Source organism: Pseudomonas sp. KB_15 (assembly GCF_052114525.1).
Lineage (GTDB): Bacteria > Pseudomonadota > Gammaproteobacteria > Pseudomonadales > Pseudomonadaceae > Aquipseudomonas.
Genome location: NZ_JBFREX010000035.1, coordinates 1 through 98,189, shown reverse-complemented (window position 1 = coordinate 98,189; position 98,189 = coordinate 1). Strand labels below are relative to the sequence as shown.

Here is a 98,189-nt window from a genome sequence, read left to right as displayed (position 1 = left end):
CCCACAGGGGAGTGCATTCCAAATGTGGGAGCGGGCTTGCTCCGGGCGGCGTTCCGACGAAGGCGTCAGCTCAGTCAAAACGCATACGGAATACTGACCTTGGCCCAAAGCATTTCCCCTTCAGGCCGGTTTTCCACGTCGAATTCCTTGGCCCAACGAATCTCCGCGCTGGCGTATTTGAGAAAGGTCCAGTGCAGCGCCGGACCAATCGCAAACACCTGCCCGCGCACCCCGTCGTTCACGTCCTGGCCATTGAACTGCACGGTGTGGCCGAATTGTTTGTCGTCGGTGGTTTGCTTCAGGTAGTAACCGTTCAATCCGAGCATCAGGTCGTCAGTGATTTTGAAACTGGCCGAATAGTCGAAGTGAAAAATCTGCCCCGACTTGTAATCAGTGTCTTTGTTTTTCCCGTTGAAACTGTACGTGGTCTTCATCGAAACCTCGGTTCTGTCCGTTGGCAGCCAGGTGAAGGAGAACAGCGGTTTGTAGGTGTAGAAGTTGTTGCTGGTATTGGCCAGGCGATCAACGCTGTATTCGCCGGTCGGCACGGTGACTTCAATGGCGGCGCCGAGGGTCAGGTTTTTACCCATGTCCCAGAGAATGATCGGCGCAATAGTGGTGTCGCCCATGCCTTCGCGGGTGTCCTGCAAGCCGAACACCGCGACTTCCTGCTTGAGCCAGGGCTGCGCGATGTAGCCCGCCAGCCGTCCACCAAACACGCGCACAGGGCTGAGGTAATCCAGGCGCGGAATAACCGCCGTGGATTCGATATCGACGTTCGGCACCTTGCCGCCGAGCGAACTGATGTTCAGCTTCGTGGATTTGTAGTGGTTGTAGTAGAGGTTGAACGCAACCATGTTGTCCGGAAGGCTGTCGGGCTMCAGCGGCAACATGAAAAAGCCGTCGGTGCCAGGGCCGATATTGTCCACGCCAGCCTCGGTGGCCAATGCCGGTTGCAGGGCACAGACGCTGGCGAGGCAGATGACCATCAGGGGAAATGTCGTGCGGGTCGGGATCATGGGTGCACTCATTATTATTGTTAGCGGGCTTTCCGGCGTCCATACGCAGGCCGCGATATAGAAATAAGCTGCCTGCGCCCTGCAAGGCAGGGTATTGGCGGCCATTTAGGGGGACTTCTGCGGACAGTGTTTGAACCCTGTGCTAACTTCTTTCGACATAACCGGTAACAAAAATAAGAATGCAGCTCGACCCGGAATGTATGGCCCCATGCAAATGAAAGTGATCGATCCCACCTTTGAATTGGCGCTGGTGTCACCGTTTCTCCTGCAAACCCTGGCCGAAGTCGCCGAGAAAAAAGGCATCAACCCCGAAAGCCTGTGCCGAGGGCTGGGTTTTAGCGTTGAAGACCTTCAGGACCCGGCGCAGCGTATTTCTTATCGCCAGGCCGTGGCCATGATTCAGCGCGCACTCAAAGTCTTGCCCAATCAGGGGCTGGGCCTGTGGGTCGGCGCGCAGAATGTGCTCGGTACGCTGGGGTTGCTGGGGCATGTGTTGTCGCTGTGCAAGACCCTGCGCGATGCCTTTGAACTGGGGATTCGCCATCAACACACCTCCGGCGGCATTGTCGTGTCGAGTGTGGAGGAGGCGGGTGATTGGGTGTTTGTCGACGTTGAATGCCGCTTGCCGTTCACCGACGTGCAGTTGTTCGCGGTCGAGGAGTTTTTCGCCAGCCTGCTGGTGTACGGCCGGGCGCTGGTCGGGAGGGATTTCAAACCGGTGGCCGTGGAGTTCATGCATGCCGCGCCGGACTATCTCGGCGAATACTCGCGTCTGCTGGGACCAGGCGTGCGTTTTGGAGGCCTGCAAAACCGCATGGTGATCGATGCGCATTGGCTGGACGTACACTTGCCCAATCACCATTCCCTGGCCCTGCGTCAGGCAGTGAAACTGCTCGAGCTGGAAGCCGCGCAGGTGCACCAGAAAATGGATTTGATCCAGGCGGTGGAACGGGCGATTGCCCGGGACCTGACCGAGGGCAGTCACATCGAGAAAATCGCCAGCGACCTGAACATGAGCAGCCGCACTTTGCGCCGTCGCCTCACCGAACACGCGCTGACGTTCGAAGCGCTGCTGGAACAAGTGCGCCAGGCCCGCACCATGAATCTGCTGGCCAACCCGGACATGTCCATCGAACGCATCACCGAAGTAGTCGGCTACAGCGACGTGCGCAGCTTTCGCCGGGCATTCAAGCGCTGGACAGGCATGAGCCCGAGTGCGTTCCGCAACGAAAGCCCCCCCTCGCCACAGGTTCCTGGCCTCTGACGGCACACAAACCCTCGTACTCCGGTTAAACTCCATGCTCTTTTTCAAGGAGTTCATATGAGTTATTACCAGCTGGGCATCCTCGCCACCCCCGTTCCGCCTCAAGCTCGCCATATGTTCTTCGCGCTCGAATCCGTCGAAGCATTGCCGGTTGCGCTCGACAACTTGATGCAACTGGTGGACGGGAAATCGGCTGTCGTCGGCTTCGGCGAATCCCTGGTCAAGGCGCTGGATGGGCAGATCGATGGCCTGCGAACTTTTCCGGCGTTGACGGGCGTCGGTGTCGACAATCCGTCGACCCAACACGCGCTCTGGTGCTGGCTGCACGGTGAAGACCGTGGTGAGTTGCTCAACCGCAGCAACGCCATCGAAGCGGCACTGGCCCCGGCGTTGCGCCTGGTGCAGATGAATGAAGTCTTCCGTCATAAGACCGGGCATGACCTGACCGGCTTCGAAGATGGCACCGAAAACCCCCACGACGCAGCCGCCGTGACCGCCGCCCTGGTGGGTGAGGGCGCCGACGGTACGGTGGGTGGCAGCTTCGCCGCGATCCAGCAGTGGCAGCATGACCTCAAAGGCTTCCACGCGATGCCGTCCCATGAGAAGGACAACATCATGGGCCGCCGCTTGAGCGACAACGAAGAGATCGACGATGCGCCGGTTTCCGCCCACGTCAAACGTACTGCCCAGGAAAGCTTTGCGCCTGAAGCCTTCGTGGTGCGCCGTTCGATGCCGTGGATCGAAGGCGACCGCGCCGGCCTGATGTTCCTGGCCTTTGGCTTTTCCCTCGACGCCTTCGAAGCTCAACTGCGCCGCATGAGTGGCCTGGAAGACGGCATCACCGACGGTTTGTACCGCATCAGCCGTCCGATCACCGGTGGCTACTACTGGTGTCCGCCACTCAAGGACGGTCGACTGGACCTGCGCGCGTTGCGCATCGGCTAAGCATCAGGGAGAGCTATGAACGTGGTGCGCTGGGGCATGATCGGTTGTGGCAGTGTCGCTGAACGCAAAAGCGGGCCGGCCTTCTACAAGGCGCCTGGATCGGCGTTGGTGGCGGTGATGGGGCGGCGCCTGGACGCCCTCACCGACTATGCCGCGCGCCACGGCATCGGGCGGGTCTACACCGATGCGCAAGCGTTGATCAACGATCCCGAGGTCGACGCGGTGTACATCGCCACGCCGCCCGACAGTCATCACGCTTACGCCTTGCAGGTGGCCGCCGCCGGCAAGCATTGCTGTGTCGAAAAGCCGATGGCGCTGAACGCCGGGCAAAGCCGTGAAATGCAGCAGGTGTTTGCCGATGCCGGGCTGCACTTGTTCGTGTCCTATTACCGACGTTCGCTGCCACGCTTCCGGCAAGTGCGGCAATGGCTGGAGGAGGGGCGGATCGGCGAGGTCCGGCACTTGACCTGGACGCTCACCAAAGCTCCATCGGCAGCGGACCGGAACGGAACCGATAATTGGCGCACCGACCCGGCGATTGCCGGCGGGGGCTACTTCGCGGATCTGGCCAGCCATGGCCTGGACCTGTTTCAGTATCTGCTCGGCGATATCGTCGAAGTCGCCGGGTTCACCGCACGACAGGCCGGTTTGTACGCGGCCGAAGATGCCGTCAGCGCCACTTGGCGGTTTGCCAGCGGGGCACTGGGGATGGGTTGCTGGAACTTCGTTGCAGACCGCCGCGAAGACCGTGTCGAAGTGATTGGCAGTCAAGGCCGGATCACCTTTTCAGTGTTCGATGAACACCCTGTCGAGTTGCACGCCGACGAGCACCTCAGCCTGAACATCGAGCATCACGCGCACATTCAGTGGCACCACGTATTGGGCATGAATGCGCATATTCGTGGTGAGGCTCAGCACCCCGCCGTGGCCGAGCAGGCGCTGAAGACCGATTGGGTGATGGACCAGATCCCAACTTTACTGCTCAGGTATACCGCATTCGCGAGCAAGCCCGCTCCCACATTTGTTCTTGCGTCGCGCATCTAACCTTATGCTCATTCGATATTTCTCAAGCTTGTCATAACCTATCTAAGATCACGTCATAACTCGTTATAACAAGTGATCTGCCATGACCGATAACGTTCTATCCCTGAGCAGCGTCCCGTTGCACACACAGCTGCGAGACGTGCTGCGTGCCCGCATCCTCGACGGCGAATATCCGCAAGACAGCCAGATGCCCTCCGAGAGCGAACTCGGCGTGTTGTTCAAGGTCAGCCGCATCACCGTGCGCCAGGCCTTGGGTGACCTGCAAAAGGAAGGGCTGATTTTCAGGATCCACGGCAAAGGCACCTTCGTCGCCAAGCCGAAAACCTTCCAGAACGTCGGCACCCTGCAAGGCCTGGCCGAGTCCATGACCGGTCGCGGCTACGAGGTGATCAACCGTCTGCGCAGCTTCAAATTCATTGCCGCCGACAAGCGGGTGTCCGAGCGCTTGCAGGTCGCCGAAGGCGAGACCGTGGCGCAGATCAAACGGGTGCGCCTGATCAACCGCGAGCCGGTTTCCCTGGAAATCACTTATCTGCCCAAGGCCATTGGTGAGCGCCTGGAAAAAGCCGACCTGGTCACCCGCGACATCTTCCTGATCCTGGAAAACGACTGCGGCCTGGCCCTGGGACACGCCGATCTGGCCATCGATGCGGTACTGGCCGACAGCGACCTGACCCGGGCGCTGAACGTCGAGCCCGGCTCGCCGATCATGCGGATCGAGCGCCTGACCCATGATGTCGACGGTCGCCCGCTGGACTTCGAACACCTTTACTACCGTGGCGATGCCTTCCAGTACCGCCTGCGGATCGACCGGCACAAAGGGGATCAGGCATGACCCATAGCTCAATGACTGGCAGCTCCATGACTAGAAGCACCCTCGAACAGGAGTACGACATCGTCGTGATCGGCGGCGGCACCGCCGGCCCCATGGCGGCGATCAAGGCCAAGGAACGCAACCGCGACCTGCGGGTGTTGCTGATCGACAAGGCCAACGTCAAGCGCAGCGGCGCGATCAGCATGGGCATGGACGGCCTGAACAACGCGATCATTCCCGGTCACTCGACACCGGAGCAATACACCAAGGAAATCACCATCGCCAACGACGGCATCGTCAACCAGGCCGCGGTGTACGCCTATGCCACCCACAGCTTCGAAACCATCGAGCAACTGGACCGCTGGGGCGTGAAGTTCGAGAAGGACGAAACCGGCGACTACGCGGTAAAGAAGGTCCACCACATGGGCGCTTACGTGTTGCCGATGCCGGAAGGGCATGACATCAAGAAGGTCCTCTACCGGCAGTTGAAGCGCGCGCGGGTGAGCATCACCAATCGCCTGGTGTGCACGCGTTTGCTGACGGATGAAGAGGGCGCGGTCAATGGCGTGATGGGCTTCGACTGCCGCACGGCGGACTTCCATGTGATCAAGGCCAAGGCGGTGATCCTCGCCTGCGGTGCTGCCGGACGCCTGGGGTTGCCGTCATCCGGTTACCTGATGGGCACCTACGAAAACCCGACCAATGCCGGCGACGGCTACTCGATGGCCTATCACGCCGGGGCTGAACTGGCGAACCTGGAATGCTTCCAGATCAACCCGCTGATCAAGGATTACAACGGCCCGGCCTGCGCCTACGTCACCGGTCCCTTGGGCGGCTACACCGCCAACAACAAGGGCGAACGCTTCATCGAGTGCGACTACTGGAGCGGGCAGATGATGTGGGAATTCCACCAGGAGCTGGAAAGCGGCAATGGTCCGGTGTTCCTCAAGCTCGATCACCTGGCCGAGGAAACCATCCAGAATATCGAAGAGATCCTGCACAGCAACGAGCGGCCGAGTCGCGGCCAGTTCCATGCCAATCGCGGCACCGACTACCGCACGCAGATGGTCGAGATGCACATCTCGGAAATCGGCTTTTGCAGCGGGCATTCGGCCTCGGGTGTGTGGGTCAACGAGAAGGCCGAAACCTCGGTCAAGGGCTTGTACTCGGCCGGTGACATGGCCGCGGTGCCGCACAACTACATGCTCGGCGCGTTCACCTATGGCTGGTTCGCCGGCAACAACGCGGCGGATTTTGTCGCCGGGCGCGAGTTTTCGGCACTGGATGCCCGGCAGATCGAAACCGAAAAACAACGGGTCTACGCACCGCTTGACCGTTTACACGGTCTGCCACCGGCCCAGGTCGAATACAAGCTGCGGCGCTTCGTCAACGACTACCTGCAACCGCCGAAAGTGACGAAGAAGATGCAGATCGGCCTGCAACGCTTCAGCGATATCCAGCGCGACCTCGACCAGATCAAGGCCCACAACGCCCACGAACTGATGCGCGCCATGGAAGTCAGCATGATCCGCGACTGCGCCGAAATGGCCGCCCGCGCTTCATTGTTCCGCGCCGAAAGCCGTTGGGGGCTTTACCACTATCGCGTCGATCACCCACAACGCAACGACCGCGACTGGTTCTGCCATTGCCACTTGAAGAAAGACGAAAACGGGTTGATGAGCAGTTTCAGGAAAGCCGTCGAGCCTTACATCATCCCGCTGGATGCCGACGAGATGCAGGCCTACGACCGGCTGCGGGTCGGTGCCGATGCGGCTTGATGCCGACCACAAAAGAGAGACCGAACATGGCTTACCAACCCCAGGAAATCTTCTTCCGCTCCAACGCACCTGTCACGGTCGATGAAGACAAATGCATCGCCCACAAAGGCTGCACCGTGTGCGTCGACGTTTGCCCGATGGACCTGCTGGCGATCAACCCGGCCACGCAAAAGGCCTACATGGCGTTCGACGAATGCTGGTACTGCATGCCCTGTGAAAAGGACTGCCCGACCGGGGCCGTGAAAGTGGAGATCCCTTATTTATTGCGCTGACTGACAGGACGCCATCGCGGGCAAGCCCGCTCCCACAATGGATCGAAGCCAGTTGCAAGTTCCGAGTACACCGAAAAAACCTGTGGGAGCGGGCTTGCTCGCGAAGAGGCCAGCCCTAACAACCCAAAACGCCATCCGGCAACAACCGGACGCCTGATTCAAAACACCCCTCGTTTCCCACCGCGCCCTGATCGTGGCGGAGACGAACATCCAATAAATGATTCGAGGGGAAACACTCATGATGTTGCGTGCAGCTTTGGCCGGTCTGGTACTGGCTTCATTCACCCTGTCGGCCTCGGCCGAAACCATCCGCATTGCCATCGGCACCCAGGACACCACCATCAACTGCGCCGCCGGCGGGTTGTTGATTCGCGAACTCGGGCTGCTGGACAAATACCTGCCCCACGACGGCCCTTACAAAGACGCCCAATACGACGTGCAGTGGAAAAACTTCACCAGCGGCGCGCCCCTGACCAACGAGATGGTGGCGGGCAAACTCGACTTCGGCGCCATGGCCGATTTCCCCGGTGCCTTCAACGGTGTCGCGTTCGAAACGGCGGGCAAGCACAGTCTGTTTATCAGCGTGCTGTCGGGCAGCATCAAGGGCAGCGGCAACGGCATCGTGGTGCCAAGCGCATCGGGCGTGCAGTCGCTGGCAGAGCTGAAAGGCAAGACCATTTCCGTGCCGTTCGCTTCCACCGCCCATGGCCTGTTGCTGCGCGCCGTCGCGGCCCAGGGCTGGGACCCGCTCAAGGACGTGAACATCATTGCCCAGCCACCGGAAGTCGCCGGCTCCGCGTTGCAGGCTGGCAAGATCGATGCTCACGCCGACTTCGTGCCCTTCGCCGAACTGTTCCCGAGCCGTGGTTTCGCGCGCAAGATTTATGACGGTTCCCAGGCCAATGCGCCGACCTTTCACGGTGCGCTGGTCGATCAGGCCTATGCGAAGCAGTATCCGGAAATCGTCGTCGCTTACCTGCGGGCGAGTATCGAAGCCAACCAACTGCTGGCGGCTGAACCGGAGAAATACAGCGAGCTGATCGCCAGGGTCACCGGGGTCGATGCCGAGGTCAATTACCTGTTCCATGGTCCCCTCGGCGTGCAGACCCGCGACCTGAGCTGGAAGCCGGAATACCGTCAGGCCGTGGGCACCGCCATCGACACCCTCAAKTTGTTGAAGAAGGCCGATCGCGGTCTCGATCTCAACCACTTCATCGACGACCAGTACATCCGCGCCGCCTTCAAGGCCTCGAACCTGGACTACAGCGCGCAGCTTGCGAACTACCAGCAGACGCCGCTCAAGGCCGTCGATGCCTCCAGCGGCAAAGCCATCACTGACTTCAGTCACGTGGCGGAAATCTGGGTGCGCGGCGAGCCGAAGGTTCGTCAATACGCCTCGGCGCAAGCGGCCTTTGCCGCGTTGGCCAGCCTCAGGCAGGAAGGCAAGAACATCCGCGCGGTGTACACCCAGGCCAGCGACAGCGGGATCAAGTTGCTGGCGGATCAGGCGTGGTTTGCCACCGATGGGAAAGGGCAGCTGAGTGCGTTCCTGCTCAAAGGCCAGGCCCAGCAGTTCGCCACGGCGCAGGGCGGCAAAGTGTTCGACTTCGCCGATGCCACCACACAGGCCGTGGCCGCCCGCTAACAGTCATAACACCGCAATCCCCTGTGGGAGCGGGCTTGCCCGCGATGAGGCCAGACCAGTCGACATCGATGTCGTTTGACCCACCGCAATCGCGGGCAAGCCCGCTCCCACAGGGATCTCGGTTGAGAGGAATAATTGTGTACCGACCATTTGCGCGCTGGATTCCCAGAGCCGCTTCACTGCTGCTCTGCCTGCTGTTCTGGCAACTCGCCGCCAGCCACCATTGGAACCTTGGCCTGGTGACCTTCGCCAACGTCCCGACACCCTTGGCGGTCATTGAAGCCGCCCTCGGGCTCGGCGACTCCGGCAAACTCGCGCAGCACCTGGGCAGCAGTCTCGGCCGGGTGTTCGCCGGTTACCTCGCGGCGCTGATCATTGGCGTGACCCTGGGCCTGGCCATCGGCCGCTCGAGATGGGCCGAAGATCTATTGCTGCCACCCCTGGAAGTGCTGCGCCCGATCCCGGCGGTGGCGTGGATTCCCCTGGCGATCCTGATGTTTCCCTCGTCGGAACTGTCGATGGTGTTCATCACCTTCACTGGCGCACTGTTCCCGATCCTGCTCAACACCGTGCACGGCGTCGAAGGCGTCGACCCACGGCTGATCGCCTCGGCGAAAAGCCTCGGGGCAGGGCGCCGGGCCATCCTGCTGGAGGTCGTACTTCCGGGCGCGGCGCCGAGCATCATCACCGGCCTGGCCATCGGCATGGGCACCTCGTGGTTCTGCCTGGTGACGGCGGAAATGATCTCCGGCCAATTCGGCATCGGCTATTACACCTGGGAGTCCTACACCATCCAGAACTACGCCGACATCGTGGTCGGCATGTTGCTGATCGGCGTGCTCGGGATGGGCAGCAGCCTGTTGATCAAACGCCTGGGCGGGCTCTTCACGCCTTGGCATCGACCGCGAGGAAAAGCCTGATGAGCGTTTTTCAACACCTAGAAGGGCGAATCGATATACGCGGGCTGTCGATCAGCCTGGGYGAGGGCCACGGGGCTTTCGAAGCGGTGCAGGGCCTCGATTGCCAGATTGAACCGGGCCAGTTCGTGTGCATTCTCGGGCCGTCCGGTTGCGGCAAGTCCACCTTGCTTGGCGCCCTGGCCGGCCACCTGCAACCGCGCAGCGGCACCTTGAGCGTGGATGGCGCGCCGGTGTCAGGGCCATCGCCACAACGCGGCATGGTGTTCCAGCAGCACACCCTGTTTCCCTGGCGTACGGTGCGTGACAACGTGGCGTTCGGCTTGAAAATGCGCGGTGTCGGCAAGGTCGAACGGCACAAGGCGGCGGATGAAATCCTCGCGCTGGTGGGCCTTGAAGGCTTTGCCGGGCGCTGGCCCGACCAGCTCTCCGGCGGCATGCAGCAACGGGTGGAAATTGCCCGGGTGCTGGTCAACCGTCCGCGCCTGTTGCTGATGGACGAACCCTTCGGTGCCCTCGATGCCCTGACCCGGTTGAATATGCAGGAACTGCTGCTGGACATCTGGACGCGCATCCGCACCACCGTGGTGTTTGTCACCCATGACATCGACGAAGCGCTGTTCCTCGCCGATCGCTTGCTGGTCATGAGCCCGCGTCCCGGCCGAATCATCGAAGACCTGCGTCTGGACTTCCCCAGGCCGCGCAGTACCGAACTGGTGACCCGCCCCGAATTCTCGCACCTCAAGCGACATTGCCTCGAACTCCTGCGGCACGAAGACGGTCGGCAGCTGCCGCGCCTGAACCCGCTCGGACTTCCCCCTGAAAACAAACTGCCGCGATTTGCCCTATGACCTCTCTATTCGATGTTACCGATAACGACGACATTCTTGCCCTGCAACCGCGCCTGACCGATGACGACCCCGGCGTGCGCCGGATCGCACTGATCGAGCTGGCCGATCTCGAGGAGCCGGACGGCCTGCAGTGGTTGATCGATCGACTGGCCGAAGACCCGAGTGCAGACGTTCGCGCCGAAGCCGCACGGTTACTGGAAGCCTGGGAGGACGCGCCCGTGGTCGAAGCGTTGTGCCAGGCCCTGACGGATCCATCCCCGGCGGTGCAGGCGGCCGCTGCGCAAAGCCTCAGCCTGCTCAAGAGCGAAGCGGCGGGCCGGGTCATTCTGCCGTGGACCGGGCACGCCGACAGCGGCGTACGCATTGCCGCGTTCCGGGCGTTGCGCGAATTGCGTTGCCCCGATGCCGCCGACGCGGCTGCCCGGGCACTGGACGATGAAAGCGCCAGCGTGCGTCGCGAGGCGGTGGGCGTGCTCGGCTGGCTCAAGCAACTCGATGCCTTGCCGGCACTGGCGCGGTTGGCCAGCGCTGACCCGGACACCGACGTGCGGCGTGCCGCCACCGGGGCGCTGGGCCTGGCGTCTGACGCGCAGGTGCTGCCGGCCCTGCGCCAGGCCTTGCGGGACGATGCCTGGCAAGTCCGCGAAGAAGCCGCCACCACCCTGGGCAAGGTCGGCCACCCCGACGCCGGCCCGGCCCTGATCGATGCCTTGGGCGACGATTACTGGCAGGTACGCTTGCGCGCTACCCGCAGCCTCGGCCGCTTGCGTTATGGACCGGCGCTCGATGCGCTGATCGAAACCCTCGGCCACCGCATCAGCAACCTGCGCAAGGAAGCCGCGTTGGCCCTTGGCGAACTGAGCGACGCAGGGGCCATTGCGCCATTACAGGCCGCGCAACACGACGGCGACCCTGAAGTGCGCAAGGCCGTGCGCATTGCCTTGAGTCAACTGCAATGAATCCGCTGGCGATTGGCAATTCCCGCAGCAAACAACAACTGCGCCTGAACTGGCCCGATGGTCGCGAACAACTGCTGGACCACGCCGAGTTGCGCCGGCGGTGTCCGTGTTCGCAATGCCGGGCGTTTCGTATGCGGGGGATGGCGCCGTTGGTGGATGCCCGGGTGCGGGTGATCGAACTGAACCCGCAGGGCTATGGCCTGCAACTGGTCTTCAGCGATGGGCATGAGCGGGGGATTTATCCGTGGGCGTATCTGGCTGGACTTACCGACTGAATCGAATTCCATTCCTCATCGGGAGTTGTCGCGATCTGCGGCAGCTCCCCCGTGCGCTTCCAGTGGTTTATGTTGCGAATACAGGTTCAGTAACGGCCCGGATAAACGCATCGTCCACAGTCTTTACTCCATACTTCTGCATGAACTCACTGCCGTTGTTAAAGCGATTGAAGCGTTGCTGGCTGATCATATAAAAATAATCACAATGGTTAATTATTTCATCAACATTGTGCGAGGAAACCAGAATGGCGGTGCCCTCCCTGGCAGCGCCGTGAAGACATTGCCAAATATAGTGACGAAATTCTGGATCTACACCGGCAGTAGGTTCGTCGAGAATCACAAAGTCTGCAGAAATTGAAAGAAGAGAAAGAGTAAAGAACCAACGTGTCTCTCCGTAGCTGCATAGTGATGATTTTTTGTTCCATATGTCTTGGTATCGGCCAACTATTGCAGGGCTCCACGCACTTAGTTTTTTCAGGGTTTTATCTTGTGTCATGGGTTCGTTTGATGACAGCGCAGACACCATTTTAAAAATGTCACGCATACGCAGTGGTGGGGGAGTGGAAATGATTTGAGAAAGGTATAAAAAGTGACTGAATTCGTTTTTTATGAAGCCGGACTTTGCTTTTTTAAGGTCACAGACGATATCGAAAAAAGTTGTTTTTCCAGATCCATTGGGTCCCAGAATGCCGACAATGTCACCTTGAGCAACCTCAAGAGATGCCTGGGTCAAGAGGGGGGTGTCTGTATAGGAGAAGTCAATGTTCTGTGCCGTGAATTTTTTCATCAGTACCGGCTCCATACGGGATTTATTCTTAGGTGTTTGAGAGTTATGTGCAGTACAAAAGTAAATAAAAGAACTATTGCAGCTGTGATGAGTTTGTTGGATTCAAGGCCTTGTTCCATTATTTGGCTTGCAAGTGTCAGTGGGTTTGCGAGGTTCAAAGCGTCGGTGATGGGGTTTGATCTGCTGGCACTCATTACTCCGAGGATCAACATGCAGAACGAAAAAATGGAAAGCAAAGTGTTCGAGTTCTGAAAGTTGATCGGTAGCAATGAAAATGCAGCCCCAAAAGTGCAGAACATGATAAAGCAGATGTAAAAGCGTAGTGCGAGATTCAGTAGTTCATCGAAGGCGTAGTTTCCAAATGGAAACTTGGTCGTTAAGTAAAAGGTTGTGCAATAAGATATTGATATTAGCGAGTAGGCAATGAAGTGCGATAAAAGAAAAATCAGTTTTGATTCCCTGGAGTAAATAAATGATCGGGTGAATCCGCTTTCCCTTCTTCCGATTATGTAAAAGGCGAATCCGAATAGTGCGACACTTGAAGAGATGTAGGCATAAAACCATGCTGAAATCGTAATGTAATTGCTGGAGAAATAGTTGGGGTCTTGCCTGGTTGTTGCAAAAAAATAGAACATCGCACAAGGTGATATCATGATCCAGAAAAAGGCGATGGGTTCTTTCAATTGTTCTTTGATGAATATGGATGTTAGGGAAAGCACTCTGGGTAAAATATTTTTAGTCATTGAATGGTGTTTTCCAAAGCTGTTGTTTTTTATTTTGCTTTCGTTTGTGGTTTGCCATCTGGCATTAAGTGATGTTGCAATGGTTGGTTGATTTCAGTGTTAAATGCAAGTGAGGGGGTTTTATGTTGTAGGGGTTTTCCTATGGTCTTTTAAGATGTCTCCTACATGATGTTGGGACCCTTGGTTTTTTGGTTTTGTTCTACTGTGGTTGGTTTCTAGTGTGGATCTGTGGAATTCCTTTTTGAAACTGTATTTTAGTTTTCGGCAGGCAGAAATGATCTTTCTATGTTGAGTAGAATATTTCTGTAGGAGTAAATGTGCGGTTTGTACTTTTTTATGGTTTTTTATTTTTTTTCAGGGCCTGATTTTTTTAAAAAGGCGACGAACGGTAGGCCATGTTTTTTTGATCGTCCGTTTTGTTCGAGTAAGGAGCGCAGGCTTTACGTCTGCGGGTGATCGAGTTGTACCCGCAGGGGGATGGCCTGCAACAGGTGTTTAGCGACGGGCATGAACGGGGATTTATCCGTGGTCCTATCTGGTGCAACTCAATCCTTGAGTCACTGAAATCCAATGTGGGAGCGAGCTTGCTCGCGATGAGGCCCGGTCAGTCGACACACATGTTGAATGAAAGACCATCGCGAGCAAGCTCGCTCCCACAGGTGATCTGCCCACCAGATGATTGACGGTCCTTGCCAGAAAAAAGCCAAAAGAGTACAAATGTACTCCATGACGACTCTGACTCCCCGCCGTACCGCCATTCTGACCTTCATCCGCGATCGCATCGCCGAGCACGGTCAGCCTCCGAGCCTCGCTGAAATCAGCGAGGCGTTTGGTTTCGCTTCCCGCAGCGTGGCGCGCAAGCATGTGCTGGCGCTGACCGAAGCCGGGTTTATCGAGGTCAACCCGCATCAGGCCCGGGGCATTCGCCTGCTCGGGCAGCCGCCGCGTCCCGAGTTGCTGGACATCCCGGTACTTGGCCGGGTGGCGGCCGGTGCGCCGATCGGTGCCGATGCCGAGGTGCACAGCCGTTTGCTGCTTGATCCGTCGATCTTCTCGCGGGTGCCGGACTACATGTTGCGGGTCCGGGGCGATTCGATGATCGAGGACGGCATCCTCGACGGCGATCTGGTGGGTGTGCACCGCAACCCCGAGGCGCTCAACGGCCAGATCGTCGTGGCGCGGCTCGACGGCGAAGTCACCATCAAGCGCTTCGAGCGGGTCGGCGATGTGGTTCGCCTGCTGCCGCGCAACCCGGCCTACCAGCCGATCATTGTGAACGCCGATCAGGACCTGGCCATCGAAGGCGTGTTCTGTGGTCTGGTGAGGCAAGGCTGATGGGTGCCGTCGTTGCGCTGGATACGCTGTTCAATGGCGGCCAGGTCTGGAAGGGCCGGCCTGCGCCACCGGCTACCAGCCCGCAGCCCACCGGGCATGCCGCGCTGGACGCGGCATTGCCCAGCGGTGGCTGGCCGGAGGCGGCGCTGACGGAAATCCTGTTGGCCGGGCAGGGGGTGGGCGAGTTGCAACTGGTGTGGCCGACGCTGGCACGGCTGTCGGCGGCGGGCGAGCGCATCGTGCTGGTGGCGCCACCTTGCGTACCGTACCCCCAGGCGTGGCAGAGCGCCGGGGTGGATCTGCGTCAGTTGTCGATCATCCAGGCCAGCGAGCGCGATGCGCTGTGGGCCGCGGAGCAATGCCTGCGTTCGGGCAGTTGCGGCGCGGTGCTGTGCTGGCCACACAAGGCCGACGACCGCGCCTTGCGCCGCTTGCAGGTGGCGGCGGAAACCGGCCAGACCCTGGCCTTCGCCTATCGCCCCATCGGTGAAGCGATCAACCCTTCGCCAGCGGCCTTGCGCATCGCCATCGATGCCCAACCGGCACAACTGCGCGTGCTCAAGTGCCGCGGCGGCCTGGCCCGTTCGGCGCCGATTGCCTTCGCCGTGGGACATTGAGGTTGCCATGCGCTGGGTCTGCATTGTTTTCCCGCAATTGGCGCTGGACGCGGTACTGCGTCAGCGCGTCGACCCCGATGAGCCCCTGGCCTTGCTGACCGGCCCGGCCCAGCGCCGGGTGCTGCAGGCCGTCAACGGTGCGGCGCGGGCGCTGGGTTTGCGTCCCGGTCAGTCCATGAGTGCGGCGCAGGCTTTGAGCAAAGGCTTTGTCACGGCCGAATACGACGCTGCCGAAATTGAACACTGGCAGCAGTTTCTCGCCGCCTGGGCCTACCGCTTCAGTTCCCAGGTCAGCGTGCATTACCCACGGGCGCTGGTGTTTGAAATCGAATCCAGCCTGGGACTGTTCGGCGCCTGGCCGCAATTCGAAGCGCTTTTGCGCCGTGAGCTCGGTGAGCTGGGGTTTCGGCACCGCATCGTGGCCGCGCCCAACCCGGTGGCGGCGCGGGTGCTGGCCAACGCCTATGACGGTCTGGTGGTGCCGGACGATCAAGCCTTGCAGCATCACCTTGGGCAAATGCCCGTCGACCGGATCGGCCTCGAAGCACCGGTCGCCACGGCCTTGTCGCGCATGGGCTTGCGCACCTTGAGCCAGGTGCAGGCGTTGCCCCGACATAGCCTGGCCCGGCGTTTCGAGGCCCAGGTGCTCAAGCACCTGGATGCGTTGCTTGGCACGCGGCGGCTGGCGCTGGCGTTTTACCTGCCGCCGGACCGTTTCGATGTGCGTATCGAGCTCAATTTCGATGTGCAGTCCCATCAAGCCCTGCTGTTTCCGTTGCGCCGGTTGACGGGCGACCTGTCGGCGTTCCTGTGCGGTCGCGACAGCGGCGTACAGCGTTTCGACCTGCATCTGGAGCATGCCGGGTTGCCGGATACGGTCATCAAGGTCGGCCTGCTCAGTGCCGAGCGCGATCCGGCGATGCTCTTCGAGCTGGCCCGGGGGCGGCTGGAGCAGGTCCAGGTCGAGGCACCGGTACGTGGCTTTCGCTTGCGCGCCGAGGATTTGCCGAGCTTCGTGCCCCAGCATCAGGAACTGTTCGACGATCGCCCGCAGCAGTCCTTGCCCTGGGAACAACTGCGCGAACGCCTGCGCGCACGGCTGGGGGATGACGCGGTGCATGGCTTGCGCTTTCAGGCCGATCACCGTCCCGAGTGCGCGTGGCAGGCCAGTGCCGACAGCCAGCCTTGCGCAGTGCCGGCCGCGGTGAAACGGCCGGGCTGGCTGCTGACCGAGCCGTTGGCCGTGCATCAGGGCTCGGCGCGCATCCTCATGGGGCCGGAGCGTATCGAGTCCGGCTGGTGGGACGGCGACGACGTACGCCGCGACTATTACCTGATCGAAACCCGTGCCGGCCAACAGGGCTGGGCCTACCGGGCGGTCGGTGAGGACGGCCCGTTGTGGTTGCAGGGCTGGTTCGCATGAGCCGCGAATATGCCGAATTGCACTGCCTGTCGAACTTCAGCTTCCAGCGTGGTGCCTCCAGTGCCCTCGAACTGTTCCAGCGAGCGAAAAAACAGGGTTATCAAGCCCTGGCGATCACCGACGAATGCACCCTGGCGGGCATCGTTCGCGCCTGGCAAGCGGCGAAGTCCGTGGAGTTGCCGCTGATTATCGGCAGTGAAATACGCATCGAGAACGGTCCGAAACTGGTGCTGCTGGTGGAGAGCCTGGAGGGGTATCAGGCGCTGTGCCGATTGATTACCCGCGCCCGGCGCCGCACGCAGAAAGGCCAGTATCAGGTGCTGCGAGAAGACTTCAGTGAATCATTGCCGGGGCTGTTGGCGTTATGGGTGCCGGACGCTGTCGATGCCTTCGAACAGGGCCTCTGGCTCAAGCAGGTCTTTGCCGAACGCCTGTGGCTGACAGTGCAGTTGCATCGCGGTCAGGACGATGCCCAGCGCCTGAGCGATCTGCTGACACTGGCCAGGGAACTGCGCGTTCCGGCCGTGGCCAGTGGCGATGTGCACATGCATGCTCGCGGACGACGGGCCTTGCAGGACACCATGACCGCGATCCGTCATCACCTGCCGGTGGCCGATGCCGGGTTGCGCCTGCACCCCAACGGCGAACGCCATCTGCGCAGCCTCGACGTGCTGGAGGCGCTTTACCCGCCAGCCTTGCTGGCGCAAACGCTGACCATTGCCCGGCGTTGCACCTTCGACCTCGGCCAACTGCGTTATCAATACCCCCGCGAACTGGTGCCGCAAGGCCACACAGCCACCTCGTGGCTACGTCATTTGACCGAGGAGGGCATTCGCTGGCGCTGGGGAAACGGCCCGACAGTCGAGGTGCTGAAGCAAATCGACAAGGAGCTGCAACTGATTGCCGAGTTGGGCTACGAAAGTTATTTCCTGACAGTCCACGACATCGTCCGCTTTGCCCGCCAGCAACAGATTCTTTGTCAGGGTCGTGGTTCTGCCGCCAACTCGGCAGTGTGCTTCGCCCTGGGTATCACCGAAATCGACCCGGACCGCACCACGCTGCTGTTCGAACGTTTTCTTTCCAAAGAACGCAACGAGCCGCCGGACATCGACGTCGATTTCGAGCACGAACGCCGCGAAGAGGTCTTGCAGTACGTGTTCCAGCGTTATGGCCGGGCCCGCGCCGCGCTGACGGCGGTGGTCAGCACCTACCATGCGGCCGGTGCGGTGCGTGATGTGGCCAAGGCATTGGGCTTGCCGCCGGACCAGATCAACGCCCTGGCCGATTGCTGCGGTCACTGGAGCGATGAAACGCCGCCCGTGGAGCGGCTGCGCGAGGGCGGTTTCGACCCCGAGAGCCCGGTGCTGCATCGGGTGTTGAGCCTGACGGGACAGTTGATCGGCTTCCCCCGGCATCTGTCCCAGCACCCCGGCGGTTTCGTGATTTCCGAGCAGCCGCTGGACAGTCTGGTGCCGGTGGAAAACGCCGCCATGGCCGAGCGCACCATCATCCAGTGGGACAAGGATGATCTCGACGCAGTGGGCCTGCTCAAGGTCGATATCCTGGCGCTGGGCATGCTCAGCGCGATTCGCCGATGTTTCGATCTGCTGCGCCGGCACCGGGGCCTGGACCTGAGTCTGGCGACCATCCCGTCCGAGGATGCGGCCACCTACGAAATGATCGGTCGGGCCGACACCATCGGCGTGTTCCAGATCGAGTCCCGGGCGCAGATGTCGATGTTGCCAAGGCTCAGGCCGAAGACGTTTTACGATCTGGTGATCGAGGTCGCCATCGTTCGGCCGGGGCCGATCCAGGGCGGCATGGTGCACCCGTACCTGCGGCGACGGAACAAGGAAGAACCGGAGGCGTATCCGTCGCCGGAACTGGAAGTGGTGCTCAAGCGCACCCTCGGCGTGCCGCTGTTTCAGGAACAGGTGATGCAGATCGCCATCGTCGCCGCCGACTACAGTCCCGGCGAGGCCGATCAGCTACGCCGCTCCATGGCCGCGTGGAAACGCCATGGCGGGCTCGAACCGCACAAGGAGCGGCTGGCCGCCGGGATGAAAAAAAACGGCTACACCGCCGGGTTTGCCGCGCAGATTTTCGAGCAGATCAAAGGGTTTGGCAGCTACGGCTTTCCCGAGTCCCACGCGGCCAGTTTTGCCTTGCTGACGTACGCCAGTTGCTGGTTGAAATGCCACGAGCCGGCGGCCTTCGCCTGTGCGCTGATCAACAGTTGGCCCATGGGTTTCTACAGCCCGGACCAGATTCTGCAGGACGTCCGGCGCCATCATTTGCAGGTTCGCCCGGTGGACGTGCATGCCAGTGACTGGGATTGCAGCCTGGAGCCGATCAGCGCTGCGCAACCGGCGATTCGCTTGGGGCTGCGCATGATCAAGGGCTTTCGCGAGGACGATGCCCGACGCATCGAAGTGGCTCGTTCGAAAGGCGCGTTTGCCGACATCGCCGATCTCGGCGAGCGGGCGCAGCTCGATGCCCGCGCCCAGGAGCAACTGGCCGATGCCGGCGCGTTGCGTGGCCTGGCCGGCGACCGGCACCGGGCACGCTGGGAAGTGGCCGGGGTACAAAAGCAGCTGGGTTTGTTTGCCGGCCTGCCGCGCCAGGAGGAAGACGCGGTGGCGTTGCCCAAGCCCACCGTGGGCGAGGACCTGCAAGCCGATTACGCCAGTGTCGGTACTACCCTCGGGCCGCATCCGCTGGCCCTGTTGCGTGGTGAGTTGAAGGCGCGGCGCTGCCGCAGTTCCAAGGAGTTGCTGGACGTCGAGCACGGTCGGCCGGTCAGCGTCGCCGGGCTGGTCACCGGCCGGCAACGCCCGGCCACCGCCAGCGGCGTGACGTTCGTCACCCTCGAGGACGAGTTCGGCAACGTCAACGTGGTGGTCTGGCGCGACCTGGCCGAGCGGCAACGCCAGGTGTTGGTCGGCTCGCAATTGCTCAAGGTCGATGGCCGCTGGGAGAAGGAGGGCGAGGTGCGGCATCTGATTGCCGGGCGCTTGAGTGATCTGAGTTCGTTGCTGGATGGCATTACTGTGCGTAGCCGGGATTTTCACTAACGCTGCAATTCCTGTGGGAGCGAGCTTGCTCCGGGCGGCGTTCCGACGATAGCGGTGTATCAGACACGTTAATATTGAATGTGCCGACGCCTTCGCGGGCAAGCCCGCTCCCACAGGTTTTGTGCAGCAGCGGCTTACTTGGCCAGCGGCCAAAACCGCTCGCCACCCCCCGGCGCATCCGTCCACGCCTGCAACGACCGCGTCGGCAGATCGAAATAATCCCGGGTTCGCGCATACCCATGACCACCCATCCGTCCAATTGCATCAAGCCCCAACTGATCGATGTACAGGGTTTTCGGATCGATCAATTCGTCACGCACATGCGCCATCAGCACTTCACCAAAGATGATCTCCCGGGATTGGCCGATGGACAGCGCCATCATCCGCCGACACTCCAGCGCCACCGGGGCTTCGCCGATACGCGGGCATTTGACCGTGGTGCCGGGGATGGCGGTGAGGCCGGCAGCGGTCAATTCGTCGAAGCCGGGGGCGAAGGGCACGGCACAGACGTTCATGGCTTCCACCAGCGCGTCGCTGACGATGTTCACGGTGAATTCCTGGTTGAGCTGGATATTGCGGGTGGTGTCCTTGGGGCTTTGGTCGCCGTAATTTTCCACGCCCAGGGCGAGGATAGGCGGATCGGCCGACAGCGCATTGAAAAAGCTGAACGGCGCCGCGTTGACCCGGCCTTCGCCGTCGACGGTGGTGACCAGGGCAATTGGCCGTGGCACGACGCTGCCGATCAGAATCTTGTATTTGTCCCGTGGGCTCAGGGTGCTGAAGTCGAAGCTTTGCATGAGCAGAAATCTCTAAAGAAGTGGATCGATCGCGCTCAGTGGCGTGTGGGCGCTGTAGTCGTCGGCGAACGGGATGGCCGGCTGGAACAGGCTTTTCCAGTCCGGTTGGCCAAAGGCCCGGTCGCTGTGACTGCGCATCAGTTTTTCGAATTGGCGTTGGGCCTGGCGTTGCAGGGCGGGGTAGTCGACGCCCTCGACCTGACCGTCGTGCATCACGCAGCGGCCGTCGATATAGCTGGCGATGCAGTCATCGCCGCGGCCGGCCAGAACAAGATTCTTCAGCGGATCGAAAAGCGGCCCCAGGTGCATCCCGCGCAGGTTGAACACAGTGATATCGGCCTTGCAGCCCGGTGCGAGGCGACCGATATCGTCGCGGCCCAGCGCCTTGGCACCGCCGAGTGTCGCGGCGTTGTACAGATCCAGCGTGCTGGTCAGGTCGTTACCGCCCTCCATCAGCCGGGCGATGTTCAAACCCTGGCGCATGTTGTCCAGCAAGTCCGCCGGCCAGGTGTCGGTGCCCAGGGCGAAGTTGATGCCCTTGGCCCGATAGCGCCCAAACGAATTCAGCGCCTCGCCGTCCCGGGCAAACACCACCGGGCAATGCACCAGACTGGTGCCGCCATCCACCAGCCGTTGCAGGTCATCATCACCTCGGGTGTAGATACCGTGGGGCAGCAGGCTGCGCGGGGTCAGCAGCTCCAGGTGCAGCAACCAGCCCAGTGGCGAAGTGCCGCGCAGTTGCTCGACCATCGCCACTTCACCGAGACCCTGACAGCAGTGCAAACGCATCGGCGCGTTCAGTTCCCGGCTCAGCGCGGCGGTGCGTTGCAGCAACGCCGGGGTGCAGGTCTGGATGCGATCGGGCAGTAGCGCACCGCGAATCAGACCGTTATGCGCGCCATCGAAATCCCGGAAAAACCGTTCAGCGGCATCGAGCCCGGCCATGCCCCGGGCTTCGTCCCAGTGGTGCGCCAGGGTTCCATCGGCGCGCCAGTAACTCATGCCGCTCATGTAGCAGGGGCCGAGGTAGGTGCGCAGCCCCAACTCGGCCGCCACACCGGCTACCGCCGCAAACTCGTCGTAGGTCTCGGCCCACTCGCGGTAGTACATCGAGGTGATTGGCATGGCCGTGGTGATGCCATTGCGGATCAACTGCGTGAAGGCGTAGCGGTATTTGAAGACTTCTTCTTCAGGGCTGTAGCTTTCCCGCGTTCCACGCGCCAGATATTCCGCCGACCACATCCGGCCCATGTCGCGCTCGTCGCCGTTGTCCAGGGTCAGTACCGTGGAGTCGAGATCGCCAAGGGCATCCAGATCGATGAAGCCGGGACCGATCAGCGCGTTGCCGTAATCAATCCATTGATCCACCGACCCCGGATAACCGCGTCCGACAAACTCAATGCGTGAGCCTTCGAACACCACTTCGCCGTCGCGCCACAGCACATGCTGCGTGCCATCGAAGCCGACCACGCAACTGGCCCGCAAGCCGATGCGCCTCACAGACGGCTTTCCAGCAAGCGACCGCCCGCAGCAATCAACTGACCCGCGCGATAAACCTGACGCAGCGGCCGCGCAACCACGGCTTCACCCAGTGTTTGCACCGGCATCAGCAAGAAGTCCGCCGCTTGGCCGATCTCCAGGCGATTGGCTTTACAACCCAGCGCTTGGGCGCCGTTGACGGTCGCCGCTTCGAACGCTGCCGCCAGTTCTTCGTCTTTGTTCAAATCGAAACGGAACGCCAGCAACATCGTCCGTTCCAGCATGTCGCCGTTGCCCATGGGCGACCAGGCATCACGAATGCCGTCCGAGCCCAGGCACAGATTCACACCGGTTTCCCGCAGGGCCAGGAACGGTGGCACCGCGCAATCGGCCGGGGCCGAGCTCATCAGCGAAATACCCAGCGTTGCCAGGCGCTCGGCCACAGGTAGGACCTGGCTCCACGGCAACATCCCCAGGCAGTAGGCATGGCTGATCATCACCCGGCCCTCGCGGCCGAAGCGCTCGGTGTAGTCGGCGATCAGGGCGATCTGCCACAGGCCCAGCTCACCCTTGTCGTGCAGGTGTATGTCGACGCCACGGTCGAACTCGCTGGCCAGTTTGAAGACGAAATCGAGTTGCGCGATGGGGTCATTGTCGATACCGCACGGGTCCAGTCCACCGACGTTCTCCACGCCCAGGGCCATCGCTTCGCGCATCAGCTCGGCGGTGCCGGGGCGGCTGATAAGCCCGGTTTGCGGGAACACCACCAGTTGCAGGTCGATCAGGTCGCGGTAGTTTTCACGCAGTTGCTGCATGGCCTCGACATGACGCAGGCCGAATTCCGGGTCGATGTCGACATGGCAACGCATGGTCAGCGAGCCACGGGCGATGCAGTTTTCCAGCAGGGCACCGGCCCGTTGCGCAATCGGTGTGGTGACTTCACGCAGAATGCGCCTTTCGTTGGCAATGTAGTCCTTGAGGGTCGGGCCGGCGCTGTTGGGGCGCCACGGTTGACCCCAGAGGGTTTTGTCCAGGTGTACGTGGCTTTCCACCAGTGCGGGGGTGAGCAGTTGGTTCTGGCCGTCGATGTCGGTGGCGAGCAGCTCGGTAGTCGAGGCCGGGCGACGCAGGGTGAACCGGCCGTTTTCGATCAGCAGGTCTTCGGCGGGGGCGCCGTAGGGGCGCACGTTGCGCAGCCAGCGGGGTTGGGTCATACAAACCTCATTCAGCTCTTTGAATTTTGTAGTGCCTGGGCCGGCCTCTTCGCGAGCAAGCCCGCTCCCACATTGTCCGTGTGAACATTGGAGATCCCTTGTGGGAGCGGGCTTGCTCGCGAAGGCCGCGACTCGGTCTCGGATCAGCCCTTGAGCTTGGCCCAGATCCGGTCCTGCAGTTCACGCGCCTTGTTGCTGCATTCCTTTTCCGGACGCAGGCGCGAGGCGAATTCGTCAGGCATGTTGATGGCGTCCATCACCCGCCATTTGGCGTCGATCAGTTTGTCGCTCTGGATGCCGTTGTCGTAGGCGATGGCATTGGACACGGCGGCGGCGTTTTCCGGTTTCATCATCCAGTCGATGAAGATCTTTGCGTTGCCGGGGTGTGGTGCGCTTTTCGGTACGGCGAAGTTGTCCTGGAACATCGCCAGGCCTTCACGGGGGTAGACGTACTTGATGGTGCTCTTCTGCAAGGTGGCCCGGGCGGTGGAGCCGTTCCAGTTTTGCATCATGATCACTTCACCGGAGGCCATGCGGTCGACGGTGTTGTCCGAGCTGTACATCTTCAGGAAGGGTTTCTGTTTTTGCAGCAGTTCGAGGATGCGTTTGGCGTCCTGCGGGTTTTCGCTGCATTCGTCGACATTCAGGTAGTGACTGGCGGCGTTGATCACGCTGCTGGAGGTGTCGAGGGCGGCGAGTTGGCCTTGCAGTTCCTTGCGTGGCTCGAAGAACTCTTTCCACGAGTCGTCGAGTTTGCCGCCAGGCACCCGGGCGCTGTCATAGGAGAACCCGGTGGTACCCCACAGGTACGGTGCCGAGAACTTGCGGCCGGGGTCGAAGCCCGGGTCGCGGAACGCCGGTTTGACGTACTGGAAGTTGGGCAGGGTCGAGGCGTCGATTTCCAGCAGCAGGTCTTGGTTGATCAGGGTGCGCATGATCGATTGCGACGGCACGATCACGTCATACGCGGCGCCGCCGGCCTGCAACTTGGCCAGCAGGGTTTCGTTGCTGTCGTAGCCGTCCATGGTGACTTTGATCCCGGTCTCCTTTTCGAACTTGGCCAGCAGGTCGACCGGGTAGTAGTCGGTCCAGTTGTAGAAGAACAGTTCCTTGGGCTCGGCGGCCTGGGCGCTGAACGTAGTGAACGCGGTGAAGCAACTCAAGGCCAGACCGGCAACGGCGAAACTGGCAGCAGCAAAACGGGGGCTTTTCACTTTCTTGCTCATAAAGACGTCTCCAGGCTTATTGTTGTTTGCCGCGCTGTCCCAGCCAGAAGGCCAGCACCACCAGCACGATGGAAATCACCAGCATCAGGGTCGAGATCGCATTGATCTCCGGCGTCACGCCGGCCTTGATCGCCGAGAAGATGTACACCGGCAGGGTCGTCGAACCGGGACCTGCGACGAAGAAAGTCATGATGAAATCGTCGAGGCTGACCACGAACGCCAGCACCGAGCCGGACAGCACCGCCGGCCACAGCAACGGCAAGGTCACCCGGCGAAACACCTGCCACGGGTTGGCGTACAGGTCGTTCGCCGCTTCCAGCAGGCTCTTGTCCAGGTCGTTGAGCCGCGCACGAATCGGCAGGTAGGCAAATGGAATGCAAAAGCCGATGTGCGCGACGATCACCGTCAGCAAACCGAGCTTGATCCCCAGCGCCATGAACAGCAGCAGGGTGGYCACGGCTGTGACGATCTCCGGCAGGATCAGCGGCAGGTTGATCCCGCCCTCGACCATTTTCTGTCCGTAGAACGGCCGGTAAGTCGCCAGCGCCGCGAGCAACGCAATGGCCGTGGCGCAGACCGTGGCGATGCTGGCGACGATGATCGAGTTCAGTGCAGCGGTCTGGATTGAAGGGTTGGCCAGGATGCGTCCGTACCAGTCGAACGAGAATTCGGTCCACACCGTCGCCGAGCGATTGGCGTTGAAGCTGTAGGCGATCAACACGAAAATCGGCAGATACAGATAGGCCAGCATCAGCAGACTGACTTCACGGGTCAGGGGCAGTTTTTTCAGGTGCAGGGCAATCATGCTTGGGCTCCTGGGCGTTGGGTCTTGGCGGCATTGCGGCTATAGAGGGCGTACAGCACCAGGGACAGCAACATGATCCCCAGCAACAGGAACGACAGCGAACTGCCCAGCGGCCAATTGCGCGCAGTGCCGAATTGCTGCTGGATCAGGTTGCCGATCATCAACGTCTTGCCACCGCCGAGGATCGCCGGGGTAATGAACGCACCCAGGCTTGGCACGAACACCAGCAAGGCACCTGCAATCACGCCCGGCATCGACAGCGGCAGGATGATCCGGCGCAACGCGTGCCAGCGGTTGGCACCGAGGTCGTAGGCGGCTTCCACCAGACGCCAGTCGAGTTTTTCTAGGGTCGAGTAGATCGGCAGGATCATGAATGGCAGGAAGCTGTAGACCAGGCCGACGCTGACCGCGAAGTCGTTGTAGAGCAGGGTGATGCCACCGGCTTGCGGGAACAGCGCGTTGAGGCTCTGGGCGACCCAGCCGTGTTCGCGCAGGATGATCAGCCACGCATAGTTGCGGATCAGCAGGTTGGTCCAGAACGGAATGGTGATCAGCAACACCATCAGGTTGCGCCGACGGGGTGTCAGGCTCGACATCCACAACACCACCGGAAAACCGAACAGGAAACACAACACGGTGGTGCCACCGGCCTGGAACACCGAACGCAACAACGCCTGGGCGTAGACCCAGTTCAGTTCCAGTTCACCGTCGAAACCTTCCTGGAAAAACAGCTGCACGTAACTTTGCAATTGCCAGTTGGCCTGCCAGTCGACGCCACCGTAGACGTTGCGTGGCAACAGGCTGATGTAGCCCATGATGCCCAGCGGAATGGCGATCAGGGCCAGCAGGGTCAGAACCACCGGGCTGAGCAGCAGCGCACGGTTGAGGGCTGGGGAAGTGCTGCTGACGCTCATCTCAGGCCTCCATCAACAGACAGGCGTGGGGCGGCAGGTTGACCGCGACGCGATCACCCACCACCCGGCCGTGGTTCAGGCCTTCGTTGTTCTCGCGCAACATGACCTGGATGTCATTGTTCAAGCGGCATTGATAGAGCGTGGCCGTGCCTACATACAGCACGGCCTCGATCACGCCGCGCAGGTGATGCGGCTGCGTCGGCTCGACCAGTTGCGAACGCTCGGGGCGGAATGCCAGTTGCACCTTGCTGCCAGCAAAGCCCTGGGCCTGGCAGGGGATTTCCACCGGCATACCGTTGGGCACGAAGAGGTTTTCGTTCTGCTGACCGCGTTTGAGATGACCGGGGAGGAAGTTGATGTCGCCGATGAATTGCGCGACGAACTGATGCTGTGGGCGCTCGTAGATCTCGTTGGGCGTGCCGATTTGCAGGATCTTGCCGGCAGACATCACGGCAATGCGATCGGACAGGGTCAGCGCTTCTTCCTGATCGTGGGTAACGAAAATGAAGGTGATCCCGGCTTCTTTCTGCACGCGCTTGAGTTCGACCTGCATTTCCTTGCGCAGCTTGAGGTCCAGGGCCGACAGCGGCTCGTCCAGCAACAGCACTTTCGGTTTCGGCGCCAGGGCCCGGGCCAGAGCCACGCGCTGCTGTTGACCGCCGGACAGCTCGGCCGGTTTGCGCCGGGCCAGGTGCTGCATTTGCACCAGCGCGAGCATTTCATCGACCCGCTGCGGAATCAGTTTGCGATCAAGACCCTGCATCTCGAGGCCGAAGGCGATATTCTGCGCAACACTCATGTGCGGAAACAGCGCGTAACTCTGGAACACCGTGTTGACCCGACGCTTGAACGGCGGCAAATCGTTGACCGGCTCGCCCGCGAGGCGGATCTCACCATCGCTGACGTGCTCGAAGCCGGCAATGGTGCGCAGCAGGGTGGTCTTGCCACAGCCAGAGGGGCCGAGCAGGGTGAAGAATTCGTTGTCGGCGATGTCGACAGAGACATTGTCGAGGGCTGGCGCCAGCCCCGGATCGTCGGAATACCGCTTGGAGACGTTTCGCACTTCAATTGCAACTGGATGACCCATAATGGTGCATTCATCTAATTATTGTATGCAAAATCTGGATGCAATTTAGAAATACCCGGATTAATCTGCCCGTGCAAGCCCCTTTTTCAAAGGCTGTTCATTCGCCAGGGTTGTTTGCACAGGGCGCAAGGAGTTGATGAATGACGGAAAAGAAACTGGAAACCACGGTCGACCGCGTCTACCAAGGGGTTTACGAGGCGATCAGCAAACGCTCGTTGCGTCCGGGAATGAAGCTGGGCGAAGCCTCGCTGGCCGAGCTGTTCAACGTCAGCCGCACGTCTGTGCGGGCTGCGCTCAAGCAATTGGAGGCTGACGGACTGGTCACCACCGAGCCCAATAAAGGTGCGTCGGTGTCGTTACCGAGCGACGAAGAGATTCGTTCGCTGTTCGAGACCCGGCGCCTGATCGAGATCGGTATCGTCAGCGAACTGTGCCGCCGTCGCGATACGGCGGTGACCCAGGACTTGCGCGATCACTTGTTGCTGGAGGATGAAGCGCATCAAAGCGGTGATCACGAACGGCTGATTCACCTGCTCGGCGAGTTCCACATCAAACTGGCCCGCAGTCTGAACAACCCGGTGCTGCTCGACTGGTTCCAGAAGCTGATTTCCCGGGCGTCGCTGTACGCCGCCGCGCTGGATGACGACAGCCACGAAGCCTGCCGCGACGACGAACACCTGCGGCTGATCGAGTACATCGAAGCGGGCAACCAGAGCGCGGCCATCGAGCTGACCTGCATGCACTTGAATGGCATCGAGAAGGCGATTCTGGATGTCGCGGCCACCCTGAAAAGCAGCTACAACCCGCTCAAACACGTCAGCACATTCAACAAATATGGCGGCAGGGACACTGCTATCGCGGGCAAGCCCGCTCCCACAGGGATCTCTATTGGCCACAGATTCCCGGCTCGACAAGGAAGCCTCAGAATCAGCTATACCTCTATGAAACGAATAGCGTGCAGGATGCTCGAAACAAACGGGCGCAAATGACCGGGATAGAGCCAAGTCATGCAGTTTCTAGAGGATAGCCACGGGTGCTCCGGGTGGAACGGCGAAATGGCCGGGCGCATTCGTGCGTTCGACTGGAGCCGGACCGAACTTGGCCCACTCGACTCATGGTCCAGGAGCCTGAGCAGCACGGTGCAGTTGATGCTCGCGTCCCCGCTGCCGATGGTGATGCTCTGGGGTCAGTCCGGGTACATGATCTATAACGACGCTTACTCCAAGTTTGCCGGTGGGCGTCATCCGTACCTGCTGGGGGCTGCGGTGGAGCTGGGCTGGCCAGAAGTCGCCGAATTCAATCGCCACGTGGTGGATACCTGCCTGGCAGGCGGGACCTTGTCCTATCGCAATAAAGTCCTGGTATTGCTGCGCGACGGCGTTCCCGAGGATGTCTGGCTCGACCTCTATTACAGTCCGGTGGCCGACGATGACGGGCGCCCGGCCGGGGTCATGGGCATGGTGGTGGAAACCACGGAGCGGGTAATTTCCGAACGCCGGCGGCAGGCGGCCGAAGACGCTTATCGAGCGGATAACGAGCGGGTGCGCCTGGCGTTGAACGCCGGGGCCTTGCTCGGTTCCTTTGTCTGGGACATCAAGGCCAACGTGCTGTCGGGTGATGAGCGCTACGCTCGCACGTTCTCTTATCCACCCGGGCAAGACTTGGGCAACCTGTCACAGGAGATCGTCGAAGGGCGGATCCATCCGGACGACCGTAGCTGGGTCCAGGAACGGATCGCACTGTCGGTCGAGACTGGCGAACCCTACAACGTCGAGTACCGGATCCAGCGTCCCGACGGCAGTTACTTCTGGGTGCTCGCCAGCGGTTGCTGCGAATTCGATGAGCAAGGGGAGGCATTTCGGTTCCCCGGCGTGCTGATCGATATTCACGAACGCAAGACCGCCGAAGAATCCCTGCTCAAGTTCACCCGCAACCTGGAGCAGCGGGTGGCCGATGAGGTCGAGGCGCGGCTGGCGGCGGAAGAACAACTGCGCCAGTCACAGAAACTCGAAGCCATCGGTGGCCTCACTGGCGGTGTGGCCCATGACTTCAACAACCTGTTGCAAGTGATCGCTGGCAACCTGCACCTGTTGGCACGCCATGAGCCGAATAACGCCAATGTGCAGCGCCGGGTCTCGGCGTCGATTGCCGCCGTCGAACGCGGTGCCAAGCTGTCCTCGCAATTGCTTGCATTCGCCCGTCGCCAACCGTTGTCGCCCGCGGTCTTCACATTGCGGCAGATTTTCGATGGCCTGGCGGAACTGTTGCAGCGTGCCTTGGGTGAAACCCTTCAGGTGCAGATGACGGCGCCCGAAGATTCGTGGAATGTGTTTGTCGATCGCAATCAACTGGAAAACGCCATTCTCAATCTGGCGATCAATGCCCGGGACGCCCTGCAGGGTGAGGGGACCATTGATCTTTGTGCGGACAACATCGTCCTGGATCGCAAGTTTTGCATCGGCAAGGGCATTGCCGCCGGGGACTATGTGCGGGTGTCCGTGACAGACACCGGCGTTGGCATGTCGCCGCAGGTGCTGGCCCAGGCATTCGAGCCGTTCTTCACCACCAAGGCCGATGGTCAGGGCACCGGATTGGGCTTGAGCATGGTGTTTGGTTTCGTCAAACAGAGTGGCGGTCATATCGAAATTGCCAGCAACGTGGGGCAGGGGACTCGGGTGCAGTTGTACTTCCCGCGCACCTTGCGCGCGGCACCCGGTGAAACGGTGAGCCCTGATGTGCCGCAAAGGGGCGGGCACGAACGCATCCTGGTGGTCGAAGACAATGAGGCAGTGCGGGTCTCGGTGGTGGAGTTGTTGCGCGAAGAGGGCTATCAGATCCTCACGGCCACCAATGGTGACGTCGCCATGCAAATGTTGCTGGAAGGGTTGGCGGTGGACCTGATATTCACCGACGTGGTCATGCCCGGCCTGATCAAGAGTTCGGATCTGGCAGCCTGGGCGAAAGTGCAGGAACCACCGGTGGCCGTGCTGTTCACCTCGGGGCATACCCGCGACATCATCTCGCGCAATCACCAGCTCAGCCCCGACACCCACCTGCTGAGCAAACCCTACAATCCCGAAGCACTCAGGCAAATGGTGCGTACGGTGCTTAACGGCTGAAACCGGTGGAAGCGCCGGCGCAGGCAAGGTTTTATCGCATTTGAGACAGGACGACGAACGGGCACCGCTGGTCTGACAGGTGGTCGACAGAACGGGCTAACCGAGGCCATTCTGATAATTGGTGAACGCAATTGATCGCGATTCGCTGCCGATCAACAAACGGAGGTGTTCCATGCCGGTGCCCCATGACCTTTATCAGGATCTGAAACGCTCAAAGGAAGAAGTCCAGCAGAAACGCACCAAGGATCCGTTACTGGATTCACTGCTTAACAAGTATTCCCAGGCGGATGCCGAAGTGGTGAAAGCAGAGGAGGCCAAATCCAGCGATGACACGGTGACGAAGCTCAAGGCGAAGCGCCTGGAGGTCAAGGACAAGATCGTCAAGCAACTTGGCTCGTCGTCCTGACCCACCAGCCTGCCACCGACGACCGGTGGCTGAACAGTTGGAACGGCACAAAAAAACGGCACCTCGAATGCTCAGAGACCGATGTTACGGCTCTCAACGAGGTGCCTCATGACCCAGCCCGAATATCCCGGTGAACTGAACGCTGTCCCTGTGGGAGCGGGCTTGCTCGCGAATTGGGCCTGCCAGTCAATGTCGATGTTGAATGTGCTGACGTCTTCGCGAGCAAGCCCGCTCCCACAGGGGGGGGGCTTCGGTGAGCTCTGACAGGGGTACTGCTCATTGCAATGCCTTGCTCAAAGGCAATCGCACCATGTTCTGCGCTTTCAGCGAACCGAAGTACAACCAGTCCCCATACTCGCGCACCGTGGTGATGGGCGAGTAATTGTCGCTGCTGCCGTCCTGCAGGTTGGCGATCACTTTGCCTTCAAGGTCCAGACCCAGGGCAAACCCGCGTTTTTCCACGGGTTTGGGCAAGACAGTCATGGCCCGCACGATCATCTTGCGCACGAACGGATGTGCGGCCGTGCCATCGAGCAAGGCGTTGCGGGGGGCATACAGTGCCACCCAGAACCGGTCGTGACCATTGAACGACAGGTTGTCCGGCAGCCCTGGCAGGTTGTCGATGAACAGATCATGGGTGCCGGCCTTCGGGCCGCTGAGCCAATACCGGCTGATGCGGTAGGCACCGGTTTCATTGACCAGAACATAGGCATCGTCCGGTCCCAGGGTTACGCCGTTGGCAAACTCCAGCTTGTCCAGCACAACCGAGGTCTTGCCGGTCTGGAAGTCGTAACGCAGCAGTCGACCGTCCCCGCCGTGTTCGAGCACGGCCTCACCGTCGTGGCCATAGCCGAACCGGCTCGAAGCGTCGCTGAAATATGCATAGTGACCGGGTTTGTCGATGGCCACATCGTCGGTAAAACCGAAGGGGACGCCGTCGGCCTCTGTGGTCAAGGCCACCAGACGCCCCTGGGCATCGAGTGACAACAAGCCTTTGATGGCATCGGCGATCACCAGCAGGCCATTGGGATGCCGGGCCAGGCCCAGTGGCCGGCCACCGGTATCGGCCAGGACTTTGGTGGTCTTGCCGTCCAGGCTCGTGCGGATCAGGCGACCGTCGTGCAGGCCGGTGAGGAGCGTGTCGTTTTCCAGCAACAAGGCTTCCGGCCCGTTGATGTCGGCGGCACCGACGCGCTCTACGCCTTTGAGCCGCTGATTGTCGGCGTAGATTCCGCTGGAGAGGGACGGCGCGGGTTGTGGCGTCCAGGCCACCGGTCGCACCTTGGTCGGCATCAGTAGCAGGAAGGCGCCGATGACGACGATGACCAGCATCAGACATTTGAGGATTCTGCTCACGCGTTGACTCCTGACGCCGCCAGATGTTTTTGCGCCATGTCGCGCAACGCCTGCATCGACGCCGCCGATTCGTGATCGATGCGCCGCTTGAGCAGCACCCGGTTGGCGATCCGCATCGCCAGACCGCTGAATTGATACTCCAGGGTGCGGACGAAACGTGTGTCCTCGCCTGTTGCTTCGCATTCATAGGTCACCACCAGCGACAGGCCATGATCACCCTGGGCCCGGGCGCTCCAGCGCCTTCCGGGCAGGTACTCCGCCACCTCCCAGCTCAAGTGCCCGTCGCGGCCGCCGGCGCGGATGTCTTCCTCGAAACGTGCGCCGGCATGCAACGGACCTTTTGGCCCATCGATGCGCAGCGACGACGGATGCCATTGCGGCCAAAGGGTCACGGTGCTGGCGTAGGCCAGTACGTCGATCGGGTGTCCGGCAATGACAATCTGATGCTGCATGCGGGTCATGGGCGTTCTCGTCGGGTTGAGCGGCACAGGTTCCGGCTCCCAATAGAGGGTGCCGAACAGGTAGTCCATCAGCGGGAAAACGATGTTGAAATTACGCTCCTGCATCAATTCGCGACGGTGATGCAGTTCGTGTAGCCGGCGCATCTGGCGGATCCACGGCAATCGCGTGATCGGGTTGCGCGGCGGCAGGTGTTCGCAGGCATGAAACACTTCATAGGCCAGGTAACCGAGGACAAGAAGGCCGCCGACCAATCCCGCGACATTGGTATCGATGTGCTTGAGCAGCCACCAGAGAGGCAAGGCGACAGCGAGGGTGTGCAGCACAATCAGCCATGCAGGAAACAGAATCACCCGCCAGTCGCGGGCGCTGTCGTAGGTCATGTGGCCGGGGGTGAAAAAGCTGTGATGGTCGCCTGCGTGACGGGCATAAAAAAGCCGGGCGAAGCTCTTTCTATGATGACCCAGGTGGCGATGCACCACGTACACACCGAGGTTGAACAACAGCAGCGTGACGGGCACCGCCAGCCATTGCGCTGGCCGCACCTGATGCACGTTGCTCCAGAAAACGCTGATCGCCAGTACCCCGAACAACAGGACAAAAGCGCCGTGCAGCCAAGGGTTGTAGAGCGGATGAATGTCGGCGCGGTAACGGCTGCGGAATCCTTCGGTGGTCTGCCTCACTGCAATCACCTGTCGTTATTGTTATTTCTTTCAGATTAGCCGATCCCGGTGATCTGGCGGGCCGAACCTTGAGGACGCAACGGCCATGATCCGGTGCAAACCGGTTTCAGGTCAGCGGATCCCAGCGTTGCGACCAGTCTTCGCCGGAATCGATGACCTTGCGCAGCAGGTCGAAGGCACATTGCAGCGTCGGCGAGTCACGATCGCGCGAGTAGACGAGATAGGTCGGGTAGCTGAATTCCGGAGCCTTGGGCACCCGTTCCAGGGCACCGCTTTCCAGGTAACTCTGCACGACACGGGTGCGGAAGTAGCCACTGCCGCCATTTTCAAGAAGGTACTGCAAGCCCAGCGGGCCGAGATTGAAACTCAGCGCAGCCTTGGCCTTTTCCGGCAGGGCGGCGTCGTGCTGGCGCCGGAATTCGCTGCCCCAATCGATGTACACATAAGGATCGGGCTTGCCGGCCAGGCGCACGAGAATCAGCTTTTCTTCGAGAATCTGCTCGACCTGCAAACGCGGCCAATACTCGGGCTGGTACACCAACGCCGCATCCAGAACGCCCAACTCCAGTTGGCGCAGCAGGTTTTCGCCGTCACGGATTTCCATGCGCAAGGCGTGGCTCGGGATGTTCTTGCGGATTTCGCCGGCCCAACCGAGCATCAGCGGGTTGCACAGGCTCACTTCGCCACCGATGTGCAGCACATCGCGATAGCCCTCGGGCAACGGCAAATCACGCCGCGCGGCTTCCCAGGTTTGCACCAGCTGATTGGCGTACACCACGAACGCTTCGCCGTTGGGCGTCAGGCGGGCGCCGGCACGATTGCGCACGAACAGGGTGCTGCCCAGCTGGCTCTCGAGTTTTTGCACCCGCGCGGTGATGGCGGTCTGGGTGACATGGAGCTTTTCCGCGGCGGCAGCCAGGCTGCCATGGCGGACGATTTCGAGGAAGGTGCGAGCGAGGTCGATGTCCATGGGGCGGCCGGTGTCGAAAGTGCGGACATTGTAAGATCACCACCGGCCCTGAAACGACGAATCCCGCCACTAGGGGCGGGATTCGTTTGCAGCAGGCACGCTCCCGAAGATCGGGAGCCAGGTGCTTACGACGGGAACAGCTCGGACAGTTTCATGGCCAGCATCATGTCGCCTTCAGCGCGCAGTTTGCCGCCCATGAACGCTTGCATGCCATCAGTCGAACCGTCGACGATGCCTTCCAGGGTTTCGCCATCCATCACCAGGGTCACCTGGGCGTCCGGGTTTTCGCCTTCCTGCAGCTCGCAAGTGCTGTCCTTGACGATCAGCGAGAAGTTCTTGGTGTCGTCGATGCGGAAACCGAAAACCAGGTCCAGACCGGCGGCAGCGGCTGGGTTGAACTTGGCTTTCATTGCTTGTACGGCATCAGCTACGGAGGTCATGGTTCGATCCTTTCTTGGGTAATAAGAGCTGGGTGATTACAGCCAGGGTCACAATAGTCCGGACTCAGCGAAACGTGATGAGTTCCGGGGCCTTCAACAGTTGCAGGTGTGCATGTCCGTTGAAGGAAGCCAGGGCCACCTCGCGACCACGAAACTTAAGCTGGTTGAGCGAGGTGTTGACGATTTGCCAGTTCAATTCAAAGGCCTGCCGGGCAGGCATTTGCGTAATCAGGTGGAGCAGGGCAGTGATGGTGCCGCCGGAGGTGAATACGGCGATTTTCTGGGTGTTGTCGGCCTGGTCGAGGATGCGGTGCAAGCCGGCCCGCACCCGCTCGACAAACCCCAGCCAGCTTTCCAGGCCCGGTGTGTCATAGGTGCCGGCAAGCCAGCGTTCGATGATCAGGGCGAAAATACGCTGGAACTCGCCACGGTTTTGCGCGGCGTTGCGCAAGACGTTCAAGGCTTCGGGTTCGTCCGGCAGCATGGCCGGCAACAGCGCGCGGATGACCGCATCGGCATCGAATTCGTTGAAGGCGGAGTCGGTTTCCAGAAGCGGCACCGGCAGGCCCACCGCGGCGAACTGTTCCAGCGCGCTGTTGGCCGTGTGCTGCTGGCGGCGCAGATCCCCTGCCAGGCAGCGGTCGAAGCTGATCCCCAGTTCGGCCAGGTGCCGGCCGAGGATTTCAGCCTGACGAATGCCGGTCGGCGACAGGACGTCGTAGTCGTCCGCACCGAAGGAGGCCTGTCCATGTCGAATCAAATAGATACTGCCCACGTCCGCGTCATCCCGGTACGTTGAAGGTTTGGCGAGGTTATGGGGATGGCGGTGTGCTGTCAATGAAAAAACATACGCTTGTTTGAAATGCCCGTTACAGGCCTGTTGCCAGAGGTTTCACGACTGGTCGCAAGGTCGGAGCATGGGTATGCTGGAAGTATCCCGCGCGCGTTCGAGCCGCGCATCGTTTGAGGAGTCCCTGTGGAGTTTTTTTCCGAGTACGCCATTTTTCTGGCCAAGACCGTGACCCTGGTGATCGCCATTCTGGTGGTCCTGGCCAGTTTTGCGGCCTTGCGCAGCAAGGGACGGCGCAAGTCGTCCGGCCAGTTGCAGGTCAGCAAGCTCAATGATTTCTACAAAGGGCTGCGCGAACGCCTGGAGCAAACCTTGCTCGACAAGGACCAGCTCAAGGCCCTGCGCAAGACACAGGCCAAAACCGACAAGAAACAGAAGAAAAAACCCGAGGCCAAACCCCGGGTGTTCGTGCTGGATTTCAACGGCGATATCAAGGCTTCGGCCACCGAAAGCCTGCGCCACGAAATCACCGCCTTGCTGACCCTCGCCACACCGAAGGACGAAGTGGTGCTGCGCCTGGAAAGCGGCGGCGGCATGGTTCACAGCTACGGCCTGGCCTCCTCGCAACTGGCGCGTATCCGTGAGGCCGGCGTGCCCTTGACCGTGTGCATCGACAAGGTCGCGGCCAGCGGTGGCTACATGATGGCGTGCATTGGCCAGAAGATCATCAGTGCACCGTTCGCGATCCTCGGCTCGATTGGCGTGGTGGCGCAGTTGCCCAACGTCAATCGCCTGCTGAAAAAGCACGACATCGATTTCGAAGTGCTGACCGCCGGTGAATACAAACGCACCCTGACCGTGTTTGGCGAAAACACCGAGAAGGGCCGGGAGAAGTTCCAGCAAGACCTGGACATCACCCACSAACTGTTCAAGAACTTCGTSTCRCGCTAYCGCCCGCAACTGGCGATCRATGAAGTGGCCACCGGCGAAATCTGGCTCGGCGTCGCAGCGCTGGACAAACATCTGGTCGACGAACTCAAGACCAGTGATGAATACCTCGCCGAACGGGCCAGGCAGTCCGAGCTCTATCACCTGCATTACTCCGAACGCAAAAGCCTGCCGGAGCGCATCGGCATGGCCGCCAGCGGTTCGGTCGATCGCGTGCTGCTGAGCTGGTGGAGCCGCTTGACCCAGCAACGCTTCTGGTAACGCTTTTGTTGCCTTCGAAAAAATGAAACCGCAGCGCCTGCTGCGGTTTTTGAAGTTGAAACGGTCCTTTGTAGCAGCTGTCGAGTTTACGAGGCTGCGTTCGGCTGCGAAGCAGTCGCAAAACCGTGCAGCTCGGTGTATCAGACAAACCGCGTACACCAGCCTGCGAGGACTTTGTCCTCGAGCGCAGCCTCGCAGGCTCGGCAGCTGCTACATCCTTCACGCATCAGCGAAATTTCCCAGACGCGCTGACGAGCCCTTCCTGCTGCCGACCCAGCCACCAGTCGCTATGTTGCATTTTCTCCAATATCTGCAACGGAATGCACATGAACGACTATTCGCACGGCCACTACGCACCGCCACATCCACCTGTCACGCCCTTGCGTGATGAACTGAAAACGGCGGTAGCGACAGCGCTGCCGCAATCCCCCGAGCAATTCGGTGCAGCACTGATAACGGAAAAATGGGGACAGGCCATCGATCCGCAAACGGCTCTGCTGGTAACGCTGGACTACGACACTGACGCAAGCGCCGCGCATGACGCGATCCACCAGGGAAAGGTGAACAATTCACGCACCCTGGTGCAGGCATTGCTGTCGAATTATCAGACGGTGGGTGACGGTCGTTTCGGTGAAACGGCGTTCGGCTTGTACACGCCTGCGGACATCGGTCCCGAGATACGCATCGTTGATGAGCCACCTGCCAGAGTCGTGGATTATTACCGGGACTATGAGGGGATTTACCGGTGCACAACACCGCAGACCTACGGTCCCTCCACGCAAATCGCCCTCCGGCCGGCCGATTTCAAACAATGGGTATGGGAACTGGATCTGCAAACCCGCTATCAGGCTTACCTTGACCACGCCTGGCCTTCCGATAAGCGCATCGTCCAGACAGAGCCTTACGACCTGAGAACCTCGGCCAAGGCCGCCTTTATCATGAGCGCCTGCCTGCAGCATCAGGAGGGCAGTTTGAGTCAGGAGGGCCTGGCCCTGGCAATGCAGGCCGCCGGGTTGCCGGCGGAGCAGACCTGGAATGCGCTGACCATCGGCCAGGTGCAGGCACCAACCCGGGTCAGCGCGCCGATCGAGGTCGGCCGGCTGACGATCTATCGCTACACCTCGAACGATATCTGGTGTTATCGCCACCGTCACAGTGGCAGGGTCTTGCTGAATATCCCGGGCAATTCCTCACCCTTGCATGAGTTCACCGACTTCCAGCACCTGCGCCAATGGATCGTGGCTCAAGGCGCGGTGGACGCTACACGGCAAGCGCTGGTTGCGCACTTTGCCGAAGACGATCGTGAAGACGGCACCTTCCATGCGGGCGTGTTGACGGCGTTGGAGGGCATGGCGGTTTACCCGAAGGAGTACTGGCTGAAAAAGAACGCCGGGCTCTTCAACAACGACGGTTTCTGGGACCCGCAGGATTACATCGACCTTGCGCGTCCGCCGACCGACACTGACCCGTTCGCGCAACTGGTGCTGACCATGAAGCAAGCCTCCATGGCCAGTGTCAAAACCATCCGCGACGATGCCCAAGTCAATCGCGACAACCTGAGCGCGGCGGTGGAACCGCTTGTACAGTGGATCAATCGGTTGGGTCCTTTGGCGTTGTTCATTCCAGGAGGCGAGGGTGTGCTGGTGCTGGCCGGCCTGATCGACACCGGTTACGGCCTCGATCAGGCCATCAACGGCAAAACACCCGAGCAGCGCTCCGAAGGCGTGACGCGCACCGTGTTCGGCTTGCTCAATGCGCTTCCGCTGGCCGGGGCGGTGGCGGCACTCAAGGGGGAAGAAAAAATCGCCGGAACGCTGCGCGAGCCCCGGGAACCCGGGAGCGAGCCGCCTCCCGAAACGCCTCGCGAAACGCCGGCCGAGCCCACACCTGGATCGGCTCCGGCGCCCGTGTCGACACGTGTGGAGCTAATGCGTGGCGTTTGCGCGCCACTTGCTTCCTTCAGTGATGAGGTGCTGGCGCAAATCGCTCAGGTCAGTACGGTCGACGACGATATGCTGCGCCTGATGCAGGCCGGGCGCCCACCGACGCCGTTGCTCGCCGATACCATTACGCGCTTCAAGCTCGATCAGGAACTCGACGCTGTCGCCGATCTGCAAGCGCGGGCCGGATTGTTCAATGCCCGCTATCAGGCGCTGCAGCGCTCGGACCAGGATTGGATTCGCCTGTTTCAGGGCGAATACCCCGGGTTGCCGAAAAGTGCCGTGGAGCAAATCCTCGACCGTTCGGGAGTCGACATCGATCAGCCCTTCGATGCTGACGAGGCGCTGCAACTGTTCAAGCGCCTGGACAGCAAGGCGCGGGAGTATCAACAACACGTACGACTCAACCGGGCTTATGAAGGCCTGTACTTGCGCTCGGTTGTCCATCCCGAAACCGATGTCCTGGCGTTTCATTCCCTGCAACGCCTGCCCGATTGGCCGAAAGGCTTGCGTATCGAAGTGCTCGACGGATCAATCAGTGGCCGGGTCCTGGACCGCTGCGGTCCGCTCGATTCAGCGGATTGTCGGCGTTTGATCAAGGAGGGTGATCGTTATCGGTACTCTGCAGTGGCCGCTACCGACGGCGAGGGTTCGGATCTGTTTACCGCGCTGGTCGACCTGTTGTCCGTGGAGGAGCGCACGGCGATGTCGCTGCGTTCGCCAGATGCGGCCAGCCAGTTGCGGTTGCGTATTGGCACGCATTCGTTGCCCCGTTCCGAGCTGATGCTCGGTTTGAATCGAATGGATTCGGGCTTGCCCTTCGAGGCCCCGGGATTGCGCGGCGGCGGCTTTCCGAATACGCCACAGGCCGCTGTGCTGACCCACGAAATCAAGCGTTTGCAGGTCAAGAGTCTGTACCCGGACTTCACCGATGCCCAGGCGGACGAGTTGCTCCTGATGGCGGGTGCTGGTGCACAAGCACTGGTGGATCGCCTGACTCTCGAGATGCAGCAGCTGCATGCCGACCTGCGCCAGTGGGTCGACCAGGCTGTGCTGGATGCCGATGACATGGATGTGGATTTTCTGGCGGTAGGCGATGAAGATGCCGCGGGCATGAGTCCTCAGCAGGTGGCGGCGCACAATGTCGAACTGCTGCAAAGCGTGATCGATTACGAGCGTGAAGCACGATTGGAACTGGGCGACGAACTGATGAGCATTTGGCAAAAATGCCCGCCCCGGATCAATAGAGTGCTGTCCGATGAAGGGTTTTCCGGCTACAGGCTGGATCTGGGATTCGAGGACTTCCATCGGTTGCCGACGATGAACGTGCGCTTCAATGATGTCGTCGAGATATCGATGAAGGCCCTGCACTTGGTCGAGCGCGAGAGCCTGGACACCTTTCTGGAAAGCTTTCCGAATCTGCGCTCCCTGAACCTGGAGCGTGTCGACCTGCGTCGGCTCAACGCAAACGACGTGCTGGAGGGGGTATTGCCTGCGCCGGTCCGTCAGATGACCCGACTCAAAACGCTCAGCCTGGCTTCCACCTTTCTGCAGCTTCAGGAGAACACGGCTTCACAGTTTTGTGATCTGGTGAGCCTGCAAACACTGGATCTGAGCGACAACCCTTTGGCTGTCCCGCCCGTTGTACTGGGGTTGAATGACTTGCGCGTGTTGAACCTGAGAAACACCGGAATTCGCCATTGCCCGATTGGCATCGCCGATCAGCCGTACCTCACCTCGCTTGACTTGCGCGGCAACCGGATCGGCCGGGTTCCCTACGCGATACTGAATCAGGCGGTCTCCCGGGACCGGGTGAAACTGTGGGGTAACCCGCTGACGGATGAAGACACGTTGTTGCGCCTGGTCGATCATCGTGAGCGCACCGGTATCAATCTGTGGCTGAGTGAGCCGGGTGTCGATTATGGCAGTGCGACGCCCTGGCTGGAGGAGGGCGACGAAAGCGTGCGCGAGGCGCGGCAACAGATCTGGCAACGATTGGCGGGCAAGCCATCGGGCAGTACGTTGCTGAGGGTAATGGATGGTTTGAGCCTGACGGCGGATTTCCAGGTCGGTTATCTGTCGCTACAGGCGCGAGTGTGGCGCTTGCTGCACGAAGCGGATGCTTCAGAGGAGTTGTGGGGCTGGTTGCGTCAGTGTGTCGAAACGCGGATGGCCGATGCGGACAATCCGTTCAGGTTGTTCGTGGTGCTGGAAGATCGAGTCCGGCTGTACCGCGACTGGGTCGCCACGGGGCGGCCGATTCCGCTGGCGGATCATCCGGTGTTTTAGCGGGAAGGGTAAAACGCCTGGAACCCCGGGCCGGGGTTCCAGGCGTGACGGTCAGCGGCGACGGAACAGCGGCAGCGGTTCGTCGGTAGCGGCCTGATAGGTCACCGAGAAGTCCTTGAGGCCTTCAAGGGCTTCGTACGGGTCTTTGTCGGGGCGTACAGCAAAGGCATCGAAACCGCAGCGATGCATGTAGAACAGCTGGTCGCGCAGCACATCGCCAATGGCCCGCAATTCGCCTTTGAAACCGTAACGGTCGCGCAGCAGGCGGGCGTTGGAGTAGTTGCGGCCATCGGTGAATGCCGGGAAGTTCAGGGCGATGACCTGGAACTGCGCCACGTCTTCACCGATTTCCTCGGCTTCTTCATCGGCGTCCAGCCAGATGCCCAGGCCGCCGTCGCGGGCCAGGAGCATACGGCTGTGTTCGCGCCACAGCTGCAGCGGCACGATGAGGTCGTCGCAGTTGCTGATCCCGTCGATGTTGAAATCCTTGGGCAGCAGGTGCCAGGTCTCGTCGACGACCTCGTTGTTCTTAATGATTCGCTGCATAGACACGCTCCTTGAAGAGGTCGATGCCAATACGCTGATAGGTGTCGATGAAGCGTTCGTCTTCGGTACGTTGTTCGATGTACACGTCGATCAGCTTTTCGATCACGTCAGGCATGGCTTCCTGGGCAAAGGACGGGCCGAGGATCTTGCCCAGGCTGGCGTCACGGCTGGCGCTGCCGCCGAGGGAAACCTGATAGAACTCTTCGCCCTTCTTGTCCACCCYGAGGATGCCGATGTGGCCGACGTGGTGGTGACCACAGGCGTTCATGCAACCGGAGATGTTCAGGTCCAGTTCACCGATGTCGAACAGGTAATCCAGGTCGTCGAAACGGCGCTGGATCGATTCGGCGATCGGGATCGACTTGGCGTTGGCCAGGGAACAGAAGTCACCACCCGGGCAGCAGATGATGTCGGTCAGCAGGCCGATGTTCGGCGTGGCGAAGCCTTGCTCACGCAACTCGCCCCACATGGCGAACAGCTTGTCCTGCTCGACGTCGGCCAGGATGATGTTCTGCTCATGGGAGGTGCGCAGTTGACCGAAGCTGTAGCGGTCGGCCAGGTCGGCCACGGCGTCGAGCTGCTTGTCGGTGATGTCGCCGGGTGCAACGCCGGTCGGCTTCAGGGACAGGGTCACGGCCACATAGCCCGGCTTCTTGTGGGCCAGGGTGTTGCGCACGCGCCAGCGGGCGAAGCCCGGGTGCTGCTGGTCGAGTTCGGCCAGTGCGGCGGCCTGGTTTTCCAGCGCCTTGTAGTCCGGGTCGACGAAATGCTTGGCGACGCGCTGCACTTCGGCTTCGGTCAACGTGGTCTGGCCACCGCGCAGGTGCTCCATCTCCGCATCGACTTTTTGCGCGAAGACTTCAGGTGTCAGCGCCTTCACCAGGATCTTGATCCGTGCCTTGTACTTGTTGTCGCGACGGCCATAGCGGTTGTAGACCCGCAGGATGGCGTCGAGGTAGCTCAGCAAGTCTTGCCACGGCAGGAATTCATTGATGAATGCCCCCACCACCGGTGTACGGCCCAGGCCACCACCCACCAAGACACGGAAGCCCAGTTCGCCAGCGGCGTTGTGCACCGGCTCAAGGCCGATGTCGTGGACTTCGATGGCGGCGCGGTCGGAGGTCGAGCCGTTGACGGCGATCTTGAACTTGCGCGGCAGGTAGGCGAATTCCGGGTGGAATGTAGTCCACTGACGGACGATCTCGCACCATGGGCGCGGGTCGATCAGCTCATCGAAGGCGACACCGGCGAACTGGTCGGTGGTGACGTTGCGCAGGCAGTTGCCGCTGGTCTGGATCGCGTGCATCTGCACGGTGGCCAGTTCAGCCAGGATGTCCGGAATGTCTTCCACGGCCGGCCAGTTGAACTGCACGTTCTGCCGGGTACTGATGTGGGCGTAGCCCTTGTCGTAGTCGCGGGCAATTTTGGCCATCATTCGTATCTGACGCGAAGTCAGTTGGCCGTAAGGCACGGCGACTCGCAACATCGGTGCAAAACGCTGGATATAAAGACCATTTTGCAGGCGCAGGGGGCGGAATTCTTCTTCGCTCAGCTCGCCTGCCAGATAGCGTCGGGTCTGATCACGGAACTGCTTGACGCGGTCCTCGATGATCCGCTGATCGTATTCGTCGTATACGTACATAAAAGTCCTGTTCTCAGGCTTGGGCCGGTCGGAAACAGCGGCGTTTTTTTGGCTTGCTGGCGTCCGATAAAACCTCGGCAATTCTGCGCGCACGGCCGCGCACTCCCTACGGAGCCGGGGCAAGATACCAGTTTGCGGTTATGCGCAAAAGTGATGTTTGAGTATATGTAAAGAACCAAATCGCCTAATGAGAGTTGTTGTTGCAAAGCCCTTGTTTGTGGTGCGGGCAATCGTCGTCTTTACTCTGCTCGAGTCTTTATGCAATCACCGATAAAACCGACAAGAGGCGATGCAATGAGCAACCCAACCAAAGCACGGAAAAGCGATAGCACCGTTGATGCCTGGGCAATTTTGTTCCTGATCATGCTGGTCGTGGGGACGGCGATTTTCTGGGTCAGCCATCAGTAAACGACCCCGTCCGGGCCCGGTTCCGACGATTGTCTGACAAAAACCGGAAAAATCGCCGTTTTACGGACGTTCGCTGGCTATAATGCGCGGCGAATTTCCGGGGGCTCGGACGACCAATGTTGAAGTTTCTGTGTGGCGTATTACTGACGCTGGGCATGGTCGTGGGACCTTGTGCCCAGGCGGCGTCAGTGCTGTTCCTGAACCCGGGAACCCCCACGGAAGCTTTTTGGATGAGTTACTCGCAATTCATGCAGGCCGCGGCGACCGACCTGGGGATGGACTTGCGCATCCAGTATTCCGACCGCGTCTCGGAAAACACTATCCGGCAGGCTCGCGAAGCCCTTCAGGGCTCCCATCGTCCCGACTATCTGGTCTTCGTCAACGAGCAATACATCGCGCCCGAAATCCTGCGGCTGGCCAAAGGCAGCGGTGTGAAGCTGTTCATGGTCAACAACGCCTTGACTGCGGATCAGATGAAACTGATCGGCGCCCGACCTGACAAGTATCCCGATTTGCTCGGTAGCCTGGTGCCCAATGACGAGGAGGGCGGCTACCTGATGCTCAAGGAGCTGATTCGACAGCGCGGCCCGGTGGCCCCTGGCCAGACGATCGAACTGCTGGCGTTTTCCGGTTTGAAGATCACCCCGTCCGCGCAGTTTCGCGAGAAGGGCCTGCGGCGTGCGTTGGCCGAGCACCCCGAAGTACGTTTGCGCCAGTTGGTGTACGGCGGCTGGAACCGGCAACGCGCCTACGAGCAGGCCAGGTTGTTGTTCAAGCGCTACCCGCAGACGTCGCTGGTCTGGGCCGCGAATGACGAGATGGCGTTCGGTGTGATGCAGGCTTATGCCGAAGCCGGCGGTGTGCCAGGCCAAGGCGTATTGTTCGGCGCGATCAACAATTCACCCGCGGCGTTGCAGGCACTGCTGGACCGTCGCCTGAGCGTCTTGCTGGGCGGGCACTTCACACTGGGGGGCTGGGCGCTGGTGCAATTGCATGACTACGATGAAGGCGTGGACATCAGCCAGTACGGCGGCCGTGACCGACAGATTCCGTTGTTGCAACTGATCGATCGGACACAGGCCAGGCGACTGCTGGCGATGGGCGCCGCGCAGGATTTCGGCGTGGACTTTCACAAATTCTCGGCCAAGGGGCGTCCCGCATCCTGGCGCTACCCGTTCACCCTGCAAACCCTGATGCACTGAGTCGCATCAAACCCCGGCCAGAAACAGCACCAGTTTGACGATGCCGAACAGTGTCAATGCAAACACCACCGTGAACAGAATCCCCAGAATCACGAAATGACTCGGCTTGCCATGAGTGAAATCACGGGCCCGGTTCTTCCCGCTCTGCACCCCGAACGCCGCCGCCATGACGCTGTGCAGCATTTGCCAGAACGTCGGCGGCTTGTTGTCGGCCGGATCGTCCATAAATCCCTCGCCAGGAATGTGTGTGAGGCAAGCATAGACAATTCACAGCATGCACAAAACAAATGTGGGAGCGGGCTTGCTCGCGATGAGGTCATAACAATCGATATCCATGCGACTGTCAGACCGCCATCGCGAGCAAGCTCGCTCCCACAGGGGTATGTGTTGACCACAATATCGTGGCCAATGGAGCCTCTTAGTTGTCGTAACCCAGGTTCGGCGCCAGCCAGCGCTCGGTCACGCTCAACTCCTGGCYTTTGCGCGAGGTGTAGCTCTGTACYTGGTCSTTGTCGACCTTGCTCACGGCAAAGACAATTCACTCAGGGCTGGCGCATTTCCTGTGGGAGCGAGCTTGCTCGCGAAGGCGGCCGTTCAGTGAAAATGTCTGTTWCTGACACGCCGCCTTCGCGAGCAAGCCCGCTCCCACACTGAATCAAGTACGCCTGCAATCAGTTGTCGTAACCCAGGTTCGGCGCCAGCCAGCGCTCGGTCACGCTCAACTCCTGGCTTTTGCGCGAGGTGTAGCTCTGTACCTGGTCCTTGTCGATCTTGYCCACGGCGAAGTATTGCGCCTGCGGGTGAGCGAAGTACCAGCCGCTGACTGCTGCTGCCGGGAACATCGCGTAGTGCTCGGTGAGGAACACGCCGCTGCGGCCTGCGCGCATTTCCTGGGCTTCGGGATCGAGCAGGGCGAACAGTTGGGCTTTCTCGGTGTGATCCGGGCAGGCCGGGTAACCCGGTGCCGGACGGATACCGCTGTACTGCTCCTTGATCAATGCCTCGTTATCCAGCGCTTCATCCTTGGCATAACCCCAGTAGTCTTTACGCACCTGCTGGTGCAGCCACTCGGCGCAGGCCTCGGCCAAGCGGTCGGCCAGGGCCTTGACCATGATCGAGTTGTAGTCGTCGCCAGCATCCTGGTAGGCCTTGGCCACCTCTTCGGCACCAATCCCCGCGGTGGTGATGAAACCACCCACGTAGTCGGTCACTTCACTGTCTTTCGGCGCGACGAAGTCGGCCAGGGAGAAGTTCGGCTTGCCATCGGTCTTGATGATCTGCTGGCGCAAGTGATGCAGCTTGGCCATTGGCTTGCCGTCATCGCCATAGAGTTCGATGTCATCGTCATGCACCTGGTTGGCCGGCCAGAAACCGAACACCGCGCGGGCGCTGATCAGCTTTTCGTCGATCAATTTGCGCAGCATTTCCCTGGCATCGTTGTACAGCGAGGTGGCGGCTTCACCGACCACTTCGTCCTGGAGGATGCGCGGGAACTTGCCGGCCAGGTCCCAGGATATGAAGAACGGGGTCCAGTCGATGTACTCGGCCAGAACGTCGAGGTCGATGTTGTCCAGTACCCGCGTCCCGGTGAAAGTCGGTTTGACCGGCGTGTAGGTCGCCCAGTCGAATTGCGGTTTCTTGGCGATGGCTGCGCCATAGCTCAGGCGTTCGGTGCGGGCGCTGCGGTTGGACGTGCGCTCGCGAACCTCGATGTAGTCCTGGCGGGTTTTCTCGACGAAACCGGCCTTGAGTTCCTTGGACAGCAACTGCGTCGCCACGCCCACGGCGCGGGAGGCATCGGTGACGTAGATCACCGCATCGTTGCTGTACTTCGGCTCGATCTTCACTGCCGTGTGGGCCTTGGAGGTGGTCGCGCCACCGATCATCAGCGGCAGGTGGAAGTCCTGGCGCTGCATTTCGCGGGCGACGTGGACCATCTCATCCAGCGACGGGGTGATCAGGCCGGACAGGCCGATGATGTCGCACTTCTGTTCCTTGGCCACCTGCAGGATTTTCTCCGCCGGTACCATCACGCCGAGGTCGACGATGTCGTAGCCGTTGCAACCGAGCACGACGCCAACGATGTTCTTGCCGATGTCGTGCACGTCGCCCTTGACCGTGGCCATCAGGATCTTGCCCTTGGCTTGCGGCTTGTCGCCTTTTTCCAGTTCGATGAACGGGATCAGGTGGGCCACGGCCTGTTTCATCACTCGGGCGGATTTCACCACTTGCGGCAGGAACATTTTGCCGGCGCCGAACAGGTCGCCGACGATGTTCATGCCGGCCATCAACGGGCCTTCGATCACCTCGATCGGGCGGTTGAAGGACAGGCGCGATTCTTCGGTGTCTTCAACGATGTGCGTAGTGATGCCCTTGACCAGCGCGTGTTCCAGACGCTTGTTGACGTCCCAGTTGCGCCACTCTTCGGTCTCGGCTTCCTTGACGCTGCCGTCGCCCTTGTACTTGTCGGCGATGGCGAGGAGGGCGTCGGTGCCTTCCGGTGTGCGGTTGAGGATCACGTCTTCCACGGCGTCGCGCAGTTCCACCGGGATCTGGTCGTAAATCTCCAGTTGGCCGGCGTTGACGATACCCATGGTCAGCCCGGAGCGGATCGCGTACAGCAGGAACACCGAGTGGATCGCCTCACGCACCGGGTTGTTGCCGCGGAACGAGAACGACACGTTGGACACGCCACCGGAGGTCAGTGCATAGGGCAGTTCGTCACGGATGTAGGCACACGCATTGATGAAATCGACGGCGTAGTTGTTGTGCTCTTCGATACCGGTGGCGACAGCGAAGATGTTCGGGTCGAAGATGATGTCTTCCGGCGGGAAGTCCACTTCGTTGACCAGAATGTCGTAGGAGCGTTTGCAGATTTCTTTCTTGCGCGCTTCGGTGTCGGCCTGGCCGGCTTCGTCGAAGGCCATCACCACCACCGCGGCGCCATAGCGCTTGCACAGCTTGGCATGATGAATGAACTGCTCGACGCCTTCTTTCATGCTGATCGAGTTGACGATGCCCTTGCCCTGGATGCATTTCAGGCCGGCTTCGATCACTTCCCACTTGGAGGAGTCGATCATGATCGGTACGCGGGAGATGTCCGGTTCGCCGGCAATCAGATTGAGGAAGGTCACCATGGCCTTCTTCGAATCGAGCATCCCTTCGTCCATGTTGATGTCGATCACCTGGGCGCCGGCCTCGACCTGCTGCAGGGCAACTTCCAGGGCTTCGGTGTAGTTGTCCTCGCGGATCAGCCGGGCGAACTTGGCGGAACCGGTGATGTTGGTCCGCTCGCCGACGTTGACGAACAGCGAACTGCGATCAATGGTGAAGGGTTCCAGGCCCGAGAGGCGGCAAGCCTTGGGAATATCCGGAATCTCGCGCGGCGCATAACCGGCCACTGCCTTGGCGATGGCTTCGATGTGGCCCGGCGTGGTGCCGCAGCAGCCGCCGACGATGTTGAGGAAGCCGCTTTGAGCGAATTCTTCGATGACCTTGGCGGTTTCCGATGGCAGCTCGTCGTACTCGCCGAACTCGTTTGGCAGGCCGGCGTTCGGGTGCGCGGAAACGTGGGTGTTGGCCTTGTTCGACAGCTCTTCGAGGTACGGGCGCAATTCGCGGGCGCCCAGTGCGCAGTTCAGGCCGACCGAGATCGGCTTGGCGTGGGCCACGGAGTTCCAGAACGCTTCGGTGGTCTGACCCGACAGGGTGCGGCCCGAGGCGTCAGTGATGGTGCCGGAAATCATGATCGGCAGTTCGACGCCCAGTTCTTCGAACACGCCTTGGACGGCGAAGATCGCGGCCTTGGCGTTCAGGGTGTCGAAAATGGTTTCGATCAGGATCAGGTCGGCGCCGCCTTCGATCAGGCCTTTGGTGGATTCGGTGTAGTTTTCCACCAGTTCATCGAAGGTCACATTGCGATAGCCGGGGTTGTTCACGTCCGGGGACAACGAGCAGGTGCGACTTGTAGGACCAAGCACGCCGGCAACGAAGCGTGGCTTGTCCGGGGTTTCCAGGGTCTTGGCGTCGGCAACCTTGCGCGCCAGGCGTGCGCCTTCTACGTTTAACTCATACGCCAGGCCTTGCATGCCATAGTCAGCCAGGGAGATCTGGGTGGCGTTGAAGGTGTTGGTTTCCAGAATATCGGCGCCGGCGTCGAGGTAGGCTTTCTCGATGCCGCCAATCACGTCCGGGCGAGTCAGTACCAGCAAGTCGTTGTTGCCTTTGACATCGCTCGGCCAGTCAGCGAAGCGTTTGCCACGGTAATCCTGCTCTTCGAGCTTGTAGCTCTGGATCATCGTGCCCATACCGCCATCGAGAATCAGGATGCGCTCTTTGAGGGCGTGCTTGAGAGCTTGAAGGCGAACGCTGCGATCGGACATTTGGACTACTCGGTAAGACCATGACGAAGGGCCGGGATGATAGCAAACCTGTGCGCTTTTAGAGCATGACTCGATTTTGCATGAATATCGTTCATGTTGGTAAGGATGACAGACCGGTAGAATCGCGGCGTTTTTTCAGGATTCAGGACCAGGGACATGTCGTATCGCTTCGTCATCGGCACATTGCTGCTGTTTTCAAGCTGGGGCGCAGTGGCGCAAAGTCCGGCGATTTCCTCTGCCATTTCACCTTCTATTTCCTACAGCCGCGACATTCAACCGATCTTCACTGAAAAGTGCGTGGCCTGCCACGCCTGCAACGACGCCGCCTGTCAGCTCAACCTGGGCAGCGGCGAGGGCGCGGCACGGGGCGCAACCAAAGTACCGGTCTACGACGGTGACCGCCGTCAGGCGGTTGCGCCGACCCGACTGTTCCAGGACGCCTCCGGCAAACAGGCCTGGCAGCAAAAGGGCTTCTATTCAGTGCTCGATGCCCAGGGCAGCCAGGCCGCATTGATGGCGCGGATGCTTGAACTTGGCCACAAAACCCCGTTGCAGCCCAACGCCAGGCTGCCGGAGGACATCGTCCTGGGCTTGAACCGGGAAAACATGTGCTCCACGCCCGCGGAGTTTGACGGTTACGCCGCTTCGCACCCGAAGGAAGGCATGCCGCTGGCGGTGACCGGCCTGACCGAGCAGCAGTACCAGACGCTGCAACGCTGGCTGGCGGCAGGTGCGCCTATCGACCAGCAGGGCCTGGCCCCCAGCGCAACAGAAACCCAACAAGTGGTCCAGTGGGAAAACCTGCTCAATTCGCCGGGCGCCCGGGAAAGCCTGGTGGGGCGCTGGTTGTACGAGCACTGGTTCCTCGCCCACCTCTACTTCAAGGATGGGGAGCCCGGGCATTTCTTCCAGTGGGTGCGTTCGCGCACGCCGACCGGCCAGCCGATCGACCTGATCAACACCCGTCGCCCCAACGATGATCCAGGCACGCAGTTTTACTATCGCTTGTGGCCGGTGCAGGGCGTGATCGTGCACAAGACCCACATCACCTATCCGCTGAGCACGGCGAAGCTGGCGCGGGTCAAATCGCTGTTCTACAGCGGTAACTGGCAGGTCAACGCGTTGCCGGGCTATGGGCCGCAGAGCCGGGCCAACCCGTTTGCCACCTTCGAAGCGATTCCGGCACAGGCGCGCTATCAGTTCATGCTCGATAACGCCGAGTACTTTGTGCGTACGTTTATCCGTGGGCCAGTGTGTCGTGGTCAGATCGCCACGGACGTGATCCGCGATAATTTCTGGGCGCTGTTCCAGGCGCCCGAGCACGACCTCTATGTCACCGATCCGAACTATCGCGGGCAGGCCACGCCGTTGCTGGCAATGCCGGGGCAGAACGATGACGTCGGCAGCGTCCTGAGCCTGTGGCACGACTACCGCGACAAGCGTAATGAATACGAAGCCTTGCGCCGGGACAGCTACGCTGATCAGCCTGCGCCGAGCTGGTCGACCCTGTGGGCGGGCAATGACAATGCGTTGCTGAGTATCTTCCGCCATTTCGACAGTGCTTCGGTGACCAAAGGCCTGATCGGTGACGTGCCGCAAACAATGTGGCTGTTCGACTATCCGCTGCTGGAGCGTACCTACTATCAACTGGCAGTGAACTTCGACGTGTTTGGCAACGTGTCTCACCAGGCCCAGACGCGGCTGTATTTCGACTTGATCCGCAACGGTGCCGAGCAGAACTTCCTGCGCCTGATGCCCGCCGATTCCCGGGATGGCTACCTCGACGACTGGTATCAGAACAGTGGCAAATTCAAGATGTGGCTGGACTACGAGTCCATCGACAACGACACGCCGACTGCACTGAAGCTGAACCCGCAGGATCCCAAGCGCGATTTCGCCCAGCAATTGCTGGCCCGTTATGGTGACCTCAATGCCAGGCCCGATCCGATCAATCGCTGCGACGGCGCCTACTGCTCGCGGCCGAACATTGATCCGGACCTGCAAAGTGCCGAGCAGGCACTGAGCCGCCTGACTTCGCGTCCGGCTGCCGGGTTGAAAGTGATTGATCAACTGCCGGAAGCGACCCTGCTGCGAATCGAAACCAGCAGTGGCAAGCGTGAGGTCTACAGCCTGCTGCGCAATCGTGCCCACAGCAACGTCGCATTCCTGCTCGGCGAATCGCTGCGCTATCAGCCGGGGCTCGACACCCTGACGATTTTCCCGGGTGTGCTCAGCAGCTATCCGAACTTCATGTTCAATATCCCGGCCGGGCAAGTGCCGGCGTTTGTGGATGCAATGGAGAACGCCAAGGATGCCGACAGTTTCGAAAAAATCGTCGAACATTGGGGGATACGCCGCAGTCATCCGCAATTCTGGCCTTATTTCCATGACCTGAGCCGCTACATCCACGAAACCGAACCGGTGGAAGAGGGCGTACTGGACATGAACCGCTACGAGAACCTCTGACCCACCGCAGACTGACACTCCGCTTTCGCGAGCAAGCCCGCTCCCACAATTCTTTCCCGACAAAAATACTAGGACTTTGTCCGGCGCGTTGATTGGCGTAAACTGCGCCCAAGCCTGCGAGGAGTTTCCATGACCGCTATTACCATCACTGACGCCGCCCACGATTATCTGGCTGATCTGCTCTCCAAGCAGAACACCCCGGGCATCGGCATCCGCGTCTTCATCACCCAGCCTGGCACCCAGTACGCCGAAACCTGCATTGCCTACTGCAAGCCGGGCGAAGAAAAACCCGAAGACACCGCGCTGGGGCTCAAAAGCTTCACTGCGTACATCGACCATTTCAGCGAAGCCTTCCTGGACGATGCAGTTGTCGACTATGCCACCGACCGCATGGGCGGCCAGCTGACCATCAAGGCGCCAAACGCCAAGGTACCGATGGTCAACGCCGACAGCCCGGTCAACGAGCGCATCAATTATTACCTGCAAACCGAGATCAACCCGGGGCTGGCCAGTCACGGCGGTCAGGTCAGCCTGATCGACGTGGTCGAAGACGGCATCGCCGTCCTGCAGTTCGGCGGTGGTTGCCAGGGCTGCGGACAGGCCGACGTGACGCTGAAGGAAGGCATTGAGCGCACCTTGCTCGAGCGTATTCCAGAGCTCAAGGGCGTTCGTGACGTGACCGACCACACGCAGAAAGAAAACGCCTACTACTAAGGTGTTCGCTGCGAAATGAAAAAACGGCGCCCCGTGAGCGCCGTTTTTTTATGGGCTGAATTCGCTGACGTCTTCGCGAGCAAGCCCGCTCCCACAGTAAATTTTCAGCGACCAACGATTTTTTGTCCGGCAAGATCCAGTGTGGGAGCGGGCTTGCTCGCGAAGAGGGCCTTATGGACGATAGAGATGCGCATGCCCCGCGCGATACAGCGACGACTCGCTGAAGTGATCACTGCCCAGCACCCGACCCACCAGAATCAACGCCGTACGGCGAAAGCCCTTGGCTTCAACCTTCCCGGCAATATCCTCGAGCGTTCCTACCACCCAATCCTGATCCGGCCAGCTCGCGCGATGCACCACCGCAATCGGGCAATCGACGCCGTAATGCGGCACAAGCTCCTCAACGATCTTCGCCAGGTGATTGACCCCCAAGTGAATCGCCATGGTGGCGCCGTGCTGCGCCAGACTGGAGAACTCCTCTCCGGGTGGCATGGCGGTTTTGTCGGCGTAGCGGGTCAGGATCACACTCTGTGAGATGTCCGGCAGGGTCAGTTCGGCGCCCAAAAGAGCCGCGCAGGCCGCCGTTGCGGTGACACCGGGCACGATCTCGAACGGAATGTCCAGCTCACGCAGATAGCGAATCTGCTCGCCAATGGCGCCGTACAGGCTCGGATCGCCGGAGTGCACCCGGGCCACATCCTGACCTTTGGCGTGGGCGCTCTTGATCAGGTCGATGATCTGTTCCAGGTGCAGTTCGGCGCTGTTGACCACCTGCCCGGCACAATGACCTTCCAGTACGGCGGCAGGCACCAGAGAGCCGGCATAAATGATCACCGGGCAGCTGCGAATCAGCCGCTGGCCCTTGACGGTAATCAGTTCGGGGTCGCCGGGACCTGCGCCAATGAAGTAGACGGTCATCGTCGGTTCCTGTGGGAAAAAAGGGGCTGAACAGGGCTTCAGATGAAGAATGTTCATGATCAATGGCGGGGATTATCGGGGTTTTTATGCCGCGCCGGCCAATGCCAGGGTTGCCTGGGCATATTTTTGTCGTGGAATCAGCAGTTTTGCCGGGCCCTGGGCCAGTTGTTCAGCCAAGGCCAGTGCGGCGCTTTCCGCCACGCCATAGCAACCGGTGCGTTCAAACGCTATTTGCGATTGATGACTGAGTTGCGGCTCATAGACGGCCAGTTGTTCGCTGCTGAAATACTTCAATTCAAGGCCAAGCTGYTGAGCCAGTTCGATCAGCGCAGGTTCGTCGCGCTTCAAATCGATGCTGGCCAGCGCCTTGATTTCATGACGAGCAATCTGGTGCGCCTCCAACGCCTGATCGAGCAGCGCCAGCAACGTGCTGACGGGGCAGCCCCGCTGGCAGCCCAGGCCGACCACCAGGGTCGGCGCTGTGCTGGCATCCGTCATGCGTGGTATTGGCCATCGCTTTTGCGGCGGAACAACCAGGCGCTGATCAGGCCCAAGGCCAGCCAGAACGCCACGTTGGTCAGCTGCGAAGCGATTTTGAACTGGGCTTCCAGTGCCTCCGGAGCGAGCATCGAGTGCACTTCCGGTTGCGGTGCGCCAATCACATGGGGAACGGAGATGATCGCCGCACCGAGGACTTTCATCAGCCAGTGACGGCTGAACACGATCAGAGAGATACCTGCAGCGGTGGAGGCGGCGGTGCCGATCCACCAAAGTTGCCGTTGTGCCAGATCGGCTGCGGCAGTGCCGGGCAACTCAGGTGGCAGGCCGAGCGTCGGCGCGAGCACGAAGGTCGCATAACCGGCCAGGCCCCAGAGCAGGCCTTGAGAGGTTTTGGTCGGTGCGCGCAAGGTGTACAGGCCGGCCAGCATCAGGGCGAAACCGACGGCCACCACCAGATTGCCGCCAGTGGTCGACAGCACGCGCTGCCAGCCGTCTTCCGGTTCCCAGGCTTGCGCATCGTGGGTGTGGGCGGCCATGGCGCCATCGGCGTGTTGGTGAACTTCAACAGCGGCCGGTTCGGCTTTTTCGTAGGTCTCGGCCTGCAAAATCAGCGGAGCGACCCAGAAGCTTTGCAGCAGCGTCAGCAGCAGGGCGGCCAGCAGCCCGGTGAAACCTGCGGTTTGCGCAATACGCTTGATCATGTCGGCAGCTCTCAATGGCACGGGAACGCGGAGCTGTGACGGGTATCGTGGGCGGCATTGTGCACCGCTTCGATGTGCGAGAAACCGGCGAAATACACAAGGCAAGCGCCCAGGATCGACGCGCAGACGGCGGCGGTCAGGCGTTGGGCCAGGGTAGAAGTGCTGCTGGTGGTGATGTGGCCGGTGCTGCTGATGATCGACATGGCGTATCCCTCTGGTCTGTCAGCGGGGAATAAGAGCGCATGCAAAAACCTGCACGACCAGGCGCGCAGCGTTTCGAACAGCGCCCGCCCACCGCGGGTTTGTTGGTTCAGTGATCGTACTGGTCACTTTGTGTTGCGGGCCGGTCTCCGGGCTCACGAGGGGGCAAAGGCTTGGGCCTGTTCCTGCAAGCATCACCTTCCCATGCCGTAGTGGCACAGTGGATCTGATGCTTCGCTCGCTTACCGTTGCGGGGGCAGCACCGGACTGACATGGCTTAAGAGTAAAGCACATGATTCACCGGTTTCCCGTTTCACCCTGTGAAGGGCACCCGTAACAAGGTGTGTAGGAGAGCATGGGCGGGGGTTGGGCGTCAATTGGCAAGGGTTCTCAACAGCAGACCGAGGTGCCTTCATCGCGAGCAGGCTCGCTCCCACAGGTGATTGCATTCCAATGTGGGAGCGAGCCTGCTCGCGATGGGGCCGCTGATGGCGCCACAAGACATTGACCCGCCCCAATACCATGCGTAGCCTTGCGCTTTCGAGGTTCTTCGGCGTTTGTCGAAGCTAAGAAGGGAACGCGGTCAATGCCGCGGCTGCCCCCGCAACTGTGAACGGTGATGTTCGCTGCCACGCCACTGCAGGCTCTATCCATGGGACCGGCGGGAAGGCGCAGCGAATGCCAGGCTCAAGGCCGGCACACCGTCAGCCAGGAGACCTGCCTCGAAACAGATTCTCACTTTCAACCGGGCGGGGTGATCCGGTGGCGAACTCTTCAGGCACACGCGTGCGCGTTGCCGGTCGTCGTCCCGTATGCCCGCCAGCTTAGCCAAAGGGCATCCGATGAAAACACTGGCCAAACTCCCCGTCACCATCGTCACAGGCTTTCTCGGCTCGGGTAAAACCACGCTGCTGCGGCACATGCTCGACAACGCCCAGGGTCGCCGCATCGCGGTGATCGTCAACGAATTCGGCGAGCTGGGCATCGACGGCGAAATCCTCAAGCAGTGCTCCATCGGCTGCACTGAAGAAGAAGCCAACGGTCGTGTCTACGAGCTGGCCAACGGCTGCCTGTGCTGCACCGTCCAGGAAGAGTTCTTCCCGGTGATGCGCGAACTGGTGGCCCGTCGCGGCGATCTCGATCACATCCTGATCGAAACTTCGGGCCTGGCCCTGCCAAAGCCGCTGGTGCAAGCCTTCCAGTGGCCGGAAATTCGCAGCGCCTGCACGGTGGATGCGGTGATCACCGTGGTCGACAGCCCGGCCGTCGCCGCCGGTACGTTCGCCGCATTCCCCGATCAGGTTGACGCTCAGCGCAAACTCGACCCGAACCTGGACCACGAGTCGCCACTGCACGAACTGTTCGCCGACCAATTGGCCAGCGCCGACCTGGTGATTCTCAACAAATCCGACCTGATCAACCCGGCCGACCTGGCCCGCGTGCGCCTGGAAGTCGCCGAAGAATTGCCGCCAGCGGTCAAAATCATCGAGGCCAGCAGCGGTCGCCTGCCGCTGGACGTGCTGATCGGCCTGGGTGCCGGCTCCGAAGAACACATCGACAGCCGTCACAGCCACCACGACCATCATCACGATGGCGACGACGATCATGATGACCACGATCACGACGCCTTCGATTCGATCTCCATCGAACTGCCCCAGGCCGACGAAAGCCTGCTGATGGACGCGCTGACCCAACTGGTGGTCCAGCACGGCATTTTGCGGGTCAAGGGTTTTGCGGCGATCCCGAACAAACCGATGCGCTTGCTGATCCAGGGCGTGGGCACGCGGTTCGACAAGCACTTCGACCGTCAGTGGGGCGCCGAAGAAGCGCGCATCACCCGCCTGGTGCTGATTGGCCAGGAACTGGACGCCACTGTTCTCGAAGCGCAACTGCGCGCCGCGCTCAGCGTGTAAGCCATGCACCTGCTCAGGACCCAGCCCGGCGGTTTCGTGTCGGATGACAACATCGCCGACCTTGGACAAACCCCCGCCGAACTGGTGGTCCTGTGCAGCGGCGACTCCAGCCTGGCGCTGCTCGCCGAAGCGGCGCAGCAGTTGCCCGACGATTATCCGAGCGTGCGCCTGGCCAACCCGATGCAGGTGCAGAACCATGCCTCGGTCGACTTGTACGTCGACGAAGTGCTGCGTCACGCCAGGGTGATCCTGATTTCGCTGCACGGCGGCATCGCCTATTGGCGTTACGGCATCGAGCGTCTGGTCGAGCTGTCGCAGCGCGGCGTGCAGGTAATCCTGGTACCGGGCGATGATCGCCCGGACCCGGAGCTCAGCGACTTGAGCACCGTCGGCGCCGAGGATCGCGACCGGCTCTGGCAGTTTCTGCGTCAGGGTGGCATGGGCAACGCCCTGGATTTCTTCCGCTGCCTGGCCAATCGCTGGCTGGCGCGCGATTACAGCTGGGGCGAGCCGCAAACCCTGCCACGCACGGCGATTTACCATCCGCACAAGCATTCTGCCGCATTGAGCGACTGGGAAGCCGACTGGCAAGTGGGGCAACCGGTGGCGGCGGTGCTGTTTTACCGCTCGCATTTACAGGCGGCGAACACCGCTTTCATTGATGTTTTTTGCCAGCGTTTGCAGGCGGCGGGGTTGAATCCGTTGCCGATTGCGCTGGCGAGCCTGAAAGAACCTGGCTGCCTTGGCGTGGTCGAGGACTGGCTCGACGAGGCCGGCGTCTCGGTGATTCTGAACACCACGGGTTTCGCCCAGTCCAGCCCCGAAGCGCCGCACCTGCGGCCGTTCCGTCGCAATATTCCGGTGATCCAGGCGATTTGTGCCCAGGACAATGAACCCGGTTGGCGCGCCAGTGAACAGGGGCTTGGCCCTCGCGACCTGGCGATGCACATTGCCTTGCCGGAACTGGACGGGCGGATCATCAGCCGCCCGATCAGTTTCAAGGATATGGCATGGCGCAGTGAGCGCAGTCAGTCGGATGTGGTGTGCTACCGGCCGCAACCGGAACGCATGGACTTCGTCGCTGAACTGGCGCGGCGTTGGGTCGATCTGGCGCGGTTGCCCAATGCTGAAAAACGCATCGCGTTGATTCTCGCCAATTACCCGACCCGCGACGGCCGCATCGGCAATGGCGTCGGCCTCGACACCCCGGCCGCCGCGCTGAATATCCTGCGGGCGCTGCATGCCGAAGGTTATCCGTTGCCGGCGGAGTTGCCGGACAGCGGCACCGCGCTGATCCAGCAGTTGCTGGGCGGCGTCAGCAACGATCTCGATACCCTCGACCTGCGTCCGTGCCAGCAAAGCCTGGCGATGGATGATTATCTGGCGATGTTCAACGCACTGCCTGAAGCCAATCGCGCGGCGGTGCTCGAACGCTGGGGCGCGCCAGAAAACGACCCGATGTGTCGTAGCGGACGGATGATGATCGCCGGCCTGCGCTTTGGCCTGACCTTCGTCGGCATTCAGCCGGCGCGGGGTTATCAGGTCGATCCGAGCGCGGTGTATCACGACCCGGACCTGGTACCGCCACACGGCTACCTGGCGTTTTACTTCTGGCTGCGCAACACCTACGGCGCCCAAGGCGTGATCCACGTCGGCAAGCACGGCAACCTCGAATGGCTGCCGGGCAAGGGTGTGGGGCTGTCGGAGAACTGCTGGCCGGATGCGCTGCTCGGGCCGTTGCCGAACATCTATCCGTTCATCGTCAACGACCCGGGCGAGGGCGCCCAGGCCAAGCGGCGCACCCAGGCAGTGATCATCGATCACCTGATGCCACCGCTGACCCGCGCCGAAACCTATGGCCCGCTGCGCAATCTCGAATTGTTGGCCGACGAGTATTATGAAGCGCAGTTGCTCGATCCGCGCCGGGCCCGTGAGTTGCAGCGTGACATCCTGCAACTGGTGCGCGACACGCACATCGACCGTGAACTGCAACTGGACGAACAACTCGACAGTGATACCGACGCGGCGATCTGGTTGCCGCGACTCGACACTTACCTGTGCGATTTGAAGGAGTCGCAGATCCGCGATGGTTTGCATGTATTCGGCGAATCGCCCACCGGTCGCTTGCGCATCGACACCTTGCTGGCACTGCTGCGCATTCCAAGGGGCGATGGCCGGGGCGCGCAATCGAGTCTGCTGCGGGCGCTGGCCAAGGCCTTCGAACTGGGGTTCGATCCGCTCGATTGCGCCTTGGCCGAGCCTTGGATCGGACCGCGCCCCGAGGCTCTTGTGGACATCAGCGAAGATACCTGGCGCACGGCGGGCGATACCCGCGAGCGCCTGGAACTGTTTGCCGCGCAGTTGATTTCGGACGCGTTGAATAACCCCTGTGGGAGCGGGCTTGCTCGCGAATCGGTTGAGCATTCAACATTGATTTCGATTGACCCAGCGCTTTCGCGAGCAAGCCCGCTCCCACAAGGGGCAGGCTGGAATGAAGTGCAAGCCATCATCGATGGTTTGCGCGAAGTAGTCGCCCCGCGACTGGACGCCTGCGGTCCGGCGGAAATGCGCGGATTGCTCGATGCCCTGAGCGGTCGTTTCGTCCCGGCCGGCCCCAGCGGTGCACCAAGTCGTKGGCGCCTGGACGTGCTGCCCACCGGGCGCAACTTTTATTCGGTGGACGTGCGCAACCTGCCGACCACCACGGCGTGGCGCATCGGTTTCCAGTCGGCCAACCTGATTCTGGAGCGGCACCTGCAGGACCACGGCGACCATTTGCGCCAGCTCGGTCTGTCGGTGTGGGGCACCGCGACCATGCGCACCGGCGGCGATGACATCGCCCAGGCCATGGCGTTGATGGGCGTGCGTCCGGTCTGGGCGACCGGCAGCCAGCGGGTCGATGATTTCGAGATTCTGCCGTTGAGTTTGCTCGACCGTCCGCGAGTCGACGTGACCTTGCGCGTTTCCGGTTTCTTTCGCGATGCCTTTGCCAATTTGATCCGCTTGTTCGACGCGGCAGTACAAGCGGTGGCCGACCTCGATGAGCCGGACGACCTCAACCCATTGGCGGCCAAGGTGCGCGCCGAGCGTGCAGCCTTGTTGCAGGCGGGGCTTGATGAAGACGCAGCGCGACGCCAGGCCGGCTGGCGGATTTTCGGTGCCAAACCCGGTGCCTACGGCGCGGGTGTGCAGGGCGCCATCGACGGTCGCCTGTGGCAGAGCCGCGAGGATTTGGCCGCCGTTTATTTGAACTGGGGCGGCTACGCTTATGGTGGTTCTGACGAAGGCACCGCGGCCCGTGAGCAGTTCACCCAGCGTTTGAGTCAGGTGCAAGCGGTGCTGCAAAACCAGGATAACCGCGAGCACGACTTGCTCGATTCCAACGATTACTACCAGTTCCAGGGCGGCATGCTCGCGGCGGTGGAAAGCCTGAAAGGTGAGGCGGCAGCCAGTTATCATGGCGACCACAGCCAGCCGGACCTGCCGAAGATTCGCACCTTGAAGGAAGAACTGAACCGGGTGATCCGCTCCCGGGCGGCCAACCCGAAGTGGCTCGAAGGCGTTAAACGTCACGGCTACAAAGGCGCGTTTGAAATGGCCGCGACAGTCGATAACCTGTTCGCCTTCGACGCCACCACGCAGTTGATCGACGATCACCAGTACGCGTTGTTGGCCGACGCCTATTTGCTCGACCCGGACACCCGGGATTTTGTCCGTGAACACAATCCCCATGCCTTGCGCGACATGACTGAACGCATGCTCGAGGCGCAACAACGCGGGATGTGGAAGGAACCCGGCGCCTACCGCGAGGCACTGGAGAATTTGTTGCTGGATATAGAAGAAGATGGCTGACATGTCCCCCCTTGTGGGAGCGAGCTTGCTCGCGATAGCGGCTTGTCAGGCGATATCTTTTTCGGCTGAACATATGTCATCGCGAGCAAGCTCGCTCCCACAGGGATGAAGGCAGCTGTGATATTTGTGAATTGAACACCGACCATGACCGAGACCTGACAATGACCGACACCCCGCATTTCCCGCTCTCCGCCGTGGTCGGCGCCGACGATTTGAAGCTGGCTCTGTACCTGACCGCCATCGACCCGAAAATCGGCGGTGTACTGATCGAAGGCCCGCGGGGCATGGCCAAGTCGACCCTGGCCCGTGGGCTGGCAGACCTGCTGGCCAGCGGTCAGTTCGTCACTTTGCCGCTGGGCGCCACCGAAGAACGCCTGGTCGGCACCCTCGATCTCGACGCGGCGCTGGGCGAAGGTCGTGCTCAGTTTTCCCCCGGCGTACTGGCCAAGGCTGACGGTGGCGTGCTCTACGTCGACGAGGTCAATCTGTTGCCCGATCACCTCGTTGACCTGCTGCTTGATGTGGCCGCCAGCGGCACCAATCTGGTCGAGCGCGACGGTATTTCCCATCGGCACTCGGCGAAGTTCGTGCTGATTGGCACCATGAACCCGGAAGAAGGTGAGCTGCGTCCGCAATTGCTCGACCGTTTCGGCTTGAATGTTGCCCTCGGTGGCCACACCGCGCCTGCCGAACGGGGCCAGATCATCCGCCGTCGCCTGGATTTCGACAGCGACCCGCAAGGTTTCTGCGCCGAATGGGAATCCGCGCAGGCGTCTTTGCGTGAACGTTGCCAGAACGCACGTAATGCGCTGGCAAGCATTCCCCTCGACGACCAGGCACTGGCACACATTACCGAACGTTGCTTTGCCGCCGGCGTCGATGGCTTGCGCGCCGACCTGGTCTGGCTGCGCGCCGCCCGGGCGCACGCTGCCTGGCGCGGGGCGAGCACCATCGCCGAGGACGATATCGATGCAGTCGCCGAGTTCGCCTTGCGTCATCGCCGTCGCGAGAATTCGCCGCCGGCACCTGCGCAATCCCATACTGCGCAACAAACCGCGCCGCAGAGCGACAACCCGAGCGAAGGACAGGGCCAGTGGGGCGAATTGCCTGCCCAGGCGCTGGCGGTCGGCGCACGACGTGAAGTTCCGAGCTGGCCAAAAAAGCCCTAGGCATTCGCCCTCGCTCCGACGCGGGGGCGAATGCCAGACCCCGTGCCGGGCGGCTGGACCACGGCAAGCAGGGCAAGCGTCACGCCGCCCGCAATGRCTCGATCAACTGGCCCGGTACATTGCTCAATGGCCGGCCGCGTCAGCGTGAGGATCTGTTGTTTCACCTGCGCACGCGTTCGCCCCATGAACTGTGGCTGGTGATCGTTGATGCCTCGGCATCGACCCGCCGTCATCAGGCATTGAGCGATGCCAAGGGCCTGCTGGCGCAATTGTTCGACGATGCCTATCGCCAGCGTGCACGTCTGGCCTTGCTCACGGCCAGCGGTTCTGTACCCAAGTGGCAGGTGCAGGGGTTGAAGGCTTCCACCGGGTTGCGCCGTTGGCTCGATGGCCTTGGCGCCGGTGGCGGCACGCCCCTGCTGGAGGCTTTGAGCGAAGCGGGGCAATGGCTTGCGGCACGGCAAAAGCATTTTCCGGCAGAGCAGCAGCGGTTGTTGTTGGTGACCGATGGTCGGCTGAAGGACTGGCCGTTGTTGCCGACGCTGGAGTGTCCGGGGGTGCTGATCGACATCGAGCGCGGGCCGATTCGGCTTGGGCGTAGCAAGGTGCTGGCGGCACAGTTGCAGGCCGAGTATCGGCACATTGACGAGCTGATTCCGGGCTGAGATCTGTTTTGCCTGTACTGGCCCCATCGCGGGCAAGCCCGCTCCCACAGGTCATGCGCAGATTTTGAAATGGCGCTAATCCTGTGGGAGCGGGCTTGCCCGCGATAGCGGTGTACCTGCCAACCTCAAATTTGAATTACTTGCCCATCGCCTGCCGGTACTGCCGGGTACGCTTGCCAATGTACAACCGGTCGACAATCAACGCCCATAGCGCCGAGACCTCAGGTCGGGTTTTGCGCCCACGGCTCAAGCGATGCAGCTGGAACTTCACCACCGCCATGCTCGCCAGCGCCGCCAGAGGCTTGCGCTTCCAGTGGATCGGCGGCAGTTGTGGGTGGCTGTTCTGGCCTTCGCGCCAGTGCTTGACCAAGTGCGGTTCCACGGCCAGCGCAGTGCCGATGCCGGCCATGGCGATGCCGCTGTCGAGAACCTGTTCGACGATTGCCAAACGGCGGATCCCGCCCGTCACCATCACCGGCATGCGCGCCACGCTGGCCAGTTCACCGGCCATTTCCAGAAAGTACGCCTCCCGTGCCAGGGTCCGGCCGTCGCGCGCTTCACCTTGCATGGCTGGTGCTTCGTAACTGCCACCGGAGAGTTCCAGCAGGTCGATCTGCTGTTCGTTGAGCCACAGGATCACCTGACGCGCATCATCGGCATCGAAACCGCCGCGCTGGAAATCCGCTGAATTGAGCTTCACCGACACACAAAATTGCGGCGACACCGCCTGGCGCACCGCCTCGACGACGGACAACAGCAGGCGCGCACGATTTTCCAGCGAGCCGCCCCAGTGATCGGTGCGTCGATTGGTCAATGGTGAAAGGAACTGGCTGATCAGGTAGCCATGGGCGGCGTGGATCTGCACCCCGGTAAAACCGGCTTTTTCCGCCAGTGCGGCGCTGGTGGCGAAGCGTCGGATCACCTCCTGGATGTCGTCCTCGCTCATGGGTTTGGGTTCGGCGAACATTTTCGAGAACTGGCCGAGATCCAGCGCAACCGCCGACGGCGCCAGCGCTTGCTGGCCAAGGTTGGCCATGGTCTGGCGGCCAGGATGGTTGAGCTGCATCCAGAAATGCGCACCGCCGGCCCGGCCGATACTGGCCCACTGGCGGAAGCGTTCCAGATGGCGCTCGTCTTCCAGCGCTACACCGCCGGGGCCGGTCATGGCGCGGCGGTCGATCATCACATTGCCGGTCAGCAACAAGCCGGCCTCGCCCCCGGCCCAGGCTTGATACAGGCGAAACAGCGCCTGGTCGGGCACCTGCTCGGTATCGGCGAGGTTCTCTTCCATGGCGGCTTTGGCAATGCGATTACCGATGGTCTGACCGTTGGGCAATTTCAATATCTGGAAGGGCGACATGCTTGACTCCTCGAAGTGATGAGTAGAGCCTAAGCTTAAAGTTAACTTTAATGTCAAGCAGGCAAAATGAGGTCCCGATGAAAATTGGTGAATTGGCACAGTTGAGCGGGTTGACCGCATCGCGCATCCGTTTTTACGAGTCTCAGGGATTGATCCGGCAGGTCGAGCGTTCTGCCAACGGATATCGGCGTTACTCGCAACAGGCGCTGCAAACCCTGCAACTCATCCAGTGTGCACAACAGGCCGGTTTCAGTCTGGATGAGCTCAAGCAATTGCTGCCGGATAATGTGACGGGCGCGTTCAAGCACGATGAGTTGATGGCCGGCCTCCATCGCAAGATCGAGCAGATCGAAGAGATGCAACGGCACCTGGCCCACAGCAAGGCGCAGTTGCTGGGATGGATCGACACCATTGAGGCCCGGCCCGAAGGCATGACCTGCGACGAAAATGCCGAAAGGGTGATGACTTCATTCAAGCACTGATTGCGAGGACATCGGTTCAGGGCACAAGGGTTGCCCGGCAGCGCTGACGATGCCGATGGAGCAGGGTTGTGCATTGGCGCAGCCCGTTTGAGAACCAGATACCCGCCCTTTGTAGCCAACGGTAGCGGTTACGGTGCCGAGCGATTCGTAACGTTTTTTACTGTTTGTACGCATCCCTCTGATTCAAAACAAATTTCAATCTCCCTCACATTCCCTCCACATCCTGTGGCACACTTTCTGCTATCTATTCCGTTGTTGCATACCGTGTTCCGGTATAGCGGAATAAACATTACCCTGGAGTGCTTGCCATGCATCGCCGACCTTCCTTGTTCAAAGCGTGTGTTTTTCTGTTCGCGGTTTCTGCCGCTGCCATGGGCGTGGCCCAGGCGGCGGACAGCAAGCTCGACAGCGTTCTGGCCCGCGGCAAACTGATTGTAGGCACCGGCAGCACCAATGCGCCGTGGCACTTCCAGGGTGCGGACGGCAAGTTGCAGGGTTTTGATATCGATATCGCCCGAATGGTCGCCAAAGGGTTGTTCAACGACCCGAGCAAGGTCGAGTTCGTGGTGCAGTCGTCCGACGCGCGTATCCCCAACCTGCTGACCGACAAGGTCGACATGAGTTGCCAGTTCATCACCGTGACCGCCAGCCGTGCCCAGCAAGTGGCGTTCACCCTGCCGTACTACCGCGAAGGCGTCGGCCTGCTGTTGCCGGCCAACAGCAAGTACAAGGAAATCGACGACATGAAAGCCGCCGGCGATGGCCTGACCGTGGCGGTGCTGCAAAACGTCTATGCCGAAGAGTTGGTGCATCAGGCGCTGCCCAAGGCCAAGGTCGATCAGTACGACAGCGTTGACTTGATGTATCAGGCCGTGAACTCCGGTCGTGCCGACGCGGCGGCCACCGACCAGTCTTCGGTCAAATACCTGATGGTGCAGAACGTCGGCCGCTATCGCAGCCCGGCTTACGCCTGGAGCCCGCAAACCTACGCCTGCGCGGTCAAGCGCGGCGATCAGGACTGGCTGAACTTCGTCAACACCACCCTGCATGAAGCCATGACCGGCGTTGAGTTCCCGACTTACGCGGCATCGTTCAAGCAATGGTTCGGCGTAGACCTGCCGACTCCCGCGATTGGTTTCCCTGTCGAATTCAAATGATCCCGTGAGAGCGGGGCGGTTATGAATCGCCCCGTTCAGGTACTGCTGACCATGAACTATCAGTTGAACTTTGCTGCCGTCTGGCGCGATTTCGACACCTTGCTGGCGGGGCTCGGTATGGGCCTGGAGCTGGCCCTGGTGTCGATCGCCATCGGCTGCGTGATCGGCCTGATGATGGCGTTTGCCTTGCTGTCGAAGCATCGCGCATTGCGGGTGCTGGCGTCGGTGTATGTCACGGTGATCCGCAACACGCCGATCCTGGTGTTGATTCTGTTGATCTACTTTGCGTTGCCAAGCCTGGGGATCCGGCTGGACAAGATTCCCTCGTTCATCATCACCCTGTCGCTGTATGCCGGGGCCTACCTGACCGAAGTGTTCCGCGGCGGTTTGCTGAGCATTCCCGGGGGCCTGCGTGAAGCAGGGTTGGCCATTGGCCTGGGCGAGTGGCAGGTCAAGGCCTATGTCACCGTGCCGGTGATGTTGCGCAATGTGTTGCCGGCCCTGTCGAACAACTTCATTTCGCTGTTCAAGGACACCTCGCTGGCGGCGGCCATCGCCGTACCGGAGCTGACCTATTACGCGCGCAAGATCAATGTCGAGAGCTACCGGGTGATTGAAACCTGGCTGGTGACCACGGCGCTCTATGTGGCGGCCTGTTACCTCATTGCCATGATGCTGCGTTACCTCGAACAGCGTCTGGCGATTCGCCGATAGGAGGCCCCCATGTACGAATCCCCCAGTTGGTTGCATGAGTTGTGGGTGGCGCGCGAACCCCTGTGGCAGGGCTTTCTGACCAGTGTGCAGGTGTCGGTACTGGCGATTCTGCTCGGCACGCTGGTTGGTGTCGTCGCCGGTCTGGTGCTGACCTACGGCAAGTTCTGGATGCGCGCACCGTTTCGTTTTTATGTCGATGTGATTCGCGGCACGCCGGTGTTCGTGCTGGTGCTGGCCTGCTTTTATATGGCGCCGGCACTGGGCTGGCAGATCAGCGCATTCCAGGCCGGTGCGCTGGGTTTGACGCTGTTCTGCGGCTCCCATGTCGCCGAGATCGTGCGCGGTGCGTTGCAGGCATTGCCGCGCGGGCAGATGGAAGCGAGCAAGGCCATCGGCCTGACGTTCTACCAGGCCCTCGGTTACGTACTGTTGCCCCAGGCGTTGCGGCAGATCCTGCCGACCTGGGTCAACTCGTCCACCGAGATCGTCAAGGCCTCGACACTGTTGTCGGTGATCGGTGTGGCGGAATTGCTGCTCAGTACCCAGCAGATCATCGCCCGGACCTTCATGACCCTGGAGTTTTACCTGTTTGCCGGATTTCTGTTTTTCGTCATCAACTACGGCATCGAATTACTCGGCCGGCACATTGAAAAGCGGGTGGCTTTGCCATGACTCAGACTCAAATCAATGCACAAAACGGCCAACCCCTGCTGGACATTCGCGGCCTGCACAAGCGTTACGACCAGCTCGAAGTGCTCAAGGGCGTCGACCTGACGATGCAGCGCGGCAACGTGGTGACACTGATCGGCTCCAGCGGTTCGGGCAAGACCACGCTGCTGCGCTGCGTGAACATGCTCGAAGAGTTCCAGGGCGGGCAGATCCTGCTCGACGGCGAATCGATCGGTTATGACGAGGTCAACGGCAAACGCATTCGCCATCCGGAAAAAGTCATCGCGCGCCATCGCGCCATGACTGGCATGGCGTTCCAGCAGTTCAACCTGTTCCCGCACCTGACGGCGTTGCAGAACGTCACCCTGGGCCTGCTCAAGGTCAAGAAGCTGCACAAGGACGAGGCCGTGGCCCTGGCCGAGAAATGGCTGGAGCGCGTTGGCCTGCTGGAACGTCGCGATCATTTCCCCGGTCAGTTGTCCGGCGGTCAGCAGCAGCGCGTGGCGATTGCCCGGGCGATTGCGATGAACCCGAGTCTGATGCTGTTCGACGAAGTCACCTCGGCGCTGGACCCGGAACTGGTGGGCGAAGTGCTGAGCGTGATCAAGGGCCTGGCCGAAGACGGCATGACCATGCTGCTGGTGACCCACGAAATGCGCTTTGCGTTCGAGGTTTCGGACAAGATCGTTTTCATGAATCAGGGGCGTATCGAAGAGCAGGGGCCGCCCAAGGACCTGTTCGAGCGCCCGCAATCGCCACGACTGGCGGAATTTCTCAAAAGCACCCGTTTTTGATCCTTCAATGTTCAATCAGGAGAAACACTCATGAGCATTACTCGTTACGGCACCGGCAGTACCGCCGCTGGCGGTCAGCCACGCCCTTTCGCCCGCGCCGTTGAAGCCGATGGCTGGCTGTATGTTTCCGGGCAAGTGCCGGCGGTGGACGGCGAGATTATTACTGGCGGCATTGTCGAGCAGACCCACCAGACCATGAAGAACCTGATCGCGATTCTCGAAGAGGCAGGTTTCGGCCTGGAAGATGTGGTGCGTGCTGGCGTGTGGCTGGAGGATCCGCGGGATTTCACGAGTTTCAACAAGGTCTTTTCCGAGTACTTCAAACCCGAGCACGCCCCGGCGCGGGCCTGTGTGCAGGCGAACATGATGGTCGACTGCAAGGTCGAGATCGATTGCATTGCGTACAAGAAAAAGGCTTGAACCGAGGTGACTTCATCGCGAGCAGGCTCGCTCCCACATTTGGAATGCGCTCCCCTGTGGGAGCGAGCCTGCTCGCGATGGCGGCCTAACAGTCAAAGCAACACTCTCGGTAAACTCCCCGGCGACTTTGAATGGGAACCACTGAAATGACCGAAGACACCATCAAGCGCCGGGCACGCGGTCTGGACCGGGCGTTCGATATCCTTGATTTCCTCAAGGAGATCGGCCAGCCGCTGCGCCCGAACGACATCGCCAACGGCATCGGCAGCCCCAAATCCACGGTCTACGAACTGGTGGCCTCGCTGCTGGAACGGCGCATCCTGGAGCCGGTGGGCAAGGACGGTCATGTCTACCTCGGTCGCCAGTTGTACTTTCTCGGGCAGGCGCACCTGCGGCATTTCGACCTGACCCGCGAGGCCGATCACGCCTTGCAGGAAATCGTCAGCCAGACCCATGAAACCGCGCAGATGTGTCTGCTCAACGGGCGCAAGTACACCGTTGCGCTGATGAAAGAGGGGGAACGGCATTTCCGCATTTCCTCGGACATCGGCGAAAACGCGCCCATCCCCTGGACCGCCTCCGGGCGCCTGTTGCTGGCGCACCTGAGCGACCAGGAAATCGTCGACCTGATCGACCACGACGACTTCATCCTGCCCGATGGCGAACGCCTGGAGCTTGCGCAGTTCCTCAAGGAAATCCGTCAGGCCGGCATCGATGGTTTCTTTTCCTTCGATAGCGTTGCCGATACCTTTACCCATTGCTTCGCCGCGCCGGTCAAAGACCCCAACGGCGTGGCCATCGCGACCCTGTGCATCGTCGCCCCACGGGCCGATGCCAAGAACAACTACAACGACTATCGCCGGGTGCTGATCGAAAGCGCCAACAGCCTGGCCCGTCGCATCAACGAATAACAGCGGCTGCCTGCGGCTGCGTGAACGAGGAGTTCGACCATGTCTTCTGCCCCCCATACTGCCAACGTGGATAAAGGCGCTGCCCCGATCGGTGCCAACCTGGTGCGTGACGTCAGCCTGCCCGCGCTGGTACTGCACCGCGAGGCGCTGGAACACAACATTCGCTGGATGCAGGCATTCGTCAGCGATAGCGGAGCGGAGCTGGCGCCCCATGGCAAAACCAGCATGACCCCGGCGTTGTTCCGTCGCCAACTGGACGCCGGTGCCTGGGGCATCACCCTGGCCAGCGCCACGCAAACCCGTGCGGCCTACGCCCACGGTGTACGCCGGGTGCTGATGGCCAACCAGTTGGTGGGCACGCCGAACATGGCGCTGATCGCCGACCTGCTGGCCGACCCGACGTTCGACTTCTATTGCATGGTCGACCACCCGGACAACGTCGCCGACCTCGGCGCCTATTTCGCCTCCCGTGGCGTGCGCCTCAACGTCATGATCGAGTACGGCGTGGTCGGTGGACGTTGCGGTTGCCGCAGCGAGCAGGAAGTGCTCGACCTGGCCAAGGCCATCGCCGCGCAACCGGCGCTGGCCCTGACCGGTATCGAAGGCTATGAAGGCGTGATCCATGGCGATCACGCCGTGACCGGCATTCGCGATTTCGCCGCATCACTGGTGCGCCTGGCGGTGCAGTTGCAGGACAGCGGCGCCTTCGCCATTGTCAAGCCGATCATCACTGCGTCGGGTTCGGCCTGGTATGACCTGATCGCCGAATCCTTCGAAGCACAGAACGCCGCCGGACGTTTCCTCAGCGTGCTGCGTCCGGGCAGCTATGTGGCTCACGACCATGGCATCTACAAGGAAGCGCAGTGCTGCGTACTCGACCGTCGCAGCGACCTGCACGAAGGCCTGCGTCCGGCGCTGGAAGTGTGGGCGCACGTGCAATCGCTGCCGGAGCCGGGCTTCGCGGTGATTGCCCTGGGCAAACGCGACGTGGCCTTTGACGCCGGTTTGCCGGTGCCATTATTGCGTTACAAGGCGGGCGTCGTGCCGGCCATAGGCGATGATGTGAGTGCCTGCAAAGTGACCGCGGTGATGGACCAGCATGCGTTCATGACCGTAGCGCCGGGGGTTGATCTGCGGGTGGGCGATATCATTTCCTTCGGCACTTCGCACCCGTGCCTGACGTTCGACAAGTGGCGTGTTGGCTGTCTGGTGGACGAGCAATTGAACGTCATCGAGACCATGGAAACCTGTTTCTAAGGTTCAGGACCGAGGTGCGGCCTTCGCGAGCAAGCCCGCTCCCACAGGGGAACGCATTCCAAATGTGGGAGCGGGCTTGCCCGCGAAGAGGCCCGCCCAGACAACAAAGAAACACCAGAGACCCCACAACATGAACACCATCAACACCCTCGGCCCCAACACTCCCCGCATTGCCCTGATCGGCGAATGCATGATCGAGTTGCAGCATCGCGCCGACGGCAGCCTGCAACAAAGCTTCGGCGGCGATACCTTGAACACGGCGGTGTACCTGTCCCGGGAGTTGGGAGAGGACGGCAGCGTGGACTACGTCACCGCCGTGGGCGATGACAGTTTCAGCGACGCGATGTGCCAGAGTTGGGCAGCGGAAAATATCGGCCTGGAGATGGTCCAGCGCCTGCCTGGACGCCTGCCGGGTTTGTATTGCATCCAGACTGACGCCGCCGGTGAGCGACGCTTTCTGTATTGGCGCAATGAAGCGGCGGTACGCGATTGCTTCACTACGCCGGCCGCCGCGCCGATCCTGGCGGCGCTGCCGGATTACGACGTGCTGTATTTCAGCGGCATCACCCTGGCGGTGCTCGGTGCTCAAGGCCGGGAAAAATTGCTGGACACTCTGATTGAAGCCCGCCAGCGCGATGCGCGAATTGTGTTCGACAACAACTACCGGCCACGGCTGTGGGCATCGGTCGAGGACGCACAAGCGGCGTATCGCAGCGTACTGCCGCATGTCGACATGGCATTGCTGACGGTGGATGACGAACAGGCGTTGTTTGGTTATGCCGATTGCGAAGCGGTGTTTGCCGCGTATGAGCAGATCGGTACGCCGGAAGTGGTGCTCAAGCGCGGCGCGCAAGCGTGCCTGATTCGTTGTGATGGCGAGTCATTCGAGGTACCGGCGCAGAAGGTCGAGCGGGTGGTGGACACCACGGCGGCGGGGGATTCGTTCAGTGCGGCGTATCTGGCCTCGCGCCTGAAGGGCGGTAGCCCGGGGGAGGCCGCCGAGGCCGGGCATCGGTTGGCGAGCCGGGTGATTCAGGTGCCGGGGGCGCTGATCCCCAAGTAACAGTTGAATGGCCGCTGGCTGCGCCATCGGATCGCGAGCAGGCTCGCTCCCACATTTGATTTGTGCACGGCGCAGGTCCCCTGTGGGAGCGGGCTTGCTCCGGGCGGCGATCCGACGAAGAGGCCCGAAAGCCAACAGCATCAATCCCGGTAAAACACCTGCACCAGGTGATACCCGAACTTGCTCTTGATCGGCCCATGCACCACCCGCAGCGGTTTCTTGAAGATCACCGCATCGATCACGCCGACCATCTGCCCCGGCCGCACTTCACCGAGGTCGCCGCCGCGCTTGCCCGATGGGCAGGTCGAATACTTCTTGGCCAGTACATCGAACGCTTCACCCTTGGCGATGCGTTGTTTGAGCTGCTCGGCTTCTTCCGAGGTTTTCACCAGAATATGGCGGGCTTGAGCTTTCATGGGGCGGTTACCTTGCAACGATGCTGGCTATGTGGGTGGTAGCGGGGGGCGCGCGATTATGCCTCAACTCAGTTCGGTTGACCGATCATCGTGCGAATTTTGTTGGCCAGCAGGTCGATGGAAAACGGCTTGGTTACCATGTCCATGCCTTCTTCCAGGAAACCCTGGCGCTCGGCGGCGATTTCCGCGTAACCGGTCATGAACAGCACTTTCAGTTCGGGACGATGCTGGCGGGCGATTTCTGCCAGTTGTCGGCCGTTCATGCCCGGCAATCCCACATCAGTCACCAGCAGGTCTACCCGCAAGTCTGACTCCAGCACCGGCAGGGCGCCCTTGGCATCTTCGGCTTCATGGGCGCGGTAACCCAGTTCCTTGAGCAGGTCCATTACCAGCATGCGCACTGCCGGATCGTCTTCCACCAGCATCACGGTTTCGCCGGCAATCGCCGCGGGTGCCTCGCCGAGGACGGGCGACAGGGCTTTTTCCGGCTCGGTCGAATGCAGGCGCGGCAGGTACAAGCGCACGCTGGTGCCCCGTCCGGGCAGGCTGAACAGATTGACGTGGCCCCCTGACTGCTGGGCGAAACCGTAAATCATCGACAAGCCCAAACCGGTGCCCTGGCCGATGGGTTTGGTGGTGAAGAACGGGTCGAATGCCTTGGCCAGCACCGAGGGCGTCATGCCGGTGCCGTTGTCGCTGACGGCAATCATCACGTAGTCGCCTGCCTTGACCGGTTCCAGGGTCGTGATGTCGCTGCCGTCTAGGTACACATTGGCGGTTTCGATCTGCAATTCGCCGCCATCGGGCATGGCATCCCGGGCGTTGATCACCAGGTTGAGCAAGGCGTTTTCCAGCTGGCTGACATCGGTGCTGACCCGCCAGATGTTCTCGGTCAGTTGCAGTTTGAGTTCGATGTGGTCGCCCTTGGTACGACGGAACAAGTCTTCGAGCGAATGGATCAACTCGTTGGGGTTCAACGGCTTGCGGTTGAGCGACTGACGCCGGGAGAACGCCAGCAAGCGATGGGTGAGGGCTGCGGCGCGGTTAGCCGAGGACACGGCCGCTTCGGTGAATCGGCCGATCTCGCTGGCACGGCCGTCGGCAATGTATCGTTGCATCAGGTCGAGGCTGCCGATGATGCCGGTGAGCATGTTGTTGAAGTCATGGGCAATGCCGCCGGTCAGCTGGCCGACCGCTTCCATTTTCTGCACATGGCGCAAGGCGTCTTCGGCGCGCTCACGTTCGAACATCTCGTTTTGCAGACGCTCGTTGGCCTCGGCCAGTTGGCGGGTGCGGGCGGCAACCCGTTCCTCAAGGGTTTCGTTCAGGTTGCGCAGGGCTTCTTCGGTCTTTTTGCGTTCGGTTTCGTCGATCACGAAGATGTAGAAACCGTTTACCGCGCCGTCTGCGCCATGGCGTGGCAGGTAATTCATCAAAGCCTGGCGGATGCTGCCGTCGCGGTGCGGCGTGCTGATGCTGAAACTGCAGGGCCGGCCGGACAGCGCCTCAGTGATGTACGGAGCGCGCAGCGCATAGGCTTCTTCGCCGAGCACTTCACGAATGGTTCGCCCGTATAGCTCTTGCGGCGTCAGCCCGTACCAGTCGAGGTACGCAGCGTTATTCAGGCGAAAGCGTTCTTCGCGGTCGACGTAGCTGATCAGGACCGGCATGGCGTTAATGATCAGTTGCAGTTCGGTCTGGCTTTGGCGCAGGGCCTGTTCGGTGTGTTTGCGTTCGGTCAGGTCCAGGGCTGCGCCGAGGAAACGCATCGGCCGGCCGTGGTGATCCTTGTAGCAGCGACCGCGGGCAAACACCCAGCGCAACTGGCCGTCGTCTTGCAACAGGCGATATTCCTCGGCGTATTCGCTGCCGTGGGTGATGCAATGCTTGATGCTGCGGGCAATCAGGGCGCGGTCTTGCGGGTGTACGCCGTGCAGGTACTCACTGATCGGCAACTGGTTGGCCATGGCCGGGTCGATGCCGTGCAGCTGGGCAAAATGCGCATCGGCGATGAAGCGGTCCTCGCTGATGTCCCAATCCCAGGTGCCAACCGCATCGGTGGCGGCGAGGGCCAGTTGCAGGCGCTCCTCGGTTTCACGCTGGGCCTTGAGGCTGGCCGCCGAGCGCTGTTCGAGTTCGAGGGCGATGCGCCGACGCTCGTTGGTTTCGATGGCGGTGACCAGGATCCCGGCCACCTCGGCACCTTCGTCGCGGATCGGACTGTAGGTCAGGTCGAGCCAGAAGTCGGACTCCCGGCCCTCACGTTGCAGGGTAAAGCGCTGTTCGCTGTAGGTGCGTACCTGGCCTTGCAGGACGGCGYTGTAAATCGGGTCGGTAAATTCTTTCAACTCTGGCCAGATCAGGTGTGCCGGTTGTCCGAAGGCGTGTGGATGTTTGCTTCCGGCAAGCAGGGCGAAGCCGTCGTTGTAGATCTGCGTCAGTTGCGGGCCCCATAGCAGCAACATCGGCATCGGTGAATGAATGACGATGTCCACGGCGGTTCGCAGGCTTTGTGGCCAGTCGCTGGCGGCGCCCAGCGGGCTGCTTGCCCAGTCGATTCGGGCGATCAAGGCCTGGGCATCGTTGGCGGTTGGTGTTGCGTTCATCTGGGAGTCCTGCGCCTGGGTCGCATTAGCTGGCCTCTATTCTTGCACAGGTGGCAGGCGCAGGTTGATTCGGGCGCTTGAGCGGTTCAGCGACGCAGGACCTGTGGGAGCGAGCTTGCTCGCGATGGCGTCGGGTCAATTTGCATTGATGTCAACTGACACTCCGCTATCGCGAGCAAGCTCGCTCCCACAGGTTTTTGTGGCGGTTCAAGACTGGAGTTCGGGCCTGTTTCGGTACTGCTCCAGCGCTTCGGGATTGGCCAGTGCATCGGTGTTTTTCACTTTCTGCCCGTGCACTACATTGCGTACCGCCAACTCAACGACCTTGCCACTGATGGTCCGGGGAATGTCGGTGACCGCGACAATTTTCGCCGGCACATGACGCGGCGTAGTGTTGGCGCGAATCGTCTCGCGGATCTGCTGTTGCAGCGCCTCGTCCAGTTCGAGCCCGTCGCGCAACCGTACGAACAGCACCACCCGCACGTCGTCCTGCCACTGCTGACCGATGGCCACGCTGTCGAGCACCTGTGGAACTTTTTCCACCTGACGATAGATCTCGGCGGTGCCGATACGTACGCCACCGGGGTTGAGAACGGCGTCCGAGCGACCGTGGATCATCATCCCACCATGGGGCAATTGTTCAGCGTAATCGCCTTGAGCCCAGACGCCGGGGAACTGGCTGAAATAGGCTTTGCGCAGCTTTTCGCCATCGGGATCGTTCCACAGGCCAACGGGCATCGCCGGGAAGTGCCGGGTGCAAACCAACTCGCCTTTTTCGCCAATTACCGGTTGGCCTTCGTCGTTCCACACTTCGACGGCCATGCCCAGGCTCTTGCCCATGATTTCGCCGCGCCTGACCTGCGACACAGGGTTGCCGTTGACGAAGCACGAGACGATGTCGGTGCCGCCGGACATCGAGGCCAGGCACACGTCGGCCTTGAAGTCGCGATAGACGAAGTCGTAACTTTGCGGTGACAGCGCCGAGCCGGTGCAAAGCAACGTCTTGAGGGTGCCCAGATCATGGCTTTCACGCGGCTTGATACCGCTGCTTTCCAGGGTCGCGAGGTATTTGGGGCTGGTGCCAAAGACACTGATGCTCTCGTCGTCGATCAGGTCGATCAAACGTTGCGGGTCGGGCTGGAACGGTGAGCCGTCGTACAGCACCACGGAGCTGCCTGTCGCCAACGCCGACACCAGCCAATTCCACATCATCCAGCCGCAGGTGGTGTAGTAGAACAGGCGTTCACCGGGGCCGAGATCGCCATGCAGACCGTGTTCCTTGACGTGTTGCAGCAACACGCCGCCGGTGCTGTGGATGATGCATTTGGGCACACCGGTGGTGCCGCTGGAGTAGAGGATGTACAGCGGATGGGCGAAGGGTACGGGGACGAAATCCGGTTCGCCGCCGGGCTCGTAGAAATCGTCCCACAGCGTCACGTTGGCCTGGGTGCGGAATTCCTCTATGTGCGCCTGTGGACGTGCGTAAGGCACGACGATCAACTGTTGCAGCGAAGGCAGATGCTGGAGGATCTCGTTGACTTTGGCGGTCTGGTCAATCTCTTTGCCGGCATAGCGGTAACCGGCGCAAGTCACCAGTACTTTCGGTTCGATCTGGCCGAAACGGTCAACCACCCCTTGGGTGCCGAAGTCCGGCGAAGAGCAGGACCAGATAGCGCCAAGGCTGGTGGTGGCGAGCATGGCCACCAGGGTTTGCCAGGTGTTGGGCATGCAGGCGGCGATCCGGTCGCCAACCTTGACACCGGCCGCTACCAGCCCGTTTTGAAAACCGGCGACATGTTCCGCGAGCTCGTCCCAGGTCAAATGTTCACGCTGACCGTTTTCGCCAACGGCTACCACAGCGATCGCATCATCGCGACGCTGTAGCAGGTGTTCGGCGAAGTTCAGCGTTGCGCCGGGGAACCACTGGGCGCTGGGCATCTCAGTGCCTTCAAGCAGCACTGCATCGGGTTGCTCGTGGAAGCGGATGTCGAAGAAATCGACGATGGCCTGCCAGAAGTCCGGGCGCTGATCGATGGACCATTGGTGCAGGGCAGGGTAGTCGTCGATCTTGAGGTGGTGTCGCTGATTGATGAAGCGCCGAAAGGCCTCCATGCGGGTTTTGCCGATGCGTTTTGGGTCGGGTTGCCAGAGGATGTCGGACATGGTTTGCCTCTTCTTATGTCTTTAGATCCATTCGCGGGCAAGCCCGCTCCCACAGGGGATCGCATTTCCATGTGGGAGCGAGCTTGCTCGCGATGAACGATCACGCGGTCTGGCAGATGATCACTGCGCCAACCACCCACCATCCACATTCCACGCCGCGCCACGCACCTGGCTGCCGGCTTCGCTGCACAGGAACAGCACCAGTTCACCCAGTTGCGGCGGAGTCACGAACTCCAGCGATGGCTGCTTTTCAGCGAGCAAATCATGTTGCGCCTGCTGCGGATCAACCCCGTTGGCGGCACGATCATCAATCTGCTTCTGCACCAGCGGCGTCAATACCCAGCCCGGGCAAATCGCGTTGCAGGTGACCTGGGTGGTCGCGGTTTCCAGCGCGACCACTTTGGTCAAGCCGATCACCCCGTGCTTGGCGGCGACATAGGCAGCCTTGCCCACCGAGCCGACCAGACCATGCACCGAGGCAATGTTGATCACCCGACCCCAGCCTTTGGCGCGCATGCCCGGCAGGCTCAAGCGAGTGCTGTGGAAGACCGACGACAGGTTGATGGCGATGATCGAATCCCAGCGTTCCACCGGGAACTCATCCACTGCTGCCACGTGTTGAATGCCAGCGTTGTTGACCAGAATGTCGACGCCGCCGAACTCSCGCTCGGCGTAGGCGATCATGTCGGCAATTTGTGCCGGATCGCTGACATCGGCCGGGTGATGGCCGACCTTGCCGCCAAACTGTTCCACCTCGGCAATAACTTTGGACGCATCGCCGAAGCCATTGAGGATCAGGTTGGCCCCGGCCTTGGCCAGGCTGAGGGCTATCCCCAGGCCGATGCCGCTGGTGGAGCCGGTGACCAGTGCGGTCTTGCCCGAAAGAGTCGTCATGAATACCTCACACAATGCCAGTGGCGTAGAAAGTGCCGATCACCACGAAAACCGCCAGGGTCTTGATCAGCGTAATACAGAAAATGTCTTTGTAAGCTTCGCGGTGGGTCAGGCCGGTGACCGCCAGCAGGGTAATCACCGCGCCGTTGTGCGGCAGGGTGTCCATGCCGCCACTGGCCATCGCGGCGACCCGGTGCAGCACTTCCAGCGGAATGTTCGCCGCATGGGCGGCACTGATGAACTGCTCGGACATCGCCGCCAGCGCGATGCTCATACCACCCGAAGCGGAACCGGTGATGCCGGCCAGCAGGGTCACGGTAATCGCTTCGTTGACCAGTGGATTGGGTATGCTCTTGAGCCAGTCGGCCAATACCAGAAAGCCGGGCAAGGACGCGATCACGGCACCGAAACCATATTCCGAGGCGGTGTTCATCGCTGCCAGCAACGCACCGCTGACCGCACTTTTACTGCCTTCGGCCAGCTTGCGGCTGATCGCCTTGTAGCCGAACGCCAGCACCATGAGGATGCCTACCAACAGCGCGGCCTGGACCGCCCAGATCGCCGTGAGCTTGGCGATGTCGGTGGTCACCGGCGCGGCCATGCCCGGCAGCGCGAGGCTGTGGGTCTTGCCATACACCTGCGGAATCCACTGGGTGAACAGCAGGTTCATGATGCCCACTGCCAGCAATGGCGACAGCGCAAGCCACGGGTTGGGCAGCTTGAGGTCGGCGGCGGTTTCCGGCTCGTTGCGCAGGTCCGAACCATAGCCTTCACCGGCACGCTGGGCCTTGTTGCGCTGGCGCTGGAGAAACAGYATGCCGGCGCAGAACACGAAAATCGTGCCGATCAAACCCAGCCACGGCGCCGCCCACGCGGTGGTGTTGAAGAATGTGCTGGGGATGATGTTCTGGATTTGTGGCGTGCCGGGCAGGGCGTCCATGGTGAACGAGAACGCGCCGAGGGCGATGGTCGCCGGGATCAGCCGCTTGGGGATGTTGCTCTGGCGGAACATTTCAGCGGCAAACGGATAAACCGCGAACACCACCACAAACAACGAAACGCCGCCGTAGGTCAGCAGGGCGCAAACCAGCACGATCACCAGCATCGCCTGGCGGGTGCCGAGCAGGCGAATCGCCGCCGCGACGATGGAGCGCGAGAACCCGGACAGTTCGATCAGCTTGCCGAACACCGCGCCGAGCAGGAACACCGGGAAATACAGCTTGAKGAARCCGACCATTTTTTCCATGAACACCCCGGTGAAGGCAGGGGCGACGGCAGACGGGTCAGTCAGCAGGACAGCGCCGAGGGCGGCAATCGGGGCAAAGAGGATAACGCTGTAGCCACGGTAGGCAGCCAGCATCAGCAGCGCGAGCGCTGCCAAGGCAATGATCACACTCATGGTGTGTCTCCTGGGTTGTTATTTTTGTTGGGTGAAACTGGGTAGGAGAGGCGTATAGCGAGTTTTGTGCCAGATGCTTAACTAGTTGAAATATAAGGATATATTTCTGTTTTTATTTGAGTGTCAGATGTTTTTGTCTCTATTGTGAGACTTGTGTTGATAATGCTGGCCTCATCGCGAGCAGGCTCGCTCCCACATTTGTTATGCGAACGCAGTCCAGTGTGGGAGCGAGCTTGCTCGCGATGGTCTTTCTAACAATGGAGATACATGTCTCTTTATGGAGACTCTGCAATCCCCAACGCCGCCATCTTCTTATACAACGTCGACCGCCCCAGCCCCAATCGCGCCGCTGCCTCAATCACCTTGCCCCCGCATTGCGCGAGGGTCGTTTCGATCAGATGCCGGTCAAATCGCTCCCGCGCCGCACTGAACGTTTCGTGGGCAATCGGCTCGATGGCCAAGGGCACCGCGCGCTCCACCGGCGTGAACGTACCAATCGCCGCACGGATATCCGCTGTAGTCAGCCGCAAGTCATCACTGAGCAGCGCGGCCCGCTCCAGCACATTGCGCAGTTCCCGGATGTTCCCCGGCCAGGCGTGTTGCCCCAACAGTTCCAGGGCTTCGTGGTGCAGTTCATGCTGGCTGCGCAGTTCCTCAAGAATCGCTTCACTGAGCGCCGGCACGTCATCGAGGCGGTCGCGCAGGGGCGGAACCTGTATCGGCAACACGTTGAGGCGGTAGTACAAATCGGCGCGGAATTCGCCGCGTTTGATCGCTGCTTCCAGATCCGTAGAGGTCGCGGCGATTACCCGCACATCGCTCTGGATCACTTCGTTGGAGCCCACCGGCTCGAATTCCTTTTCCTGCAACACCCGCAGCAGTTTGCTTTGCAGGGGCAGCGGCATGTCGCCGATTTCGTCGAGGAACAACGTGCCGCCCTGGGCGATCTGCAGTTTGCCGGCGCGGCCCTTGCGGTCGGCTCCGGTAAACGCGCCGGGGGCGGTGCCGAAGAATTCGGCCTCCAGCAGCGATTCGGGAATCGCCGCACTGTTGATGCTGACAAACGCCTTGTGCGCGCGGGGCGAGGCATTGTGGATCGCCTGGGCCAGCAACTCTTTGCCGGTGCCGGTTTCGCCGAGCAGCAGCACCGGCGATTCGGTACTCGCACTGCGCCGGGCGCGGCGTTTGACTTCCAGGCTGGCGGCGCTGGTGCCGATGAAGTGGGCGAAGTTGTATTTGGTCTGCCGCGCCCGCAGCAGCGAGCGGGTGGAGGCCAGTTCTTCCTGCATGCTCATGTAGCGCTTGAGCATCGGCGACAGGCTGCGCAGTTCGTCGAACAGGGCGAAACCGATGGCGCCGATCACCACGCCGGCATCGTCGTGAATTGGCAGGCGCATGACCACCAGCGGCTCTTTGGGCGTGTCTTGCATATCCAGCAGAATCGGCCGGCCGGTGCGCACCACTTCACGCAACAGGCTGCCGGGGATCACGCTTTCGCAGGGCTTGCCGATCGCGCCCTCTGCCGATTGCAGGCCGAAGCGCCGGGCGTAGCGTTCGTTCATCCAGACGATGTTGGCGTCACGGTCGACAATCACCGTGCCTTCACTCGATTGCTCGATGATTTCGAACAACGAGCGGATCGCCAGCAGGCGAACGCGCTGGTAGTCCTTGAGGCTTTCGGTGGTGTTCATGGGGGCTGATCCTGATTGTGTATTGCCTGTAGTGGCCTCATCGCGAGCAGGCTCGCTCCTACAGTTGATCTGTGTTGTTCACAAATCCCTTGTGGGAGCGGGCTTGCTCGCGAAGGCAGCGCCGCGGTCCAACGGCAAGATTATGCCTGCCCCAACAACGCCGCCGCCAACAGCTCCTTGGTGTACGGATGCTGCGGTGAATCAAACACTTCATGGCTGGCGCCGCGTTCCACCACTTTGCCGTCCTTGATCACGATCATGTCGTGGGCCAGGGCGCGCACCACCGCCAGGTCATGGCTGATGAACAGGTAGGTCAAACCGTGTTTTTCCTGAAGCTGGCGGAGCAGGGCGACCACCTGTTTCTGCACCGTGCGGTCCAGCGCCGAGGTCGGTTCGTCGAGCAGGATCAGCGCAGGCTTGAGCACCAGCGCCCGGGCAATGGCGATGCGCTGGCGCTGGCCGCCGGAGAATTCGTGGGGATAGCGATGGCGACTTTGCGGGTCGAGGCCGACTTCGCTGAGTGCCCGGATCACTTCGGCGTTGCACTCTTCGGTGCTCAACTGGCTGTGCACTTCCAGGCCTTCGCTGATGATCTGCGCTACCGACATTCGCGGACTGAGGCTGCCGAAGGGGTCCTGGAACACCACCTGCATTTTCTTGCGCCATGGTCGTAGCTGTTTTTGCGTCAGGCCGTCCAGCGCCTGGCCTTGAAAACGGATGCTGCCTTCGGAGTCGAGCAAACGCAGGATCGCCTGGCCAAGGGTGGACTTGCCGGAACCGGACTCACCGACGATGCCCAGGGTCTTGCCGCGCTGGATGTTCAGGCTGATGCCATCGACGGCGCGCAACCAGGTCTTGCGCTGGAACAGGCCACCTCCGACGGGAAACCGCACCTGCAGGTTGTCCACCTCCAGTACGTTTTCGCGCTCGTCCCGGGGCAGGGCTTCGCCCTCGGGTTCGGCGTGCAGCAATACGCAGCTGTAAGGGTGCTTCGGTTCGGTGAACAGGGTTTCGCAAGGTGCCTGCTCGACGATTTCCCCGGCCTTCATCACGCACACGCGCTGGGCGATGCTACGCACCAGATTGAGGTCATGGCTGATCAGCAGCAGCGACATGCCCAGCCGCTGTTGCAGGGATTTGAGCAGCAACAGGATCTTGCGCTGCACCGTCACATCCAGCGCGGTGGTCGGTTCGTCGGCGATCAGCAGTTCCGGTTCGCACGCCAGGGCCATGGCGATCATCACCCGTTGGCGCTGCCCGCCGGACAATTGATGGGGATAGGCCTTGAGGCGTTCCTCGGGTTTCTGGATGCCCACCAGGTGCAGCAACTCGAGGATCCGCTCTTGTGCCGCTTTGCCCGCCAGGCCTTTGTGCACCAGCAAGGTTTCACCGATCTGTTTTTCGATGCTGTGCAGCGGGTTAAGGGAAGTCATTGGTTCCTGGAAGATCATCGCGATGCGGTTACCGCGCAGTTGTCGCAACTTGCCGGTATCGGCGCCCACCAGTTCCTGGCCGCGATAGCGGATGCTGCCTGTTGTCTCGGTATCGGTCCGGGGCAGCAATTGCAGGATCGAGTGGGCTGTCACCGACTTGCCCGAACCCGATTCACCCACCAGCGCCAGGCATTCGCCGGGGCGGATGTCCAGGCACAAATTGCGCACCACGGTCTGGCCGCTGAAGGCCACGCTGAGGTCACGGATTTCGATCAGGTTGGTCATTTCAGCCGTCCGCATCAAGATCTCGGATCGAAGGCGTCTCGCAACGCCTCGCCGATAAACACCAGTAAAGAAAGAATCAACGCCAGGGTGAAAAACGCCGTCAGGCCCAGCCACGGCGCTTGCAGGTTTTGCTTGCCCTGACCGATCAGCTCGCCCAGGGAAGCGCTGCCGGCCGGCATGCCGAAGCCGAGGAAGTCCAGTGCCGTGAGGGTGGAAATCGCCCCGGTCAGAATGAACGGCAAGTAGCTCAAGGTCGCGTTCATGGCGTTGGGCAGAATGTGCCGCACGATGACTTTGCGGTCGGTCAGGCCCAGCGCGCGCGCGGCCTTGACGTATTCCAGATTGCGCCCGCGCAGGAACTCGGCGCGCACCACGTCCACCAGGGCCAGCCATGAAAACAGCGCCATGATCCCCAGCAGCCACCAGAAGTTCGGCTCGACGAAGCCCGACAGGATGATCAGCAGGTACAGCACCGGCAACCCGGACCAGACTTCCAGCAACCGCTGGCCGAGCAAATCCACCCAGCCGCCGTAATAGCCTTGCAGGGCGCCGGCCGCGATGCCAATCAGCGCGCTGACAAACGTCAGCATCAAGGCAAACAGGATCGACACCCGGGCGCCGAAGATCACCCGGGCCAGTACGTCCCGGGCCTGGTCGTCGGTGCCCAGCCAATTGACGCTGGAGGGTGGACTGGGTGCGGGTTTGTTCAGGTCATAGTTGGGCGTGTCGTCACTGAACGGAATCGGCGGAAACAGCAACCAGCCGCCGTCCTTCTTGATCAGTTGCTGCACGTAGTCGCTGCGGTAGTCGGCCTGGAACGGCAGTTGCCCGCCGAACTCCTGCTCGGTGTGGCGCTTGAAGGCCGGGAAATACCACTGGCCTTGATAGCTGACCACCAGCGGTTTGTCGTTGGCGATCAACTCGCCGCCCAGGGTCAAGGCGAACAGGCCGACAAACAGCCAGAGCGACCACCAGCCCCGGCGGTTTTTCTTGAAACGCTCGAAGCGCCGGCGCGCCAACGGTGAAAGCTTGAGCATCAGGCGTTCCTCGCGGCGAAGTCGATACGCGGGTCGACCAGGGTATAGCAGAGGTCGCCGACCAGTTTTATCAGAAGGCCGAACAGGGTGAAGATGAACAGCGAGCCGAACACCACCGGATAGTCCCGCGATACCGCCGCTTCGTAGCTCATGCGGCCCAGGCCGTCGAGGGAGAAGATCACTTCAATCAGCAGGGAGCCGGCAAAAAACACACTGATGAACGCTTGGGGGATGCCCGATACCACCAGCAGCATGGCGTTGCGGAACACGTGCCCATACAGCACCCGCCGTTCACTCAGTCCCTTGGCCCGGGCAGTGACCACGTACTGGCGGGTGATTTCATTGAGGAACGAGTTTTTGGTCAGGATGGTCAGCGTGGCGAAGCCTCCGATCACCAGCGCGGTCACCGGCAACACCAGATGCCAGAAGTAGTCGGCCACTTTGCCGATGGTCGACAGCGATTCGAAGTTGTCAGAAACCAGTCCGCGGACCGGGAACCAGTTCAACGAAGTACCACCGGCAAAGACCACGATCAGGAACATCGCAAACAGGAACGCCGGCATGGCATAGCCGATGATGATCGCGGTACTGCTCCAGATATCGAAATGGCTGCCATGGTGCACGGCCTTGCGGATGCCCAGGGGAATCGACACCAGATAGGTGATCAGTGTCGCCCAGAGCCCGAGGGAAATGGTCACGGGCATTTTTTCGAGGATCAGGTCGGTGACGGTGGCACCACGGAAGAAGCTCTTGCCGAAGTCCAGGCGCGCGTAACTGGTGAGCATCAGCCAGAGGCGCTCGTGTGCCGGTTTATCGAAGCCGTACTGCTTTTCAATGTCCTTGATCAGCTGCGGATCGAGCCCGCGACTGGACCGGGACTTGCCACTCATGGATTCGCCGGAGCCGCCGCCAACCGTGGCGCCGCCAATGCCTTGCAGGCGCGCGATGGCCTGTTCGACCGGCCCGCCCGGCGCCGCCTGGACGATGACAAAGTTGACCAGAAGAATGATCACCAGCGTCGGAATGATCAGCAGCAGGCGCCGTAATATGTAAGCCCACATCAATGCGGCCCTCCGGGTTTGCCACGGCTGATACGCTCGGCCGTCATCTGTTGGTTGGTCAATGGCGTGGTGCTCATCTCCCACCAGCTCTCGATGGCTTCGTCATTGCTCGCTTGCACGTTCGGGATGCCGAAGCGGTTCCACCACACTGTAGAAGTGCCCGGCGGGTAATAGTTGGGAATCCAGTAGTAATTCCATTGCAGCACACGGTCCAGAGCATGGGCGTAATGCAGCATGTCAGCCTGGGTATTGGCGCGTACCAGCCCGGTAATCAGGGTGTCCACAGCCGGGTTCTTCAACACCATGTAGTTGTTGGAGCCAGGGTCGGTGGCCGCCGCCGAGCCGAAATAATTGAGCAGTTCGTTTCCCGGAGAAGTGGTGACCGGGTAGCCGGTGACGATCATGTCGTAGTCGCGGCTCATCAGGCGATTGACGTACTGGGACGGGTCGATGCGGCGGATGTTCAGATCGATGCCGATCTGTTTCAACGTGCGTTTATAGGGCAGCAGCAAACGGTCCATGCCGTTCTGACTGACCAGGAACGTGAAACTCAGCGGCTCGCCGTCGGCGTTGACCAGCTGATCGCCTTCGGGTTTCCAGCCAGCCTGTTCGAGCAATTCCAGGGCCTGCAACTGCTTGTCGCGAATCACGCCGCTGCCATCGGTTTTCGGCGCTTCGAACACCTTGGTGAAGACTTCGTCGGGAATCTGCCCGCGCAGCGGTTCGAGAATCGCCAGCTCGCCGGCATCCGGCAATTGCCGGGCAGCGAGGCCGGTGTTGGAAAAAAAGCTCTGTTGGCGGATGTACATGTCACGCATCATCTGCCGGTTGCTCCACTCGAAGTCCCACAGCATCACCAGTGCCTGGCGTACGCGGCGATCCTGGAACATGGGCTTTTGCAGATTGAACACAAAACCCTGGGCCGGCTGCGGTGCCTCGGTGGCGAGGTGGGCCTTTTGCAGGCGACCGTCGCTCAGGGCCGGGCTTTCGTAGCCGATGGAGTAAGCGGTGGCGGAAAACTCCCGGTTGTAGTCATAGGCGCCGCCGCGCAACACCTGGCGCGCCACGTCGGTATCGCCAAAGTACTCGATGCTGAAATGATCGAAGTTGTACAGGCCACGGCTGACCGGCAGGTCCTTGCCCCACCAGTCGGGGTTGCGCTCGAAAGTGATGCTGCGCCCGGAATCGATCTTGCCGACTTTATAAGGGCCGCTGCCCAGCGGTGCTTCATAGCCGCCGCCACCGGCGAAGTCGCGGCTCTTCCACCAGTGTTCGGGAAACACCGGCAAGGTCGCGATATCCAGGGGCAGGGTGCGATTTTCGTTGTTCTTGAAATCAAAGCGGACAGTCAGCGGCGATTCCACTTCGACGCCTTTGACGTCGGCGAACTGGGTGCGGTAACGCAGGCTGCCCTGGGTCATCAGAAGGTTGAAGGTATAACGCACGTCTTCGGCGGTAATCGGTTTGCCATCGGCAAAGCGCGCCTTGGGGTTGAGGTAAAAGCGCAGGGACAGGCCGTCTTCGGAACGCTCCATCTTCTCTGCCACCAGACCGTACACGGTGTACGGCTCGTCCAGCGAGCGCTGGGCCAGTGGTGAATAAAGCAGGCCATCGATCTGCGTGACGCCGATACCTTTGTCGATATACGGCAGGACATGGTCGAACTGGCCTATTTCGATGGCCGAGCGACGCAGGGTGCCGCCCTTGGGGGCTTGCGGGTTGGTATAGGCGAAGTGACTGAAACCGGCAGGGTATTTCGCCGGTTCACCGTAAACGGTCAACGCATGCTGCGGTTCAGCAATCACACCAGCGGCACCCATCAGCAGGGCCACGGCAGTGAACAACAAGGTAGAGAAAGCCGGTCGCATTGTCAGCCTTAGAGCCGGGTGGTCGTTAACGACAATTTGTACGCTAGCGGCGCGTCCCTCGCCAGCCGTATTACGCGTCGGAAACATAACGGCCCACCAAAAGGCGGGCCGTTGTGTGAATAGCTCAAGCGTGAATCAGTCCTGGCGACTGGTCACTTCCAGCAGGTGGTAACCGAACTGGGTCTTGACCGGGCCCTGGACCACATTGATCGGTGCGCTGAAGACCACGGTGTCGAATTCCTTGACCATCTGGCCCGGACCGAACGAACCCAGGTCGCCGCCCTGGCGGCTCGAAGGGCAGGTGGAGTTTGCCTTGGCAACTTCGGCGAAATCAGCGCCAGCCTCGATTTGGGCCTTGAGTTCGTTGCACTTGGCTTCGGAAGCAACAAGGATGTGACGGGCAGTGGCTTTAGCCATGGGAAAATACTCCTTTCAATATACGGTAAAGTGCTGAGCCTACCGGATTCAGTGAGCTATTTCTCCTCAAAGTTCCGTTCCGCGCGCGATCCACGGCAGGTGGCACCTCAAAGTCCGGCGCCCCTCAAGCGCTCGGCATGCTGGACATACAGTTCAATCGGGTCGACACCTGTGCGCAACTGGCCGGTCGGTTGGCCAATGGTGTCCAGATGATCCAGTGCGTAGTCGGAACGGATAACCGTGCCCAGATGGGAGCTGAAGCGACCGACCAAACCGTCGTTCTGCTCGCTTTCCGTGACGAAATAACCGGAAAGGGCCCGGCAGAAGGCGTTGAGCGGATCGAGCGCGTTGAGCCCTTCCTTGAGAACATTCGACTGCAGCACGCCGCTCCACGAGTAGTAACGAACACCGTTGACCCGTTCGCGCCCCTTGCCACCCCAGGTGGCGGGCAACCCTTGCGGGTATTTGTCATTGAATGCGCCTACGCCCTCGGTGGTCAGTGCATTGAGGGCGGCAATGGCGTTCTGTGGCCGGTACTGATTGTCACTTAATGTCGCGAGGAAGTCGGCGAACAGGGTCACCACCGTCTCGGCCACATGTTCCGGCAGACGGTCCGGTGTCAATGCCTTGCGCAGGAAATCGGCGAGCTCCGAGCCATGGTTCGGCCCGCTGACAGAAGTCACCGATGCCACACTGTGTGGCGCAACCGCTGCGGCATAACGTGCGGCCAGTGCACCCTGGCTATGGCCTATGAGGTTGACTTTGCGTGCACCGGTTCCTTCCAGTACCCGCTCGATCTGTGCGAGCAATTGGTTACCGCGTACTTCGTTGTCGTGGATGGCCGACAAGTGGGGAACGAACACTCTTGTTCCGGCGTTCCTCAGCGCCTGCCTGATGTCGTGAAAGAGCTCGAACTTGCCGATTCTTTCGAAGCCGAACAACCCATGGACCAGCAGGATTGGATAACAGGTGCTTGCATTCCTTTGCATGTTCATACCTTTTCGCAGATGTTCGTTGGGACTGCATGGCGCTTCACTCTAAAACACTCGAGGTTGGCGCGATGTATGAAAAGTCCGCCGAAATTTGCGGAAAGCGGAATAGAACAAGTGCGAATGTTCAAGAGTGGTTGAGGCCTTAGTCGGAATAGATTGAGGACTTTTTACGGTAATCAGGTTCCTGCTGAGCAAAGACCTACTTCGTATGTATCGATTTTCCGAGCGAGCCGGAGTGAGTGGCCGACATCACGACTGTTTGCCATGGGGTTAAATAGCCGTCCAAAGCCGGCATCTGTTCGGTGTTTATTCCATGGACTGGAGCGAATGAATGACTGTTCATGAACCCGACATCTTGAATCTCGCGCAGCAACCATTGCCACCTCCCATACTTGAGCAGGCGGAAAACGGCGTTCTGAACCCCTCTGACAAAAAAGCCGTCATCAGGGTCCAGCCTTATCCAGGCATGACCTGCGGTGACAAATTGCTATTGAATTGGGCGGGGCTGGATACCGATGGCCTCGCCTGCAATCATCAGGTGACGCGTTTTGTCAGTGAGGACCGGGTCGGCGAGGACATCATCTTTGCCGTGGGTAGCGCACATATCGCGGCGTTTGAGGGTGGTTCACTCGAAATCGGTTACTCACTCACGAGCACCCGTTTTGCCGAGCCCGTGCACTCCCATCGTTTGCAACTGAGTGTAGGTGATGTGCAATCCGACCTGTTGCCTGCGACGGTAAACGATGCGGTGGGTAGAACGCTTGATCCGGATCGGGTGAAAGAAGGGGCGATCGTTACGATCAAACCCTACGCGCGCATGGCGGCGGGCGACTGGGTGTTGCTGACCTGGGCTGGCGTTTCGGTCGAAGCAAGTTTCAGTGATGCACTCAAGGTCGAGTCCTTTGCGGTGGGGGACGAACTGTCGTTTTGGGTCAGCCCGGAGTGTATTGCGCTCAATCTGGGTTCCTCCGTTTCCGTCGATTATTGCGTCAAGCAAGCGGGGAATGGTCCTCGTTACTCTGAAGTAACGGCACTGATGATTGGCATCCTGGAGCGCAGACCTCTGCCTGCACCCACTGTATTGGAAGCCGCCGAAGGTTGGGTGGACCTGCATGATGCGCAGGATGGCGTGACCGTCGTCATCGAAAACGCCAGGGCGGAAAGAGGAGAGCTGATTTACCTGAAATGCGATGGGGAGAGATTCAATCACTCTGACGAGCGCAAAATAACCAGGGACACCGAGGGCGAATTGTTGGTGTTCATCGTTCCGTACCGGTTCTGGAGGGAGCATCGAAATACCGCGATCCGAGTTTCCTATTCGGTCGAGCGCCTTGACGGCACCCGCCAGCAATCCGGGGTGACACTGGTTCAAGTGCAGTCCCTGATGGGGCATTGATTGCCATTTGCCCTCCAGTCTTCGCATGAAGGCCGGAGGGCGGACGGATGATACCGGCTATTGGGCGTAGTTTTACGCTCGCAGCCGATCCGCCGCTTCAAGCAACAGTTGTTCCGTCCCGGCCCAGCCGAGGCAGCCATCGGTCACTGACACGCCGTATTGCAATGACGAACTCAACGGCTGGCAGCCCTCGAATAAATGGCTCTCGATCATCATGCCGATCAGCGAACGATCACCTTGCAGACGCTGTTCAAGTACATCCTTGAACACGGCTGGCTGGCGCAACGGGTCTTTGCCGCTATTGGCGTGACTGCAATCGACCATGATTCGAGCCGGAATCTTGAGCCTGGTCAGGTCGCTGTTCACCTGGGCGACGCTGGCGCTGTCGTAGTTCGGCCCGCGATGGCCGCCGCGCAATACCAGGTGAGTGTCCGCATTGCCCGGGGTTTGAATGATCGCCGGATGTCCCTGGCTATCGACACCGAAATGGCGATGGGGATGGGCGGCGGAACGCATGGCGTCGCTGGCGACAGCGACACCACCGTCAGTCCCGTTCTTGAACCCTACAGGCATGCCCAGGCCGCTGGCCATTTCCCGATGGATCTGCGACTCCGTGGTCCGGGCGCCAATCGCCACCCAGCTCAACAGATCGTCGAAGTAGCCGGCCGCCATCGGTTGCAGCAGTTCAGTGGCAACGGGCAGGTCCAGGCGGAGCATTTCGCGCATCAGTTCGCGGGACAACGTCAGGCCGGCGGCCATGTCATCGCTGCCATCCAGGTGCGGATCGTAAGCCAGGCCTTTCCAGCCAACCGTGGTACGGGGTTTTTCGACGTAGGCGCGCATCACCAGCAGCATTTCGTCGCTGACTTCGGTGGCGAGGCGGGCAAGGTTGCCGGCGTATTCGAGGGCTGATTTCGGATCGTGTATCGAGCATGGGCCGACGATGACCAGCAGACGGGAATCTTCACCGTTGAGGATCGCGCGAACCGCCTGACGGTGGGCGGTGACTTGCCGGGACAGGGCGTTGCTGAGGGGCAATTGCTGTTTGAGTTGCAATGAGCTGGGCAGGCGCAGGGTCAGCGCTTCATTGGCAGGGCTCAAGGTGGACAGCGGCAGTGCAGAGACGGACGAGTTCATATTCAAGGCTTCCTGGGCTGGTGGCGGGTTCATGCCCGCGCGCTCGGCCCTACTGGGGTGTTCGACAATTGGCCAAATTGGCTGCGTGTGTGTGCTTGCCACCTGTGGGTGACCGATCGGAGGCGGCAGGCTGTCCCGAGCGGAGGGTGGTAAATCGCCAGGCGGTAAAACTGTCGTAACGGTAATAAGTGGCGTAGTTCATGTTCTGAATCCTCTAAATGTCTGGTGTGTCGCTAAAAGTGATGGGGCTGAAAAAACAAAACCCCCGGTCGGGAGGCCGACCGGGGGTTGAGAATTCTCTGGTGGCGACCCGTTTAAAGTGGGCGCCGTGTGGGTATCAGGCGCGCCAGTGGCTAAACCAATACCCAAAATAAAAGCTGACCGGAGCACAACCGTCGTTCACCCGGGCAGCCGCAACCGAGCGCAAGGCGCTGACGGTACGAAGCTGCAAAAGGGTGTTGAACATGGTCTGTCTCCGATGGATGGACCGAGCTTACTAGAGGCCGGTACGCAGATTCAATCAGAAAATGCTATCAGGCAAGGACAACGCTTTCTATCGCTTGAGTGCCCTGAAGGTTGTGACACACTCTGCGTCTCTATAAAAAACGCATCGTCACAAGGACGCACCATGACGACACTTACTTTCGCCGCCGCTCAGTCGATTTCCATCGCTGGAGATCTCGCCGGCAATATCGCCAGGCATCAACATTTCATCCAGGTGGCTGCGGAGCAGGGCGTGCAATTGCTGGTGTTCCCGGAGCTATCGCTGACCGGCTACGAACGGGGGCTTGCGGCGCAGTTGGCTATTGCACCGGACGCGGCCGTACTGCAGCCGCTGCGTGATTTTGCCCGGGAAGTCGGCGTGACGGCTGTCGTCGGCATGCCCATTCGGCTGTCGGACACATCGCCCGTGCTGATTGGCGCGCTGACATTGGGTGCCGATGGTTCTCTCGGGGTCTACAGCAAGCAGCATCTGCATCCGGGGGAGGAGGTGGCGTTTGCACCGGGATCGGGAGGCGCGCCTCTGATAATTGGCGCCGATACCATTGCGTTGGCAGTGTGCGCAGATTTCACCCATGCCGATCATGCGGCTATGGCCGCACAGAACGGCGCTGGCATATATGCCGCTGGTGTGCTGATCACGGCAAAAGGCTACGACCCGGATACCGCATTGTTACAGGGCTACGCCGCTGGCCATTCAATGGTGGTGTTGATGGCCAACCATGGCGGTGCAACGGGTGGCTGGGAGTCGGCAGGACGTAGCGCGGTGTGGGCGTCGGACGGTTCGCTGATTGCGGCCGCCGCCGGTACCGGCAACCAGATGGTCGTTGCCCGGCGTAATCCCGCGGGCTGGACCGGGGAGGTGTTGGTGGTGGAGACAGCGTGATGGAACGCCAATGGCGTCCGGCAACGCCTGATGACCTGGAGTTCGCCCGCGAGCTGACCTGCAAAAGCATGCTGCGTTACTACATTCAGCATGATCTGTTGTGGCAGGACGAGGCGTTTGACGTGGCCTGGGCAGGGCGAGACAACCGATTGATTGCATGGGGCGACAATGTCCTGGGTTATGTCAGTCTGAGCCGTGATGCCAGCGCCTTGTATATCCGCGAATTGCATATCGTCGAAGCGTTTCGTGGGCAGGGCAATGGTTCCTGGGTGATCGATCAGGTACTGTCTCAGGCGCGCCAGGAGCGGCGCCCGGCGTTGCGCCTGACGGTTTTCGAAAACAATCCGGCCCGAGCGTTGTACGAGCGCAAGGGACTGAGGGTGGTGGGCAAGGATGAATGTTTCCTGAGGATGCAGCTGGATATCTCCGATCGGGATTGCTGCAACACGCTTGCAACAAGCCTTTCAAGATGAATTGAAACTTTTAATCTGACGCTTTCCGCTAGGTCTGCCAGATGCTTTTTGCTAAGGTGTCTGACAACCGAATAAGACCATATCGCGAGGTGTCTGCTTGATTAGGGTGCTAGTAGTCGATGACCATGATCTCGTTCGTACAGGCATTACACGAATGCTGGCTGACATCGATGGCCTGCAAGTAGTCGGCCAGGCCGAGTCGGGTGAGGAATCCCTGCTCAAGGCGCGTGAGCTGAAACCCGATGTGGTGTTGATGGACGTCAAGATGCCGGGTATCGGCGGCCTTGAAGCCACTCGCAAATTATTGCGCAGTCATCCGGATATCAAGGTCGTCGCGGTGACCGTGTGTGAAGAGGACCCGTTTCCTACGCGGCTGTTGCAGGCCGGTGCGGCAGGGTACCTGACCAAGGGGGCAGGATTGCCGGAAATGGTCCAGGCCATCCGTCTGGTGTTCGCCGGTCAACGCTACATCAGCCCGCAAATTGCCCAGCAGCTGGCGATCAAGTCCTTCCAGCCCACCAACGATTCTCCTTTCGATGCCTTGTCGGAGCGGGAAATCCAGATCGCGCTGATGATTGTCGGCTGCCAGAAAGTACAGATCATTTCCGACAAATTGTGCCTGTCCCCGAAAACCGTGAATACCTACCGTTACCGCATCTTCGAAAAGCTTTCGATCAGCAGTGATGTCGAGTTGACGCTGTTGGCGGTTCGTCACGGCATGGTCGATGCCAGCCTCTGAAAATGACCGAAACTTTTGATCCGAGCGCCTTTCTGTCGACCGTTAGCGGGCGCCCCGGCGTGTACCGCATGTTCGACAGCGAAGCGCGGTTGCTCTACGTCGGCAAGGCGAAAAACCTCAAGAATCGCCTGTCGAGCTACTTTCGCAAGACCGGGCTTGCCCCCAAGACCGCCGCACTGGTAGCGCGTATCGCCCAGGTCGAAACGACGATCACGGCCAACGAAACCGAAGCCTTGCTGCTTGAGCAGACGCTGATCAAGGAATGGCGCCCGCCCTACAACATTCTGCTGCGCGACGATAAATCCTACCCCTACGTCTATCTCTCCGACGGAGAGTTTCCGCGCCTGAGCATTCATCGTGGTGCGAAAAAGGCCAAGGGCAAATATTTCGGTCCTTACCCTAGCGCTGGCGCGATTCGCGAAAGCCTGAGCCTGCTGCAAAAGACGTTTTTCGTTCGGCAATGCGAAGACAGTTTTTTCAAGAATCGTACCCGTCCTTGCCTGCAATACCAGATCAAGCGCTGCAAGGCGCCCTGTGTCGGGCTGGTGGAGCCCCAGGTGTACGCCGAAGATGTGCGCCATTCGGTGATGTTTCTTGAAGGACGCAGCAATGCGCTGACAGACGAATTGTCCGCCGGGATGGAGGAAGCGGCGATCAATCTCGAGTTCGAACGAGCAGCCGAGTTGCGGGACCAGATTGCGTTATTGCGCAGGGTTCAGGATCAACAGAGCATGGAAGGCGGGACCGGAGACGTGGATGTGATTGCCGCGTTCGTCAACCCGGGCGGTGCCTGTGTTCACTTGATCAGCGTGCGAGGCGGGCGGGTACTGGGAAGCAAGAACTTCTTCCCTCAGGTTGGAATTGAAGAAGACGTTTCTGAAGTCATGGCCGCGTTTCTCGGCCAGTACTTCATCAGCAGTCCTGAGCGCGACTTGCCGAGCGAGCTGATCGTCAATGTGGTCCACGATGACTTTCCAACACTGATCGCCGCCATTGACGAGTTGCGCGGTCGTGAACTGACCATCAGCCATCGCGTGCGCGGTACGCGGGCGCGCTGGCAGCAATTGGCGGTGACCAATGCCGAGCAGGCACTGAGTGCGCGCCTGGCGAATCGTCAGCACATTACGGCGCGCTTCGATGCGCTGGCCGAGGTGCTGAAGCTGGAAGAGCCTCCACAACGACTCGAGTGCTACGACATCAGTCACTCCAGTGGCGAGGCGACGGTGGCGTCCTGCGTGGTCTTCGGCCCCGAAGGCCCGATCAAATCCGATTACCGTCGGTACAACATCGAGGGCGTTACCGCTGGCGATGACTATGCGGCGATGCACCAGGCGTTGACCCGACGCTTCAGCAAACTGAAGGACGGGGAGGGCAAGCTGCCGGATATCCTGTTGGTGGATGGCGGTAAAGGCCAGTTGTCCATGGCCCGCGACGTGCTCGATGAATTGGCCGTGCCTGATCTGATTCTGCTCGGTGTGGCAAAAGGCGCGACGCGCAAGGCCGGTTTCGAAACCCTGTACCTGAACGACGCTGCACATGAGTTCACATTGCGCGGCGATTCTCCCGCGTTGCACCTGATCCAGCAGATTCGCGACGAAGCCCACCGATTTGCCATCACCGGGCACCGCGCCCGGCGTGGAAAAACCCGTCGGACGTCTACACTGGAAGGCGTCGCCGGCGTCGGACCAACACGTCGGCGGGACTTGTTGAAACATTTTGGTGGATTGCAGGAGCTGTCTCGTGCAAGCATCGAAGAAATTGCCAAAGCCCCCGGGATCAGTAAAAAGCTCGCAGAGTTGATTTATGCAAATCTGCACAGCGAGTAGAATGCCCCCTCACCTCGTAGCCAGTTGTGCCGATGAATATCCCTAATCTGATTACCGTTCTACGCGTTCTGCTCATACCGATCTTCATTTTACTGTTCTACCTGCCTTACCAGTGGAGCTACCTGGCATCCGCCTCGGTCTTCGCATTCGCTGCCGCCACCGACTGGCTGGACGGGTACCTGGCCCGCCGCCTGGAACAAAGCACACCGTTCGGGGCTTTTCTCGATCCGGTTGCCGACAAACTGATGGTTGCGGTTGCATTGGTACTGTTGGTTCAGGAACACGGAAACCTGTGGCTCACGCTGCCAGCTGCCGTGATCATCGGTCGCGAGATTGTCGTCTCGGCACTGCGCGAATGGATGGCCGAACTGGGTGCTCGTGCCCACGTTGCCGTGTCGAACCTGGGCAAATGGAAAACCGCCGCGCAAATGCTGGCGTTGGTGATCCTGCTGGCCAATCCCAAGGATTTCAGTTTCTGGGTCTTGCTGGGCTACACCTTGCTGATGGTGTCCGCTGGCCTGACTTTGTGGTCGATGGTCCAGTACTTGCGGGCTGCCTGGCCACATCTGAAGACCGACGTTGAAAAGAAATAAAACTTTTTTGAATCAAAGGGTTGACGGGGCTTCTGGATTCTATAGAATGCGCCACACCAAGACGCGGGAATAGCTCAGTTGGTAGAGCACGACCTTGCCAAGGTCGGGGTCGCGAGTTCGAGTCTCGTTTCCCGCTCCAAGTTTGTACGCATTTGATGTCGCGCTACTAGATACCAAATGTTTTGAGGCCGAGTAGCAAAATGGTTATGCAGCGGATTGCAAATCCGCCTACGCCGGTTCGATTCCGACCTCGGCCTCCACTAATAAACAAGCTCCGTAGATCTATGATTTACGGAGCTTTTTTATTTGCAGTAGCCTGCAAGATTTAGTCTTGAAAAGGGTATTTGCGAACTTGCTTCACCGGGGCAGGATGTATATATTTCCACCTCTGCTGCACAGGCGTCAGAACTGCCATATCGTTATTTGGCAAACTTGGACGCTTCACCGCGCTACCGCCCGAATGGCGAAACTGGTAGACGCATGGGACTTAAAATCCCCCGCTCGTAAGGGCGTGCCGGTTCGATTCCGGCTTCGGGCACCATATAAATCAAGGGCTTGCGAGYGAAAGCTAGGCAAGCCCTTGTTCGTTTCTGGTCCGCAATTATTGAATTGGTCCGCAATTCACTTGGTTGGTGAGACTTTCTTCCCCTTACGGTTTCGGATGTACTGCTCAGTCATTACGACGGTCGTATGCCCAAGTTGATCCCTGGCCTGCAAAATGTCGCCGCTTGATTCGGCCTTGTCAGTGCCAGCTTTAGCGCGTAAGTCGCGCATTTGGAACTCGGACTTTGCGACTCCGGCCGCTTCCCTGGCTAAGTCAAATCTTCCCCGCAACATCGCCACAAATGATTCTGAATGAACAGCTTGCGGTTATAGGTATTACCCGTTGTTCCGGTTATATGCGCATTCGACCCTGGCGGTGAAAGACTGCTTCTGGCCGATTATTACCTGTCGTGAAGGGTATATAACGACCCAATATAGCGGCCAGTCCGCCAGGCTATCGTCGGCTAGTAATGGAGGGGCGATGGGGCTGAGTGAGGGGCAATCCAAGCTAATTTAAGTTGCGAGGAAAGGTGGCAGTGAATGTCGTTCCGCTCGTTAGAGAAGACGTTACAGCCACTTCGCCGTCGTGCGCCCTTGCGATCTCACGAACAATGAACAGGCCCAGCCCGACACTTCTAAGTTCAGCATTGTCATGACTGCCACGGATCATTGGTTCGAACAAGTCCTTGAGCAACTCCTGTGGTATGGGAGTACCAAGGTTGTGCACGGTAATAATGACAGCGTGATCTTCGAAGCACGAAGAAACGGTGACTTCGCTATCGGCAGCACCATAGGCGACTGCATTGGCGACCAGGTTACCGATGAGCTGATACAGCCGATCGCTGTCGGCAGTAAAGTCACCTTGCCCATAACGCAGGTGGATCAACTCATGCCCGGGGAAAGCCAGACCCAACTCGTCCAGGCAGTCGGCGACCAGCTCGTGCAGATCGATTGGTTTGGGTAGGACTGCGATACCTCGCCCGACTTGCGTCAAGGTGAAATCCAGCAGATCGGCCACCAGACGCTGCGCGCGCTCTACCGAGTGGGTGATGTGGCCAAGTATTTGTGCTTGTTTGGCATCCATCTCCCTGCGGCCCAGCAGTTCCGCAGCCATTTTTATCGCCGACAATGGGTTGCGCAGATCGTGACTGACAATCCCGATAAGCTGCTCGGCGAACAGGGCTCTGTCTTCAGCCGCAGCGTAGGTGATGCGCAGCTTGTCCTGGGTCATATCCAGTACCCGTTGATCCTTCAGGTGTTTTGCCAAATGTCCTTCGGCGAGCATTCGGGCATTGAGCAGTTCGCGCTCGTACCTTTGGCTATCCGCGGCTTTGAACAGGGTCATTTCATGAAATATGCCAGCAGAATGCTCACAGCTGATGGCGCTGAGCATCATTGGAATGGAATGTCCGTTGTAGTGAACAAGATCGAACTTCACGTCAGCCACGACGCCCTGGATCTGCATGAGGGGCGCCCAGTACATCTTGTGGAACGTCCTTCCCTTGAGGTTCATCAAGTCCTGGATGTGACGACCGAGCAGCTCTTCTCGCCGGTAGCCTAACCAACGGCAGAAGGTGAGGTTGACCTGTACGATCTGGCCATTTTCTGCGGTAAGCAGCAAACCACAATCAGCTTCGTCGAAGAGAACGTCAGAACCGGGCTGCGAATCGTTATCTGCGTGCATTTGTATTCACTGACCAATGGGGCCCGATATCTGAAAAATTATAGGCGCGACTCGCGCAAGGGCCCTCAAAATTTACCCCTTTCACAGTGATTGGCCTCGACATTCGGGAGGGTTACACCAGCTGTGATTGACCGTTTATGGCCGATTGCTACCTGTCGCGAAGGCCGCAAACCCAAAGCTGTTGTTGGCCAAAGGCAGAAATCGGCCTCGATCAGTCGCTCCATGCCAGCACTGGCAAGCGAGCCAGCGCCATGACTGGCTCTTTGATTCGACCCGGGTTCCCCAGGTAAATCCGAATGCCAGACTCCTGGTCTATCCCATTGAAAACTCATCTCGTTAAACCAGCCGATCGGCTGAGGGGCGATGCTCCAATGGGGGCAGGTTGAAGTGTCTGCTCAACGCATGCCTTGGTTCTGATACTAATTTGTTGAACTCGGGCTGAAAGCACTCCTCTAATAAAAACGTGGGAATATTTCCCGCGCAACGATACTGACTGGCTTTGAAGGATCGTGCGGAACCCGCAGTTGCTCGTTAATGCTGCAGATTTATGACCGAGCCGGTTGGCTGGCCGCTCCAATGGGCGGCCGGGAACTCACTGGACATTGCGTTCGATACGGAGATGACGACGCAACTCCAAGCGGAGGTTGCAACATGCAGCTCAAAAAATGTTTATTGGCTCTGGCGATTGGCGGAGTCTTGTCGGCATCGACTGTCCTGGTGCCTGATTACATCGGTAGTTTCTCCAGCGTGTATGCCAAAGATGGCGGCAGCGGAGGTGGTGGCGGTGGTCACGGTGGCGACGGCGGAGGCGGCCACGGTGGCGGCAGTGGTGGTGCCGGAGGTGGCGGTCACGGTGGTGACGGCGGTGGTGCCGGAGGTGGCGGTCACGGTGGTGACGGCGGTGGTGCCGGAGGTGGCGGTCACGGTGGTGCCGGCGGTGGTGCCGGAGGTGGCGGTCACGGTGGCGGCGACCATGGAGAGGGTGGCGATCATGGTGCAGCAGGCCATGACGGTGACGGTCATGGAGGCCCGGGGCGCGGCGACGCTGACCATGGTGGTATGGCCGGGAACAGAGGCCCAGGCAATGCGCATGACAA

At 60.5% G+C, this 98,189-nt stretch carries 79 protein-coding genes, 3 tRNA genes, 6 pseudogenes and 2 riboswitches; of the genes and pseudogenes, 47 read left to right on the top strand and 41 right to left on the bottom strand.

Translation table 11 applies throughout. The features are described from left to right. Positions 1-74: 74 nt before the first annotated feature. Positions 75-989, bottom strand: coding sequence for a SphA family protein (locus AB4Z35_RS22570; protein WP_442099514.1), 915 nt, complete (start codon positions 987-989; stop codon positions 75-77). A gap of 238 nt (positions 990-1,227) precedes the next feature. Here AB4Z35_RS22570 and AB4Z35_RS22565 point away from each other — a divergent pair, with 238 nt between their 5' ends. The 11 genes and pseudogenes from AB4Z35_RS22565 (at position 1,228) to AB4Z35_RS22515 (ending at position 11,783) form a co-directional block, all read left to right on the top strand. Then, the gene (locus AB4Z35_RS22565; RefSeq protein ID WP_442099511.1) at positions 1,228-2,283 is read left to right on the top strand and encodes an AraC family transcriptional regulator; all 1,056 of its coding nucleotides are present in this window, start codon (positions 1,228-1,230) and stop codon (positions 2,281-2,283) included. A gap of 57 nt (positions 2,284-2,340) precedes the next feature. Beyond that, entirely contained in the window at positions 2,341-3,228 is an 888-nt protein-coding gene (locus AB4Z35_RS22560; RefSeq protein WP_442099509.1) for a Dyp-type peroxidase, read from the top strand. A gap of 15 nt (positions 3,229-3,243) precedes the next feature. Next, positions 3,244-4,197, top strand: a pseudogene (locus AB4Z35_RS22555) (Gfo/Idh/MocA family protein); the annotation flags it as partial. A 157-nt stretch (positions 4,198-4,354) separates the two neighbouring features. Then, the gene (locus tag AB4Z35_RS22550; protein WP_442099507.1) at positions 4,355-5,107 is read left to right on the top strand and encodes a GntR family transcriptional regulator; all 753 of its coding nucleotides are present in this window, start codon (positions 4,355-4,357) and stop codon (positions 5,105-5,107) included. A 26-nt stretch (positions 5,108-5,133) separates the two neighbouring features. Then, positions 5,134-6,864, top strand: coding sequence for a fumarate reductase/succinate dehydrogenase flavoprotein subunit (locus AB4Z35_RS22545; RefSeq protein ID WP_108228409.1), 1,731 nt, complete (start codon positions 5,134-5,136; stop codon positions 6,862-6,864). Between the two features lie 26 nt (positions 6,865-6,890). Continuing rightward, entirely contained in the window at positions 6,891-7,136 is a 246-nt protein-coding gene (locus AB4Z35_RS22540) for a 4Fe-4S dicluster domain-containing protein (RefSeq protein WP_003180418.1), read from the top strand. 238 nt (positions 7,137-7,374) lie between these two features. After that, the gene (locus AB4Z35_RS22535) at positions 7,375-8,781 is read left to right on the top strand and encodes an ABC transporter substrate-binding protein (RefSeq protein ID WP_442099505.1); all 1,407 of its coding nucleotides are present in this window, start codon (positions 7,375-7,377) and stop codon (positions 8,779-8,781) included. A gap of 137 nt (positions 8,782-8,918) precedes the next feature. Further along, positions 8,919-9,701 (top strand): ABC transporter permease, encoded by a 783-nt coding sequence (locus AB4Z35_RS22530; RefSeq protein ID WP_442099503.1) that lies wholly within the window; start codon positions 8,919-8,921, stop codon positions 9,699-9,701. Then, a complete protein-coding gene (locus AB4Z35_RS22525) occupies positions 9,701-10,549 on the top strand; it encodes an ABC transporter ATP-binding protein (protein ID WP_442099501.1) in 849 nt (282 codons plus the stop codon). Before AB4Z35_RS22530 ends, AB4Z35_RS22525 begins: the two co-directional genes overlap by 1 nt. Next, a complete protein-coding gene (locus AB4Z35_RS22520) occupies positions 10,546-11,508 on the top strand; it encodes a HEAT repeat domain-containing protein (protein WP_442099499.1) in 963 nt (320 codons plus the stop codon). The genes AB4Z35_RS22525 and AB4Z35_RS22520 overlap by 4 nt, the downstream gene beginning before the upstream one ends. After that, entirely contained in the window at positions 11,505-11,783 is a 279-nt protein-coding gene (locus AB4Z35_RS22515; protein WP_442099497.1) for a DUF971 domain-containing protein, read from the top strand. The genes AB4Z35_RS22520 and AB4Z35_RS22515 overlap by 4 nt, the downstream gene beginning before the upstream one ends. Positions 11,784-11,850: 67 nt before the next feature. On the opposite strand, the gene AB4Z35_RS22510 is transcribed toward AB4Z35_RS22515, so the two are convergent. Beyond that, positions 11,851-12,570, bottom strand: coding sequence for an AAA family ATPase (locus tag AB4Z35_RS22510; protein WP_442099495.1), 720 nt, complete (start codon positions 12,568-12,570; stop codon positions 11,851-11,853). Between the two features lie 651 nt (positions 12,571-13,221). Between AB4Z35_RS22510 and AB4Z35_RS22505 the strand changes: the two genes are divergently transcribed. The 6 genes and pseudogenes from AB4Z35_RS22505 to AB4Z35_RS22480 all read left to right on the top strand — a co-directional run bounded on the left by AB4Z35_RS22505 (position 13,222) and on the right by AB4Z35_RS22480 (position 19,762). Next, positions 13,222-13,404 (top strand): hypothetical protein, encoded by a 183-nt coding sequence (locus tag AB4Z35_RS22505; protein WP_442099493.1) that lies wholly within the window; start codon positions 13,222-13,224, stop codon positions 13,402-13,404. Between the two features lie 352 nt (positions 13,405-13,756). After that, positions 13,757-13,869, top strand: a pseudogene (locus tag AB4Z35_RS22500) (gamma-butyrobetaine hydroxylase-like domain-containing protein); the annotation flags it as partial. Between the two features lie 161 nt (positions 13,870-14,030). Continuing rightward, positions 14,031-14,648 (top strand): transcriptional repressor LexA, encoded by a 618-nt coding sequence (lexA, locus tag AB4Z35_RS22495; protein ID WP_007995921.1) that lies wholly within the window; start codon positions 14,031-14,033, stop codon positions 14,646-14,648. Then, on the top strand, positions 14,648-15,265 hold the full coding sequence (gene imuA / locus AB4Z35_RS22490; RefSeq protein WP_442099491.1) for a translesion DNA synthesis-associated protein ImuA: 618 nt from the start codon (positions 14,648-14,650) through the stop codon (positions 15,263-15,265). The genes lexA and imuA overlap by 1 nt, the downstream gene beginning before the upstream one ends. A gap of 7 nt (positions 15,266-15,272) precedes the next feature. Further along, complete coding sequence (locus tag AB4Z35_RS22485) at positions 15,273-16,688, top strand: Y-family DNA polymerase (RefSeq protein ID WP_442099490.1); 1,416 nt, start codon at positions 15,273-15,275, stop codon at positions 16,686-16,688. After that, positions 16,664-19,762, top strand: a complete 3,099-nt coding sequence (locus tag AB4Z35_RS22480; RefSeq protein ID WP_442099488.1) for an error-prone DNA polymerase — start codon at positions 16,664-16,666, stop codon at positions 19,760-19,762. Before AB4Z35_RS22485 ends, AB4Z35_RS22480 begins: the two co-directional genes overlap by 25 nt. 134 nt (positions 19,763-19,896) lie before the next feature. Here AB4Z35_RS22480 and AB4Z35_RS22475 read toward each other — a convergent pair whose 3' ends face one another. The 7 genes from AB4Z35_RS22475 to AB4Z35_RS22445 form a co-directional block, all read right to left on the bottom strand. After that, complete coding sequence (locus AB4Z35_RS22475; RefSeq protein WP_007995928.1) at positions 19,897-20,559, bottom strand: flavin reductase family protein; 663 nt, start codon at positions 20,557-20,559, stop codon at positions 19,897-19,899. A 12-nt stretch (positions 20,560-20,571) separates the two neighbouring features. After that, complete coding sequence (locus AB4Z35_RS22470) at positions 20,572-22,059, bottom strand: amidohydrolase family protein (RefSeq protein ID WP_442099486.1); 1,488 nt, start codon at positions 22,057-22,059, stop codon at positions 20,572-20,574. Further along, entirely contained in the window at positions 22,056-23,252 is a 1,197-nt protein-coding gene (locus AB4Z35_RS22465; protein ID WP_442099484.1) for an amidohydrolase family protein, read from the bottom strand. Before AB4Z35_RS22465 ends, AB4Z35_RS22470 begins: the two co-directional genes overlap by 4 nt. Before the next feature lie 143 nt (positions 23,253-23,395). Next, complete coding sequence (locus AB4Z35_RS22460) at positions 23,396-24,478, bottom strand: extracellular solute-binding protein (RefSeq protein WP_442099483.1); 1,083 nt, start codon at positions 24,476-24,478, stop codon at positions 23,396-23,398. Between the two features lie 16 nt (positions 24,479-24,494). Continuing rightward, positions 24,495-25,283 carry an ABC transporter permease gene (locus tag AB4Z35_RS22455; protein WP_442099481.1) on the bottom strand — a complete coding sequence of 263 codons (789 nt, stop codon included), beginning with the start codon at positions 25,281-25,283 and terminating at the stop codon, positions 24,495-24,497. Further along, positions 25,280-26,197, bottom strand: a complete 918-nt coding sequence (locus tag AB4Z35_RS22450; protein WP_442099479.1) for an ABC transporter permease — start codon at positions 26,195-26,197, stop codon at positions 25,280-25,282. The genes AB4Z35_RS22455 and AB4Z35_RS22450 overlap by 4 nt, the downstream gene beginning before the upstream one ends. A gap of 1 nt (position 26,198) precedes the next feature. Then, positions 26,199-27,284, bottom strand: coding sequence for an ABC transporter ATP-binding protein (locus tag AB4Z35_RS22445; protein WP_007995938.1), 1,086 nt, complete (start codon positions 27,282-27,284; stop codon positions 26,199-26,201). A 140-nt stretch (positions 27,285-27,424) separates the two neighbouring features. Between AB4Z35_RS22445 and AB4Z35_RS22440 the strand changes: the two are divergent. From AB4Z35_RS22440 to AB4Z35_RS22430, 3 genes and pseudogenes are all read left to right on the top strand, one after another. Then, a pseudogene (locus AB4Z35_RS22440) lies at positions 27,425-28,102 on the top strand (GntR family transcriptional regulator); the annotation flags it as partial. A gap of 189 nt (positions 28,103-28,291) precedes the next feature. Next, positions 28,292-30,403 carry an ATP-binding protein gene (locus AB4Z35_RS22435; RefSeq protein ID WP_442099478.1) on the top strand — a complete coding sequence of 704 codons (2,112 nt, stop codon included), beginning with the start codon at positions 28,292-28,294 and terminating at the stop codon, positions 30,401-30,403. 172 nt (positions 30,404-30,575) lie between these two features. Continuing rightward, a complete protein-coding gene (locus AB4Z35_RS22430; RefSeq protein WP_007995940.1) occupies positions 30,576-30,809 on the top strand; it encodes a DUF465 domain-containing protein in 234 nt (77 codons plus the stop codon). A 276-nt stretch (positions 30,810-31,085) separates the two neighbouring features. Here the strand turns inward: AB4Z35_RS22430 and AB4Z35_RS22425 are convergent, their stop codons facing one another. The 5 genes from AB4Z35_RS22425 to AB4Z35_RS22405 all read right to left on the bottom strand — a co-directional run bounded on the left by AB4Z35_RS22425 (position 31,086) and on the right by AB4Z35_RS22405 (position 35,492). After that, complete coding sequence (locus tag AB4Z35_RS22425; protein WP_442099476.1) at positions 31,086-32,165, bottom strand: SMP-30/gluconolactonase/LRE family protein; 1,080 nt, start codon at positions 32,163-32,165, stop codon at positions 31,086-31,088. Further along, complete coding sequence (locus tag AB4Z35_RS22420; RefSeq protein WP_442099474.1) at positions 32,162-33,307, bottom strand: sterol desaturase/SRPBCC family protein; 1,146 nt, start codon at positions 33,305-33,307, stop codon at positions 32,162-32,164. The genes AB4Z35_RS22425 and AB4Z35_RS22420 overlap by 4 nt, the downstream gene beginning before the upstream one ends. A gap of 106 nt (positions 33,308-33,413) precedes the next feature. Then, positions 33,414-34,277, bottom strand: a complete 864-nt coding sequence (locus AB4Z35_RS22415) for a LysR family transcriptional regulator (protein WP_442099472.1) — start codon at positions 34,275-34,277, stop codon at positions 33,414-33,416. Positions 34,278-34,402: 125 nt separating this feature from the next. Next, the gene (locus tag AB4Z35_RS22410; protein WP_008015934.1) at positions 34,403-34,717 is read right to left on the bottom strand and encodes an SCP2 sterol-binding domain-containing protein; all 315 of its coding nucleotides are present in this window, start codon (positions 34,715-34,717) and stop codon (positions 34,403-34,405) included. Between the two features lie 64 nt (positions 34,718-34,781). Further along, entirely contained in the window at positions 34,782-35,492 is a 711-nt protein-coding gene (locus tag AB4Z35_RS22405) for a histidine phosphatase family protein (protein ID WP_007995948.1), read from the bottom strand. 201 nt (positions 35,493-35,693) lie between these two features. On the opposite strand from AB4Z35_RS22405, the gene sohB reads away from it, so the two are divergent. Then, positions 35,694-36,716 (top strand): protease SohB, encoded by a 1,023-nt coding sequence (gene sohB / locus AB4Z35_RS22400; protein WP_442099470.1) that lies wholly within the window; start codon positions 35,694-35,696, stop codon positions 36,714-36,716. Positions 36,717-37,042: 326 nt separating this feature from the next. Next, positions 37,043-40,945 (top strand): dermonecrotic toxin domain-containing protein, encoded by a 3,903-nt coding sequence (locus AB4Z35_RS22395; RefSeq protein ID WP_442099469.1) that lies wholly within the window; start codon positions 37,043-37,045, stop codon positions 40,943-40,945. Between the two features lie 51 nt (positions 40,946-40,996). Here the strand turns inward: AB4Z35_RS22395 and AB4Z35_RS22390 are convergent, their stop codons facing one another. Further along, positions 40,997-41,491: a DUF934 domain-containing protein gene (locus AB4Z35_RS22390; RefSeq protein WP_007987432.1), complete on the bottom strand. Its 495-nt coding sequence runs from the start codon at positions 41,489-41,491 to the stop codon at positions 40,997-40,999. Beyond that, positions 41,475-43,133 carry a nitrite/sulfite reductase gene (locus AB4Z35_RS22385; RefSeq protein ID WP_442099467.1) on the bottom strand — a complete coding sequence of 553 codons (1,659 nt, stop codon included), beginning with the start codon at positions 43,131-43,133 and terminating at the stop codon, positions 41,475-41,477. The genes AB4Z35_RS22390 and AB4Z35_RS22385 overlap by 17 nt, the downstream gene beginning before the upstream one ends. 524 nt (positions 43,134-43,657) lie before the next feature. Here AB4Z35_RS22385 and AB4Z35_RS22380 point away from each other — a divergent pair. Beyond that, on the top strand, positions 43,658-44,743 hold the full coding sequence (locus AB4Z35_RS22380; RefSeq protein ID WP_442099466.1) for an ABC transporter substrate-binding protein: 1,086 nt from the start codon (positions 43,658-43,660) through the stop codon (positions 44,741-44,743). 6 nt (positions 44,744-44,749) lie between these two features. Here AB4Z35_RS22380 and AB4Z35_RS22375 read toward each other — a convergent pair whose 3' ends face one another. From AB4Z35_RS22375 to metH, 3 genes and pseudogenes are all read right to left on the bottom strand, one after another. After that, complete coding sequence (locus AB4Z35_RS22375; protein WP_116260637.1) at positions 44,750-44,968, bottom strand: DUF2970 domain-containing protein; 219 nt, start codon at positions 44,966-44,968, stop codon at positions 44,750-44,752. 193 nt (positions 44,969-45,161) lie between these two features. Continuing rightward, a pseudogene (locus tag AB4Z35_RS22370) lies at positions 45,162-45,275 on the bottom strand (hypothetical protein); the annotation flags it as partial. A 139-nt stretch (positions 45,276-45,414) separates the two neighbouring features. Then, positions 45,415-49,125, bottom strand: a complete 3,711-nt coding sequence (gene metH, locus AB4Z35_RS22365) for a methionine synthase (RefSeq protein WP_442099465.1) — start codon at positions 49,123-49,125, stop codon at positions 45,415-45,417. 156 nt (positions 49,126-49,281) lie between these two features. Between metH and AB4Z35_RS22360 the strand changes: the two genes are divergently transcribed. Further along, positions 49,282-51,591 (top strand): fatty acid cis/trans isomerase, encoded by a 2,310-nt coding sequence (locus AB4Z35_RS22360; protein ID WP_442099464.1) that lies wholly within the window; start codon positions 49,282-49,284, stop codon positions 51,589-51,591. Between the two features lie 129 nt (positions 51,592-51,720). Next, positions 51,721-52,305, top strand: a complete 585-nt coding sequence (gene nfuA, locus AB4Z35_RS22355; protein WP_007912592.1) for a Fe-S biogenesis protein NfuA — start codon at positions 51,721-51,723, stop codon at positions 52,303-52,305. Positions 52,306-52,476: 171 nt separating this feature from the next. Here the strand turns inward: nfuA and cobM are convergent, their stop codons facing one another. From cobM to AB4Z35_RS22335, 4 genes are all read right to left on the bottom strand, one after another. Next, a complete protein-coding gene (cobM, locus tag AB4Z35_RS22350) occupies positions 52,477-53,223 on the bottom strand; it encodes a precorrin-4 C(11)-methyltransferase (RefSeq protein WP_442099463.1) in 747 nt (248 codons plus the stop codon). Between the two features lie 84 nt (positions 53,224-53,307). Then, complete coding sequence (locus AB4Z35_RS22345) at positions 53,308-53,721, bottom strand: cobalamin biosynthesis protein (RefSeq protein WP_007998825.1); 414 nt, start codon at positions 53,719-53,721, stop codon at positions 53,308-53,310. After that, positions 53,718-54,425: a CbtA family protein gene (locus tag AB4Z35_RS22340; protein WP_442099462.1), complete on the bottom strand. Its 708-nt coding sequence runs from the start codon at positions 54,423-54,425 to the stop codon at positions 53,718-53,720. The genes AB4Z35_RS22345 and AB4Z35_RS22340 overlap by 4 nt, the downstream gene beginning before the upstream one ends. Positions 54,426-54,436: 11 nt before the next feature. Further along, a complete protein-coding gene (locus AB4Z35_RS22335; protein ID WP_108228174.1) occupies positions 54,437-54,628 on the bottom strand; it encodes a CbtB domain-containing protein in 192 nt (63 codons plus the stop codon). Positions 54,629-54,749: 121 nt separating this feature from the next. Further along, positions 54,750-54,976: riboswitch (cobalamin riboswitch) on the bottom strand. A gap of 176 nt (positions 54,977-55,152) precedes the next feature. Next, a riboswitch (cobalamin riboswitch) is annotated at positions 55,153-55,365 on the top strand. Between the two features lie 103 nt (positions 55,366-55,468). Between AB4Z35_RS22335 and cobW the strand changes: the two genes are divergently transcribed. From cobW to AB4Z35_RS22315, 4 genes are all read left to right on the top strand, one after another. Further along, positions 55,469-56,539: a cobalamin biosynthesis protein CobW gene (cobW, locus tag AB4Z35_RS22330; protein WP_007998821.1), complete on the top strand. Its 1,071-nt coding sequence runs from the start codon at positions 55,469-55,471 to the stop codon at positions 56,537-56,539. 3 nt (positions 56,540-56,542) lie between these two features. After that, positions 56,543-60,391 carry a cobaltochelatase subunit CobN gene (gene cobN, locus AB4Z35_RS22325; protein WP_442099460.1) on the top strand — a complete coding sequence of 1,283 codons (3,849 nt, stop codon included), beginning with the start codon at positions 56,543-56,545 and terminating at the stop codon, positions 60,389-60,391. Between the two features lie 161 nt (positions 60,392-60,552). Then, on the top strand, positions 60,553-61,560 hold the full coding sequence (locus AB4Z35_RS22320; RefSeq protein WP_442099459.1) for an ATP-binding protein: 1,008 nt from the start codon (positions 60,553-60,555) through the stop codon (positions 61,558-61,560). A gap of 119 nt (positions 61,561-61,679) precedes the next feature. Continuing rightward, positions 61,680-62,225: a vWA domain-containing protein gene (locus AB4Z35_RS22315; protein WP_442099458.1), complete on the top strand. Its 546-nt coding sequence runs from the start codon at positions 61,680-61,682 to the stop codon at positions 62,223-62,225. 136 nt (positions 62,226-62,361) lie between these two features. Here AB4Z35_RS22315 and AB4Z35_RS22310 read toward each other — a convergent pair whose 3' ends face one another. Next, positions 62,362-63,585 (bottom strand): NADH:flavin oxidoreductase/NADH oxidase family protein, encoded by a 1,224-nt coding sequence (locus AB4Z35_RS22310; protein ID WP_442099456.1) that lies wholly within the window; start codon positions 63,583-63,585, stop codon positions 62,362-62,364. Between the two features lie 77 nt (positions 63,586-63,662). Here AB4Z35_RS22310 and AB4Z35_RS22305 point away from each other — a divergent pair, with 77 nt between their 5' ends. The 9 genes from AB4Z35_RS22305 to AB4Z35_RS22265 all read left to right on the top strand — a co-directional run bounded on the left by AB4Z35_RS22305 (position 63,663) and on the right by AB4Z35_RS22265 (position 71,052). After that, complete coding sequence (locus AB4Z35_RS22305) at positions 63,663-64,067, top strand: MerR family transcriptional regulator (RefSeq protein ID WP_008000112.1); 405 nt, start codon at positions 63,663-63,665, stop codon at positions 64,065-64,067. Between the two features lie 308 nt (positions 64,068-64,375). After that, positions 64,376-65,224, top strand: a complete 849-nt coding sequence (locus tag AB4Z35_RS22300; RefSeq protein ID WP_442099455.1) for a transporter substrate-binding domain-containing protein — start codon at positions 64,376-64,378, stop codon at positions 65,222-65,224. A 51-nt stretch (positions 65,225-65,275) separates the two neighbouring features. After that, positions 65,276-65,938, top strand: coding sequence for an amino acid ABC transporter permease (locus AB4Z35_RS22295; protein WP_108228182.1), 663 nt, complete (start codon positions 65,276-65,278; stop codon positions 65,936-65,938). Between the two features lie 9 nt (positions 65,939-65,947). Further along, a complete protein-coding gene (locus tag AB4Z35_RS22290) occupies positions 65,948-66,610 on the top strand; it encodes an amino acid ABC transporter permease (protein WP_008000117.1) in 663 nt (220 codons plus the stop codon). Further along, on the top strand, positions 66,607-67,401 hold the full coding sequence (locus AB4Z35_RS22285; RefSeq protein ID WP_442099453.1) for an amino acid ABC transporter ATP-binding protein: 795 nt from the start codon (positions 66,607-66,609) through the stop codon (positions 67,399-67,401). Before AB4Z35_RS22290 ends, AB4Z35_RS22285 begins: the two co-directional genes overlap by 4 nt. A gap of 30 nt (positions 67,402-67,431) precedes the next feature. Then, complete coding sequence (locus AB4Z35_RS22280) at positions 67,432-67,821, top strand: RidA family protein (protein ID WP_008000121.1); 390 nt, start codon at positions 67,432-67,434, stop codon at positions 67,819-67,821. Positions 67,822-67,967: 146 nt separating this feature from the next. Then, a complete protein-coding gene (locus AB4Z35_RS22275) occupies positions 67,968-68,732 on the top strand; it encodes an IclR family transcriptional regulator (protein ID WP_108228185.1) in 765 nt (254 codons plus the stop codon). A gap of 39 nt (positions 68,733-68,771) precedes the next feature. Further along, a complete protein-coding gene (locus AB4Z35_RS22270; RefSeq protein ID WP_442099451.1) occupies positions 68,772-69,989 on the top strand; it encodes an amino acid deaminase in 1,218 nt (405 codons plus the stop codon). A 130-nt stretch (positions 69,990-70,119) separates the two neighbouring features. Then, on the top strand, positions 70,120-71,052 hold the full coding sequence (locus AB4Z35_RS22265; RefSeq protein WP_442099450.1) for a sugar kinase: 933 nt from the start codon (positions 70,120-70,122) through the stop codon (positions 71,050-71,052). 140 nt (positions 71,053-71,192) lie between these two features. Here the strand turns inward: AB4Z35_RS22265 and AB4Z35_RS22260 are convergent, their stop codons facing one another. The 12 genes from AB4Z35_RS22260 to AB4Z35_RS22205 all read right to left on the bottom strand — a co-directional run bounded on the left by AB4Z35_RS22260 (position 71,193) and on the right by AB4Z35_RS22205 (position 87,311). Then, a complete protein-coding gene (locus tag AB4Z35_RS22260; protein WP_007898282.1) occupies positions 71,193-71,468 on the bottom strand; it encodes a peptidylprolyl isomerase in 276 nt (91 codons plus the stop codon). A gap of 68 nt (positions 71,469-71,536) precedes the next feature. After that, the gene (locus AB4Z35_RS22255) at positions 71,537-74,074 is read right to left on the bottom strand and encodes a PAS domain S-box protein (RefSeq protein ID WP_442099449.1); all 2,538 of its coding nucleotides are present in this window, start codon (positions 74,072-74,074) and stop codon (positions 71,537-71,539) included. Positions 74,075-74,281: 207 nt separating this feature from the next. Then, positions 74,282-76,237 (bottom strand): acetoacetate--CoA ligase, encoded by a 1,956-nt coding sequence (locus AB4Z35_RS22250; protein WP_442099447.1) that lies wholly within the window; start codon positions 76,235-76,237, stop codon positions 74,282-74,284. A gap of 120 nt (positions 76,238-76,357) precedes the next feature. Then, complete coding sequence (gene hbdH / locus AB4Z35_RS22245; protein WP_442099446.1) at positions 76,358-77,131, bottom strand: 3-hydroxybutyrate dehydrogenase; 774 nt, start codon at positions 77,129-77,131, stop codon at positions 76,358-76,360. Between the two features lie 7 nt (positions 77,132-77,138). Continuing rightward, complete coding sequence (locus tag AB4Z35_RS22240; protein WP_442099445.1) at positions 77,139-78,530, bottom strand: GntP family permease; 1,392 nt, start codon at positions 78,528-78,530, stop codon at positions 77,139-77,141. Between the two features lie 275 nt (positions 78,531-78,805). After that, positions 78,806-80,221, bottom strand: coding sequence for a sigma-54 interaction domain-containing protein (locus AB4Z35_RS22235; RefSeq protein ID WP_442099444.1), 1,416 nt, complete (start codon positions 80,219-80,221; stop codon positions 78,806-78,808). 140 nt (positions 80,222-80,361) lie between these two features. Beyond that, positions 80,362-81,939: an ABC transporter ATP-binding protein gene (locus tag AB4Z35_RS22230; protein ID WP_442099443.1), complete on the bottom strand. Its 1,578-nt coding sequence runs from the start codon at positions 81,937-81,939 to the stop codon at positions 80,362-80,364. 14 nt (positions 81,940-81,953) lie between these two features. Further along, positions 81,954-82,976, bottom strand: coding sequence for an ABC transporter permease (locus AB4Z35_RS22225; RefSeq protein WP_008000138.1), 1,023 nt, complete (start codon positions 82,974-82,976; stop codon positions 81,954-81,956). Then, positions 82,976-84,037 (bottom strand): microcin C ABC transporter permease YejB, encoded by a 1,062-nt coding sequence (locus AB4Z35_RS22220; RefSeq protein ID WP_442099442.1) that lies wholly within the window; start codon positions 84,035-84,037, stop codon positions 82,976-82,978. Before AB4Z35_RS22220 ends, AB4Z35_RS22225 begins: the two co-directional genes overlap by 1 nt. After that, entirely contained in the window at positions 84,037-85,905 is a 1,869-nt protein-coding gene (locus AB4Z35_RS22215) for an extracellular solute-binding protein (protein WP_442099441.1), read from the bottom strand. Before AB4Z35_RS22215 ends, AB4Z35_RS22220 begins: the two co-directional genes overlap by 1 nt. 135 nt (positions 85,906-86,040) lie before the next feature. Beyond that, complete coding sequence (locus AB4Z35_RS22210) at positions 86,041-86,322, bottom strand: peptidylprolyl isomerase (protein ID WP_007984657.1); 282 nt, start codon at positions 86,320-86,322, stop codon at positions 86,041-86,043. Between the two features lie 107 nt (positions 86,323-86,429). After that, a complete protein-coding gene (locus AB4Z35_RS22205; protein WP_442099439.1) occupies positions 86,430-87,311 on the bottom strand; it encodes an esterase/lipase family protein in 882 nt (293 codons plus the stop codon). A 334-nt stretch (positions 87,312-87,645) separates the two neighbouring features. On the opposite strand from AB4Z35_RS22205, the gene AB4Z35_RS22200 reads away from it, so the two are divergent. Continuing rightward, positions 87,646-88,710: a hypothetical protein gene (locus AB4Z35_RS22200; protein WP_442099438.1), complete on the top strand. Its 1,065-nt coding sequence runs from the start codon at positions 87,646-87,648 to the stop codon at positions 88,708-88,710. Positions 88,711-88,782: 72 nt separating this feature from the next. On the opposite strand, the gene AB4Z35_RS22195 is transcribed toward AB4Z35_RS22200, so the two are convergent. Beyond that, complete coding sequence (locus AB4Z35_RS22195; protein ID WP_442099437.1) at positions 88,783-89,847, bottom strand: 3-deoxy-7-phosphoheptulonate synthase; 1,065 nt, start codon at positions 89,845-89,847, stop codon at positions 88,783-88,785. A 337-nt stretch (positions 89,848-90,184) separates the two neighbouring features. Continuing rightward, positions 90,185-90,313: a hypothetical protein gene (locus tag AB4Z35_RS22190; RefSeq protein WP_442099436.1), complete on the bottom strand. Its 129-nt coding sequence runs from the start codon at positions 90,311-90,313 to the stop codon at positions 90,185-90,187. Between the two features lie 162 nt (positions 90,314-90,475). Between AB4Z35_RS22190 and AB4Z35_RS22185 the strand changes: the two genes are divergently transcribed. The 8 genes from AB4Z35_RS22185 (at position 90,476) to AB4Z35_RS22150 (ending at position 95,406) form a co-directional block, all read left to right on the top strand. Continuing rightward, on the top strand, positions 90,476-91,234 hold the full coding sequence (locus AB4Z35_RS22185) for a carbon-nitrogen hydrolase family protein (protein ID WP_442099434.1): 759 nt from the start codon (positions 90,476-90,478) through the stop codon (positions 91,232-91,234). Further along, positions 91,234-91,707, top strand: coding sequence for a GNAT family N-acetyltransferase (locus AB4Z35_RS22180; protein WP_442099433.1), 474 nt, complete (start codon positions 91,234-91,236; stop codon positions 91,705-91,707). The genes AB4Z35_RS22185 and AB4Z35_RS22180 overlap by 1 nt, the downstream gene beginning before the upstream one ends. Before the next feature lie 97 nt (positions 91,708-91,804). Then, on the top strand, positions 91,805-92,446 hold the full coding sequence (gene gacA, locus AB4Z35_RS22175) for a response regulator transcription factor GacA (protein ID WP_008015884.1): 642 nt from the start codon (positions 91,805-91,807) through the stop codon (positions 92,444-92,446). Between the two features lie 2 nt (positions 92,447-92,448). Beyond that, complete coding sequence (uvrC, locus tag AB4Z35_RS22170) at positions 92,449-94,272, top strand: excinuclease ABC subunit UvrC (protein ID WP_007997912.1); 1,824 nt, start codon at positions 92,449-92,451, stop codon at positions 94,270-94,272. A 32-nt stretch (positions 94,273-94,304) separates the two neighbouring features. Next, positions 94,305-94,865: a CDP-diacylglycerol--glycerol-3-phosphate 3-phosphatidyltransferase gene (pgsA, locus tag AB4Z35_RS22165; protein WP_007992985.1), complete on the top strand. Its 561-nt coding sequence runs from the start codon at positions 94,305-94,307 to the stop codon at positions 94,863-94,865. A gap of 63 nt (positions 94,866-94,928) precedes the next feature. Next, positions 94,929-95,004: transfer RNA gene (locus tag AB4Z35_RS22160), tRNA-Gly, on the top strand. Between the two features lie 47 nt (positions 95,005-95,051). Then, positions 95,052-95,125, top strand: a tRNA-Cys gene (locus tag AB4Z35_RS22155). A gap of 194 nt (positions 95,126-95,319) precedes the next feature. Next, a tRNA-Leu gene (locus AB4Z35_RS22150) sits at positions 95,320-95,406 on the top strand. Between the two features lie 80 nt (positions 95,407-95,486). Here AB4Z35_RS22150 and AB4Z35_RS22145 read toward each other — a convergent pair. From AB4Z35_RS22145 to AB4Z35_RS22135, 3 genes and pseudogenes are all read right to left on the bottom strand, one after another. Next, a pseudogene (locus AB4Z35_RS22145) lies at positions 95,487-95,705 on the bottom strand (integrase); the annotation flags it as partial. Positions 95,706-95,916: 211 nt separating this feature from the next. Further along, the gene (locus AB4Z35_RS22140) at positions 95,917-97,092 is read right to left on the bottom strand and encodes a PAS domain-containing sensor histidine kinase (protein WP_442099430.1); all 1,176 of its coding nucleotides are present in this window, start codon (positions 97,090-97,092) and stop codon (positions 95,917-95,919) included. 669 nt (positions 97,093-97,761) lie between these two features. Then, positions 97,762-98,189, bottom strand: a pseudogene (locus tag AB4Z35_RS22135) (hypothetical protein); the annotation flags it as partial.

What these genes read in the sequence shown, in the direction of transcription:
- AB4Z35_RS22565 (WP_442099511.1), top strand. Translation starts at nt 1,228, where the DNA reads ATGCAAATGAAAGTGATCGATCCCACCTTTGAATTGGCGCTGGTGTCA.
- AB4Z35_RS22560 (WP_442099509.1), top strand. Translation starts at nt 2,341, where the DNA reads ATGAGTTATTACCAGCTGGGCATCCTCGCCACCCCCGTTCCGCCTCAA.
- AB4Z35_RS22550 (WP_442099507.1), top strand. Translation starts at nt 4,355, where the DNA reads ATGACCGATAACGTTCTATCCCTGAGCAGCGTCCCGTTGCACACACAG.
- AB4Z35_RS22545 (WP_108228409.1), top strand. Translation starts at nt 5,134, where the DNA reads ATGACTAGAAGCACCCTCGAACAGGAGTACGACATCGTCGTGATCGGC.
- AB4Z35_RS22540 (WP_003180418.1), top strand. Translation starts at nt 6,891, where the DNA reads ATGGCTTACCAACCCCAGGAAATCTTCTTCCGCTCCAACGCACCTGTC.
- AB4Z35_RS22520 (WP_442099499.1), top strand. Translation starts at nt 10,546, where the DNA reads ATGACCTCTCTATTCGATGTTACCGATAACGACGACATTCTTGCCCTG.
- AB4Z35_RS22515 (WP_442099497.1), top strand. Translation starts at nt 11,505, where the DNA reads ATGAATCCGCTGGCGATTGGCAATTCCCGCAGCAAACAACAACTGCGC.
- AB4Z35_RS22510 (WP_442099495.1), bottom strand. Translation starts at nt 12,570, where the DNA reads ATGAAAAAATTCACGGCACAGAACATTGACTTCTCCTATACAGACACC.
- AB4Z35_RS22505 (WP_442099493.1), top strand. Translation starts at nt 13,222, where the DNA reads ATGATCCAGAAAAAGGCGATGGGTTCTTTCAATTGTTCTTTGATGAAT.
- lexA (WP_007995921.1), top strand. Translation starts at nt 14,031, where the DNA reads ATGTACTCCATGACGACTCTGACTCCCCGCCGTACCGCCATTCTGACC.
- imuA (WP_442099491.1), top strand. Translation starts at nt 14,648, where the DNA reads ATGGGTGCCGTCGTTGCGCTGGATACGCTGTTCAATGGCGGCCAGGTC.
- AB4Z35_RS22485 (WP_442099490.1), top strand. Translation starts at nt 15,273, where the DNA reads ATGCGCTGGGTCTGCATTGTTTTCCCGCAATTGGCGCTGGACGCGGTA.
- AB4Z35_RS22475 (WP_007995928.1), bottom strand. Translation starts at nt 20,559, where the DNA reads ATGCAAAGCTTCGACTTCAGCACCCTGAGCCCACGGGACAAATACAAG.
- AB4Z35_RS22465 (WP_442099484.1), bottom strand. Translation starts at nt 23,252, where the DNA reads ATGACCCAACCCCGCTGGCTGCGCAACGTGCGCCCCTACGGCGCCCCC.
- AB4Z35_RS22460 (WP_442099483.1), bottom strand. Translation starts at nt 24,478, where the DNA reads ATGAGCAAGAAAGTGAAAAGCCCCCGTTTTGCTGCTGCCAGTTTCGCC.
- AB4Z35_RS22450 (WP_442099479.1), bottom strand. Translation starts at nt 26,197, where the DNA reads ATGAGCGTCAGCAGCACTTCCCCAGCCCTCAACCGTGCGCTGCTGCTC.
- AB4Z35_RS22445 (WP_007995938.1), bottom strand. Translation starts at nt 27,284, where the DNA reads ATGGGTCATCCAGTTGCAATTGAAGTGCGAAACGTCTCCAAGCGGTAT.
- AB4Z35_RS22435 (WP_442099478.1), top strand. Translation starts at nt 28,292, where the DNA reads ATGCAGTTTCTAGAGGATAGCCACGGGTGCTCCGGGTGGAACGGCGAA.
- AB4Z35_RS22430 (WP_007995940.1), top strand. Translation starts at nt 30,576, where the DNA reads ATGCCGGTGCCCCATGACCTTTATCAGGATCTGAAACGCTCAAAGGAA.
- AB4Z35_RS22415 (WP_442099472.1), bottom strand. Translation starts at nt 34,277, where the DNA reads ATGGACATCGACCTCGCTCGCACCTTCCTCGAAATCGTCCGCCATGGC.
- AB4Z35_RS22410 (WP_008015934.1), bottom strand. Translation starts at nt 34,717, where the DNA reads ATGACCTCCGTAGCTGATGCCGTACAAGCAATGAAAGCCAAGTTCAAC.
- AB4Z35_RS22395 (WP_442099469.1), top strand. Translation starts at nt 37,043, where the DNA reads ATGAACGACTATTCGCACGGCCACTACGCACCGCCACATCCACCTGTC.
- AB4Z35_RS22390 (WP_007987432.1), bottom strand. Translation starts at nt 41,491, where the DNA reads ATGCAGCGAATCATTAAGAACAACGAGGTCGTCGACGAGACCTGGCAC.
- AB4Z35_RS22380 (WP_442099466.1), top strand. Translation starts at nt 43,658, where the DNA reads ATGTTGAAGTTTCTGTGTGGCGTATTACTGACGCTGGGCATGGTCGTG.
- AB4Z35_RS22375 (WP_116260637.1), bottom strand. Translation starts at nt 44,968, where the DNA reads ATGGACGATCCGGCCGACAACAAGCCGCCGACGTTCTGGCAAATGCTG.
- AB4Z35_RS22360 (WP_442099464.1), top strand. Translation starts at nt 49,282, where the DNA reads ATGTCGTATCGCTTCGTCATCGGCACATTGCTGCTGTTTTCAAGCTGG.
- nfuA (WP_007912592.1), top strand. Translation starts at nt 51,721, where the DNA reads ATGACCGCTATTACCATCACTGACGCCGCCCACGATTATCTGGCTGAT.
- cobM (WP_442099463.1), bottom strand. Translation starts at nt 53,223, where the DNA reads ATGACCGTCTACTTCATTGGCGCAGGTCCCGGCGACCCCGAACTGATT.
- AB4Z35_RS22340 (WP_442099462.1), bottom strand. Translation starts at nt 54,425, where the DNA reads ATGATCAAGCGTATTGCGCAAACCGCAGGTTTCACCGGGCTGCTGGCC.
- AB4Z35_RS22335 (WP_108228174.1), bottom strand. Translation starts at nt 54,628, where the DNA reads ATGTCGATCATCAGCAGCACCGGCCACATCACCACCAGCAGCACTTCT.
- cobW (WP_007998821.1), top strand. Translation starts at nt 55,469, where the DNA reads ATGAAAACACTGGCCAAACTCCCCGTCACCATCGTCACAGGCTTTCTC.
- AB4Z35_RS22320 (WP_442099459.1), top strand. Translation starts at nt 60,553, where the DNA reads ATGACCGACACCCCGCATTTCCCGCTCTCCGCCGTGGTCGGCGCCGAC.
- AB4Z35_RS22310 (WP_442099456.1), bottom strand. Translation starts at nt 63,585, where the DNA reads ATGTCGCCCTTCCAGATATTGAAATTGCCCAACGGTCAGACCATCGGT.
- AB4Z35_RS22305 (WP_008000112.1), top strand. Translation starts at nt 63,663, where the DNA reads ATGAAAATTGGTGAATTGGCACAGTTGAGCGGGTTGACCGCATCGCGC.
- AB4Z35_RS22300 (WP_442099455.1), top strand. Translation starts at nt 64,376, where the DNA reads ATGCATCGCCGACCTTCCTTGTTCAAAGCGTGTGTTTTTCTGTTCGCG.
- AB4Z35_RS22295 (WP_108228182.1), top strand. Translation starts at nt 65,276, where the DNA reads ATGAACTATCAGTTGAACTTTGCTGCCGTCTGGCGCGATTTCGACACC.
- AB4Z35_RS22290 (WP_008000117.1), top strand. Translation starts at nt 65,948, where the DNA reads ATGTACGAATCCCCCAGTTGGTTGCATGAGTTGTGGGTGGCGCGCGAA.
- AB4Z35_RS22285 (WP_442099453.1), top strand. Translation starts at nt 66,607, where the DNA reads ATGACTCAGACTCAAATCAATGCACAAAACGGCCAACCCCTGCTGGAC.
- AB4Z35_RS22280 (WP_008000121.1), top strand. Translation starts at nt 67,432, where the DNA reads ATGAGCATTACTCGTTACGGCACCGGCAGTACCGCCGCTGGCGGTCAG.
- AB4Z35_RS22275 (WP_108228185.1), top strand. Translation starts at nt 67,968, where the DNA reads ATGACCGAAGACACCATCAAGCGCCGGGCACGCGGTCTGGACCGGGCG.
- AB4Z35_RS22270 (WP_442099451.1), top strand. Translation starts at nt 68,772, where the DNA reads ATGTCTTCTGCCCCCCATACTGCCAACGTGGATAAAGGCGCTGCCCCG.
- AB4Z35_RS22265 (WP_442099450.1), top strand. Translation starts at nt 70,120, where the DNA reads ATGAACACCATCAACACCCTCGGCCCCAACACTCCCCGCATTGCCCTG.
- AB4Z35_RS22260 (WP_007898282.1), bottom strand. Translation starts at nt 71,468, where the DNA reads ATGAAAGCTCAAGCCCGCCATATTCTGGTGAAAACCTCGGAAGAAGCC.
- AB4Z35_RS22250 (WP_442099447.1), bottom strand. Translation starts at nt 76,237, where the DNA reads ATGTCCGACATCCTCTGGCAACCCGACCCAAAACGCATCGGCAAAACC.
- AB4Z35_RS22235 (WP_442099444.1), bottom strand. Translation starts at nt 80,221, where the DNA reads ATGAACACCACCGAAAGCCTCAAGGACTACCAGCGCGTTCGCCTGCTG.
- AB4Z35_RS22230 (WP_442099443.1), bottom strand. Translation starts at nt 81,939, where the DNA reads ATGACCAACCTGATCGAAATCCGTGACCTCAGCGTGGCCTTCAGCGGC.
- AB4Z35_RS22225 (WP_008000138.1), bottom strand. Translation starts at nt 82,976, where the DNA reads ATGCTCAAGCTTTCACCGTTGGCGCGCCGGCGCTTCGAGCGTTTCAAG.
- AB4Z35_RS22220 (WP_442099442.1), bottom strand. Translation starts at nt 84,037, where the DNA reads ATGTGGGCTTACATATTACGGCGCCTGCTGCTGATCATTCCGACGCTG.
- AB4Z35_RS22215 (WP_442099441.1), bottom strand. Translation starts at nt 85,905, where the DNA reads ATGCGACCGGCTTTCTCTACCTTGTTGTTCACTGCCGTGGCCCTGCTG.
- AB4Z35_RS22210 (WP_007984657.1), bottom strand. Translation starts at nt 86,322, where the DNA reads ATGGCTAAAGCCACTGCCCGTCACATCCTTGTTGCTTCCGAAGCCAAG.
- AB4Z35_RS22205 (WP_442099439.1), bottom strand. Translation starts at nt 87,311, where the DNA reads ATGCAAAGGAATGCAAGCACCTGTTATCCAATCCTGCTGGTCCATGGG.
- AB4Z35_RS22200 (WP_442099438.1), top strand. Translation starts at nt 87,646, where the DNA reads ATGACTGTTCATGAACCCGACATCTTGAATCTCGCGCAGCAACCATTG.
- AB4Z35_RS22195 (WP_442099437.1), bottom strand. Translation starts at nt 89,847, where the DNA reads ATGAACTCGTCCGTCTCTGCACTGCCGCTGTCCACCTTGAGCCCTGCC.
- AB4Z35_RS22190 (WP_442099436.1), bottom strand. Translation starts at nt 90,313, where the DNA reads ATGTTCAACACCCTTTTGCAGCTTCGTACCGTCAGCGCCTTGCGCTCG.
- AB4Z35_RS22185 (WP_442099434.1), top strand. Translation starts at nt 90,476, where the DNA reads ATGACGACACTTACTTTCGCCGCCGCTCAGTCGATTTCCATCGCTGGA.
- AB4Z35_RS22180 (WP_442099433.1), top strand. Translation starts at nt 91,234, where the DNA reads ATGGAACGCCAATGGCGTCCGGCAACGCCTGATGACCTGGAGTTCGCC.
- uvrC (WP_007997912.1), top strand. Translation starts at nt 92,449, where the DNA reads ATGACCGAAACTTTTGATCCGAGCGCCTTTCTGTCGACCGTTAGCGGG.
- pgsA (WP_007992985.1), top strand. Translation starts at nt 94,305, where the DNA reads ATGAATATCCCTAATCTGATTACCGTTCTACGCGTTCTGCTCATACCG.
- AB4Z35_RS22140 (WP_442099430.1), bottom strand. Translation starts at nt 97,092, where the DNA reads ATGCACGCAGATAACGATTCGCAGCCCGGTTCTGACGTTCTCTTCGAC.